Source organism: Mesorhizobium sp. M1C.F.Ca.ET.210.01.1.1, from assembly GCF_004791585.1.
Lineage (GTDB): Bacteria > Pseudomonadota > Alphaproteobacteria > Rhizobiales > Rhizobiaceae > Mesorhizobium.
Window position 1 is genome coordinate 112,536 of sequence record NZ_SRUU01000004.1, and the last position, 113,330, is coordinate 225,865.

At 64.1% G+C, this 113,330-nt stretch carries 107 protein-coding genes and 1 other RNA gene (2 of these 108 cut by a window edge); 36 read left to right on the plus strand and 72 right to left on the minus strand.

The features are described 5' to 3' along the window. Window positions 1-770: the beginning of an AsmA family protein gene (locus EN853_RS06360; protein ID WP_127858746.1), read on the minus strand. Its footprint begins 3,250 nt before the window's first position; only the first 770 of its 4,020 coding nucleotides appear in the window; the start codon lies at window positions 768-770; its stop codon lies beyond the left edge, outside the window. A gap of 212 nt (window positions 771-982) precedes the next feature. Here EN853_RS06360 and EN853_RS06365 point away from each other — a divergent pair, with 212 nt between their 5' ends. Beyond that, window positions 983-1,951 carry a Dyp-type peroxidase gene (locus tag EN853_RS06365; protein WP_127858745.1) on the plus strand — a complete coding sequence of 323 codons (969 nt, stop codon included), beginning with the start codon at window positions 983-985 and terminating at the stop codon, window positions 1,949-1,951. A 12-nt stretch (window positions 1,952-1,963) separates the two neighbouring features. Here EN853_RS06365 and EN853_RS06370 read toward each other — a convergent pair whose 3' ends face one another. Next, entirely contained in the window at window positions 1,964-3,382 is a 1,419-nt protein-coding gene (locus tag EN853_RS06370; RefSeq protein ID WP_127858744.1) for an FAD-linked oxidase C-terminal domain-containing protein, read from the minus strand. 165 nt (window positions 3,383-3,547) lie between these two features. On the opposite strand from EN853_RS06370, the gene EN853_RS06375 reads away from it, so the two are divergent. Both EN853_RS06375 and EN853_RS06380 read left to right on the plus strand, forming a co-directional pair. Then, window positions 3,548-4,030 (plus strand): thioesterase family protein, encoded by a 483-nt coding sequence (locus EN853_RS06375; protein ID WP_127858743.1) that lies wholly within the window; start codon window positions 3,548-3,550, stop codon window positions 4,028-4,030. A gap of 124 nt (window positions 4,031-4,154) precedes the next feature. Next, window positions 4,155-4,370, plus strand: a complete 216-nt coding sequence (locus tag EN853_RS06380) for a hypothetical protein (protein ID WP_127858742.1) — start codon at window positions 4,155-4,157, stop codon at window positions 4,368-4,370. On the opposite strand, the gene EN853_RS06385 is transcribed toward EN853_RS06380, so the two are convergent. Further along, complete coding sequence (locus tag EN853_RS06385; RefSeq protein WP_127858741.1) at window positions 4,356-4,832, minus strand: Lrp/AsnC family transcriptional regulator; 477 nt, start codon at window positions 4,830-4,832, stop codon at window positions 4,356-4,358. The two genes, EN853_RS06380 and EN853_RS06385, sit on opposite strands and share 15 nt — an antisense overlap. Window positions 4,833-4,920: 88 nt before the next feature. Between EN853_RS06385 and EN853_RS06390 the strand changes: the two genes are divergently transcribed. Next, window positions 4,921-5,835 (plus strand): DMT family transporter, encoded by a 915-nt coding sequence (locus tag EN853_RS06390; RefSeq protein WP_127858740.1) that lies wholly within the window; start codon window positions 4,921-4,923, stop codon window positions 5,833-5,835. Between the two features lie 37 nt (window positions 5,836-5,872). Here EN853_RS06390 and EN853_RS06395 read toward each other — a convergent pair whose 3' ends face one another. Next, window positions 5,873-6,760, minus strand: coding sequence for a dienelactone hydrolase family protein (locus EN853_RS06395; RefSeq protein ID WP_127858739.1), 888 nt, complete (start codon window positions 6,758-6,760; stop codon window positions 5,873-5,875). A gap of 18 nt (window positions 6,761-6,778) precedes the next feature. Between EN853_RS06395 and EN853_RS33875 the strand changes: the two genes are divergently transcribed. Further along, entirely contained in the window at window positions 6,779-6,931 is a 153-nt protein-coding gene (locus tag EN853_RS33875; protein ID WP_167522498.1) for a hypothetical protein, read from the plus strand. A gap of 14 nt (window positions 6,932-6,945) precedes the next feature. Here the strand turns inward: EN853_RS33875 and EN853_RS06400 are convergent, their stop codons facing one another. Continuing rightward, on the minus strand, window positions 6,946-9,264 hold the full coding sequence (locus EN853_RS06400; protein ID WP_127858738.1) for a glucose/quinate/shikimate family membrane-bound PQQ-dependent dehydrogenase: 2,319 nt from the start codon (window positions 9,262-9,264) through the stop codon (window positions 6,946-6,948). Window positions 9,265-9,447: 183 nt separating this feature from the next. Here EN853_RS06400 and EN853_RS06405 point away from each other — a divergent pair, with 183 nt between their 5' ends. Then, on the plus strand, window positions 9,448-12,114 hold the full coding sequence (locus EN853_RS06405; protein WP_127858737.1) for a UvrD-helicase domain-containing protein: 2,667 nt from the start codon (window positions 9,448-9,450) through the stop codon (window positions 12,112-12,114). A 41-nt stretch (window positions 12,115-12,155) separates the two neighbouring features. On the opposite strand, the gene EN853_RS06410 is transcribed toward EN853_RS06405, so the two are convergent. The 5 genes from EN853_RS06410 to EN853_RS06430 all read right to left on the minus strand — a co-directional run bounded on the left by EN853_RS06410 (window position 12,156) and on the right by EN853_RS06430 (window position 17,121). Then, entirely contained in the window at window positions 12,156-13,190 is a 1,035-nt protein-coding gene (locus EN853_RS06410) for an ABC transporter permease (RefSeq protein WP_127858736.1), read from the minus strand. 11 nt (window positions 13,191-13,201) lie between these two features. After that, a complete protein-coding gene (locus EN853_RS06415; protein WP_127858735.1) occupies window positions 13,202-13,990 on the minus strand; it encodes an ATP-binding cassette domain-containing protein in 789 nt (262 codons plus the stop codon). Window positions 13,991-14,073: 83 nt separating this feature from the next. Next, window positions 14,074-15,087, minus strand: coding sequence for a substrate-binding domain-containing protein (locus tag EN853_RS06420; protein ID WP_127858734.1), 1,014 nt, complete (start codon window positions 15,085-15,087; stop codon window positions 14,074-14,076). Window positions 15,088-15,184: 97 nt separating this feature from the next. Then, the gene (locus EN853_RS06425) at window positions 15,185-16,093 is read right to left on the minus strand and encodes a sugar phosphate isomerase/epimerase (RefSeq protein ID WP_127858733.1); all 909 of its coding nucleotides are present in this window, start codon (window positions 16,091-16,093) and stop codon (window positions 15,185-15,187) included. Next, complete coding sequence (locus EN853_RS06430) at window positions 16,093-17,121, minus strand: Gfo/Idh/MocA family oxidoreductase (RefSeq protein ID WP_127858732.1); 1,029 nt, start codon at window positions 17,119-17,121, stop codon at window positions 16,093-16,095. The genes EN853_RS06425 and EN853_RS06430 overlap by 1 nt, the downstream gene beginning before the upstream one ends. 194 nt (window positions 17,122-17,315) lie before the next feature. On the opposite strand from EN853_RS06430, the gene EN853_RS06435 reads away from it, so the two are divergent. Beyond that, window positions 17,316-18,341, plus strand: a complete 1,026-nt coding sequence (locus EN853_RS06435) for a LacI family DNA-binding transcriptional regulator (protein WP_127858731.1) — start codon at window positions 17,316-17,318, stop codon at window positions 18,339-18,341. Between the two features lie 67 nt (window positions 18,342-18,408). Here the strand turns inward: EN853_RS06435 and EN853_RS06440 are convergent, their stop codons facing one another. After that, window positions 18,409-18,723: a hypothetical protein gene (locus tag EN853_RS06440; RefSeq protein ID WP_127858730.1), complete on the minus strand. Its 315-nt coding sequence runs from the start codon at window positions 18,721-18,723 to the stop codon at window positions 18,409-18,411. Window positions 18,724-18,980: 257 nt separating this feature from the next. Between EN853_RS06440 and EN853_RS06445 the strand changes: the two genes are divergently transcribed. After that, complete coding sequence (locus EN853_RS06445; RefSeq protein WP_245516839.1) at window positions 18,981-20,405, plus strand: esterase-like activity of phytase family protein; 1,425 nt, start codon at window positions 18,981-18,983, stop codon at window positions 20,403-20,405. Window positions 20,406-20,500: 95 nt separating this feature from the next. On the opposite strand, the gene EN853_RS06450 is transcribed toward EN853_RS06445, so the two are convergent. Continuing rightward, window positions 20,501-21,415, minus strand: coding sequence for a LysR family transcriptional regulator (locus EN853_RS06450; RefSeq protein ID WP_127858728.1), 915 nt, complete (start codon window positions 21,413-21,415; stop codon window positions 20,501-20,503). A 135-nt stretch (window positions 21,416-21,550) separates the two neighbouring features. On the opposite strand from EN853_RS06450, the gene EN853_RS06455 reads away from it, so the two are divergent. From EN853_RS06455 to EN853_RS06465, 3 genes are all read left to right on the plus strand, one after another. Beyond that, the gene (locus EN853_RS06455) at window positions 21,551-22,069 is read left to right on the plus strand and encodes a hypothetical protein (protein WP_245516835.1); all 519 of its coding nucleotides are present in this window, start codon (window positions 21,551-21,553) and stop codon (window positions 22,067-22,069) included. Continuing rightward, window positions 21,979-22,305: an Atu4866 domain-containing protein gene (locus EN853_RS06460; protein ID WP_245516836.1), complete on the plus strand. Its 327-nt coding sequence runs from the start codon at window positions 21,979-21,981 to the stop codon at window positions 22,303-22,305. Before EN853_RS06455 ends, EN853_RS06460 begins: the two co-directional genes overlap by 91 nt. 160 nt (window positions 22,306-22,465) lie before the next feature. Further along, on the plus strand, window positions 22,466-23,938 hold the full coding sequence (locus EN853_RS06465) for an MATE family efflux transporter (protein WP_127858726.1): 1,473 nt from the start codon (window positions 22,466-22,468) through the stop codon (window positions 23,936-23,938). Between the two features lie 3 nt (window positions 23,939-23,941). On the opposite strand, the gene EN853_RS06470 is transcribed toward EN853_RS06465, so the two are convergent. Next, window positions 23,942-25,150 carry an MFS transporter gene (locus tag EN853_RS06470; RefSeq protein ID WP_127858725.1) on the minus strand — a complete coding sequence of 403 codons (1,209 nt, stop codon included), beginning with the start codon at window positions 25,148-25,150 and terminating at the stop codon, window positions 23,942-23,944. Between the two features lie 155 nt (window positions 25,151-25,305). Between EN853_RS06470 and EN853_RS06475 the strand changes: the two genes are divergently transcribed. Beyond that, window positions 25,306-25,884, plus strand: a complete 579-nt coding sequence (locus tag EN853_RS06475; protein WP_127858724.1) for a TMEM175 family protein — start codon at window positions 25,306-25,308, stop codon at window positions 25,882-25,884. Here the strand turns inward: EN853_RS06475 and EN853_RS06480 are convergent. After that, on the minus strand, window positions 25,881-26,162 hold the full coding sequence (locus EN853_RS06480; protein ID WP_127858723.1) for a hypothetical protein: 282 nt from the start codon (window positions 26,160-26,162) through the stop codon (window positions 25,881-25,883). The genes EN853_RS06475 and EN853_RS06480 overlap by 4 nt on opposite strands. A 195-nt stretch (window positions 26,163-26,357) precedes the next feature. Here EN853_RS06480 and EN853_RS06485 point away from each other — a divergent pair, with 195 nt between their 5' ends. Further along, the gene (locus EN853_RS06485; RefSeq protein ID WP_127858722.1) at window positions 26,358-27,224 is read left to right on the plus strand and encodes an SDR family NAD(P)-dependent oxidoreductase; all 867 of its coding nucleotides are present in this window, start codon (window positions 26,358-26,360) and stop codon (window positions 27,222-27,224) included. On the opposite strand, the gene EN853_RS06490 is transcribed toward EN853_RS06485, so the two are convergent. From EN853_RS06490 to EN853_RS06500, 3 genes are all read right to left on the minus strand, one after another. Next, window positions 27,211-27,660, minus strand: coding sequence for a low affinity iron permease family protein (locus tag EN853_RS06490; protein WP_167524390.1), 450 nt, complete (start codon window positions 27,658-27,660; stop codon window positions 27,211-27,213). The two genes, EN853_RS06485 and EN853_RS06490, sit on opposite strands and share 14 nt — an antisense overlap. 149 nt (window positions 27,661-27,809) lie before the next feature. Further along, window positions 27,810-28,451 carry a DapH/DapD/GlmU-related protein gene (locus EN853_RS06495; RefSeq protein WP_127858721.1) on the minus strand — a complete coding sequence of 214 codons (642 nt, stop codon included), beginning with the start codon at window positions 28,449-28,451 and terminating at the stop codon, window positions 27,810-27,812. A 71-nt stretch (window positions 28,452-28,522) separates the two neighbouring features. Further along, a complete protein-coding gene (locus EN853_RS06500) occupies window positions 28,523-29,008 on the minus strand; it encodes a CreA family protein (RefSeq protein ID WP_167524391.1) in 486 nt (161 codons plus the stop codon). A 238-nt stretch (window positions 29,009-29,246) separates the two neighbouring features. Between EN853_RS06500 and EN853_RS06505 the strand changes: the two genes are divergently transcribed. The 3 genes from EN853_RS06505 (at window position 29,247) to EN853_RS06515 (ending at window position 32,647) form a co-directional block, all read left to right on the plus strand. Further along, entirely contained in the window at window positions 29,247-29,831 is a 585-nt protein-coding gene (locus tag EN853_RS06505) for an SCO family protein (RefSeq protein WP_127858720.1), read from the plus strand. Next, on the plus strand, window positions 29,831-30,703 hold the full coding sequence (locus EN853_RS06510) for a 50S ribosomal protein L11 methyltransferase (RefSeq protein ID WP_127858719.1): 873 nt from the start codon (window positions 29,831-29,833) through the stop codon (window positions 30,701-30,703). Before EN853_RS06505 ends, EN853_RS06510 begins: the two co-directional genes overlap by 1 nt. 99 nt (window positions 30,704-30,802) lie before the next feature. Next, window positions 30,803-32,647 (plus strand): aminopeptidase P family protein, encoded by a 1,845-nt coding sequence (locus tag EN853_RS06515; protein WP_127858718.1) that lies wholly within the window; start codon window positions 30,803-30,805, stop codon window positions 32,645-32,647. A 3-nt stretch (window positions 32,648-32,650) separates the two neighbouring features. Here EN853_RS06515 and EN853_RS06520 read toward each other — a convergent pair whose 3' ends face one another. The 23 genes from EN853_RS06520 to mraZ all read right to left on the minus strand — a co-directional run bounded on the left by EN853_RS06520 (window position 32,651) and on the right by mraZ (window position 60,081). Beyond that, the gene (locus EN853_RS06520) at window positions 32,651-32,947 is read right to left on the minus strand and encodes an AzlD family protein (protein ID WP_127858717.1); all 297 of its coding nucleotides are present in this window, start codon (window positions 32,945-32,947) and stop codon (window positions 32,651-32,653) included. Further along, on the minus strand, window positions 32,944-33,672 hold the full coding sequence (locus tag EN853_RS06525; protein WP_127858716.1) for an AzlC family ABC transporter permease: 729 nt from the start codon (window positions 33,670-33,672) through the stop codon (window positions 32,944-32,946). The genes EN853_RS06520 and EN853_RS06525 overlap by 4 nt, the downstream gene beginning before the upstream one ends. A gap of 210 nt (window positions 33,673-33,882) precedes the next feature. Further along, window positions 33,883-34,569 carry a TIGR02453 family protein gene (locus EN853_RS06530; protein WP_127858715.1) on the minus strand — a complete coding sequence of 229 codons (687 nt, stop codon included), beginning with the start codon at window positions 34,567-34,569 and terminating at the stop codon, window positions 33,883-33,885. Next, window positions 34,569-36,776, minus strand: coding sequence for an NAD-dependent DNA ligase LigA (gene ligA, locus EN853_RS06535; RefSeq protein ID WP_127858714.1), 2,208 nt, complete (start codon window positions 36,774-36,776; stop codon window positions 34,569-34,571). Before ligA ends, EN853_RS06530 begins: the two co-directional genes overlap by 1 nt. A 215-nt stretch (window positions 36,777-36,991) precedes the next feature. Continuing rightward, complete coding sequence (gene recN / locus EN853_RS06540; protein ID WP_127858713.1) at window positions 36,992-38,665, minus strand: DNA repair protein RecN; 1,674 nt, start codon at window positions 38,663-38,665, stop codon at window positions 36,992-36,994. A gap of 8 nt (window positions 38,666-38,673) precedes the next feature. Further along, window positions 38,674-39,543 carry an outer membrane protein assembly factor BamD gene (locus tag EN853_RS06545; protein WP_127858712.1) on the minus strand — a complete coding sequence of 290 codons (870 nt, stop codon included), beginning with the start codon at window positions 39,541-39,543 and terminating at the stop codon, window positions 38,674-38,676. A 201-nt stretch (window positions 39,544-39,744) separates the two neighbouring features. Continuing rightward, window positions 39,745-40,692: a UDP-3-O-acyl-N-acetylglucosamine deacetylase gene (gene lpxC, locus EN853_RS06550; RefSeq protein WP_127858711.1), complete on the minus strand. Its 948-nt coding sequence runs from the start codon at window positions 40,690-40,692 to the stop codon at window positions 39,745-39,747. A gap of 355 nt (window positions 40,693-41,047) precedes the next feature. Further along, entirely contained in the window at window positions 41,048-42,700 is a 1,653-nt protein-coding gene (gene ftsZ, locus EN853_RS06555; protein ID WP_127858710.1) for a cell division protein FtsZ, read from the minus strand. Between the two features lie 68 nt (window positions 42,701-42,768). Then, window positions 42,769-44,076 carry a cell division protein FtsA gene (ftsA, locus tag EN853_RS06560; protein WP_127858709.1) on the minus strand — a complete coding sequence of 436 codons (1,308 nt, stop codon included), beginning with the start codon at window positions 44,074-44,076 and terminating at the stop codon, window positions 42,769-42,771. Further along, window positions 44,073-45,014, minus strand: coding sequence for a cell division protein FtsQ/DivIB (locus EN853_RS06565; protein ID WP_127858708.1), 942 nt, complete (start codon window positions 45,012-45,014; stop codon window positions 44,073-44,075). The genes ftsA and EN853_RS06565 overlap by 4 nt, the downstream gene beginning before the upstream one ends. Then, window positions 45,002-45,928 carry a D-alanine--D-alanine ligase gene (locus EN853_RS06570; protein WP_127858707.1) on the minus strand — a complete coding sequence of 309 codons (927 nt, stop codon included), beginning with the start codon at window positions 45,926-45,928 and terminating at the stop codon, window positions 45,002-45,004. The genes EN853_RS06565 and EN853_RS06570 overlap by 13 nt, the downstream gene beginning before the upstream one ends. A 453-nt stretch (window positions 45,929-46,381) precedes the next feature. Beyond that, entirely contained in the window at window positions 46,382-47,347 is a 966-nt protein-coding gene (murB, locus tag EN853_RS06575) for a UDP-N-acetylmuramate dehydrogenase (protein WP_127858706.1), read from the minus strand. Next, window positions 47,344-48,750, minus strand: coding sequence for a UDP-N-acetylmuramate--L-alanine ligase (murC, locus tag EN853_RS06580; RefSeq protein WP_127858705.1), 1,407 nt, complete (start codon window positions 48,748-48,750; stop codon window positions 47,344-47,346). The genes murB and murC overlap by 4 nt, the downstream gene beginning before the upstream one ends. Beyond that, complete coding sequence (gene murG, locus EN853_RS06585; protein WP_127858704.1) at window positions 48,747-49,871, minus strand: undecaprenyldiphospho-muramoylpentapeptide beta-N-acetylglucosaminyltransferase; 1,125 nt, start codon at window positions 49,869-49,871, stop codon at window positions 48,747-48,749. Before murG ends, murC begins: the two co-directional genes overlap by 4 nt. Window positions 49,872-49,877: 6 nt before the next feature. Further along, window positions 49,878-51,029, minus strand: a complete 1,152-nt coding sequence (ftsW, locus tag EN853_RS06590) for a putative lipid II flippase FtsW (RefSeq protein ID WP_127858703.1) — start codon at window positions 51,027-51,029, stop codon at window positions 49,878-49,880. Next, on the minus strand, window positions 51,029-52,429 hold the full coding sequence (murD, locus tag EN853_RS06595) for a UDP-N-acetylmuramoyl-L-alanine--D-glutamate ligase (protein ID WP_127858702.1): 1,401 nt from the start codon (window positions 52,427-52,429) through the stop codon (window positions 51,029-51,031). Before murD ends, ftsW begins: the two co-directional genes overlap by 1 nt. An 8-nt stretch (window positions 52,430-52,437) precedes the next feature. Further along, entirely contained in the window at window positions 52,438-53,520 is a 1,083-nt protein-coding gene (gene mraY / locus EN853_RS06600; RefSeq protein WP_095812511.1) for a phospho-N-acetylmuramoyl-pentapeptide-transferase, read from the minus strand. A 26-nt stretch (window positions 53,521-53,546) separates the two neighbouring features. Beyond that, entirely contained in the window at window positions 53,547-54,980 is a 1,434-nt protein-coding gene (locus EN853_RS06605; protein ID WP_127858701.1) for a UDP-N-acetylmuramoylalanyl-D-glutamyl-2,6-diaminopimelate--D-alanyl-D-alanine ligase, read from the minus strand. Then, window positions 54,977-56,431, minus strand: a complete 1,455-nt coding sequence (locus EN853_RS06610; protein WP_127858700.1) for a UDP-N-acetylmuramoyl-L-alanyl-D-glutamate--2,6-diaminopimelate ligase — start codon at window positions 56,429-56,431, stop codon at window positions 54,977-54,979. Before EN853_RS06610 ends, EN853_RS06605 begins: the two co-directional genes overlap by 4 nt. Before the next feature lie 54 nt (window positions 56,432-56,485). After that, window positions 56,486-58,213 carry a penicillin-binding protein 2 gene (locus EN853_RS06615; RefSeq protein ID WP_127858699.1) on the minus strand — a complete coding sequence of 576 codons (1,728 nt, stop codon included), beginning with the start codon at window positions 58,211-58,213 and terminating at the stop codon, window positions 56,486-56,488. Further along, window positions 58,210-58,605, minus strand: coding sequence for a hypothetical protein (locus EN853_RS06620; protein WP_127858698.1), 396 nt, complete (start codon window positions 58,603-58,605; stop codon window positions 58,210-58,212). Before EN853_RS06620 ends, EN853_RS06615 begins: the two co-directional genes overlap by 4 nt. A 4-nt stretch (window positions 58,606-58,609) precedes the next feature. After that, entirely contained in the window at window positions 58,610-59,626 is a 1,017-nt protein-coding gene (rsmH, locus tag EN853_RS06625; RefSeq protein ID WP_127858697.1) for a 16S rRNA (cytosine(1402)-N(4))-methyltransferase RsmH, read from the minus strand. After that, window positions 59,623-60,081, minus strand: coding sequence for a division/cell wall cluster transcriptional repressor MraZ (mraZ, locus tag EN853_RS06630; RefSeq protein ID WP_127858696.1), 459 nt, complete (start codon window positions 60,079-60,081; stop codon window positions 59,623-59,625). The genes rsmH and mraZ overlap by 4 nt, the downstream gene beginning before the upstream one ends. Window positions 60,082-60,481: 400 nt before the next feature. Here mraZ and EN853_RS06635 point away from each other — a divergent pair, with 400 nt between their 5' ends. Further along, complete coding sequence (locus EN853_RS06635) at window positions 60,482-61,597, plus strand: cystathionine gamma-lyase (protein WP_127858695.1); 1,116 nt, start codon at window positions 60,482-60,484, stop codon at window positions 61,595-61,597. Between the two features lie 25 nt (window positions 61,598-61,622). On the opposite strand, the gene rnpB is transcribed toward EN853_RS06635, so the two are convergent. The 6 genes from rnpB to EN853_RS06665 all read right to left on the minus strand — a co-directional run bounded on the left by rnpB (window position 61,623) and on the right by EN853_RS06665 (window position 65,480). Further along, window positions 61,623-62,023: RNase P RNA component class A (gene rnpB / locus EN853_RS06640), an RNA gene on the minus strand. A gap of 60 nt (window positions 62,024-62,083) precedes the next feature. Then, window positions 62,084-62,794 carry a transglycosylase SLT domain-containing protein gene (locus tag EN853_RS06645; protein ID WP_127858694.1) on the minus strand — a complete coding sequence of 237 codons (711 nt, stop codon included), beginning with the start codon at window positions 62,792-62,794 and terminating at the stop codon, window positions 62,084-62,086. A 185-nt stretch (window positions 62,795-62,979) separates the two neighbouring features. Then, window positions 62,980-63,747, minus strand: coding sequence for an N-acetylmuramoyl-L-alanine amidase (locus EN853_RS06650; protein WP_127858693.1), 768 nt, complete (start codon window positions 63,745-63,747; stop codon window positions 62,980-62,982). Next, window positions 63,744-64,463: a DnaJ family molecular chaperone gene (locus EN853_RS06655; RefSeq protein ID WP_127858692.1), complete on the minus strand. Its 720-nt coding sequence runs from the start codon at window positions 64,461-64,463 to the stop codon at window positions 63,744-63,746. The genes EN853_RS06650 and EN853_RS06655 overlap by 4 nt, the downstream gene beginning before the upstream one ends. 135 nt (window positions 64,464-64,598) lie before the next feature. Beyond that, window positions 64,599-64,805 (minus strand): hypothetical protein, encoded by a 207-nt coding sequence (locus EN853_RS06660; RefSeq protein ID WP_127858691.1) that lies wholly within the window; start codon window positions 64,803-64,805, stop codon window positions 64,599-64,601. A 159-nt stretch (window positions 64,806-64,964) separates the two neighbouring features. Further along, window positions 64,965-65,480 (minus strand): winged helix DNA-binding protein, encoded by a 516-nt coding sequence (locus EN853_RS06665; RefSeq protein WP_127858690.1) that lies wholly within the window; start codon window positions 65,478-65,480, stop codon window positions 64,965-64,967. 95 nt (window positions 65,481-65,575) lie between these two features. On the opposite strand from EN853_RS06665, the gene EN853_RS06670 reads away from it, so the two are divergent. Genes EN853_RS06670 through EN853_RS06680 form a run of 3 tightly spaced genes read left to right on the plus strand, consistent with a single transcriptional unit; the run spans window position 65,576 to window position 71,181 of the window. Further along, window positions 65,576-69,187, plus strand: a complete 3,612-nt coding sequence (locus EN853_RS06670; protein ID WP_127858689.1) for a hydantoinase B/oxoprolinase family protein — start codon at window positions 65,576-65,578, stop codon at window positions 69,185-69,187. 33 nt (window positions 69,188-69,220) lie between these two features. Beyond that, complete coding sequence (locus tag EN853_RS06675) at window positions 69,221-70,519, plus strand: DUF3419 family protein (RefSeq protein ID WP_127858688.1); 1,299 nt, start codon at window positions 69,221-69,223, stop codon at window positions 70,517-70,519. Next, window positions 70,516-71,181: a class I SAM-dependent methyltransferase gene (locus EN853_RS06680; RefSeq protein WP_127858687.1), complete on the plus strand. Its 666-nt coding sequence runs from the start codon at window positions 70,516-70,518 to the stop codon at window positions 71,179-71,181. Before EN853_RS06675 ends, EN853_RS06680 begins: the two co-directional genes overlap by 4 nt. On the opposite strand, the gene EN853_RS06685 is transcribed toward EN853_RS06680, so the two are convergent. Next, complete coding sequence (locus tag EN853_RS06685; protein WP_127858686.1) at window positions 71,182-72,567, minus strand: serine hydrolase; 1,386 nt, start codon at window positions 72,565-72,567, stop codon at window positions 71,182-71,184. It lies immediately after the preceding gene. Between the two features lie 281 nt (window positions 72,568-72,848). Here EN853_RS06685 and EN853_RS06690 point away from each other — a divergent pair, with 281 nt between their 5' ends. Then, window positions 72,849-73,640 (plus strand): GH25 family lysozyme, encoded by a 792-nt coding sequence (locus tag EN853_RS06690; RefSeq protein ID WP_127858685.1) that lies wholly within the window; start codon window positions 72,849-72,851, stop codon window positions 73,638-73,640. A gap of 181 nt (window positions 73,641-73,821) precedes the next feature. Next, window positions 73,822-74,997: a lytic murein transglycosylase gene (locus EN853_RS06695; RefSeq protein WP_127858684.1), complete on the plus strand. Its 1,176-nt coding sequence runs from the start codon at window positions 73,822-73,824 to the stop codon at window positions 74,995-74,997. 135 nt (window positions 74,998-75,132) lie between these two features. Here EN853_RS06695 and EN853_RS06700 read toward each other — a convergent pair whose 3' ends face one another. After that, complete coding sequence (locus EN853_RS06700) at window positions 75,133-75,510, minus strand: hypothetical protein (RefSeq protein WP_127858683.1); 378 nt, start codon at window positions 75,508-75,510, stop codon at window positions 75,133-75,135. Between the two features lie 96 nt (window positions 75,511-75,606). Then, the gene (locus tag EN853_RS06705) at window positions 75,607-76,827 is read right to left on the minus strand and encodes an alanine racemase (RefSeq protein ID WP_127858682.1); all 1,221 of its coding nucleotides are present in this window, start codon (window positions 76,825-76,827) and stop codon (window positions 75,607-75,609) included. A 213-nt stretch (window positions 76,828-77,040) separates the two neighbouring features. Between EN853_RS06705 and EN853_RS06710 the strand changes: the two genes are divergently transcribed. Beyond that, window positions 77,041-77,961: a DMT family transporter gene (locus EN853_RS06710; protein WP_127858681.1), complete on the plus strand. Its 921-nt coding sequence runs from the start codon at window positions 77,041-77,043 to the stop codon at window positions 77,959-77,961. Window positions 77,962-78,359: 398 nt separating this feature from the next. Here the strand turns inward: EN853_RS06710 and metF are convergent, their stop codons facing one another. Next, window positions 78,360-79,277, minus strand: a complete 918-nt coding sequence (metF, locus tag EN853_RS06715) for a methylenetetrahydrofolate reductase [NAD(P)H] (protein ID WP_127858680.1) — start codon at window positions 79,275-79,277, stop codon at window positions 78,360-78,362. Beyond that, the gene (locus EN853_RS06720; protein WP_127858679.1) at window positions 79,277-80,299 is read right to left on the minus strand and encodes a metalloregulator ArsR/SmtB family transcription factor; all 1,023 of its coding nucleotides are present in this window, start codon (window positions 80,297-80,299) and stop codon (window positions 79,277-79,279) included. Before EN853_RS06720 ends, metF begins: the two co-directional genes overlap by 1 nt. A 136-nt stretch (window positions 80,300-80,435) precedes the next feature. Between EN853_RS06720 and tsaA the strand changes: the two genes are divergently transcribed. The 3 genes from tsaA (at window position 80,436) to EN853_RS06735 (ending at window position 82,244) form a co-directional block, all read left to right on the plus strand. Beyond that, window positions 80,436-80,942 carry a tRNA (N6-threonylcarbamoyladenosine(37)-N6)-methyltransferase TrmO gene (gene tsaA / locus EN853_RS06725; protein WP_127858678.1) on the plus strand — a complete coding sequence of 169 codons (507 nt, stop codon included), beginning with the start codon at window positions 80,436-80,438 and terminating at the stop codon, window positions 80,940-80,942. Next, window positions 80,939-81,253, plus strand: a complete 315-nt coding sequence (locus EN853_RS06730; protein ID WP_127858677.1) for a DUF2293 domain-containing protein — start codon at window positions 80,939-80,941, stop codon at window positions 81,251-81,253. Before tsaA ends, EN853_RS06730 begins: the two co-directional genes overlap by 4 nt. Window positions 81,254-81,401: 148 nt before the next feature. Further along, on the plus strand, window positions 81,402-82,244 hold the full coding sequence (locus EN853_RS06735) for an SDR family oxidoreductase (RefSeq protein WP_127858676.1): 843 nt from the start codon (window positions 81,402-81,404) through the stop codon (window positions 82,242-82,244). 39 nt (window positions 82,245-82,283) lie between these two features. Here the strand turns inward: EN853_RS06735 and EN853_RS06740 are convergent, their stop codons facing one another. Further along, window positions 82,284-82,919: an MOSC domain-containing protein gene (locus EN853_RS06740; RefSeq protein ID WP_127858675.1), complete on the minus strand. Its 636-nt coding sequence runs from the start codon at window positions 82,917-82,919 to the stop codon at window positions 82,284-82,286. Between the two features lie 177 nt (window positions 82,920-83,096). Here EN853_RS06740 and EN853_RS06745 point away from each other — a divergent pair, with 177 nt between their 5' ends. Continuing rightward, window positions 83,097-83,663 (plus strand): isoprenylcysteine carboxylmethyltransferase family protein, encoded by a 567-nt coding sequence (locus tag EN853_RS06745; protein WP_127858674.1) that lies wholly within the window; start codon window positions 83,097-83,099, stop codon window positions 83,661-83,663. Between the two features lie 5 nt (window positions 83,664-83,668). Here EN853_RS06745 and EN853_RS06750 read toward each other — a convergent pair whose 3' ends face one another. The 3 genes from EN853_RS06750 to ettA all read right to left on the minus strand — a co-directional run bounded on the left by EN853_RS06750 (window position 83,669) and on the right by ettA (window position 87,391). Continuing rightward, window positions 83,669-84,790 carry a beta-ketoacyl-ACP synthase III gene (locus EN853_RS06750; RefSeq protein WP_127858673.1) on the minus strand — a complete coding sequence of 374 codons (1,122 nt, stop codon included), beginning with the start codon at window positions 84,788-84,790 and terminating at the stop codon, window positions 83,669-83,671. A 145-nt stretch (window positions 84,791-84,935) separates the two neighbouring features. Further along, window positions 84,936-85,703, minus strand: coding sequence for a trans-aconitate 2-methyltransferase (tam, locus tag EN853_RS06755; RefSeq protein ID WP_127858672.1), 768 nt, complete (start codon window positions 85,701-85,703; stop codon window positions 84,936-84,938). A gap of 38 nt (window positions 85,704-85,741) precedes the next feature. Then, a complete protein-coding gene (gene ettA, locus EN853_RS06760) occupies window positions 85,742-87,391 on the minus strand; it encodes an energy-dependent translational throttle protein EttA (RefSeq protein WP_127858671.1) in 1,650 nt (549 codons plus the stop codon). Window positions 87,392-87,657: 266 nt separating this feature from the next. On the opposite strand from ettA, the gene EN853_RS06765 reads away from it, so the two are divergent. Continuing rightward, the gene (locus EN853_RS06765) at window positions 87,658-88,932 is read left to right on the plus strand and encodes a GGDEF domain-containing protein (protein WP_127858670.1); all 1,275 of its coding nucleotides are present in this window, start codon (window positions 87,658-87,660) and stop codon (window positions 88,930-88,932) included. A 30-nt stretch (window positions 88,933-88,962) separates the two neighbouring features. Here the strand turns inward: EN853_RS06765 and EN853_RS06770 are convergent, their stop codons facing one another. Next, window positions 88,963-89,973 carry a ribonuclease gene (locus EN853_RS06770; RefSeq protein ID WP_127858669.1) on the minus strand — a complete coding sequence of 337 codons (1,011 nt, stop codon included), beginning with the start codon at window positions 89,971-89,973 and terminating at the stop codon, window positions 88,963-88,965. A 190-nt stretch (window positions 89,974-90,163) separates the two neighbouring features. Here EN853_RS06770 and EN853_RS06775 point away from each other — a divergent pair, with 190 nt between their 5' ends. From EN853_RS06775 to EN853_RS06785, 3 genes are all read left to right on the plus strand, one after another. After that, on the plus strand, window positions 90,164-91,096 hold the full coding sequence (locus tag EN853_RS06775) for an alpha/beta hydrolase (RefSeq protein WP_127858668.1): 933 nt from the start codon (window positions 90,164-90,166) through the stop codon (window positions 91,094-91,096). 83 nt (window positions 91,097-91,179) lie between these two features. Then, entirely contained in the window at window positions 91,180-92,355 is a 1,176-nt protein-coding gene (locus tag EN853_RS06780; protein ID WP_127858667.1) for a CaiB/BaiF CoA-transferase family protein, read from the plus strand. Next, the gene (locus EN853_RS06785; protein ID WP_127858666.1) at window positions 92,352-94,001 is read left to right on the plus strand and encodes a thiamine pyrophosphate-binding protein; all 1,650 of its coding nucleotides are present in this window, start codon (window positions 92,352-92,354) and stop codon (window positions 93,999-94,001) included. The genes EN853_RS06780 and EN853_RS06785 overlap by 4 nt, the downstream gene beginning before the upstream one ends. A gap of 47 nt (window positions 94,002-94,048) precedes the next feature. Here the strand turns inward: EN853_RS06785 and EN853_RS06790 are convergent, their stop codons facing one another. After that, window positions 94,049-94,486 carry a CHRD domain-containing protein gene (locus EN853_RS06790; protein ID WP_127858665.1) on the minus strand — a complete coding sequence of 146 codons (438 nt, stop codon included), beginning with the start codon at window positions 94,484-94,486 and terminating at the stop codon, window positions 94,049-94,051. Window positions 94,487-94,646: 160 nt separating this feature from the next. Then, window positions 94,647-95,930 (minus strand): cystathionine gamma-synthase family protein, encoded by a 1,284-nt coding sequence (locus tag EN853_RS06795; RefSeq protein WP_127858664.1) that lies wholly within the window; start codon window positions 95,928-95,930, stop codon window positions 94,647-94,649. A gap of 124 nt (window positions 95,931-96,054) precedes the next feature. Here EN853_RS06795 and EN853_RS06800 point away from each other — a divergent pair, with 124 nt between their 5' ends. Beyond that, a complete protein-coding gene (locus EN853_RS06800; RefSeq protein ID WP_126093047.1) occupies window positions 96,055-96,513 on the plus strand; it encodes an Lrp/AsnC family transcriptional regulator in 459 nt (152 codons plus the stop codon). A gap of 36 nt (window positions 96,514-96,549) precedes the next feature. Here EN853_RS06800 and EN853_RS06805 read toward each other — a convergent pair whose 3' ends face one another. Genes EN853_RS06805 through EN853_RS06820 form a run of 4 tightly spaced genes read right to left on the minus strand, consistent with a single transcriptional unit; the run spans window position 96,550 to window position 100,387 of the window. Next, the gene (locus tag EN853_RS06805) at window positions 96,550-97,521 is read right to left on the minus strand and encodes an ABC transporter substrate-binding protein (protein WP_127858663.1); all 972 of its coding nucleotides are present in this window, start codon (window positions 97,519-97,521) and stop codon (window positions 96,550-96,552) included. Between the two features lie 41 nt (window positions 97,522-97,562). After that, on the minus strand, window positions 97,563-98,717 hold the full coding sequence (locus tag EN853_RS06810; RefSeq protein ID WP_127858662.1) for an ABC transporter permease: 1,155 nt from the start codon (window positions 98,715-98,717) through the stop codon (window positions 97,563-97,565). Further along, window positions 98,714-99,592: an ABC transporter permease gene (locus EN853_RS06815; RefSeq protein WP_127858661.1), complete on the minus strand. Its 879-nt coding sequence runs from the start codon at window positions 99,590-99,592 to the stop codon at window positions 98,714-98,716. Before EN853_RS06815 ends, EN853_RS06810 begins: the two co-directional genes overlap by 4 nt. Window positions 99,593-99,595: 3 nt before the next feature. Beyond that, complete coding sequence (locus EN853_RS06820) at window positions 99,596-100,387, minus strand: ABC transporter ATP-binding protein (protein WP_127858660.1); 792 nt, start codon at window positions 100,385-100,387, stop codon at window positions 99,596-99,598. Between the two features lie 110 nt (window positions 100,388-100,497). Between EN853_RS06820 and EN853_RS06825 the strand changes: the two genes are divergently transcribed. After that, window positions 100,498-100,908, plus strand: a complete 411-nt coding sequence (locus tag EN853_RS06825) for a cupin domain-containing protein (RefSeq protein ID WP_189343863.1) — start codon at window positions 100,498-100,500, stop codon at window positions 100,906-100,908. Window positions 100,909-100,925: 17 nt separating this feature from the next. On the opposite strand, the gene EN853_RS06830 is transcribed toward EN853_RS06825, so the two are convergent. The 4 genes from EN853_RS06830 to EN853_RS06845 all read right to left on the minus strand — a co-directional run bounded on the left by EN853_RS06830 (window position 100,926) and on the right by EN853_RS06845 (window position 105,473). After that, complete coding sequence (locus tag EN853_RS06830) at window positions 100,926-101,303, minus strand: hypothetical protein (RefSeq protein ID WP_127858659.1); 378 nt, start codon at window positions 101,301-101,303, stop codon at window positions 100,926-100,928. Window positions 101,304-101,305: 2 nt separating this feature from the next. Next, window positions 101,306-102,757 carry a dihydropyrimidinase gene (hydA, locus tag EN853_RS06835; RefSeq protein ID WP_127858658.1) on the minus strand — a complete coding sequence of 484 codons (1,452 nt, stop codon included), beginning with the start codon at window positions 102,755-102,757 and terminating at the stop codon, window positions 101,306-101,308. A 66-nt stretch (window positions 102,758-102,823) separates the two neighbouring features. Further along, complete coding sequence (locus tag EN853_RS06840; protein ID WP_127858657.1) at window positions 102,824-104,074, minus strand: Zn-dependent hydrolase; 1,251 nt, start codon at window positions 104,072-104,074, stop codon at window positions 102,824-102,826. A 70-nt stretch (window positions 104,075-104,144) separates the two neighbouring features. Continuing rightward, window positions 104,145-105,473 (minus strand): aspartate aminotransferase family protein, encoded by a 1,329-nt coding sequence (locus tag EN853_RS06845; protein WP_127858656.1) that lies wholly within the window; start codon window positions 105,471-105,473, stop codon window positions 104,145-104,147. Window positions 105,474-105,712: 239 nt separating this feature from the next. Between EN853_RS06845 and EN853_RS06850 the strand changes: the two genes are divergently transcribed. Next, complete coding sequence (locus EN853_RS06850; RefSeq protein WP_127858655.1) at window positions 105,713-106,342, plus strand: TetR family transcriptional regulator C-terminal domain-containing protein; 630 nt, start codon at window positions 105,713-105,715, stop codon at window positions 106,340-106,342. A 29-nt stretch (window positions 106,343-106,371) separates the two neighbouring features. Here the strand turns inward: EN853_RS06850 and EN853_RS06855 are convergent, their stop codons facing one another. After that, window positions 106,372-107,244, minus strand: a complete 873-nt coding sequence (locus EN853_RS06855; protein ID WP_127858654.1) for a helix-turn-helix transcriptional regulator — start codon at window positions 107,242-107,244, stop codon at window positions 106,372-106,374. Window positions 107,245-107,346: 102 nt separating this feature from the next. Here EN853_RS06855 and EN853_RS06860 point away from each other — a divergent pair, with 102 nt between their 5' ends. Together EN853_RS06860 and EN853_RS06865 are read left to right on the plus strand one after the other, a co-directional pair. Then, complete coding sequence (locus EN853_RS06860; protein ID WP_127858653.1) at window positions 107,347-108,192, plus strand: SDR family oxidoreductase; 846 nt, start codon at window positions 107,347-107,349, stop codon at window positions 108,190-108,192. Beyond that, window positions 108,189-108,905, plus strand: a complete 717-nt coding sequence (locus EN853_RS06865) for an SDR family oxidoreductase (RefSeq protein ID WP_127858652.1) — start codon at window positions 108,189-108,191, stop codon at window positions 108,903-108,905. Before EN853_RS06860 ends, EN853_RS06865 begins: the two co-directional genes overlap by 4 nt. A 33-nt stretch (window positions 108,906-108,938) precedes the next feature. Here the strand turns inward: EN853_RS06865 and EN853_RS06870 are convergent, their stop codons facing one another. From EN853_RS06870 to EN853_RS06890, 5 genes are all read right to left on the minus strand, one after another. Further along, a complete protein-coding gene (locus EN853_RS06870; RefSeq protein WP_127858651.1) occupies window positions 108,939-109,316 on the minus strand; it encodes a DoxX family protein in 378 nt (125 codons plus the stop codon). Window positions 109,317-109,381: 65 nt separating this feature from the next. Further along, a complete protein-coding gene (locus EN853_RS06875; RefSeq protein WP_127858650.1) occupies window positions 109,382-109,840 on the minus strand; it encodes a carboxymuconolactone decarboxylase family protein in 459 nt (152 codons plus the stop codon). 28 nt (window positions 109,841-109,868) lie between these two features. Continuing rightward, a complete protein-coding gene (locus EN853_RS06880) occupies window positions 109,869-110,387 on the minus strand; it encodes an Rrf2 family transcriptional regulator (protein ID WP_127858649.1) in 519 nt (172 codons plus the stop codon). A gap of 339 nt (window positions 110,388-110,726) precedes the next feature. Continuing rightward, window positions 110,727-112,040, minus strand: coding sequence for an NAD-dependent dihydropyrimidine dehydrogenase subunit PreA (preA, locus tag EN853_RS06885; RefSeq protein WP_127858648.1), 1,314 nt, complete (start codon window positions 112,038-112,040; stop codon window positions 110,727-110,729). A 2-nt stretch (window positions 112,041-112,042) separates the two neighbouring features. Further along, window positions 112,043-113,330, minus strand: the 3' portion of a protein-coding gene (locus EN853_RS06890; protein WP_127858647.1) for an NAD(P)-dependent oxidoreductase. The gene runs 77 nt beyond the window's last position; only the last 1,288 of its 1,365 coding nucleotides appear in the window; the start codon falls outside the window, past its right edge — the gene reads right to left on this strand; its stop codon occupies window positions 112,043-112,045.

Sequence of the window (113,330 nt, forward strand, 5' to 3'; positions counted from 1 at the left end):
CCGTCAGTTCCGCGCAATTCGGCCGAGTTCCTGTCGGCGCCGGAAATCTTGAACTGACCGGAATAGACCGCCGCGCCCTTGACGATGCCGGCATTGCCATCTGTCTCGATGATGAGCGGATAGGCATCCGGATCGGCTTTCAGCCTGAGCCGCATCCGGCCATCTGCTTCCACCTTGCCGGTGGAGGCCGAGACGTCGGCGCGCAGTCCGTCGAAGCGCAGCGAGCCGTCCATCCGCCACGGGCCGGCAAGCGACTTGGCGGAAACGGTCGAGTTGATTTCGGAAATCAGGTGGTTGCGCCCGCCGGCGGCATGGCGCAGCTCGATCTGCCCCTCGGTCACCGTCAGCTTCTCGATCGCGATCTGGTTGGGATCGAATGGCGCTGACGGCCGGATCGCCCAGTCGACCGTGCCGTCGCCGGCGACGTCGATGGTCGCCTTCGGATGCACCAGCCGCATGTCGAAGATCAGCAGCTCGCCGCGCAGGAACGGCGCCAGCTCCGCATCCATGGAGAAGGTCTCCATCGTCATTGCCGGCTGGCCGGCAGGGCCGCCCGCGACCTCGACATTGGAGAATGTCACCGATGGGAACGGCAGGAGCCGCGCGGTCGCGTCGCCCTTCACCGTCACTTTGCGGCCGAGGATCGTGCTCGCCTCGCGCTCGAAATCGGCGCGATAGCCGGTCCAGTCGATGAAATACGGCACCACCAGCGCCGCGCACAGCACCAGCACGAACAGGCCACCGAAGATCACGAACAGGCGAGCAAGCATCTTCTACAGAGCGTAGGATTAAAGTCAGCCGCACTCTACCCGCATCCGCGTGTCGATAAAGAGGCAATTCGCCGGTGCGGCATCCGATCAGGGGCGGCGTACGCGGTTGCGCCGCCGCTCGCGGTCGCGATATCTTTCGCCGCACGCCCAGCCTCAGCGACCAAGCCGGCCGCGATCGTCCGAACCAAATCGCAAAACATGGAGCATTCCCGATGTCAGGCAAGAACTGGGACAGGGTGCCGATCGACGCGCAGAGTGTCGATGCTCCACTGTCGCTCGCCGCGGTCTTCCTCGTCGTCACGGTCGGCAGCGATCGGGCGGCCCTCTCCAAGGTGGCTTCGGTGCTCGGTGAACTTGACGATCTCGTCAAGAATGTCGGCTTCCGCGACCTGTCCGGCCGATTGTCGTGCATCGCCGGCATCGGCGCCGACCTCTGGGCGCGTCTCTCCCCGGACCGGCGGCCGCGCGAACTGAAGCCCTTTGCCCCGGTCAAGGGACCGGTCCATTCGGCGCCCTCGACGCCGGGCGACCTCCTCTTCCACATCCGTGCTGAACGCTCCGACATGTGCTTTGAATTCGAGCGCATCCTGCTGGACAGCCTCGGCGGCAGCGTCACGGCCGTCGACGAGGTCACCGGCTTTCGCTATTTCGACGCGCGCGACCTGCTCGGCTTTGTCGACGGCACCGCCAATCCGACCGGCCTCGATCTGCCCACTTCGGCCCTTGTCGGCGACGAGGATGCCGACTTTGCCGGCGGCAGCTATGTCGTCGTCCAGAAATATCTGCACGATCTCGGTGCATGGGCGGAAAAGCCCACGCATCTCCAGGAAGAGATCATCGGCCGCACCAAGATCGACAACATCGAGATCGATGACGACGACAAGCCGCGCAAATCGCACAAGTCGCTGGCCACCATCAAGGACGACGCCGGCAACGAATATGACATCCTGCGCGACAACATGCCCTTCGGCCGACCGGGGCAGAAGGAATTCGGAACCTATTTTATCGGCTACACCCGCTATCTGTGGGTGATCGAAAAGATGCTGCAGCGCATGTATGTCGGCGAGCCGCCGGGCGCCTACGACCGGCTGCTCGACTTCTCGACACCGCACACCGGCACGACCTTCTTCGCGCCCACCCGACCTATGCTGCAGAAACTCGCCGAGAGCGCGCAGGGGTAGTGCGCGGCAACATTATCTTCCAGCCGCCGGCAAAATCTTGCCCGGATTCATGATGTTCAGCGGGTCGAGCGCCTGCTTGATCGTGCGCATGACATCGACACCGTGGCCGAGCTCATGGCGCAGGAAGCCGACCTTGCCCTGGCCGATGCCGTGCTCGCCGGTGCAGGTGCCCTCCATGGCGATCGCGCGCATGTTGAGCCTGGCGACAAACTTTTCCGCCAGCGCGATTTCGTCAGGGTTATCGACATCCATCAACACCAGCACGTGGAAATTGCCGTCGCCGGCATGGCCGACAATCGGCGCGATCAGGCCCATCTCGGCGATGTCGGCCTCGGTCTCGGTGACGCATTCGGCGAGCCGCGAGATCGGCACGCAGACATCGGTGGACAAGCCCTTGGCGCCAGGACGCAGCGTCAGCGACGACCAGTAGGCATCGTGCCGCGCCTTCCAGAGCTTCGTCCGCTCCTCAGCGACGCTGGTCCACAGAAACGGTCCGCCGCCATTTTCCTCGGCGATCATGCCGAAAGTCTCGGCCTGTTCGGCAACGCCCGCGTCGCTGCCGTGGAACTCGACGAACAGGCACGGGCTCTCGGGATAGTCGAGCTTCGAATAGTTCTTCATCGCCCGCATCTGCAGCGCGTTGACCAGTTCGATGCGCGCCACCGGAATGCCCATCTGGATGGTCGCGATCACGGTGTTGCAGGCTGCCTCAAGAGTCGGGAAGGGGCAGACGCCGCCGGAGATCGCCTGCGGAATACCCTGCAGGCGGAGCGTCAGCGCGGTGATGATGCCGAGCGTGCCTTCCGATCCGACCAGAAGCCGCGTCAGGTCGTAGCCGGCCGAGCTCTTCTTCGCCCGCTTGCCGGTCGTCACCGCCTCGCCGTCGGCCATCACGGCCGTCAGCGACAGCACATTCTCGCGCATCGTGCCGTAGCGCACGGCGTTGGTGCCGGAGGCGCGCGTTGCCGCCATGCCGCCGAGCGAAGCATTGGCACCCGGATCGATCGGGAAGAACAGGCCGGTGTCGCGCAAATGCCGGTTGAGGTCCTCGCGCGTCACGCCGGGCTCGACCGTGCAGTCGAGATCCTGGGGATTGACCGCAAGGATGCGGTTCATCCGCGAGGTGTCGATGGAGATGCCGCCGCCCGGCGCATTGGTGTGGCCCTCGAGCGAGGAGCCGACACCGAAGGCGATGACTGGCACGCGGTGCGCGGCGCAGGCGCGCACGATCTCCTGCACTTCGGCTGTGCTCTCCACGAAGGCGACGCCGTCCGGCGCCTGGGTCGGAATATAGGTGGTGGTATGCGCGTGCTGGCCGCGGATCGCTTCGCCGGTCTGGAAGCGCTCGCCGAAGCGCTGCTTGAGGACGCCGAGCACCGCGGCGATGCCCTCCTCGTTGCGTTCGACGAGGTTGAGGTCGCTCAAAGCCATGAATTCCTCCGCGAATGGACCAGCGGCCGCTCTTGCCATGCAGCTATGGATGATGCCTAAAGCAATTCCAGGAGAAGTGTGAAGCGGTTTTCCGTCCGGAATTGCGCCGGAACAAAGAGAACCTCACCAGCCACGCCCTGTCCAGCGACGATCAAGGAAAACCAGATGACGATGCCCGCGCCGATCATTTCCAAGCCGATGGCGATCGAGAAGGACTGGATCGACTATAACGGCCATCTCAACATGGCCTACTACAACGTGCTGTTCGACCGCTGCTCCGACGAAGCCTTCGAGTTGATGGGCATGGGGCCGAACTACGCCAAGGAACGCCGCCTCACCATCTACACGGCGGAAGTCCATGTCTGCTACGTGCAGGAACTGCACCTCGACCACAAGGTGAACGTCTCCTTCCAGCTCATCGACCATGACGAGAAGCGGTTGAGGGTCTATCAGGAAATCCGCCATGTCGACGGCTGGCTGGCCGCCACATCCGAATCGCTCTCGCTGCATGTCGATATGGCCGGGCCGAAGGTCGCCCCCTTCCCCGCCGATGTGATGGCGCAGGTTGAAGCCATGCGCGCCGCCCACGCCGCGCTGCCGATGCCGGAGCGCGCCGGCCGTTCGATCGGCATCAAACGCCCACGTTAACCTTACCAAGGTTTTAACGTGAACAAGTCACTTGAGCCTGTTGAACGACTCAGTGGCGCGTTCGAAAACCGCCGCACCGGGTTTACGCGCGGGCGGCAGGCGGAATGCGGTGCGAGGACAGTGCATGAAAAGCGACATCAAGGTCGAAGTGGAGCGGTTGGCGGCCGATCCACGCATCACCGACTATGATTTCTGGCGATCGCTGAAGAACGTCAACAACGAGATTTTTCACATCGCCAACAACAACGAGCCTATCCCCTTCGACATGATTCGCTGGCGCGCCATTCTCAAGCAGGCGCGCATGAGGCGCGGTCATACTGAGCCCTCAGCGCTCCCTTAAACCGCGAAGCGGCGAGCGCGGCGCGACCGGCGACGACTGAATGATGGCGGTGTTGGTCATCGCGTAGGGAATGATCCGGTCGATCACCCGCTCCAGTTCCGCGACCGAGCCGACATGCGCCAGCGCGATGAAGCAGTCCTCGCCGGTCACCCGGTCGCATTGCGCGATTTCCGGCAGCTCGCGGATGATATCGGCCACGACGGCAAGTTGTCCGGGCACCGGCCGGATCCTCAACCACGCCGACAGCTTCATGCCTAGCGCCGACGGATTGATCCTCACCGTATAGGCCTCGATCACCCCGTTCTCCTGCAGCTTGCGGACGCGCTCGGCCACGCTTGGCGCCGAGAGCCCGACGGCACGCGCCAGCTCAGCCGTGCTGGTGCGCGCATCCTTTTCCAGCAGCCGCAGGATTTTCAGGTCCGCCGCATTCAGACTGGAATTTTCATTTCGAAGGCGTTTCAAGTGAATTCTCTTTCTTCAGAAAGCTAATAACCGTCAAAGCTGTTCATCGCTCATATAAATAACGAGCTTCGCCTGCGATAGTGATCCCATGAATTCGGAAGCGCAAGTTCGCACCACAAACCGGACCGCTGGCGACACCGACGCAGCGCGCCCTGCCCTCGCCGGACTGGCCAATGCGTTGCCGCCGCATGTCTGGTTCTGCGTCAGCGCCATTTTCCACTATCTTGGGCCGGCCTTCGCCGTGCTGCTGTTCGCTCAGGTCGGCGTGCTCGGCATGGCCTGGCTGCGCATCGCCACCGCTGCGCTCATCTTCGCGCCGCTCACCCGGCCATGGCTTGTCTTCGCCCGGGCCGACCGCTCGGCCCGCCTGCTTCTCTTAGCCTTCGGCGCCTGCCTGGCGGTGATGAACTGCGCCTTCTATCTGGCTCTCGACCGGCTGCCGATCTCGCTGGTCGCCGCGATCGAATTCGTCGGCACGATCGGCGTCGCGCTCGTCGGGCTCAGAAGCCGGCGCAATCTCGCGGCGCTCGCCATCGCCGTCGCCGGCACCTTGCTGCTCATCGATGTCAAATGGTCGAGCGACCCGATCGGCCTGTTCTGGGCCTTTCTCAACGGCGCGCTATTCGTCGGCTACATCGTGCTCGGCCACCGCGTCGCCCGGACCGGCATCGGCATCGCCGGCCTCGGCACGGCCATGGCGATAGCCTTCCTGATCGTGTTGCCCATCGGCTTCAGCGAGGCGCTGCCGGCCTTCTCGGCCCCGCAACTGCTGCTCGCCGGCATCGGCGTCGGGATCTGCTCGTCGGTCATTCCCTACATCTGCGACCAGCTCGCCATGGCGCGGCTGCCGCGCGCGAGCTTCGCCTTGATGCTCTCGCTCCTGCCGCTCACCGCAACGCTGATCGGCGTCATCGTGCTGCGGCAGGTTCCAAGCCTCACCGATTGCCTCGGCATTGCGCTGGTGATCGTCGGTGTCGCCTTGCACAAGCCGGCGCAGGAGTGATCCACCGAGGGCGCCGTTGATGTGTGTCAGACTTAGGTCAGGCCAGCTTCTCTTTCAGAAACGCGACCGTCCTCCCCCAAGCGAGATCGGCCGCCTTCTTGTCGTAGCGCGCGGCCGAGGTGTCGTTGTTGAAGGCGTGGTTGACGCCCTCATAGACATAGACGGTGTACTCGACATGCGCGGCGTCGAGCGCCTTCTTGTAGGCATCGATACCGGCGTCGATGCGTTCGTCCAGCCCGGCATAGTGCAACAGTAGCGCCGCCTTGATCTTCGGCACGTCCTCGGCTCTCGGCTGCATACCGTAGTAGGCGACGCCAGCGCTGAGGTCCGGCGCATTGACGGCGAGCGTGTTCACCGTGCCGCCGCCCCAGCAGAAGCCGACCGCGCCGACCTTGCCGTTGCCGTCCTTGTAGCCCTTGAGATAGGCGACCGTCGCGACGCCGTCGGCCGCGACTTGGGCAGCATCGAGCTTAGTGAACATGTCGCGCGCCTTGTCCTCGTCAGCCGGCGTGCCGCCGAGCGGCGACAGGAAATCGGGCGCAAGGGTGATAAAACCTTCCAGCGCCACGCGCCGCGCGACATCGCGGATATGCGGATTGAGTCCCCGGTTCTCGTGGATGACGATGACAGTCCCCTGCTTTCCGGATTGACCTGCCGGTTTGACCAGATAGGCCTTCATCTCGCCGCCGCGGCCGGGATACGTGATGTTCTCACCCTTCACCCTTGGATCGTCCTCGGCGACGATCGCCGCCTTCGCCGACTTCGCCGCCAGCATCGGCGCGATCGAGGCGGCTGCGGCCCCCGATCCCGCAAGTCTTGTCAGTTGCTCCATGAAGCGGCGCCGATCGAGCGTCAGATGCGTGTACTCGTCATAGGCATCGATCATCGCCTGGGTGATGACGGGCTTGGCTGAAGGTTTGGGCATGGCTCTCCTCGAGGCTGTTTGACGCGCAAGATAGGGTTGGAACTCGCGCGGTCCAGTCATCCGCCGGCGAAGGCGCTGGCCCAGAAATACGATGTGATGGCCGCCGGACCCGATCTCACCAATCAGGTGCTCGGGCAGGTGCCCGGACTGAGAAGCCATCTCGGCCTCTGAACGGACGAGAGCGGCTATTTCGGCAGCGTATAGGCCATCACATAGTCGCCAGGCTTGGTGCCGACCGAGCCGTGGCCTCCGGCGACGATGACCACGAACTGACGGCCGTCGGCGACCGTGTAGGTCATCGGCGTCGACTGCCCGCCGGCCGGCAGCCTCGCCTGCCAGAGCTGCCTGCCGGTGGTGAGGTCGTAGGCGCGCAGATAGTCGTCGACCGCGGCTCCCAGGAAGGCAACCCCGCCGGCGGTGATCATCGGCCCACCGATGCCCGGCACGCCGACCTTGAACGGTAGCGGCAGCGGCGTCATGTCGTAGACGGTGCCGTTGCGATGCTTGTAGGCGATCTGGCCGGTCCTGAGGTCGACGCCGGCGACATAGCCCCAGGGCGGCGCCTGGCAAGGAATGCCGAGCGGCGACAGGAACGGCCCCATCACCACCGCGTAAGGCGCACCCTCGTTGCGATTGAGCCCCTGCTCGCTGCCCTTGGTGTTGTCGCCCGGCGGCGGCACATCCGCGCGGGGTATCAGCCGCGACGTGAACGCCAGATAGGTCGGCATGCCGAACATCACTTGCCGCACCGGATCGACGGCGACGCCGCCCCAGTTGAAGACGCCGAAATTGCCGGGATAGATCAGCGAGCCCTGCAGCGAGGGTGGCGTGTAGCGCCCCTCATAGCGCAATTTCCGAAGCTCGATTCGGCACGCCAGCTGGTCGAACATGGTGATGCCCCACATGTCGGCGCCGGTCAGCGGCTTGGGATTGAACGATAGAGCCGAAGACGGCTGCGTCGGCGATGCATGGTCGCCCTCGATCGCGCCGCCCGGTGCCGGCACTTCCTTCACCGGGATGATCGGCTCGCCCGTGCGCCGGTCGAGCACGTAGAGGTCGCCCTGCTTGGTCGGCCCGACCAGCGCCGGCACGACAGCGCCGCCGGCCGAGGTGATGTCGACGAGCGTCGGCTGCGCCGGCACGTCCATGTCCCACAGATCGTGATGCACGGTCTGGCGCACCCAGCGCAACTGCCCGGTGTTGAGGTCGAGCGCGGTGATCGAGGAGGAGAACTTCTCGACATTGGCGCTGCGGCCCATGCCGAGCTGGTCCGGCGTCTGGTTGCCGAGCGGCACATAGAGCAGGCCGAGCTTCTCGTCCGCGCTCGCCGTCGACCACATGTTGGGCGAGTTATGCGTGTAGGTCTGGCCGGCCGGCAGCGGGGTCGTCTGGTCCGGATTGCCGGAATCCCAGTTCCACAGCAGCGCGCCGGTGCCGGCATCATAGGCGCGGATAACGCCCGACGGCTCCTCGGTCGAATAATTGTCGTTTACCGCGCCGCCGACAATGATCTTGCCGGCGACGATCAGCGGCGCCGAGGTCGAGTAATAATAGCCCGACTTCGGATACGGCATGTTGGCCATCAGGTTCAGCGTGCCGCCCTCGGCGAAGGACGGACACACCTGCCCGTTCGCCGCGTCGAGCGCGATGAGACGTGCGTCAGACGTCGGCAGGTAGACACGCGCGGCGCAAGGCTGGCCGGCCGCGATCTTGGCATCGGCGTAATAGGACACGCCGCGGCAGGTCTGATGCTGGCGGTTGGGATCGAGCTTGATCTTCGGATCGTAGCGCCATTTCTCCTTGCCGCTTGCGGCATCGATGGCGATGGCGAAATTGTGCGGCGTGCAGACGTAGAGCGCGTCGCCCACTTTCAGCGGCGTCACCTGATAGGTCGTCTCGCCGATGTCGTCGGGACCCTTCACATCGCCGGTGCGATAGGTCCAGGCCGGCTGCAGCTTTGCGACATTGTCCGGCGTGATCTGGCCGAGCGGCGAATAGCGCTGGCCAAACGGCGTCCGCCCGTAGAAATGCCATTCGCCGGCCGGGATGTCGCCGCCGAGATTGGCAGTCGGCGTTACCTTGTCCGTGCCGAGGCCGCCGCCGATGTCTTTGGGGTCGGCGGTCATCGAATAGCCTGCCACCGCCAGCGAGGCGAGCACTGCCAGGATCAGCGGCGCGCGTCCATCCGGACCGGTGAACCCCCGTCTTGCCCGCGGTGTCAACAGCCACAGCGCGATCAGCACGATGACGCCGCCGCGCGGACCGAGCTGCCACCAGTCGAAGCCGATCTCCCAGACAGCCCAGCACAGTGTTGCGATGACGAAAGCAGCGTAGAGCCAGAGCGATGTCGACTTGCGCCTGAAGAGCAGCCAGGCGTTGACCAAGAGGACCAGGCCGGCGATGGCGTAGTACCAGCTGCCGCCCAGCACAGCGAGCCAGATGCCGCCGCCGCCAAGCACCAGGCCGATGAGGAAAAGGACGAGGGAGGTGATCGTGACAGCCAAGATGATACTCCTTCGACTGTTGCGCGCCTGCGACGGCTCTCCAGGCAACGGCTTGCCGTCCCTGCCCTTGCCCGCAGCTTTCCCTCACCGGCCGCGCCTGTCAAGCGAACCGGGGCGGTGCAAAAATGGAACAAAACGTAGACACTTCTGGCCTTTCGCTACCGAATCACTACATTCGGGGCGATGTCCGGCTTTTCCGAAGACATGCCCTTCTTTGACGAACCGAATGCGCGGCCCGCGGCCCCGTCCGGCATTGCCGCGCGCGCCATGGCGGCTCGTAGCGCCCAAAACAGCGCGCCCGACTATCTGAAAGGCCTTAATCCCGAGCAGCGGCTGGCGGTGGAAACCACCGAGGGACCGGTTCTGGTGCTGGCCGGCGCCGGCACCGGCAAGACGCGCGTCCTGACCACCCGCATAGCCCACATTCTGGCCACCGGCAGGGCCTTCCCGTCGCAGATTCTGGCCGTCACCTTCACCAACAAGGCCGCGCGCGAGATGAAGCAGCGCATCGGCATCCTGATCGGCGAAGGCAATGTCGAGGGCATGCCCTGGCTCGGCACTTTCCACTCGATCGGCGTCAAGCTCTTGCGCCGTCACGCCGAGTTGGCCGGGCTGAAATCCGATTTCACCATCCTCGACACCGACGACGTGGTGCGGCTGATCAAGCAGATCATCCAGGCCGAAGGGCTCGACGATAAGCGCTGGCCTGCCAAGCAGTTCGCGCAGATGATCGACAACTGGAAGAACAAGGGCCTTGGGCCTGACGAGATCCCGGAAGGCGATGCCCGCAGCTTCGGCAACGGCAAGGGCCGCCAGCTCTACAAGGCCTATCAGGAACGGCTGCAGGCGCTGAATTCCTGCGACTTCGGCGATCTGCTCTATCACCCGATCCGCATCTTCCGCGCCTATCCGGACGTGCTGAAGGAGTATCACCGCAAGTTCAAATACATCCTCGTCGACGAGTACCAGGACACCAACACCGCGCAATATATGTGGCTGCGGCTGCTGGCGCAAAGACCTACCTCCCCCTCGATGGGGGAGGTCGCGCCGCGGAGCGGCGCGGGTGGGGGTGGCGGCGCCGGCGCCGGTCACCCCTCCCCGTCGCTTCGCGACGATCCTCCCCATCGAGGGGAGGGTAAGGCGCGGTCGGCCGAAACCCGTGCGACCGTAAATATCTGCTGCGTCGGCGACGACGACCAGTCGATCTACGGCTGGCGCGGCGCCGAGGTCGACAACATCCTGCGCTTCGACAAGGATTTCCCTGGCGCCACCATCATCCGGCTGGAACGCAACTACCGCTCGACCGCGCACATCCTCGGTGCGGCCTCGCATCTCATCGCCTTTAACGAAGGCCGCTTCGGCAAGACGCTGTTCACCGACCGCGACGACCCCGAGGACGACAAGGTGCATGTCCATGCCGCCTGGGACTCGGAGGAAGAAGCACGAGCCATCGGCGAGGCCATCGAGGCCTACCAGCGGCAGAAACACGATCTCAACGACATGGCGATTCTCGTTCGCGCGTCCTTCCAGATGCGCGCCTTCGAAGACCGCTTCATCACGCTCGGCTTGAACTACCGCGTCATCGGCGGCCCGCGCTTTTACGAGCGGCTGGAAATCCGCGACGCGCTTGCCTTCTTCCGCGTCGTCGCCAACAACGGCGACGACCTCGCCTTCGAGCGCATCGTCAACGTGCCGAAGCGAGGCTTGGGCGAAGCCACCATCCGCCAGATCCACGACACGGCGCGTGCCATGCGCATTCCGATGCTGGAGGCCGCCGCGACGCTGGCCGAAAGCGACGAGTTGAAGCCCAAGCCGCGCGCAGCCTTGCGCGAGGTCGCTGCCAATTTCGAGCGCTGGCGCAACGCGCTGGAGACCACGCCGCACACCGAGCTCGCCGAGACCATCCTCGAGGAGAGCGGCTACACCGACATGTGGAAGAACGACCGTTCGGCCGAAGCGCCCGGACGGCTGGAAAACCTCAAGGAACTGATCCGCTCCATGGAGGAGTACGAGTCGCTGCGCGCCTTCCTCGAGCATGTCGCGCTGGTCATGGAGGCCGAGCAGGGCGAGTCGCTCGACGCGGTCTCGATCATGACGCTGCACTCGGCCAAGGGCCTCGAATTCGAGACCGTCTTCCTGCCCGGCTGGGAAGAAGGACTCTTTCCGCACCAGCGCGCGCTGGACGAGGGCGGCCGCTCCGGCCTGGAGGAAGAGCGCCGCCTTGCCTATGTCGGGCTGACGCGGGCGAAGAAGAACCTACACATCTGGTTCGTTTCCAACCGCCTGATCCACGGGCTGTGGCAGTCGACGATCCCGTCCCGTTTCCTCGACGAATTGCCGGAGACGCATGTCGATGTCGCCGATGGCGGCAATTCCTATGGCGGGTACGGCAATCCTTACGGCGGCGGCTCATTCGCCACGGGACGCGGCGGCGGCCGGCAGAACCCCTATGGCGCCTCGCGCTTCGACAATATCGGCGCCGAGAAATCGGGCAGCTTCTCCAACACCTATGCGACGCCCGGCTGGCAGCGCGCGCAGGCGAACCGCACCGAGGCGACGGACCGCAACTGGGGCACGCGCTCAGGCCATCAGGTCGAGCGCATCGGCTACGGCGAAACCGACTCTGGCTACGGCGCCGGCCGCACCAGCGTGAAGGGCCGCACCATCGAGGGCGAACTGGTCGCCAAATCCGTCGCCGACACGCCGTCCGCCTTCAAGCTGGGCGACCGCGTCTTCCACCAGAAATTCGGCAACGGCAACATCGCCGCCATCGACGGCAACAAGCTCACCATCGACTTCGACAAGGCCGGCCAGAAGCGAGTGCTGGACGGCTTCGTCACCAGCGTTTGAGCTGCCCTGATACCGAAGCGCCCAACTTCAACCGCTGACGCTCACCGATAGCGTGCCTGGTTCCACTTGTGGCCGAGCAGCGACAGGATGATGATCAGCCCGTTGAAGAACTGCACGTAGAAGCCGCTCAGGCCCGCCGCCACCACGCCGGTCTGGATGAACGAGACCGTAACCGCGCCAATTGCGCCGCCGACCACCGTGCCGATGCCGCCCCAGGTCGGCGTGCCGCCGACGAACACCGACGCCAGCACCGGCAGCAGATAGCCGTCGCCCGCCGTCGGCCACCACGTGAAGTTGATCATCACCGAGAAGGTGCCGGCGATCGCGGCGCCGATGCCGACGAAGACGAACACTTTCACCCGCACAAGCTTGACGTCGATGCCCATCTGCCTGGCGCTGTCGGGATTGTCGCCGACCACCTTCACCTGCGCACCGAAGCGGTGACGGTTGTAGAGCAGCGCCGAGAAGACAACGAAAGCAATCGCCCAGAAGATCTGCACCGGAATGCCCCAGATCTGGCTGGAGAAGATCGCGTAGGCCGAGCTGTCGGCAAGGTTGGTCAGTGCCGTCGACTTGCCTTCGTTGATGATCTGGATCAGGCCGCGCAGCAGGAAATTCATGCCGAGCGTGGCGATCAGCGACGACAGCCCGCCATAGACGACCAGCGATCCGACCAGGAAGCCGAGCAGCGTCCCGGTGACGAGCGCCGCGACAATGCCAAGGAACGGATCATAGCCGGCCTGCACCACCAGCGCGAACACCCAGGAGGCGAAGCCCATCGTCGCCGGGAAGGACAGGTCGATCTCGCCGCAGGTGACGACGAAGACCAGCGGCACCACCACGAACAGCGCGACGGGGAGCGTCGTTAGCACGGAGCTGTAGAGATACCAGGTGGTGAAGACGGTCGGGTTGGCGATCAAGAACACCGCCATCATGACGATGAACACCGCGAGCGTGCCAAGTGAGGCGCGATTGTCGAGGACGAAGCCGCGCAGCCAGTTGTCGGACGGATGGCTCCACTCCTTGCCGGCTTGGCCGCTTGCCCTTCCCAGAGGAGTTTGCAGATCGGGTTCCATGGCCTTGCTCGTCACGCTCTCTGCTCCGCTTCCCCGTGCAGACCGGGCAATCCGCCCGGATGTGCTACGTCTTCCATGAAGTTGATGAGATCTTCGGCCGATTTGACCTCGCTGCGGTCGGCCGTCAGCGCCACCTTGCCGCGGTCGAGCACGACGAAACGGTCGGCGATGTCGAAGACATGGTGGATGTTGTGGCCGATGAACAGGATCGAGCGGCCGCTCGCCCGCACCTGGCGCACGAAGTGGAAGACCTTGGCGGTTTCCGTCAGCGACAGCGCGGTCGTCGGCTCGTCGAGGATGATCAGCTCAGCCTGCTTGTAGATCGCGCGCGCGATCGCCACGCCCTGGCGCTCGCCGCCCGAAAGCTGGCCGACGATCGATTGCGGCGTGAAAACTTTCGAGGTGAAGCCGATCTCGCGCATCAGCCGGCTCGCCTCCTCGATTTCCTTGTTGACCTTGAGCCAGCCGAGAAAGCCGGTGAGCTCGCGGCCCATGAAGATGTTGCGCACGATGGTCTGCTGCACGGCCAGTGCCCGGTCCTGGAACACCGTCTCGATGCCGGCGTCGCGTGAGCGCGCAGCACTCCATCCGGTGACCGGCTTGCCGCGCACAAGGATCTCGCCGCTGGTCGGCTTGACCACGCCGGACAGGATCTTGATCAGCGTCGACTTGCCGGCGCCGTTGTCGCCGATCAGGCCGACGACCTCGCCCCGGTCGACGCTGAGATCGACGCCGCCCAGCGCATAAACCTGGCCATAGGATTTCTTGATGTCGCGCAGTTCGATAATGCGTTCGGCCATGGCAATCCTCGTTTGATGTCGGCTGCCGGCTCTTCGCCGGCGGTCCCGCCGGCCGGGTCAGGCCCGGCCAGCGGCTTGGGAGGTCAGCGCAATGCCTGCTTGGCCAGTTCCGACACTACCTGGTAGTTGTCCGGTGTGACGAAGCCGGCGCCGGTGTCGACATTCATGGGTGCAAGGCCGAGGACCACTTGCTGGCAAAGGCTCAAGATCGGCAAGTAGCCTTGCAGGAACGGCTGCTGGTCAGCCGTCAGCTGCACCCAGCCACCCTTGAAGCCTTCGACGATCTGCGGGCTGGTGTCGAAGCCGAAGTTGAAAATGTCGCCCGGCTTGCGGCCTGCAGCCTGCATGTAGGTGGCGACATTGCCGAGCATCTGTCCGCCGGGATAGCCGACCGCCTTGACGTCGGGGTGGTTGAGGAGCGCTGCCGTGATCACCGGAATGGCGAGGTTGGGATCGGACGCCCATTCGCCGCTCGGCGGCGAGGAAAGCTGGATGACCTCGACGCCGGCCTCCTTAAGGGCCGCGACCGTGCCGCGCTCACGCGCGCCGCGGTTCTCGTTCTCGAACGGGCCGATCATGATCGCCTTGTCGCCGGCCTTGAGCTTGCCGAGCTTGAATGCCTCGGCGCCAAGCGCGCGGCCCTGCTGCTCCTGCTGCGCTCCGACATAACCGCCGCCAAACGCCGCCACCACCTTCGGCACCGGCACGTTCTGGTACATCATCTGGATGCCGTCCTTGTGCGCCTGCTCGGCCAGCGGCATGATCGCCGCGTCGCCCGGATGACCCATCATGGCGATGCCCTGCGGCTTGACCGCGACCGCCTCGCGCAATTGCTGCACCATCTTCTCGACATCCCATTGGGAGAAGATGTAGTCGACCTTCGGGCCGAGATCGGCCGCCGCCTGCTTGGCGCCATTGTAGACGATTGTGCCGAAGGCGTCGCCCTCGGCGCCGCCGACGAAGAAGCGGATGTGGACGTCCTTGCACCATTGGGCGTCGAGCGCCCAGGCTGGCAAGGCAGAGATTGTGGCGCAGAGCGCCGTGGCGGCGGCCACGACGGTCGAGCGCAGAACAGTCCTTCTGGTCGTGATGCTCATGCACGTTCCTCCCTCTTTGATCCCTCACGATGAGGGTTTTTGACCATGGCTCGGCGTGACGCCGCAGTACTGGCCGGCTCCTCCCGCCGGCCGGTCCTCACATCGGATTTGGCAGATAGGTTGCGCCTCCCCTGCACTGCTTGAGATAGTCGAGCGCCCGCACCTGGCCGGTGATCTCGAGGTCGCCGCGATAGACCGGATCGTGCCAGCCTTCGATGTCGATGGCGCCCTTGTAGCCGGCCAGCCGCAACTCGCTGATCACGCGCATCCAGTCGCTGTCGCCGAAACCGGGCGTGCGCATCTGCACGAAAGGCAGGCGGCCGAACACGCCGTGCTCGCGGATCACGTCCCAGCGCACCGTCGCGTCCTTGCCGTGGACGTGAAAAATGCGCGGCGCCCATTTGCGGATCTGCGGAACCGGGTCGATCAGGTAGACGAGCTGGTGGCAGGGCTCCCATTCGAGGCCGAGATTGTCGTTCGGCAACTCGTTGAACATCAGCTCCCAGGCGTCGGGATTGTGGGCGATGTTCCAGTCGCCGCTCGCCCAGTTGCCGTCCATGGCGCAATTCTCGAAAGCGATGCGCACGCCCTTGTCGGCCGCGCGCCTGGCCAGCGCCCCCCAGACCTCGCGGAAGCGCGGCAGGCTTTCGGTCAGCGGCTTGCCGCGGATGCGCCCGGTGAAGCCGCTGACGATCGAAGCGCCGAACAGATGCGCATTGTCGATCACCGTTTCCCAGGCCTTGAGCACGCCGCGGTCGGTATCGCCGCTTTCCAGCGGATTGCCGAACACGCCGATCGAGGACACTGTGACGTCGGCATCGCCGATCGCCTCGCTTATTTGGCCAGCGAGCCGCGGCAAATCCTTGCCGCCCAGCGTCTGCCAGAAGAACGGCTGGATGCTCTCGAAACCGAGCGGCAGGATCTGCCTGACATAGGCCGCCGGGTCGTCGAGGTTGGCCCGCACCATGGTGCCGATCCGGATGTCGAGAAGCGGGTTCGGCATCATTACGCATCCTTGGCGATTGCGACCCTGCGTCCGGTTTCGGCGCTTTCGATCGCGCCGAAGACCATGGCCAGGCTCTTGATGTTGTCGGTGCCGCGCGTCTCCGGTTCGGTGCCGGTCTCGATCGCGCGCATGAAATCCTTGATGATGCCGAGATGGCCGCCCACCTGATCGGCGGGATCGAGCGACGGAACCTCGATCGGCTGGGTCTTGTCGATGATACCGTCGCGGCCGGACCCAACCACCTGAGCCTTCAGCCCGTCATGGCCGTCCCACAGCAGGCTGCCGCGCTCGGCGACGATGCGCCAGCTGCCTTCCCAGCTGGTGCGGAAGCCGTCGGCGCACCAGGACCCGGCATAGGTGAAGACCTTGCCGCCGCCGAAATCGAAGACGGCGCTCGCCGACGACCCTTGCCGGTACCAGGAATTGGCCGGCTCCCATTCCTGGCAGTAGACGCTGGCCGGCTCGCCGCCAGCCATGTAGCGGGCGGCGTCGAAGGTGTGGATCGCCATGTCGAGCAGCAGCACGTGGGCCATCTCCTCGCGAAAACCGCCGAAATGCGGCGCGACGAAGAAGTCGGCATGGATGCTGGTCGGCGCGCCGATGGCGCCGGAGTCGAGAAAGCGCCTGATGCGCCTGACATTGGCGACATAGCGACGGTTCTGGACGACGGCATGGACTCGTCCTGCCTGGCGCGCCGCTTCGATGATGGCGCGCGCATTGTCCGGACTGTCGGCCAGCGGTTTTTCGGTCAGCAGATGGCAATGATGGGCGAAGGCGGAAAAGGCCACGTCGCGCCGGGCAGCAGGAACGACGACGTCGAATACGGCGTCGGGCCTGGTCTGGTCGAGGATGGCGTCGAGGCTGGTGCCGATGACGGCATTGGTTAGGTTATATTCGCGCGCCCTCGCCTGCGCCCGCTCGGCGTCGAGGTCGACAAGGCCGACAATAGCGAGCCCGTCGATCTGCCTTGCGGCATCGAGCCACTGCCTGCTCATGGCTCCGCACCCGACCAGGACGACCTTCATCATCCAGCGCTCCTCCTCTGCTCGACCCCTCCAGGCCGAGTGTCACGGCATCCACGGCATCACCGTAAACGTTTTTCCGTAAACGTTTACGAGAACACACCCGATAGCGTAGAATGTCAACTGGCTGTCCGAGAAAATCGTCCGAAGCCTTGGCCTGAAGGGCGGCCGGTGCTAGCGAAGACAGGGGAGAGTGGCTTTTGGCGTCCAGCATTCACGACCTTGCGCGTCATCTGAACATTTCGATCGGCACGGTGTCCCGCGCGCTGAACGGCCGCGCCGATGTCAATGCGGAGACGCGCCAGCGCGTGCTCGAGGCGGCCAGGAAGCTGAACTATTCGCCCAACCAGTCGGGCCGCAGCCTGCGCCAGGGCGCCACCCGTTCAATCGCCTTCATGCTGCAGCCGCATCCGGGCGACCAGCAATATGGCGAACCGTTCTTCATTCCCTTTCTGATCGGTCTGCAGGCGCGGCTCGCCGAGCATGACCTAGATCTGATGGTCGTCATGGGTGAGCCCGGCCAATATCAGCAGGAGAGGCTGCGCCGCGTGGTTGAGACACGCCGGGCCGACGCGGTCGTGTTGGCCAATACACGGCGGGAAGACGATCGGATCGACTATCTCAGCAAGGCCGGCTTTCCCTTCGCCACGCTTGGCCGAAGTCAATCCGGCGGCGACACCTATCCTTCGCTCGATATCGATTTCGAGAGGGCGGGTGATGAAGCCGTCGACCGGCTGGTCGCGCGCGGCCACCGCCGCATTGCCGCCATCCGCCCTTCGCTTGATCTCAACTTCGGCTACCTGTTCCTCGACGGCTACCGCAAGGCGCTGAAGAGGCACGGCATCGAAGTCGACCCCGGCCTGATCGCCGACGGCTTCATCAACGAGGCCGGCGGCTACCAGGTGACGCCGCGCGTGATGCTCTCCAAGGACCGGCCGACAGCCATCATCTTCAACAATGACGCTATGGCGCTCGGCGGCTGCAAGGCACTGGCTGAGATGGGCATCAGGCCCGGCCACGACATCGCGGTGATCGTCATCGTCGACACGCCGCTTTGCCGCTACTTCTCGCCGGCGCTGACCGCCTTCCGTCCGTCGCTGGAGCCCATGGGCCGGCGGCTGGCCGAAATGTTGCTGGCCTCGCTCCCGGCCCATGCCGGCCCCGAGGGAACGCGGATCATGCGCGAAATCTGGCCGCTGGAGCTGATCGCGCGGGAGAGCGATTGAGGGTGGTGGAAGCGGGAGCCGCCGTAGATTTGCTGTTCAGGCCACGTTGGCTGCGTCCCAGTGGACTTCAATCCGCCTTCTTCTCGCCTGCCTCGCCGCGTTTGACGATGTCGCCTGACGTGAACAGGATCTCCTTCAGCTCCGCGCGCCAGTCCTCCTTCTGACGCAGCAGGAATTCGAGATTCATGCCGAAATGCTTGAACTCCTCGCCTTGCGCATTCTTCATGATGGCGCGGGCCTGAATGTCCTTTTCCACCGACATGCGCTGTTCGTACCAGCTGATCGCCTCCGCCTCCTCGATCAGCGAGGTGATCATGCGGGCAAAGGTCCGCACCTTTTGCGACAGCTCCTCAGGCGGCTCATGGTACTGGTCGAAACCCATTTCTTGTCCCCTTCCTGTTCCCTGACCTGGCCGGTCAATGAGACGCGGCATCAGGGCTCCGCTCCAACGGATTAAGATGGACATGGTTCCGGCCGCAGGACGGACGCCGACCCTGTCACGCAAGTATCACGTTCGCGTCCTAGACCGTTGGGCGGAAGGTGCTGGCGACGTCCGCTCCGCTTTGTCACAAGGGGATTTCCATGAAACATCGGAACAGAACTGTCTCGCTCGGCGTTGCGCTCGCTCTGTTGACCGCGATGACTCCGGCGCTGGCCGACGGCGTTGCCTATGTCAACAAGGGGCTTGTCGGCGTCGGGCGCATTCCGGCCAGCCAGAAGGACAAGTTCGGCGAGACCTTCGGCTCAGGTTCCGGCATGGCGATCGACACCAAGTCCTGGACGCATGACGGCGCCGGCTACAAGGGGTCGCTTTGGCTGCTGCCGGATCGCGGCTACAACGTCGCCGGCACCACCGACTACCGGCCGCGTCTCAACACCATTTCGATCGAACTGACTCCGACCGCTCCCGGCGCCGCCCCTGCTGCGGGCCAGGAACAATCGGGCGTCAAGGCGACGCTCGCCGACACTATGCTGCTCACCGACGACAAGGGCACCGACGCCACCGGCCTCGATCCGCTGAACGGCGTGCGCCCCGCCGCCGGCGACATGCCGATGCTGCCGCGGGCCGACAACGGCAAGCTGTCGCTTGACGACGAAGCGATCGTGCGGCTGCCCGACGGCACCATGTTCATCTCCGACGAATACGGCCCGAACATCTACCGCTTCTCGGCCGACGGCCGTCTGATGTCGGCCATCCAGCCGCCGGCGGCGCTGGTGCCGGTGCGCCACGGCAAGCCGAACTTCGCTTCCGACAATCCCGGCCCCGGCGCGGCCGAGCCCGATCCGAAGGATCCCGAGACCGGCCGCCAGAACAACCAGGGCCTCGAAGGCATGTCGATGACGCCGGACGGCAAGTTCCTGATCGCCGTGCTGCAGTCGGCGCCGCGCCAGGATGGCGGCGATTCAGGCTCGACGCGCCAGAACACCCGCGCGCTGGTCTATGACGCTTCCGATTTCGCCCACCTCAAGCTGGCGCACGAATATGTCGTGCCGCTGCCGGTCTTCAAGGATGCCAAGGGCAAGACCAAGGTGGCCGCGCAGAGCGAGATCGTGGCGCTGTCCGACAAGAGCTTCCTGATGCTCGTCCGCGACTCAGGCAACGGCCAGGGCGTCAAGGGCGAGGAGTCGCTCTATCGCAAGATCGAGATCGTCGATCTCTCCGCCGCGACCGATATCGCCAACGGCCCGTTCGACACCGCCGACAAGCCGGTGGCGCCGAAAGGCGTGCTCGACCCGTCTGTGACGTCGGCCAGGCTGACCTCGTTCATCGACATCAACGACAAGGGCGAGCTCGGCCGCTTCGGCCTGCACAATGGCGCGCCGAACGACAGGAACAACCTCTCGGAGAAGTGGGAAGCGATGTCGCTGGTCAGCGTGCTCGATCCGAAACTGCCCGACGACTATTTCCTGTTCGTCGCCAACGACAACGATTTTCTCGCCCAGGACGGCTTCCAGGTCGGCGCGCCCTACAAGGCCGAGGACGGCGCCGATGTCGACACCACCTTCCTCGTCTATCAGGTCACCCTCCCAGGTCTCGCCGGAAACAGCCTCGTTCAGAACTAGCTAGCGCTGCCGGCGCTGTCGCGGGCACCGATCTTGGTGGATGCATATGAAACAGGCCCGCGATGACACGCGGGCCTGCGATACACTCGTGGCGGTCAGCGCGATCGAGCGCGACGTCCACCTGTATTGCCGGCCTTGATATGATCGACCAGGGCCCGCAGTTTCGGAGCCATATTTCTTCTGTTTGGGAAATATAGAAAAAAGCCCGGAAATGACGGCAGATATTGCTCGAGCAAGGAGACGAGCGCGCCGCTCTCGATATAGGGGCGAAAAGTCTCCTCCGCGGCGAAGGTGATACCAGCCCCGGCCAGAGCACTGCGCAGCATGAGCCGCAGGTCATTGGTGGTGATCTGCGGCTCAACCGCGACGTTGAAGGAGGTGCCGTTTTCTTCGAACTCCCATCGGTAAGGCGCGATTTCCGGCGAACGGCGCCAACCAATGCAGCGGTGGCGGACCAGATCGCGGGGGTGTTCCGGCATACCGTTCACCGCGAGATATTCAGGAGAAGCGACGACAGCCTCTCTCACTTGTCCACCGACGGGCACCGCGATCATGTCCTGCTCTATCACCTCGCCCAACCGAACCCCGGCATCGAACCCGGCGGCAACGATGTCGAACTCTTCATCCGTTACGGTGACATCGACAATCACGCGCGGATGCGCTTCCGCGAAGGCCGCCAACAAAGGACCGGACAGAAACGGCTCCGCAATCGAGGTGACCGCGATCCTCAGTCTCCCCCACGGGGATTGGTCGCCATCGACACTTTCAAGCGCCTGCACGATATCGGACATCGGCTGACAGAGCGTATCATAGAGCCGCTGTCCCGCCTCGGTCAGGCGCACGGCTCTGGTGGTTCGCGTGACCAGAGTGGCACCGATACCATCTTCAAGCCGTCGTATTCCCTGGCTGACGGCAGAGCGGGTGACACCTAGACGATCAGCGGCGGCGCGAAAGTTGTCCTCCTCAGCTACGGCGAGAAAGACGGGGAGAAGATTGTAGTCAATGTGCATTGTCAAATCTTGCTAACCACCCGGTCGAGCATTCGACAGATACACGCAACATCGATTTTCGTCCAACCTTTTGGTGCCTTTTCGACAACCAGAAGGAATATCGACATGAAATCACTACTTCTTGCAGCCTGCCTGTTGGCTTTGGCTGAACCGGTCGCGGCTCAACCCTGTCCGATGGACGGAGCCAATGCTCCACTTGCCCTTCACAAATCATGGATCATGGAGGGGTGGGAACGCCATGAGGGAGATCCGACATTCGTCTTCGCCGAGAAGATGAGCCGCTACTATGATGTGAACACGCCCCGAGGCGTTTTCTACGACAATTTCGCACCTGGCACGACGCAGCTTTTCGACAACGCCGCTGTCTACGGTGCGAACTGGGAAGATCTGCAAAATGGCGCACGCTCCGTTTTCCACGCGCTCACCGGCGGCGACGATCAGATTGCCGGAGATAATGTCGCCTCGACGACGATCGGTTTTGTCGGGCGGATCAGCCGCCTCAACGGAAAGGTCATCGCATTCGACGGACGCTCGCAGCTCGGCTGGGCCTGCGTCGACGGCGCGTGGAAGATCCGTCAGGAGCTGAACTACGCGCGGGTGGTCAAGCCGGAGGATATTGCGCACTACTATCGGCAGAAGGCGGAAGGCAAATGAGCACTACCCATCCTTACGTCGGCGTGTGGGTTACGGCGGACGGCCATATCCTGCATGAACTCCTGTCGACCGGGCGCTATGTCGAGGCGCGCGGCAATCGTGAGCGGGCCTACGAGGGGCGCTACGAAATAAACGCGAGCCATATCGACTATTGGGACGACACCGGCTTCACCGCAGATGGCGAGTTCATTGACGGTATCCTGCATCACGCCGGCATGATCCTCTATCGACAATAGACGCTGGAGATATGCCTGCCAGGCGTGAATTTTCACGCCTGGCCCTTCCAATATGCTCACGCTGCGGGCGGTACCGCAGGCACAGATCTGGCTGGAGATGGGTGCACGCGCATCAGGCCTGCGATAGCATCGCGGGTCTGATTCATTTTCGGTGCCCGCCATGGATGACGACAAGCCCGCTCGCCGGCGAACCCGCGACCTGACCAGCGGCCCGATCCCGCGCACGCTGCTGTTGTTCGCCTTGCCGGTGCTGGGCTCCAATGTGCTGCAGTCGCTCAACGGCTCGATCAACGCCGTCTGGGTGGGCCGCTTCCTCGGCGAAGCGGCGCTGACGGCGACCTCCAACGCCAATCTGGTGCTGTTCCTGATCCTCGGCACGGTGTTCGGCATCGGCATGGCAGCAACCATCCTCGTCGCGCAGTCCGTCGGCGCCCGCGATCTGGCAGAGGCCAGGCGCATCGTCGGCACAAGCGCCACCTTCTTCTTCCTGGTTTCGATAATGTTCGCGGTCTGCGGCTGGGCCTGGGTCGACGCCATCCTTACCGGCCTTGGCACGCCGGCGGATGCCCTGCCGCTGGCGCACGCCTATCTGCGCATCATCTTTGTCGCCGTGCCGATGATGAACCTTCTGTCCTTCGTGATGACGGTGCTGCGCGGCGCCGGCGATTCGCGCACCCCGTTTGTCTTCATGGCGCTGGCGGTCGTGCTCGACGTCGTCTTGAACCCGCTGCTGATCCGCGGCATCGGCCCTTTCCCCGAGCTTGGCATTGCCGGTTCGGCCACTGCCACCTTGATGGGCCAGACCGTGAGCGTGATCGCCATCCTGATCGTTCTTTATGCCCGCAAGCACCCGTTGCGTCTGGCGGGCGCCGACCTCGCCCTGCTCAGGCCCGACCCGGTGCTCTTGCGCATCGTCGTCTCCAAGGGCATCCCGATGGGCCTGCAGATGATCGTCATCTCGACCGCGGCGTTGACCGTGATGGGGATCGTCAACTCCTACGGTTCGCAGGTCGCGGCCGCCTACGGCATCGCGGCGCAGCTCTGGACCTACATCCAGATGCCGGCGCTCGCCATCGGCGGCGCGGTCTCCTCGATGGCGGCGCAGAATGTCGGCGCTGGACGCTGGGACCGGATCGGCAAGGTGGCAGCCTCGGGCGTCGGCTTCAATCTCGTGCTCACCGGCGCGCTGGTGGCGCTGATCTTCCTCTTCGACCGCCCGGTGCTCGGCCTTTTCCTGAGCACCGACAGCACGGCGATCGACATTGCGGCCCATATCAACAAGGTGGCGTCCTGGTCCTTCATCCTGTTCGGCGTCACCATCGTGCTGTTCGCCACGGTCCGCGCCACCGGCGCCGTGATGCCGCCGCTGATCATCCTGATCATCTCGGTGCTGATCGTGCGTACCGGCTTTGCTTATTCCATGCGCAGCGTCATCGGCCAGGAGGCGCTGTGGTGGAGTTTCCCGGCGGGCTCGATCGCCTCGCTGGTGCTGGCCGTCGCCTATTATCGCTTCGGCCGCTGGCGGACCATGCATATGATCGAGGCGCGGCCGGCCGCCGGCGAGCCGCCTGACACCGGCCTCGGCGTGCCGCGCCAGCGCGCGCAGCTCCTGCAGAGGACGCCGAACGGCTGAAGTTCAGCGCGCATAGCGCGCGCCGAACCCCAGCGCTACCAGCGAAAACACCGTGATCATGCCGGCGAAGGCCAGGCTCGCCACGGTGGCGCTCGTCCAGCTCGACAGCACGCCGATGCCGATGACAGGCAGCGCGTTGCCGCAGAAGCAGCAGATGAAGAAGGCCGAAACCACTTCGGCGCGGCGGTCGGCCGGCGCGATCTGGTTCACCACTTGCAGGCCGCCGCGATAGCCGAGGGCAGCCGCCACGCCGCATAGGGCGGTGCCACCGATCATGATGGCCGTCGAAGCGAAGACTTGCGCCGCAACGATCAAGGCAACCGTCGGGATCATCAGCAGCAGCGCGGCTAGCATGGTGTGGCGGCTGGACAGGCGCGCGGTCGCAAGAATCGTTGCGGCGGCGACGATCGACAGTTCGAAGAACAATCCGCCGGCCTCCGCGTGGTTGGTCACGTGCAGTTGCTGCGCCAGGATGCTGGGCGCCAGCGCGGCGTAGAAGCCGACCAGCGCCATGGCGCCGAAGCCGGTCACCGCCGGCGCCACGAACCGCGCCCGGATAGGTGCCGGAACCGAAAGTCGCGGCCGCATCGGGACGTCGGAAAGCCGCCCTGGCCTGGAGACCGTCTCGCGCGTTCGCCATATCAGCAGCGTGACCAGCGCCAGCAGCACAAGATAGACGGCGAATGCCAGCCTGAGCGGCCAAGGCGCATATTCGGCGAGCAGCCCCGACACGAGCGCGCCGACGCCCAGACCAACGAAGTTGGTGCTGGTGGCAATGATGGCGGCGCGCGACTTGTCCTCCCCTTCGATCAGTTCGGCGAGCCAGGCGGTGCCGGTTCCCGCGCCGACGCCGATGCCAAGCCCGCTGAGGATGCGAGCGATATCGAGCCAGGCCAGGTCTTCGGCCAACAGGAAGAACAACGCGCTGACCACCGCGACGCCCATTGCCGTCATGGCCGCCGGACGGCGGCCGACAACATCCGATAGCCGGCCGAAAAACAGCAGCGCCGCAAGATTTCCGACCACATAGACCGCATAGACGAGCGTCAGCGTGATCTGCGAGAAGCCGAAGGCCTGCTTGTAGATCACATAGAGCGGCGTTAGCGCCGTGCTGCCGGCAAAGAGCGCGGCGATCATCGCCGCGACGGCGGCCCTTGCGGCGCCGCCGCCTAGCTCATTGTCACGCGTCATGGTCTGAGCGTAGCTGGTCATGGCTAACTCCGGCTGGTTGCAAGCCCAACGCCCCTGCTGGCCAACGTCTATGTAATGGCGCTGTTCCGCCCACCGATCGCACTCCTGACAATCCTGTCAGTATGGCCTTGTGCATTGTCCTCCCGTAACGTCTGCCGACCGGCGACGGAGGAATCATGGGCAAGGGACGGGTCGAAGCATTCACCGATGGCGTGGTCGCCATCATCATCACCATCATGGTGCTGGAACTAAAAGTGCCGCACGGCGAGGACTTGGCGGCGCTGGTGCCGCTCTGGCCGATCTTCTTCAGCTATGTCCTGTCCTTCATCAATGTCGGCATCTACTGGAACAATCTGCACAACATGTTCCACACCGTGCAGCGCGTCGATGGCCGGGTCTTGTGGGCCAACCTCAACCTGCTGTTCTGGCTGTCGCTGATGCCCGTGACCACGGCCTTCATGGGCGAGAACCATTTCGCCCCGGTGCCGGTCGCCGTGTACGGCGTCGACCTGGTGCTTTGCGCGGTCGCCTACACCATTCTGGTCGCCAAGCTGGGCCATCTGCACGGCGCCGACACGACCTTTGCCAGGGCTGTGGGGCATGACAAAAAGGGCAAGATCTCACTGGCGCTCTACATTGCCGCCGTTCTGCTAACCTTGCTCAACCAGTGGATCAGCGTCGCGATCTACGTCCTGGTGGCGGTCGTCTGGTTCGTGCCGGACAAGCGTTTCGAGAGGCTGATCGAAAAAAACTAGCCGCGCATCGCCTTCAGCTTCTCGGCAACCGAGGCAGCGAGATCGGCATAGCGCTCCTCCAGCCGCTCGGCTGCCTTGATGACGGGAAAATCGTGGCCGAACTTTTCCAGCGCCAGGCGCAGCTTCTCGGCGAAGTCAGCCTGTTGCTCCAGCGCCGCGAACAGCGTCTTGACCTGCGCCTCGTTGATATCGGGGTTGGCGAGCATCTTCGGCACCTCGCGGCCCATCTGGTCGCCGGTGGCGGTTTGCTCTTTCAGGATGCCGATCCAGTCGGTCAATGTTGAGCTCCTTTCCCGGCAGCATGCGCGGGGGGTGCCGCCGCGGTCAACCCGTTGCCGCCATCGCGGTCAACCTGTTGCCGCTATCGCGGTCAAACCTGTTGCCGCTATCGCGGTCAACCATTGCGGCGATCGAGGCTTGTCTCGGCTCCCGCCGGCGTTAAGTTCGGCTCGACCAAAAAAAGGACATGGACAATGACCAGCGACGCCGAAATCCAGACCGCCCTGCCCGCCTTCGCCTCCGGCAATGTCGCCGTCATCACCGGCGGGGCAAGCGGCATCGGCCTCGCCGCCGCGAAGCGGTTCGCGGCCATGGGCATGAAGACGGTGATTGCCGATATCGGCGGCGTACGCCTCGACCAGGCCCGACAGGCGATCGCCGCCATTGCCGGGGGCGACGCCGTCTTGCCAGTTCCGACAGACGTCTCCAGGGCCGAGGAGGTCGACCGGCTGGCGGAACTCACATACGGCGCATTCGGCGCGGTCTCGGTCGTGATGAACAATGCCGGCGTCGGCAACAACCCGGGCAAGCCGTGGGAAAACCGTGACGCCTGGAAGCGGCTTCTGGACATCAACTTCTGGGGCGTCGTGCATGGCGTCGAGGCTTTCGCGCCGCGCATGCTGGCCGCAGGCAAGCCCGGCCTGATCATCAATACCGGCTCCAAGCAAGGCATCACCACGCCGCCCGGCAACCTCGCCTACAACGTCTCCAAGGCAGGCGTGAAGACCTTCACCGAGGGGCTGGCGCATGCGCTCCGCAACGAGCCTGGAGCGAAGGTTTCCGCTCACCTGCTGATCCCAGGCTTCACCTTTACCGGGCTGACCGAGGGCGCGACGGAAAAGCCTGCCGGCGCCTGGACGGGCGAGCAGGTGATCGATTTCATGCTGGCATCTCTGAAGCAGAACGACTTTTATATCCTTTGCCCGGACAACGAGGTTGCTCGGCCCATGGATGAAAAGCGCATGGCCTGGGCGATCGGCGACATCATCGAAAACCGCCCCGCCCTGTCGCGCTGGCATCCGGAGCATAAGGACGCGTTCGCGGCCTTCATGAACCGCTGACGGGCCGTTCAGGCTGCTTCTTCTTGGAACCGTTCTTCCCCGCTGCGGCCTTCTTGACGGCTGCCTGGGCGACCTCCCGGTCATGCCGCTTTGCGGCCTTTTCGCATTTGTCGCGAATCTCCTCGACCTCGGATTCGGTCAGATGCTCAATGCCGATGAAGGTGTTGTGGGCCCGGCTCACCCGGATCAATTCGTCGAGTTTGGTCTGGATCGCCGCGCTGTCACGATTTTGCGTGTTCTGGATGAGGAACACCATCAGGAAGGTGACGATGGTTGTGCCGGTGTTGATGACCAGTTGCCAGGTGTCCGAGAAGCCGAAGATTGGGCCACTCAACGCCCAGGCGACGATGATCAACACGCAGATGGCGAAGGTCGGCGGCATGCCGGCAAGATGTGCCACCCAATTTGCGATCCTGGTGAAAAGTCTCTCGATCATCTATCCCTCGACGAGCCGCCATCGCGCGGCATTTCGGAAGAGAAACAAGGCGCCGGCACCTCCGGTTCCCGACGTTCGAATTTTCCGGCGCACATGTCTGCCGCTGCGCCACCCCCGCAGGGCGGAAGGGGTACCGAACTCGCAAAATGTCAGGAAGTTTCGTTTTCCCAACGATCGAGGAAGGCCTCGATCGCCAATGACTGCATATCGGGAACGGCCTTTGCCAGTTTCTCCGGCGCCCAGTCCCACCAGGCAAGCCTCTCGATGCGCGCCGCTGTGTCGGCGGCGAACCGCCGGCGCAGAGGTTTGGCCGGAGCGCCGGCGACGATTGCGTAAGGCGGCACGTCGTGGGTCACCACTGCATTCGCGCCGATCACGGCGCCATTGCCGATTGTCATCCCTGGCATGACGACGGCGCCATGGCCGATCCAGACATCATGCCCGACGCTGACCGGCTTTGCCTGCCGCCGCTCGCGAAAGGCCGCGTCGACGCCGAGCCAGCGGAAATATTCGTTCGGCCGGTAGCTGACCTTGTGCTGGGTCAACCGCTCGATCGGATGCTCGAGCGCGTTGATGCGGCTGTTGGCGGCGATCGAGCAGAACTTGCCGATCGTCGTGTAGATCGCTTCCGAATGCCGCTCGAAATAGGAGAAGTCGCCGACCGTGACCTCACGCAGGATCACCCGCTCGCCGATCGAGGCATAGCGACCGAGCTTGCACCCCTTCAGCTCCGCGGTCGGATGAATGCGCGGCTCGGGATCTTTGAGCACGAGGTGTTCGGGACGGTCCATGGCGCGGCTTTACGCCCGGACGATTGGTCCCGCAAGCCGGGACCAATCGTCCGCCCGGCTGGGCTGGACGTCTATTGCGGCTTGCCCTTGGTCCACACAACGTTCTGGCCGTAGAGCGGCACCGTGGTGACCGACATCTTCGCCGAGCCGTTCTGCACCTGGCGCGAATGCGACAGATAGATCAGCGTCTCGTTTTTCTTGTCGTAGATGCGGTTCACCACCTGCTTCTTCCAGATCAGGCTGAGGCCTTGCTTGAACACCTCCTCGCCGCCTTCACCCATATCGATGTCGCCGATGGTGATCGGCCCGGTCTGGCGGCAGGAGATCGAGGAATCCGACGGATCCTCGAACCAATTGCCCTTGTGCAGCCGGTCGATGATGCTGCGGTCGAAATAGGCGACATGGCAGGTGACGCCGTCGACTTTCGGATCCTTGATGGCGTCGATCATGATGTCGTTGCCGACCCAGTCGACGCCGACCTTGCCGACTTCGTCCGCCACCGCGGCGCCGGCGCCAAAGGCAAGGCATGCGGCGAATAAGCCGATCAGTTTTCGCAAGGGAGCCTCCTCGGTTCGCGTTCTGCCGATGTCAGGTGGGATAAGACCATGGCATTTGCAAGCCGTTCGACGACGGAGGCGATGCCAGGCACGGGTGCAGCGTTCGGAGGCGGCAGGCCGCCACGGTTGCGGCAACGCGACATCTTTGCGCCCGCGACGCCAAACCGTTAAGACTGTCGCCAAAACCTGGCTTGTGTCCAATGCGGCGCGCCATGGCAGTCACGACGGATCGATTCTGATGATGCGCTCAATTCTGGTCGGCATTCTCGTCCTGATGGCGGCGGGCATCGGCTGGCTCACCTTCGACTGGTACCGGAGCCACTACAGCGGCGAGCCATATGGCGGCTCCTTCGCGCTGATCGACCAGAAAAGAGCGCCGATCACCGAAGCCGCGTTCAGGGGACATCCGAGCGTCGTCTTCTTCGGCTTTACCCATTGCCCGGAAGTGTGCCCGACAACGCTGTTTGAGCTCGCCGGCTGGCTGAAGACGATGGGCGACAGCGGCAAGAACCTCAGCGCCTACTTCGTCACAGTGGACCCGGAACGCGACACGCCAGAGATCATGAATTCCTATGTCAGCAATTTCTCCGACCGCATCACCGGCATCACCGGCGATCCGGACAAGGTCCATGCCATGGCCAAGGCCTTCGGCATCTACTGGAAAAAGGTGGACACCGGCGACGGCGACTACACCATGGACCACACGGCCTCCGTGCTGCTCCTCAACTCGAAGGGCGAGTTCGCCGGCACCATTGCCTACGGCGAAAGCGCCGACGCCGCCATTGCCAAGCTGAAGCGATTGGCTGCAGGCGACCAAACCTGATGGGACAGACCAGGCTTCATTTTACAGCCGGCAAGATCGAAGCCGACCGCATCTTCGCCGCGCTCGATCAGGCCTTCGAGGATGACGGCCTGCCCATCGCCGTGCTGGAGATCGACGAGGAAAAAGACATCCACGAAGTGTCGCTCTATGCCGATGGCGACATCGATCCTATTGAAGCGCGGGTGAAGGATGTCCTTGCCGGTCTCGGTCTGCCGAAATCTCTTGGGCGCGAAACGCTGCCCGATATCGACTGGGTGGCGCGCTCGCTCGAAGGACTGAAGCCGGTCCGCGCCGGGCGTTTCTTCGTCCATGGCGCGCATGATCGTGACAAGCGCCATAGCAGCGATCTCGCCATCGAGATCGAGGCTGGCCTTGCCTTCGGCACGGGCCATCACGGCACCACCGCCGGCTGCCTAGAAATGCTGGACCAGGTGGTGCGACGCGAGCGTCCACGCAACGCGCTCGATCTCGGCACGGGAAGCGCGGTGCTGGCGATCGCACTGGCCAAGCTCTCGCATATTCCAGTGCTGGCAACCGACATCGACCCGGTCGCTGTCCGCGTCGCCGCCGCCAATGCGAGGCTTAACCACGTGAAGGCGCTGGTCGAGACGGTGACGGCGCCGGGCTTCCATCACCCGATCTTCGGCAGGCGCGCGCCATTCGACCTGATCGTCGCCAACATCCTGGCGCGGCCGCTGATGCGGCTGGCGCCGGAGATGGCCAGGCACATCAGGCTCGGCGGCTCGCTGGTGCTCTCAGGCATCCTCGACCGGCAGCGCGATGCCGTGATCTCAGCCTATGTCGGCCAGAGCTTCCGCCACGTCCGTACCTTGCATCGCGAGGGCTGGGTGACGATTCACCTGAAGCGCTAAGACCCAGCATCATCCAACTGTCTGGCCCTGCCGAAATCGATTCCGGTTTGCAAAGCCATGCGCTACGGTCGCGGCAAGCCATACGAGGGAGATGCCAAAATGTTCCAGACCTTTGATTCTGCCGGCGATCCCGCAGTCGGCAAGCCGCGCGTGGCGATGCTGCGCCAATGGCTGGCTGAGAACGGCCTGGACGGCTTCATGGTACCGCGCGCCGACGAGCATCAGGGCGAATATGTCGCCGACCGTTCGGCGCGGCTGAAATGGCTGACCGGCTTCAGCGGCTCGGCCGGCGTCGCCATCATCCAGCGCGACCGCGCCTTCATCTTCGTCGACGGCCGCTACACACTGCAGGTGCGCAGCGAAGTCGACCTTTCGATCTTCACCGTCGAAAGCCTCATCGACAATCCGCCGGCCTCCTGGATCAAGGACAATCTCGGCAAGGGCGCAAGACTCAGCTTCGATCCGTGGCTGCACACGATCGGCGAGGTCAAGGCGCTGAAGGCCTCGGCTGAGCAATCCGGCGCGACGCTGGTGCCGCTCGACAAGAACCCGATCGATATCATCTGGAAGGACCAGCCCGAGCCGCCGCGCGCACCGGTGGAGCTCCACCCGATCGCCTTTGCCGGCGAGCTCGCCAAGGACAAGCTGGCGCGGCTGGCGGGCGCCATCGAAAAGGAGGGCGCGACCCATGCGGCGCTCACCGACCCCTCTTCAATAGCCTGGGCGTTCAACATCCGTGGTGGCGACGTGGCGCACACGCCGCTGGCGCTGGGCTTCGCCATCCTTGCCGCCGACGGCAAGCACCAGCTCTTCATGGACCCGCGCAAATTCTCGCGCCAGGTCGCGGCCTATCTCACCCAGCTTGCCGACCTGCACGATCCGGGCGAGTTCGACGCAGCCATCGCTGGGCTTGCCGACGATGGCGCGAAAATCGCGCTCGATCCCGTGCTGGCGGCGGAAAAGCTCAAGATGCTGGTCGAGGACAATGGCGGCAAGGTCGTTTCGGCCGCCGACCCCGCCCGCATCCCGCGCGCCACCAAGAACCAGGCCGAGATCGCCGGCAGCCGCGCCGCGCACCGCCGCGACGGCGCGGCGATCGCCAAGCTGCTCTGCTGGCTCGACCGGCAGGAGCCGGGAAAGCTCGACGAAATCGACGTCGTCACCAGGCTCGAGGAGGTGCGCCGTCAGACCGGCGAGGAAACGCAGATGCCGTTGCGCGACGTCTCCTTCGACACCATTTCCGGCGCCGGCCCGAACGGCGCCATCATGCACTACCGCGTGTCGCGCGCCACCAGCCGCAAGCTTCAGAACGGCGAGCTGTTCCTGCTCGATTCCGGCGGACAGTACCAGGACGGCACCACCGACATCACCCGCACCGTTCCGATCGGCCAGCCGACCGAGGAGATGCGCGAGCGCTTCACGCTGGTGCTGAAAGGCATGATCGGCATCTCGATGCTGCGCTTTCCGGCAGGCACCCGCGGCTCGGAGATCGATGCGGTCGCCCGCATAGCGCTGTGGAAGCATGGCTGCGACTTTGCCCATGGCACCGGCCATGGCGTCGGCTCCTATCTCGCGGTCCACGAAGGCCCGCAGCGCATCGCCCGCACCGGCACCGAGAAGCTGCTTGCCGGCATGATGCTGTCCAACGAGCCCGGCTACTACAAGGAAGGCGCCTACGGCATCCGCATCGAGAACCTGATCCTGGTGACGCCCGCCGAGCCGATCGAGGGCGGCGATATCGCCACGCATGGCTTTGAGACGTTGACGCTGGCGCCAATCGACAAGCGCCTCATCCGCACCGACCTTCTGACGCGCGACGAGCTGCACTGGCTCGACCAGTATCACGCGCGGGTCTTGGCGGAGATCGGTCCGATGGTGGACGGCGAAACGCTGGCCTGGCTGGAGAAGGCGACAGCGCCGCTGCCGCACGACGCGAAAATCTGATTGCTACCCGACGAACTGCCTGGCCAGAATCAAGACTGCAGCGCCGGCCAGGAACATCGCCATCAGGCCGCCGCGCAGCGAGACTATCGCCGTGACGATCAGCGCCGCCCATTCGGCGGGGCCGGCGCCAAGCACAGCCGGCGCCACCAGCGTCGTCAGCACCGCCGCCGGCACCGCGTTCAAGCCGGCCTCGACACGCGGATGGACGTTGTCGAAGCGCGAGATGACCAGGTGCCCGCCGACGCGGGTGAGATAGGTGGCGATCGCACCTGCGATGATGATCCAGAAGGTGGTGCTCATGGCCGTTCCCCCACGCCGCTGTGGTGCGGCGGCAGTATGACGGCGAGCAGCACACCGGCAACGGCGCCGATGGAGACGTGCCAGGGCGAGCCCACCGTCTTGTAGGCGACGATGGAGGCGACAGCGCTTGCCGCGACGATCGGCAGCCAGAGCGGCCGCTTGCGGAAGCCCATGACAAGACCGAGGAAATAGATCGGCAGCAGGAAGTCGATGCCCAGCGCGTGCGTGTCGGGGATGAGCTTGCCGAACACCGCGCCAAGCGCGCTTTCGATCACCCAGAACACGTAGACCGGCAGGCCGAGCCCGAGATACCAGGCAAAGCCCACCGTCTCCCCGGACACCGCCTTGGCCTCCGAAACGGCATATTGCGGATCGGTCATGATGAAGAAGCCGAGCGCCTGCTGCACAACCGGCCAATGCGCGATTCGCCGCCCGAGGCCGGCGGAATAGAGCACATGGCGGAAATTCACGGCGAAGATCGACAGCACGATCAGCCACGGTGCGACATGCTGGCCGAACAGTTCGATGCCGACCATCTGGCTGGCGCCGCCGAAAATCAGCGCGCTCATCAAAAAGGCTTCGAGGACTGAAAACCCGTTGTCGACGGCTAAAGCGCCAAACAACACGGCGAACGGCGCCGAAGCGACGACCACCGGCATCGACAGCCGCACGCCGTCCCAGAAATCGCTTCTCGCGCGGCCTTCGCAGATTGCTTCCGCTGACATTCAACTGCTCCCTTTTGCATGTCGCCCAGAAGTGCGCAGCGGGTCCGGGATAACGGCATGCATCAAAACAAGAACTTGAAGCGCGTCGCTTGAAACGGGTTCAGGCGACGCGCTTTCAGGCGGCTTGATGTAGGGAGCGTCGCCTTCCTTGTCACACCAATTCGCTTGACCCGACGATCAGCGGAACTGATCGCCGGCCTGTCGGATGGCTCACACAGCCTTGCCTTGGAGCGCCCTGCCCCAGTCGAGCAACGGCTTGGCGCGCAAGGTGAAATCGACAAGGTCGTCGACCAGCGCCGGCGAATAAATCGTGGCCGGATCGATGTCGTGCCGGACCACGAAATGGCGGTTGCGGACAGCCTGGGCGAGATCTGCTTCGGTGACCTCCTCGAAGCCCCGCGGCGCACGCTTCAGGCAGTCTTCCTGATCGAGCGCCAGACCGCCCTTCTTCAGCGCCGTTGCCATGGCGCGGAACGCCGCCGGCTTCGTCACGATCGCCTTGCGCATCGCCTGCAACAGTTCCGGGCCCGGTTGCCACCAAGCAACACCCGCGAAGCAGCGCTCGAGACCGATATGCACGTAGAAGACACCCTGCTCCATCTTGGTGCCGTCCGGCGACAGGATGGCCGACAGATGCCGGTTGTAGGGCCTCTTGTCCTTGGAGAAGCGTACATCGCGATTGATGCGGAACAGCGACCTCTTGCGGTCGCCGCGCAGGCCGAGTTTTGCCTTCTCAAACCGCTCGCTGAGCGTCTCGACCAGATCGCAGAACGGCTCGTGCAGCTCGCTTTGATAAAGGTCGCGGTTCTCCTGGAACCACTCGCGGCTCTGGTGGAAGTCGAGCGCCTTCAGGAACGGGATGGCCTTCTGCCCGAAGCCTTTGAACGCACCGGCCATCAGTCGCCCCTACCGATCCGCTGCAGCCACGTGTCCTCATCGATCACTTCGATGCCGAGATCGGTCGCGGTCTTCAGCTTGGAGCCGGCGCCCGGTCCCGCCACCACCAGATCGGTCTTCGCCGAAACCGAACTCGCGACCTTCGCGCCCAGCCGTTCCGCCATCGCCTTGGCCTCGGAGCGCGTCATCTTTTCCAGCGTGCCTGTGAATACCACCGTCTTGCCGGAGACCTCGCTGCCGGCCGAAATCTCGACGACATATGGTTTCGGATGGACTTGGGCGAGCAGCGCATCGAGCACATCGTCGTTGCGCTCGTTGCCGAAGAAATCGCGCAGCGCGTTGATCACCGTGTCGCCGATGCCGTTGATCGACGGGAAGACGGTGTGCGGGTCTTCCGCCTTCGCCGTTTCCTTGCCGATGCGGATCAGTTCCTCGATGGTCGAGAATTGGCGGGCAAGCACCGCAGCCGTCGTCTCGCCGATATGGCGGATGCCGAGCGCGAAGATGAAGCGGTCGAGCTCCGGCTCGCGGCGCGCATCGATGGCCGCGAACAACTTGTCGAGGCCTTCATAGTTGCGTTCCTCGACGCTGCGCACATTCTTGCGCGCCTTGCCCGATGCCTCTTCGCGCAGCCTTGCCTGCTCCTCACGCCGCTCGGCCAAGGCCTTGGTGACGGCCGGCCGCCGGTCCTTGAGCGTGAAGATATCGGCAGCCGTCTTCACCAGTCCGGCATTGAAAAAGAGGTCGATGTTTTCCGCGCCCAGGCCTTCGATATCCAGCGCGCCACGCGACACGAAGTGGCGCAGCCCCTCCACCGCCTGCGCGGCGCAGATCAGCTCGCCGGTGCAGCGACGCCGTGAATCCTCCTTGCCGGTCTTCTCGTTGATCTCACGCGTCGCCGGCGAGCCGCAGACCGGGCAGGTGTGCGGGAATTCGTAAGGCACGGCATTGGCGGGACGCTTGTCGATGACGACGCTGACGATCTGCGGGATGACGTCCCCCGCCCGCTGGATGACGACCGTGTCGCCGATGCGGACGTCGATGCCGTCGCGGATCGGCTGGCCGTTGCTGTCGAAACCCTTGATATAGTCTTCATTGTGCAGCGTGACGTTCTCGACCACCACGCCGCCGACCGTCACCGGCGCCAGCCGCGCCACCGGCGCCAACGTGCCTGTGCGGCCGACCTGGATATCGATCCTCTCGACCGTCGTCATCGCCTGCTCGGCCGGGAATTTATGAGCCACCGCCCAGCGCGGCTCGCCGGTGACGAAACCCCAGCGGCGCTGCAGTTCGAGCTGATCGACTTTGTAGACGACGCCGTCGATGTCGTAGCCGAGCGACGAGCGCAACTCCTCGATATGATGATACTGCGCGATGAGTTCCTCGATCGACTTCGCCCGCACCATCAGCGGACTGACCTTGAAGCCCCACTCGCTGAATTTCTGCACCGAATCATATTGGGTCGGCGCCGGATCGGCGGTCGTGTAGCCCCAGGCATAGGCAAAGAATTTGAGGTTGCGGCTGGCCGTGACCGACGGATCCTTCTGGCGCAGCGATCCGGCCGCCGTGTTGCGCGGATTGACGTAGTCCTGGCCGCCGACCGCAGCTGAGCGCTCCTTCAGCGCCTCGAATTCGGCATAGGTCATGTAGACCTCGCCGCGGACTTCGATGACCTCCGGCCAGCCCGAGCCCTTCAGCGTCTTCGGAATGTCGGCGATCGTCTTCAGATTGGCGGTGATGTCCTCGCCGACAGCGCCGTCGCCACGCGTCGCGCCTTGCATGAACACGCCGTTCTCATAGCGCAGCGAGGCCGACAGGCCGTCGATCTTCGGCTCGGCGGTGAAGGCGATGTCGAGATCCTTGTCGCGATCGAAGAAGCGCCGGCCGCGTTCGATGAAATCGGCGACGTCCTGATCGGTATAGGCCTTGGCGAGACTGAGCATCGGCACAGCGTGGCGCACCTTGGCAAAGCCTTCCGCAGGCGGCGCGCCGACCCGGCGCGACGGCGAATCCTCGCGCACGAGATCGGGAAAGCGTTCTTCTATGGCGAGGTTGCGCCGCGCCAGCGCGTCATACTCGGCGTCAGAGATCGTCGGCGCGTCCTCTGTGTGATAGCGCCGGTCGTGCTCGGCGATCTCCGTTGCCAGTCGCCTCAGTTCATCCGCGGCTTCGCTTTCGCTCAGAGATTCGACTGGTTTTTCCGACATGAAGCGCGGTCCTCGGCCAATGCATGTCGCCCAAAAATGTCGTGCGGTTTGGGACAACGAGATGCATAGAGACAATAACCCAAGCGCGGCGCGCCTGGCGGCGGGCCACTATAAATCAGGATTCGGCATGGGGGAGTCGGCTCGCACAAAAATCATTCCTGAACAGCAGGATGCAGCCATCTGCTGACTCATGCTCCAAGCGGAAAGATCAGGCACTAAGCGGCGGCCGTATTCTCGCGCAGCAGCCGATCGGCCGCGGCGCGCGCCTCGTCGGTGATGGTGGCGCCGGCCAGCATGCGCGCGATCTCCTCCTGGCGCGCCGCGCGATCCATTTCGGCAATGCCGGTGGCGACCCGGTCCTTGCCGCCGGACTTGGAGATCAGGAAATGCGTGGCGGCGCGTGCCGCCACTTGCGGCGCATGAGTGACCGAAAGCACCTGCACCCGCTTCGAGAGCCGCGCCAGCCGCTGGCCGATGGCGTCGGCCACCGCGCCGCCGACGCCGGTGTCGATCTCATCGAAGACAAGAGTCGGGGCCGAACCGCGGTCGGCCAGCGCCACCTTAAGCGCCAGAAGGAAGCGCGACAGCTCGCCGCCCGAGGCGACCTTCATCATCGGCCCAGGCCTGGTGCCCGGATTGGTGCGCACCCAGAATTCGACCTGGTCGATGCCTTCTTCCATGCGGCTTTCGGCATCGCTCACCATCTCGACGATGAATTCCGCCCGTTCCAGCTTGAGCGCCGGCAATTCGGCCATCACCGCCTTGGTCAGCCCGGCTGCAGCCGCGTGACGCAGCGATGAGAGCTGCGCCGCGGAAATGTCGTAAGCCTCGCGCGCGGCGGCCGCCTGTTTCTGCAGCCCGTGCAGCCGCTCCTCGCCGGCGTCGAGGTCGGCCAGGTCGGCCGCCATCGTGTCGCGCAGCTGCGCCAGGTCATCGACCGCGACATTGTGCTTGCGCGAGGCCGCGCGCAGCGCAAACAGCCGCTCCTCGGCCTTTTCGAGGCGTTGCGGATCGTACTCGGTGGCGCGAAGCGCCAATTCCACACCGGACTGCGCCGCGTCGAGCGATATCATCGCCTCGTCCAGCGATTTCACCACGTCGTCGAGCAGTCCCGGAACCTCGCCCGACTTGCGCTGCAGCCGCCGCAGCAGGCTGGCAAGTTGCGGCAGAGGCGAAGACGGCCCCGAAAGCACATCCTGCGCATCGTGAATCTCGGACGCGATCTTTTCGGCGCGCATCATCCGGGCGCGCAGTTCTGCCAGTTCGGTCTCCTCGCCCGGCTGCGGGTCGAGCTTCGCCAGCTCGGCGACCGAGGCCCTGAGATAATCGGCCTCGCGCGCCGCCGCCTCGACCTTGGCGCGGTGCCGGGAAAGCTCCTGCTCGCAATTCCGCCAGTAGCGCCAGGCCTCGCCTGTGCCGCGCACGGCGCCCAGATGACCGCCGAAACTGTCCAGCAACTCGCGATGCGCGCCAGGGTCGACGAGCGCGCGCTCGTCGTGCTGGCCGTGAATCTCGACCAGCGCCCGGCCGACATCGCGCATCAGGGTGACGCTGGATGGCTGGTCGTTGACGAAGACGCGCGTGCGGCCGTCGGCGGTCTGCACGCGGCGCAGGATGATGTCGCCATCGTCCTCGATGTCGTTGTCGGCAAGCAGCGCGCGCGCCGGATGGTTGCGCGGCACGTCGAACACGGCGATGACCTGGCCCTGCGCCGCGCCATGGCGGACAAGCGAAGCGTCGCCGCGCGCGCCGAGCGCCAGCGACAACGCGTCGAGCAGGATGGATTTGCCGGCGCCGGTCTCGCCGGTCAGCACCGAAAGTCCGGGCAGGAAATCGATGTCCAGCTTCTCGATCAGGACGATATCGCGGATCGACAGTCTGGACAGCATCAGGAGTGTCAGGCGCCGGTGATCAGCTTCCCGGCCTTGGATATCCACGATCCGGCATTTTCACGCGGCTGAAGCCCGTTGCTCTGCAGGAGCTTGTAGGAGTCCTTGTACCACTGGCTGTCCGGATAGTTGTTGCCGAGCACCGCCGCGGCCGTCTGCGCCTCCGAGGTAAGGCCCATCGCATAATAGGCTTCGGTCAGGCGCGCGAGCGCTTCCTCGACATGGCGCGTGTTGGAGTAGGTCTCGACCACAGTGCGGAAGCGCTTGACGGCGGCGATATACTCGCGGCGTTCGAGATAGTAGCGGCCGATCTGCATCTCCTTGCCGGCGAGCTGGTCGGTGGCGAAGCGGATCTTGTCCTTGGCGTCGTCGACATATTCGGAGGTCGGCCAGCGCGTCACCAGGTCCTGCATGGTCTGCACGGTCTGGCGCGCTTCCTTCTGGTCCTGGGTCACATCCTTGATCTGCCGGTAGTAACTCAAGCCGATGATGTACTGTGCATAGGCCGCATCGTCGGTCGACGGGTAGAGCGTCAGGTAGCGCTTGGCGGAACCGATCGCCTCGTCATAATGCCCGGCGCGATAGTCGGCGAAGGCGCCCATCACCATCGATTTGCGGGCGAATTCCGAATAGGGGTGCTGGCGGTCGACGGCGTCGAACTTCTTGCTCGCCTCGTCGAGGCGGCCGGCATTAAGGTTGGCGAGGCCCTGATTGTAGAGAACGTCGGCGGGTTCGGTCTGGTCGACATAGGTCGCCAGGTTGACGTCCTTCTCGGACGACATGCAGGCCGACAATACCAGCGACGGGGCAATCAACGAAAACGCCAGGAAAACAGCCCGATGCGGCGCCTTCGATTGACCAACTCGCGAAAAAAACATGTTTGAATTCCGCCCTTTCGGCGTCGTTTCGGTCCGGGCCGCAGCCATAAACCATTATCCCCTTGCCCGGCAACGCTATGTCCGGCCAATCGCACATTTTTGTGGCGGTTTGGCGCTGTGCTCACACCCGCATAAATTCAGGGCCTTGTGATGCACTTGTGCAACACAAGCTTCCCTACAAAACCAGAAGATCGTTAAGAATCAGATCACCCAAGGGGCGTAGACCGGTCCGCTGACCGCGATCATCTCGGCAACGCGGCCGCGTTCGCGGCGCCGCGTCTCGACGATCTCGAAGGCCGTACGGTCGGACAGCAACCGGCGCAGCGCCGCCGCATTCATCCGGTGACCGCCGCGATAGGAGCGGAAGCAGCCGATGAAGCGCGCGCCGGCGAGCGCCAGGTCGCCCATCGCGTCGAGCGTCTTGTGGCGGGCGAATTCGTTGGGATAGCGCAAGCCGCCGACATTGATGACGCGGTTGTCGTCGCCGATGACCAGCGAGTTCTCCAGCGACGAGCCGAGCGCGTAGCCGGCGGCCCACAGCCGCTCGACGTCCTTCATGAAGCCGAAGGTGCGGGCCCGCGCGATATCGCGGCGGAAGATGTCGGGGTTGATGTCGGAGGCAAAGAGCTGGCGGCCGATGGCCGGGCTCTCGAAATCGATCTCGATCTCGAAGCGCGTGCCGTCATAGGGGCGGAACTCCGCCCAGGATGCGCCGGCTTCGATACGAACCGGCTTGACCACGCGAATATAGCGGCGCTTGACCGCAAGAGACTCGATGCCGGCCTGGTCGAAGGCCTCGACGAAGGCGGCCGCGCTGCCGTCGAGAATGGGGACCTCCGAGCCATCGATCTCGATGACGAGATTGTCGACGCCAAGCCCGAACACCGTCGCCATCAGGTGCTCGACGGTTCCGATGTGCTCGCCGGCCGGATCGCCGAGCATGGTGCAAAGGTCGGTGGCGCCGACCTCGGAGACCAGCGCGCGAAACTCGCGGCCCTCGCCGCCATTCGAAAGATGGAACACGATGCCGGTGTCGGCGTCGGCGGGCAGGAAATGAACGGTGACAGGCTTGCCGCTATGGACGCCTGTGCCGGTCAACGTCACGCGCGTTTTTACTGTCGTCTGATAGTCGTGCAAGACAAACCCCATAAGCCCTAGCTGCCGGCGTCCGCTTTGTCGGCCTCTGAGCATCTCCAACCAGATGGATCATCCGGCGTCCGCGCAATGCGGCAAAATGAACAGGGCATGCGGCTCTGATATGATCGGCAGGCTGGGCCAACTCCCCGAATCCCGGCGTACCGACTTTAGTCCTGCGCGAAGATAATGGCCCGTCCGGGAGACTCCAAATCACGGTTTCTTACCCTGTGTAACCGCGAAACCGAGCAAGGAAGCGCTTATAACGTACTGTTTTAAAACAGCTTTTAAAGGAAACAGGCAGACGATCTCTCGCCTGCCTGTTAACAACCGTTATATATCGTTAACGATCAGCGGCCCGCTCATTCGATCAGTTGGCCTGGCGGCGCAGGAACGCCGGAATCTCCAACTGGTCGTCTTCCTGCACAGTGCGGCTCTGCGGCGTCAGGCGCCCCTGGTCGTCGAGCTGGCCGCGGCGCGGCGCGTAGAGCTGCGGATCCTGGCTGGCGAGGCGGCGCATTTCCGGTGCCGCCTGGCGCAGTTTCGGCTCGCGCGGCTGCGCCGGCTGAAGCCGGGCCGGCTCTTCCTCGCGGCGGGTGAGGCCGTTCGTCAGCCGCTTGATCAGCCCCATCGGACCGCTGTTCTCATGGTCCGCGGGGCGGGTCTTGGCTTCCACCTCCGCCCGCACGACCGGCGGAAAGTCCTCTACGCGCGGCATGCGCTGCGGCGCCGCGGCAACCGGCTGCGGCATCTCGCGCTGCGGCGCGGGCTGAGCGACCTGCTGCACCACCGGCTGAGGCTGCGGCTGTGCCGGCGGAGCCTGGAAGATCTTGCTCTGCGGGCGGAAGTCGTCGACCGGCGCTTGACGCGGCTGCGCCATCGCGGCGGCGTTCGCCTCGGCAAGCTGGATCGCCTCGGCGACCGGATCGACCGCGCGCGGCTCGTAAGCCTGCTGCTGAACCGGTGCAGGACGGCTTTCCTGAGCAGGCGCCGCCGGACGAGCAACCGGCTTCTGCGGCGCGCGGATCGAGATCGGCGCCGCGGCGATTTCGGCCGCCGACTTGTCGATGCCGGTGGCGACCACCGAGACGCGGATCACGCCTTCCAGTTCCTCGTCGAAGGTGGCGCCGAGGATGATGTTGGCGTCCTGGTCGACCTCCTCGCGGATGCGGGTCGCGGCTTCGTCGACCTCGAACAGGGTGAGGTCGCGGCCGCCGGTGATCGAGATCAGCAGGCCCTTGGCGCCCTTCATCGAGGTCTCGTCGAGCAGCGGGTTGGCGATCGCGGCTTCCGCGGCGGCCATCGCACGGCCTTCGCCCGAAGCCTCGCCGGTGCCCATCATCGCCTTGCCCATCTCGCGCATCACCGAACGGACGTCGGCGAAGTCTAGGTTGATCAGGCCTTCCTTGACCATCAGGTCGGTGATGCAGGCAACGCCCGAGTAGAGCACCTGGTCGGCCATGGCGAAGGCATCGGCGAAGGTGGTCTTGTCATTGGCCAGCCGGAACAGGTTCTGGTTGGGAATGACGATCAGGGTGTCGACGCATTTCTGCAGTTCCTCGATGCCCATGTCGGCAGTCTTCATGCGCCGCTGGCCCTCGAAATGGAACGGCTTGGTGACGACGCCGACGGTGAGGATGCCCTTCTCGCGCGCCGCACGGGCAACGACCGGAGCTGCACCGGTGCCGGTGCCGCCGCCCATGCCGGCGGTGACGAAGCACATATGCGTGTTGGAGAGATGATCGATGATCTCGTCGATGCATTCTTCCGCCGCGGCGCGCCCGACTTCCGGCTGCGAGCCGGCGCCGAGCCCCTCGGTCACGTGCGCGCCGAGCTGGATCAGCCGTTCCGACTTCGACATGGTCAGCGCCTGCGCGTCGGTGTTGGCCACCACGAATTCGACACCGCGCAAGCCGGCGGTGATCATGTTGTTGACCGCGTTGCCGCCGCCGCCGCCGACACCGAACACGGTGATGCGTGGCTTCAGCTCGGTGATGTCCGGCTTTTGCAGATTGATGGTCATTGTCTCCGTCCTTTTGCCTTTCCCGCCGCTTCGCCGCTGCGGCCGCCTATGGGGCTGTCCCCGTCAAATTAAAAACTGTCTCTCAACCACTGACTCATGCGATGCAGTTTTCCGCCCGTTCCGGTCATTCTGAAACCGGAAAGTCCTTTCGCCGAATGGCTCTCGAAGCTCGCCATCTGCGGGTAGATCAGAAGCCCGACCGGGGTCGAGAACGCCGGCCCCTTGGCCGCTTCCGGCAGGCCCGCCACGCCGAGCGGCCGGCCGATGCGCACATTGCGTCCGAGAATGCGGCGCGCCGCCTCCGGCAGGCCGGCCAGCTGGCTGGCGCCGCCGGTCAGAACGACGCGCTTGCCGACGGCATTGCCGTAACCCGACTTGTTCAGCCGGTCGCGCAACAGTTCCAACGTCTCGTCGATGCGCGCGCGGATGATGCGCGTCATCACCGAGCGCGGAATCTGCAGCGGCAGCTCGCCCTCCTCGCCGATCGGCTGGATCGAGACCAGGTCGCGGTCGTCGGCGCTGCCCGGCAGCGCCGAGCCATGCATCACCTTCAGCCGCTCGGCGGCGTCCAGCGAGGTCGACAGGCCCTTGGCCATGTCGAGCGTCACATGGTTGCCGCCGATGGCGATGGCGTCGCCATGCACGAACTTGCCTTCCGAGAACACCGAAATCGTGGTCGTGCCGCCGCCCATGTCGATGCAGGCGGCACCCATTTCGAGCTCGTCGTCGACCAGAGCCGCGAGGCCGCTGGCATAGGGCGTCGCCACCATGCGCTCGACCGACAGGTGCGAACGGTTGATACAGAGCTCCAGATTGCGCATTGGCGCGGCGTCGCCGGTCAGCACATGCATGTCGACGCCGAGCGCGTCGCCGACCATGCCGCGCGGGTCGCGCACGCCGCGTTCGGCATCGAGCGAGAAGCCGACGGGAAGCGAGTGGACCACCTCGCGCTCGGCCCGCAGCGCCTGCTTGGCGCCGGCGGCGAGCACGCGCTTGATGTCGGCTTCCTCGACCTGGTGGCCACCGAGATTGATGGTTGCCGAGAAGGCTTCGCTCTTGAGGCGGCCGGCCGTCATGTTGACGATGAGGGAATCGACGGTCAGCCCCGCCATGCGCTCGGCCGCGTCGACGGCGAGACGGACGGCGTGCTCGGCGCGGTCGAGATCGACCACGACGCCCGACTTCACGCCCTGCGATTTCTGATGGCCGATGCCGATCACCTGGATGCGATGCGAGCGCCCGCGCAGCAGCTTGCCGTCCTCGCGCGGCTTCAGCTTGGCCACCACGCAGCAAACCTTGCTCGACCCGACATCGAGCACCGTGAGCGTGCCCGACCGGCGCGAAGATGCATCACCGCTGCCGCCAAGCCAGCTCATATCTTCGTCTCCGACTTGCGCTTCGTCAGGCTCTTCGGCTTTTCGCTGAACGCGGCTTCGCGCTGCATCGCGGCTTCCGGCGAGAGCTCCACCACCAGTCGATCGGGCAGCCGCATGTCGACGGCGGCGATATCGCGCGTCAAAAGTCCGTTGTCGCGGTCGAGCTTGACAAGCTCGGCGATCGCCTGATCCTCGTCATCTTCCGGCAGCTTGATCGTGATGCCGTTTTCGAGCTTCAGATCCCAGCGCCGCTCGCCGACACGGATATAGCCTTTGATCCGCGCAGCCAGCTCCGGATAGCGCTTGATCCTCTCCAGGAAGTTCGGCGCCTTGGCCGGCGCGCCCGTGCCGATGATCAGCGGCAGCAAAGCCTGCTTGCCGCCCGAGAAAGGCGCGATCACTTCGCCCGACCGCTCGATCACCGAAAGCGAATTGCCCTGCTGCCAGAGCGCAAAAGGCTCGCGCTCCTCGACGTGCACTTCCAGCGTATGCGGGTAGATCTTGCGCACCGCCGCCACCTCGACCCAGGGCAGCGTCGCGATGCGCTCGCGCGCGGCCTCGGCGTCGAAGCCAATCAGCGATGTCCAGCCGTCGAGGCCAAGCCGGTCCAGTATGTCGATCTCGGACGTCTGGCGATTGCCGACGACCTTGATCTGGTCGACGGCAAAACCGGTGCGGGCCGTCACGCCCTGCACGATGCTGTCGGCATAGCCGCCAAGAAAGGCGCCGTAGGCTCCAGACGAAGCAAGCAAGGCAGCCGAGAGGATCGCGGCGGAAAAACGCGGCGGCTCGTACTCGCCGCCGCAGAGACGGGCAAGCAGCCGCACCGGCCGGCGAAGCTGGCGCGGCAAGACGAAATGGTCGAACGACAGCGGCACACCGAACAGCGCAGGTCCGACCCCGCCGCCTTTGCCCTGTCCCCACCTCAACGCAGACACGAAGCGTCCTCCACCATCCAACTCAACAAATCGCCGAACGAGTGTCCCGCTTGCGCGGCGATTTCAGGCACCAGAGACGTCGGCGTCATGCCCGGCTGGGTGTTGATCTCAAGCCAGACAACCTCGCCGTTTTCGGAGTGACGGTCGTCGTAACGGAAGTCCGACCGGGAGACGCCCCGGCAACCGATAGCAAGATGAGCCTTGAGGGCCAGTGTCTGTATTTTTTGGTAAATATTCGGTGAAATTTTTGCAGGGGTTTCGTGTTTTGACCCGCCAGGCACGTACTTTGAATCGTAGTCGTAGAAGGAATGGCCGGTCGGGATGATCTCGCAGACCCCGAGCGCCACGTCGCCCATCACCGCGCAGGTCAATTCGCGCCCATGGATGTAACGCTCGACCATGACGATCTCGCCGTACTTCCACTCGGACGACCCGATCACCTGAGGCGGATGCGATTGCCCCTCATGCACGATGACGACGCCGAAGCTCGAACCTTCGTTGACCGGCTTCACCACATAGGGCGGCTTCATCGGATGCTTGCTCTGGATGGCGAAGCGGTTGACCACCGTCGATTCCGCGACCGGAATGCCGGACGCCTTGGCGACCTTCTTGGCCTGCTCCTTGTTCATGGCCAGCGCCGAAGCGAGCACACCCGAATGGGTGTAGGGAATTGCGAGATATTCGAGAATTCCTTGGATGGTGCCGTCCTCGCCAAACGGGCCGTGCAACGCGTTGAAGGCGACATCGGGCTTGAGCTCGGCAAGCACAGACCCGACATCGCGCGAAACATCGACGCGGGTGACCTGATAACCTTCGTTCTCGAGCGCATCCGCACACGCCTTCCCCGAGGACAGAGACACGGGCCGCTCCGAGGAAAATCCCCCCAGGAGAACGGCCACATGCTTTTTCTTCATCCCGTCATCCCCTCTCACGCCGGGCCTGCAACCGATACTTCCGCACGCAACATTCCCGCATAGTGAGTCCGAGTCTTCCGGCAGGTTGCCCCCCAGACGGAAAACGCGACCAACGCGTCAAACGACTCAAATCAGGAAACGCTTTAGGGCAGAGAATCAGAGAGTTGATTCCCTGGCAAGTACCTATGATTCCGAGAGATTCACTTTCCGCGAAAACGGGCGAGAAAAGCGTGTTGTTGAGTCTTTACGGCAACGGTCGGCTGCCGTGCCAGCCACGAAGTTAAAGCACTACTTGAACTTTCTACCACGGCCCAGCGTGTTGCGATTCAGGTCAGGCCGAGTCGAGAATGGTAGCTTCCGAGAACCGGAGCGAAGCGTACTTTAAGTACGTGAGCACCGGAAGCGCAGGAAGCCGCCATTCGCAGGCCGGCCTCACCTGAATCGCAACGCGCCTTAGAGAAGCTGCCCCAGGAACTCCTGCACCGCATGGCCGGGGCGAAAATTGCCCAGCCGCTTGATCTCCCAGTGCAGCCGGATGCCCGAATTCTCCAGCACCCGCGCCCGCACCGTCTCACCGAGATATTCGAGGTCGTAGCCGGTCGCGGTGCCGGTGTTGATCATGAAGTTGCAGTGCATCGGCGACATCTGCGCGCCGCCGATCATCAGGCCGCGGCAGCCGGCCTTGTCGATCTCCTTCCAGGCCGACGTGCCTTCGGGATTCTTGAAGGTCGAGCCGCCGGTCTTCTCGCGGATCGGCTGCACCGTCTCGCGATGGTTCTGCACGGCGTCCATCGCCGCCTTGATCGCCGCCTTGTCTTCCGGGACACCCTCGAAGATGGCGGAGGTGAAGATCAATCCGGCAGGCGCCGACGAATGGCGATAGGCATAGCCCATGTCGGCATTGCTGAGCGTATGGACATTGCCCGCGCGGTCGAGTGCCCGCACCTCGAGCACGCGCTCGCGCGTCTCGACGCCGTTGGCACCCGCATTCATCCTCAGCGCCCCGCCGACGGCGCCAGGAATCCCATGGTAGAAATGGAACCCGCCGATGCCGGCTTCATAGGCCACGGCCGCCAGGCGCTTGTCCGGCGTCGCTGCGCCCGCCTTGATGGTGGTCGGGCCGGTGGCTTCGGCCTCGCCAAAGCCTTTGGCGGAGAGCCTGACCACAAAACCCGGGATGCCGCCGTCACGCACCAGAAGGTTCGAGCCGACGCCGACGACCGTGATCGGGATTTCCTCCGGTACGGCGCGCAGGAAGGCCGCGAGATCCTCCTCGTCGGCCGGCTGGAACAGCGCTTCCGCCAAGCCGCCGGCGCGGAACCAGGTGATCTTGTCCATCTCGGCGTTGGGCGTGACGCGGCCGCGCAGGCCGGCAAGCTTGTTGCCGAGTTTGTCGATCAGATCCTGGCCACGCATCATGAGGGCGTTCCCCCAAGTTCCTTTGGCAGCGCATAGGCCCATTGCGTGATGTTGCCGGCGCCGAGGAAGACGACGAAGTCGCCTGGCTTGGCAAGCTCGCGAATGGCCGGCGCAACGGCCGCCGCGCCATCGATATAGCGCGCGTCGCGATGACCGCCGGCGCGGATGCGCGACACCAGCGCATCCGAGGTCACGCCTTCGATCGGCTCCTCGCCGGCCGGATAGACCGGCGCCACCATCACCGTATCGGCATCATTGAAGCAGACGGAGAACTCTTCGAAAAGATCGTGCAGCCGGGTAAAGCGGTGCGGCTGGGCTATGGCGATGACGCGGCCCTTGGTGGCCGTGCGCGCGGCCTTGAGCACCGCCGCTATCTCGACCGGGTGGTGGCCGTAGTCGTCGAAGATGTCGACCCCGTCCCAGGAGCCGGTATGGGTGAAGCGGCGCTTGACGCCGGCAAAGGACGACAGGCCCTTCTTGATCGCCTCGGCCGACAGGCCAAGTTCATGCGCGACCGCGATCGCGGCCGTCGCGTTGGAGACATTGTGCCGTCCCGGCATCGGCAGCCGCAAATCCTTGATCGTCGTTGTGCCCCGTCCCTTGCGGTCGCGGATCACCACGTCGAACTCCGACACGGCCCCTGCCATGCGATGATTGGTGAAGCGCACGTCGGCCTGCGCGTTCTCGCCGTAGGTGATGACACGCCGGTCCTCGATGCGGCCGACCAACGCCTGCACCTCCGGATGGTCGGTGCACATCACGCCGAAGCCGTAGAAAGGCACGTTCTCGACGAACTGGCGGAAGGCCTCGCGCACCTTGTCGAAACTGCCATAGTGATCGAGGTGCTCGGGATCGATGTTGGTGACGACGGCGATATCGGCCGGCAGCTTGAGGAAGGTGCCGTCGCTCTCGTCGGCCTCGACCACCATCCACTCGCCGTCGCCCATGCGGGCATTGGTGCCATAGGCGTTGATGATGCCGCCATTGATCACGGTCGGGTCGAGCCCGCCGGCTTCGAGCAAGGTCGCCACCATCGAGGTGGTCGTCGTCTTGCCATGCGTGCCGCCGATGGCGACCGCCTGGCGGAAGCGCATCAGCTCGGCGAGCATTTCGGCACGGCGGACAACGGGGAGCAACCTCTCCCGAGCGGCCTTGAGCTCCGGGTTGGACTTCTTGATCGCCGTCGACACCACCACGACTTCGGCCTCGCCGAGGTTCTCGGCCCGGTGGCCGACGAAGCACTCGATGCCTTTGTCGCGCAGCCGCTGCACATTGGCGCCGTCTGCCTGGTCCGAGCCCTGCACCTTGTAGCCGAGATTGTGCAGCACTTCGGCGATGCCGCTCATGCCGATGCCGCCGATACCGATGAAATGCACGAGGCCGATCGTCTGCGGCATCTTCATGCGCGCGTCCTCCTGTAGTCCGAAACCGTTTTGCCGGACGCAATAGCCTCTGTCAGATCGGCGAGCAACCGCGCCGCGTCCGGTTTTCCGGCAGAACGGGCGGCTGCGGCCATCGCGACCAGCCGGCCGGGATCCTCGATCAGCCCGCCGACCAGCGCGGCGATCCGCTCGGCCGAGAGCGTCGATTGCGGATGAACCTCGGCCCCGCCCGCCGCCGCGAGCGCCGCGGCATTCGCCGCCTGGTCGTGATCGAGAGCATGCGGATATGGCACCAGCAGCGCGGGGCGGCCGATGACGGCGATCTCCGATACGGTCGAGGCGCCGGAGCGCGACATCACCAGATGCGCCGCCGCCATGCGCGCCGCCATGTCGGTGAAAAAGGGCGAAACCTGCGCGTCGACGCCAAGATTGGCGTAGGCGGCCTTAACCCGCGCCACGTCTTCCGCGCGTGCCTGCTGGGTGATCACCAGTCGTTTGCGCTGCGCTTCGGGCAGAAGCGCGATCGCCGCCGGCACGGCATCGGAGAAGAACTGGGCGCCCTGGCTGCCGCCGAACACCAGGAAGCGGAACGGCTCGCCGTCATTGGACGCCGCGTACGGCGCCTTCGCCGCCTCGAGTACCTGCGGCCTGACCGGGTTGCCTGTGGTCACCGTCTTGGCGCCGGCAGCCCTTGCCCCTTCCGGCAGGAACCCGCCCGCGATCGCATCGACGCGGCTGGCCAGCGCCTTGTTCGCCCGGCCCATGACCGCGTTCTGCTCATGGATCAGCGTCGGCACCTTGCGCCGGGTCGCCGCATAGAGCGGCGGCAGCGTCGGGTAGCCGCCGAAACCGACGGCGGCCTCCGGCCTGATCCTGGCTATCACCCGCCCTGCCTGCCGCACGCCCTGCCAGATCGTCCAGAAGGCCGAGAGCATGGCGATTGGATTCTTCGAGCCCAGTGTGGCCGAAGCAATCGAGTGGATTTCGGCGGCGGGAAAATGGCCGGAATAGCGCTCGGCGCGACGGTCGGTGGCAAGGTGCACCTGCCAGCCGCGCTCGATCAGCTCATGCGCAAGCGCCTCGGCCGGGAACAGATGTCCGCCCGTTCCGCCAGCCGCCAGCAGGATGACACCTCTCGACATCCCGCCTCATTCCGCCGCGATAGTGCGCTGCGAGAAGGAATAGCCAATCTGCTTGCGCTTTTCGGGATGCCTGCGCGTCAGCGCCAGCACCATGCCCATCGAAACGGCAATCGCGATCTGTGAGGAGCCGCCATAGGAGATGAAGGGCAGCGTCATGCCCTTGGCGGGCATCAGCTGCAGGTTGACGGACATGTTGATGACCGACTGCAAGCCGAACACGGTGACGAGCCCGCCGACGGCGTAGCGGGTGAAGTCGTCGTGCTCCTTGAGCGCGATGCTCAATCCTCGCAGCACGATGAAGGCGAAGATCGACATGATGAAGAAGCACATGATCAGGCCGAACTCCTCGCCCGCGACCGAAAACACGAAGTCGGCGTGGCTGTCGGGGATGACCCGCTTCACCGTCCCCTCGCCCGGGCCGACGCCGAACCAGCCGCCATTGATCAGCGCTTCGCGCCCCATATCGACCTGGAAGGTGTCGCCCTCGCCGGTGAGGAACTTGTCGATACGGGCGGCGACGTGTGGAAACACCGTGTAGGCAGCGAACACGCCGCCAACGCCGGCAGCGCCCAGCGCGACGATCCAGAACCAGGGCAGGCCGGCCATGAAGAACATCACGCCCCAGGTGCCCAGCACCAGCATGGTCTGGCCGAGGTCGGGTTGCGCCACCAGGAGCGAGATCACCAGGGCCAGCAGCAGCATGGCGAAGAGATTGCCGGGAATGTCGGGCTGGCGCTTGTGCTCGGCAAAAAGCCAGGCACAGATGATGACGAAGGCCGGCTTCAGGAATTCGGACGGCTGGATCGAAAGGCCGGCGAGCGATACCCAGCGCCGCGCGCCCTTCACCTCAACGCCGATGTAGAGCACCGCCACCATCAGCACCAGCATGATGCATAGCATCACCAGCGACATGCGCCTTATCTGCCGCGCCTCGAGGAAGGAGACGGCCAGCATCACGATAAGAGCAGGGATGGTGAAGATGATCTGCCTTGTGGCGAAGTGGAAGCTGTCGAGGCCGATGCGCTCGGCCACCGCGGGGCTTGCGGCGAAGGACAGAATGATGCCCAGCCCCATCAGCGACAGGAATGCCGCCAGGAACCAGCGATCGATCGTCCACCACCATGTTGCGACTGGACTTTTGTCGAGACGGCTTTGCATCAACGTGGCCCTCCGATGGATTTCACCCCATCAATAGCAGTCGCAGCTTGCCTGAAGGCTTCGCCGCGTACCTCGAAATTCTTGAACTGGTCGAAACTGGCGCAGGCTGGCGAAAGCAGCACCACCGCCTCGCCGCCGGTATCGTTCGCGGCGTCGCGGGCGGCATGTTCGACCGCCGCCTCCAGCGTTCCGGATATCTCGTATGGCACCGCCTCGCCGAGCGTGGCGGAAAAGGCGGGCGCCGCCTCGCCGATCAGATAGGCCTTGGCGATGCGGGGGAAGAAGCCGCGCAACGGCTCGATGCCGCCTTCCTTGGGCAGGCCGCCGGCGATCCAGTAGATGCGGTTGAAGCTCGACAGCGCGGGAGCCGCCGCATCGGCATTGGTTGCCTTGGAATCGTTGACGAACAGCACGTGGTCCTTGCGGCCGACCTGCTCCATGCGGTGCGCCAGCCCCGGAAAGCTTTCGAGCCCTGCCTGGATCTCGCCGAGCTCCAGCCCGATCTTCAGGCAAGCGGCGACGGCGGCCAGTGCGTTCTGCGCGTTGTGCTGTCCGCGCAGCGAGCCGATGCCTTCGAGGAAAGCAATGCGGCTGTAGCGGCCATGCACGGCCTCCATCAGATTGGTGCCGTCGGCGAAATAGCCGTCTGTCAGCGGCAGGCGCTTGGAGATGCGTATGACCTGCCGGCCTGCCCGCTCCAGCCGGTCGGCGATCTGGGCACACCAGGAATCGTCGACGCCGATGATCGCGGTGTCGCTGCCGGCGACCAGCCTTTCCTTGATCGAGGCGTAATGCGCCATCGTGCCGTGGCGGTCGAGATGGTCGGGCGTCAGGTTGAGCAGGATGCCGGCGGTCGGGTTGATCGAGGGCGCGAGATCGATCTGATAGGACGAGCACTCGACCACATAGTGCCGCGAAGGCTCGGGCGGATCGAGCGTCATGATGGCCCGGCCGATATTGCCGCCCATCTCGGTGTCGCGTCCGGCTGACTTCAGGATATGCGCCGTCAGCGCCGTCGTTGTCGATTTGCCATTGGTGCCGGTGATCGCGATGAAGGGTGCTGCCGGCGCGCTCAAGATCCGCTCGCGGCAGAACAGCTCGACGTCGCCGATCACCTCGACGCCAGCGCTGCGCGCCAGCTCAACCGTCCAATGCGGCTTCGGATGCGTCAGCGGCACGCCCGGCGACAGGACGAAGGCCGCGAAGCGCGACCAGTCGGCGGCGCGCAGGTCACCGGTCGCAATTCCGGCCGCTGCAGCCTTGGCGACGCTGTCCGGATTGTCGTCCCAGGCGAGGATATCGGCGCCGCCGGCGATCAGCGCGTGCGCGGTAGCAATCCCCGAACCGCCGAGCCCGAAGAGCGAAACGCGTTTGCCTGCGAAGGAAGCAGCGGGGATCAAGCGGTTTCCTATCTGAGCTTGAGGGTGGAGAGGCCGACCAGCGCCAGGATTACGGCGATGATCCAGAAGCGGATCACCACCTGGCTCTCGGTCCAGCCGAGCTTTTCGAAATGATGGTGGATCGGCGCCATCAGGAAGACGCGCTTGCCGGTCATCTTGAAGTAGCCGACCTGGATGATGACCGACAGGATCTCCACCACGAACAGGCCGCCGACGATGACCAGCACGATCTCGTGCTTGGTGGCGACAGCAATGGTGCCGATCAGACCGCCCATCGCCAGCGATCCGGTGTCGCCCATGAAGATCGCGGCCGGCGGCGCGTTGAACCAGAGGAAGCCGAGGCCGGCGCCGATCACCGCGCCGAGCACAACCGCCAGCTCGCCTGTGCCGGGCACGAAATGGATCTGCAGATATTCGGCGAAGACCGCGTTGCCGGAGAGATAGGCGATGACGCCGAAGGACGCCGCCGCGATCATGATCGGCACGATCGCCAAGCCGTCGAGGCCGTCGGTGAGATTCACGGCATTGCCCGCGCCGACGATGACGAAACAGGAGAATGGCACGAAGAACCAGCCGAGATTGATGAGGAATTCCTTGGCGAAGGGGAAGGTCAGTGACGACGAGAACGGCGCCTGGCCGTTGTGCATGATCACCCAGGCCGCGATGCCGGCGACGACGAATTCGATCGCCAGCCGCGCCTTGCCGGAGAAGCCCAGATGCGACTGTTTCGTCACCTTGAGATAGTCGTCGTAGAAACCGATCGAGCCGAAGCCGAGCGTCACCAGCATCACAACCCAGACATAGATGCTGGAGAGGTTCGCCCATAAAAGCGAGGAGCCGATGATGCCGCAAAGGATCATCAGCCCGCCCATCGTCGGCGTGCCCGCCTTCTTGAAATGCGTCTGCGGTCCATCGGCGCGGATCGGCTGGCCCTTGCCCTGACGAAGGCGCAGCGAATTGATGATGGTCGGCCCGAATATGAAGACGATCAGCGCCGAAGTGATCAGCGCGCCGCCAGTGCGAAAGGTGATGTAGCGGAAGACATTGAAAGCCGAGATCTTGTCCGCGAAATCAACGAGTAAAGTGAGCATGCGCTTCCGTCCCCCGGAGCCCGACCTCAGGTCGGTTCAATGGTTGTGGCTTCCGCCGGAAATTTGCCGAGCAATGCCTCGACCAGTTTTGAAAATCCGATGCCTTTCGACGACTTGACCATGACCACGTCGCCGGGCCTGATTGCCGACATCACGACCGGCTTCAGTTCTTCCGCCCCTGACCGGTATTCGGTTTCGACATCGGGAGGCAAAACGTCGGCTAGCGCCCGCATCTCCGGGCCGCCGAGAAAGACGTTGCGCGTCCCGGTGCCGACGATGAGCTCGGCAAGGGCCGCATGGAGTTTTGCCGAGTGGCTGCCAAGTTCCAGCATGTCGCCAAGCACAGCGATGCGCCTGCCCTCGCCCGATACAGGCGTGGCGTTGAGCAGCGCCATGGCTGCCGCCATCGATGCCGGGTTGGCATTGTAGCTCTCGTCGATCAGCGTGATCGAGCCGTTGGGATGGTGCAATATGTGGCGCCTGCCGCGCCCGCGCTCGGCCGACAGGTCTGCAAGCGCCGCCGCGACCTTGTCGAGATCGGCGCCGACCAGTTGCGCGGCGCCCAGTACGGCCAGCACATTCTGCACGATGTGGCGGCCTGGCGCCCCGACACGGGCCGTCAGGTCCTTCTTGCCGATCTTGACGGCGATGTCGGTATGGTCGGCGTAAAGCTCGCCGCCGGCAAGGCGGAAGGCCGAGCGGGCGTTTTCGCCGAAGCCGAAGACATGCTCGACGCCGGCCTCTCTGGCCATTTTCCCAAGCAGCTTCCAGCGCGGATCGTCGCGGTTGAGCAGCGCGGCGCCGCCAGGCTCGACCCCTTCGAAAATCTCGGCCTTGGCCATGGCGATCTCGTCGAGATTCTTGAAGAAGCCGAGATGGGCGGCGGCGATCAGCGTGACGATGGCGACATGCGGCCTGACCATCTTGACCAGCGGCCTGATCTCGCCCGGGTGGTTCATGCCGATCTCGAAGACCGCGTAGTCGCAGTCTTGCGGCATGCGCGCGAGCGTCAGCGGCACGCCCCAATGGTTGTTGAATGACTGCGCAGAGGCATGCACCTTGCCGACCGCCGACAGCACATGGCGGAGCGCTTCCTTGGTGGTCGTCTTGCCGGCGGATCCGGTCACCGCGATGACCTTGGCCCGGGAGCGGGCGCGCGCCGCGACACCGAGCTTCTCAAGTGCCGCAAGCACATCCTGCACCACGATCATCGGCGCCGTTAGGCGGCCCAGAGACGGCAGCTTGCCTTCAGCGACGACCAGCACGGCGGCGCCCGCTTTCACCGCCGCGGTCGCGAAGTCGTGGCCGTCCATCGTCTCGCCCTTGATGGCGAAGAAGGCGTTGCCCGGCTCGAGGCTGCGGCTGTCGATGGAAATGCCGGTGATGCCCTCTGGCAGCGAGCCGATCGGCCTGCCGCCCATGGCCTCGACAAGTGCTTCCGACGTCCAGAGCAGGCTCATGCGGCGCGCTCCTGAAGCGCCTCGCGCACTTCCTCATGGTCGGAGAAGTGGAAGGTTTCGGTGCCGATGGTCTGGCCTTCCTCATGCCCCTTCCCGGCGACGATCAGCGTATCGCCGGCATGCAGCATCGCCACCGCCTCGTGGATGGCCTTGCGGCGGTCGCCGATCTCGATGGCGCCGGGCGCCGCGGCAAGGATTGCCGCCCGGATGGTTTCGGGGATTTCCGAGCGCGGATTGTCGTCGGTGACGATGACGACATCGGCAAGCCGGGTCGCGATCTCGCCCATGATCGGCCGCTTGCCGCGATCGCGGTCGCCGCCGCAGCCGAACACCACGACGACACGGCCGGTGGTGAAGGGGCGCACCGAGGCCAGGACATTTTCCAGTGCATCGGGTTTGTGCGCGTAGTCGACATAGACCGGAGCGCCGGCCGCCGTCGTGCCGACGAGGTCGAGCCGGCCCGGCGCGCCTTTCAATTTCTCCAATGCGGCCAAGGCCTTGCCGACGGATGTTCCAGTCGAGATGGCAAGGCCGGCGGAAACCAGCGCATTGGCGATCTGGAAATCGCCGGCCAGCGGCAGGTCGATTTCGTGCAGCACGCCGGCGGCCTCCACCTCGGCACGCTGGCGCCGCCGCTCATGCTCGACGCGCTTCAGCGTGAGGAATTCGCCGTGGCGGCCGACCGTGAGCACGTTGAGACCCGCCGTCCTTGCCGCTTTGATCGTCGCCTCCGACCATGGGTCGTCGGCGAAGATCACAGCCGGCGCGCCCTTCGGCAGCAGCGTGTCGAACAGGCGCAGCTTGGCGCGGTGATAGTCCTCGACGGTCGGATGATAATCCATGTGATCGCGGCCGAGATTGGTGAAGCCGCCGGCAGCGAGCTTCACGCCGTCGAGGCGGCGCTGGTCGAGGCCGTGGCTGGAGGCTTCCATCGAGGCGTGGGTGACGCCTGCCTCTGCCAGTTCTTTCAGCAGTTGGTGCAGCGCCACCGGATCCGGCGTTGTCAATGAGCCATATTCGTTGCGGCCGGGCGCCACCACGCCCGTCGTGCCGATCGAGGCTGCCGAAAAACCGGCCTGCTCCCAGATCTGACGGGTGAAGGCGGCGACCGACGTCTTGCCGCTGGTGCCGGTGACGGCGACCATTGTCTGAGGCTGGCTGCCGAAGAAGCGCGCCGCGCTCAGCGCCAGCACAAGGCGGGGATCTTCCACGGCAAGAACCGGAATCGACAGTCCGGAAATGGCGTTCCCCTTGGCGGCGACAATTACAGCCGCGCCCCGGCTCGCAGCGTCGGCCGCGTAGGCCGAGCCATCGGCCTTGCTGCCGGCGAGCGCGAAGAAGACGACGCCCGGCCTTACCTGGCGGGAATCGGAGGAGAGACCGGTCACTTCCAAATCGGGGGAAGGTGCTCCCTCGACAGGCAGGATACCGGCTAGATCTTTCAGATGCATTGAGTCCCGTTCACCGCAACAAAATAGCGCGCAGTTGCCGGCGCGCCCCAAGAATCACTGATAGGAAACCAGCGTTGCACCATTTTCATGGCTGAAATCTGGCTTCACGCCAAGCATGGCCGCCGAACGCCTAATGATGTTGCCGGCTATAACGCCCGCATTCGCGGCCGCGACGTCTGGCATGCCAGGCTTTTCCGGATGCGGGGCGTCGGCAATCGTGAACACGAGATATTGCGGATCGTCCATCGGAAAGGCGGCCACAAAGGTATTGAAATTCAAGTCCTTCGAGTAACGGCCATTGATGACCTTCTCGGCTGTTCCGGTCTTGCCGCCAACGCGGTAGCCGGGGACTCTGGCGTTCCTGGCAGAGCCCTTCTCGGCGTTGAGCGTATAGAGGTAGCGCATGCCTTCGACCGTCTTTTCGCCGACCACTTTCTTGGCCACCGCCATTGCCTGGTCCATGGTACGCGGCAGGAAGGTCGGCTGGATCAGATAGCCGCCATTCATCAGGGCCGCGCAACCGACGGCCGCTTGCAGCGGCGTCGTCGACACACCATGGCCGAAGGCGATGGTGAACGAATTGACCTGTTTCCAGACCTTCGGTTCAGTCGGGCGGGCGACTTCGGGCAGCTCGGTCTGCATCTTGTCCAAAATTCCAAGGCGATGCAGGAATTCGCGGTGCCCCTCGATGCCGACCAGCTCGGCCTCCCTGGCCGACCCGATGTTGGACGAATAGAGGAACACCTCCGGCAACGACAGCACACGGTTCTTGCCGTGGAAATCGTGGATGGCCTGATGGCCGACCCGGATTGGGTGCGAAGCGTCGAAGCGGCTCTCCATCGTCGCTTTGCCGGAATCGAGCGCCATGGCCGAGGTGAAGCTCTTGAAGGTCGAACCCATCTCATAAAGGCCCGCCGACATACGGTTCAGCCGGTCCTTTTCCTGTGCATTGTAAGGGTTGTTCGGATCGAAATCCGGCACCGAGGCCATGGCCACCACTTCGCCCGTCTTGACGTTGAGCACAACGGCGCCAGCGCCAATGGCGCGATAGCGTTCCAGGGCGGCGGCGACCTCGTCGCGCACGACATGCTGGACGCGAAGGTCGATCGACAACTTCACCGGCTTCAGGTCCCTGGCCACCGCCAGCCCCGACGCCTGCAGGTCGGTCAGACCCTGGTCGTCGATGTATTTCTCCATGCCGGAGATGCCTTGGTTGTCGATGTTGGTCAGCCCGACAATGTAGGACGATGTCTCGCCGCTCGGATAGAAGCGCCGCTTTTCGGTGCGGAAGCCGAGGCCTGGGATGCCCAGCGCCATGATGTCGGCCTGCTGCTTCGGCGTCAGCTGGCGCTGCAGCCAGACAAAGCCGGCGCCGCTCTTGAGCTTGCGATAGGTCTGCTCGTAGTCGATCTCGGGAAGCACGGTCGACAATCTCTCGATCGCCTCGTCGGCGTCGACGATACGGCGCGGCTCGGCAAACAGCGAGGCCGTCTTGATGTCGGTCGCCAGCACCTCGCCGTTGCGATCGACGATATCCGGCCGCGACGCGGTGACCCGGCTCTCCGGACCACCCGACATGTCCGGGTTCTGCAGGCCGAGATAGACGAGCCTGCCGGCAATGGTCGAATAGATGGTGAAGAACACAGCCATCGTCATGACGATGCGGGTCTTGGCCTTGCCGCCGGTCGCCTTGCGGGCGGCATCGACGACGATCGAGCCGTCCTCGGCCATCTTCTTCCGACGCTTCAGCAGGTTACCGATCTTGGGAAGCCTGCCGATCATTGCACGGTGCTCCCGGTGACCACCGGATCCTTGCCGCCCGAGGGCTCTTTGCCGGCATTGTCGGCCATGCCGCCAAGCCGCTGCGACGACAGGTCCTCGATGTTGACCGGCTTCATCGGCACGTCGTCGAGGCCGCCGATCTGACGGGCGTTGACCGGCTCTAGCCCGAGCTGCGACTTGTAGATCTCGGCAAGTTTCTGCAGCCGCGCCGGCTGGGTGAGCAGGCTCCAGTCGGCCTTCAGCAGATCGATCGTGTCTTCCTCGTAGCGGATCTGCGCCTGCAGCTTCTGCACCGCCGCCAGTTGGTCCTCGGCTTCGCGCTTGGTCTTGTAGGTCAACGCCGCCGCCGAGACCATGACGGCGATCAGGACTATGTCGCTGGTACGAAACACGTGCTTACCTCTCCCCCGGCCGCTCGACGGCGGGAAGCTTTGGAAGGCCGAAAATCGAAAAGTCGCCGGCGCGCGCCGGCACGTCGGTCCGGATCGCTGCGCGCAGCCTGGCCGAGCGCGCTCGCGGATTGGCCGCGATCTCGGCCTCTCCCGCCGTCACCCCGCCGCCGGACTTGCGGAAGGTCGCCAGCCGCGCCGGTGCATCAGGCATGTGGCGGGAGCCTGACGCGGCATCGGCGCGATCGGCGACGAAGCGCTTGACGATGCGGTCCTCCAGCGAATGAAAGGTGACCACGGCAAGCCTGCCGCCCGGCTTGAGCACACGCTCGGCGGCGAACAGCGCGCCAGCCAGTTCACCGAGCTCGTCGTTGACGAAGATGCGCAACGCCTGGAAGACGCGGGTGGCAGGATGGATCTTGTCCTTCGGCGCGCGGCCGATATGGGTGGCGATGGCGTCGGCCAGATCGAGCGTGCGCTCGAAAGGCCGCTTCCCGCGCCGGGCCTCGATCATGCGGGCGATGCGGCCGGCATGCCGCTCCTCGCCGAGGAAGCCGAAGATGCGGGCAAGGTCGCCCGCCTTGAAGGTGTTGACGACATCGGCGGCGCTCAGGCCAGCCTGCGCCATGCGCATGTCGAGCGGCCCGTCGGCGCGAAAGGAAAAGCCGCGCTCGGCCTGGTCGAGCTGCATGGAGGAAACGCCGATGTCGAGCACGACGCCGTCGGCGCTGCCGACATGTTCATCCAGCGTCGAGAACGGCGCCTGAACGAGCTTCAGCCTGCCGCCGGCCTGCCGTTCCAGAGCCCTGCCCGCGGCGATCGCATCCGGATCGCGATCGATGGCCACGACCGAGGCACCTCGCTCGAGGATGGCGCCGGCATAGCCGCCGGCGCCGAACGTGCCGTCGACGATCGTCTCGCCCGCCTTGGGCTCAAGCGCCTCCAGCACTTCGGCAAGGAGGACCGGAATGTGACGGACCAGTCCGCCAACGGCGTGAGGTTCATCGCCGTGGCCAGCCATCATTCCGGTCGCTCCCCAGGCTTCGTCCCCTGCCGAAGCTGCAAAAGCCTGGCCCGCGCCTGCGCCCCATAGGCTGCAAGCCGGTCCGGCTCCCAGATCTGAAAGAAATTGCCGCGCCCGACAAAGGCCACCTCCGTGGAAATGCCGGTATGCTCGCGGATGAAATCGGTCATCGTGATGCGGCCGTCCTGGTCGAGCTTCAGGAACGTGCCGTCGCCATGGCAGAAGAACGACATATCGTCCGCCGTCTGCAGGAAGGGATCCTCGAGCGCGATCCGCTGCTCGTAGCGGTCGAGCAGGTCGAGCCCGCCGACGTCCATCGCCGGAAGATCCAGGCAGCGTAGCGCATAGAGTTCCGCATAGCCACGTTTCTGCACGACCGCTCGGAAATGCGCGGGAACGGACACCCGCCCCTTCGCATCGATCCTGTTCACTGCGCTTGACAGAAATCGGTCCACTACACGTTACAGCCGCTGTCGCGGCCGCACCCCTTCCCATGTTCTTCTCCGCGCCGCCGCCGCGCATCGCCTCGCGACAAATCGCTTCATTCACCAGGACGAAAACCGGCAAACGCGCAGCCGCCGCGGCTGCCCGATTGGCGTACGCTTCACCCTGACGCGGAACGAAGGCTTGATGATGCGAATGGGATATCATGGGGCACTATGGGCGTCAACGGGAACAGGCATCACAAACGCGCCCATCACAACCAGAAAGAGCAGGCTGACGGCGCGTCTCGTCTTTATCCTCTATTAAGCCTAACGAAGCGTTTAGAGCGGCGGTCTGGCCCAAATAGACGCGACTTGCTGGGAACGCCCAGCGCGCCTAGCGTCGAACCTCTGTTCAACGAAGGAATTGGCCATGCCCGAAACCGCGAAGTCGCGCGCCGCGACACTTGCCCATCTGCGCAGCGGTGATTTCGCCAAGGGCGACCCGATCCCCTTGCCTCTTACCATGGCCTCGATCTTTCATTCGCCGGGCGATGCGGCTGGCTTCGATCAATATGGCCGCTTCAGCAATCCGACCTGGCACGCCGTCGAGCACGTGCTTGGCCATCTGGAGGATGCGCAATGCGTTGCCTTTCCGTCGGGAATGGCCGCGATTGCGGCGGCATTTTTCGCGCTCGTCAAATCGGGAGACCGCATTCTCCTGCCCTCGGACGGCTACCACACGACACGCGCGCTGGCGGAGCGTTTCCTGAAACCGCTCGGCGTCACCTACGACGTGAGGGCCACATCGAACATGCTCGATGGCGGCTTCGCCGGTTACCGACTGGTCTTCGCGGAAACTCCCTCCAATCCGCGGCTGGATATCTGTGACATCGCCGCCGTCGCCGAAGCTGTTCATCAGCAGGGCGGGATCCTAATCATCGACAACACGACGATGACGCCCTTTGGCCAGCGCCCGCTTGATCTCGGCGCCGATGTCGTGGTGTCGGCCGACACCAAGGCGATCAACGGCCACTCGGATGTGCTGTTCGGCCACGTCGCAAGCCGCAATCCGGATATTGCCGCGAGGGTCAGGGACTGGCGCGAGACGGCCGGCGGCATTCCCGGACCTTTCGAGGCCTGGCTCGTGCATCGTGGCCTCGAGACGCTCGAGGTACGTTTCGATCGCATGTGCTCGTCGGCCGAAACGATCGCCCGCCGTCTCAAGGGGCACCGCGCCGTGAGCGGCTTGCGCTTTCCGGGCCTTGAGGGCGACGCTTCGCACAATCTGGCGCGCGCCCAGATGGAGCGCTTCGGCTTTTTGATCTCCTTCGAGCTGGCTTCGGAAGAGAAGGCCGAGGCTTTCATCGACAATTGCGCGCTGATGGAATCGGCGACTTCCTTTGGCGGCGTGCACACCTCGGCCGAACGGCGTTCGAAACGTGGCGACGCCGTGTCGCCCGGCTTCGTGCGTCTGTCCATCGGCTGCGAACCGGTGGAGGAGCTCTGGCGGGCGATCGAGGCGTCTTTGGATCGTCTCGGCGCATAGCGCACCGCCAAGACCATCGTAGGAAAATGCCAGCTGGCCTGTAAGCCGGGTTCTGTATGGCCCCCGCGCCCTGCGGCGCGGGAACGTGGCGGCCATTCATCTTGGGCGCATGTCGCCACGCGCCTCACGCAACCTACCCGGGCGGTGGGCCGGAAACAGCCCTCGAGGGTTTCCCCTCGCACCGCCCCTATTCGGTCTTGCTCCCGGTGGGGTTTGCCGTGCCGCTCCTGTTGCCAGTCGCGCGGTGGGCTCTTACCCCACCCTTTCACCCTTGCCGCGGCATGCGCCGCGGCGGTTTGCTTTCTGTGGCACTTTCCCTGGGGTCGCCCCCGCCGGCCGTTAGCCGGCACCGTGTCTCCATGGAGCCCGGACTTTCCTCACCCGCAGCCTTTCGGCTGTTGCGGGCGCGGCCGCCCGGCCAGCTGGCAAGCGCGTATAAAGGGGTTCGCGTTTGAAAACGCAAACAAAAAAGGCAATTCTCCTGCTTTACGCGGGCGAGCCGAGCGCCGCCATCTGCACTTTCACCTTGCTGCAATAGGCGGCCGAAACCGGATTCATCCGCCTGGCGCCATGGCCGGCATTGTATTTGAGGATCGTGCCGCAGGTCGTGCCGCCGCCGAGGCCTTGCGCCATGGCGAGGTACTTCATGCCGTATTTGATGTTGGTGTCGGGATCGAACAATCCCTTGGCCGAACCGGTATAGCCCATCATCCGCGCCGTCGCCGGCTTGATCTGCATCAGGCCGATCTCGCCGGCGCCGCCGACCATGTTCGGCCGATAATTGCTTTCGATCTTGATGACCGCCTTGGCGAGCGACACCGGCACGCCATAGCTTGCCGCATAGCGGGCGATGATCGCCGAATATTGACCGTCGCCGGCCGCCGGGGACGACATTGTGGGCATCTCGGGGTGGATAGACGCTGTCGTCGTCAGGTCGATGGTCCGCTTGCCGCGCTTCGCGCGGCGTTTGACCGTTGATTTTGCCGGCTTCAATGCCGCGGTTTTCTGCACTTTTGCCGCAGCGGCTTTCTTGGTTTTCGCGACTTTGAGGTCCGAGGCCGCCTTCGGCGTCACGGGGGTCGCTGCGAGCCCATTGTCTGCCGACCGCAGGCTCAGCGGCGCACTGTTCGCCGGGCTGAAGGCAAAAGTCATCACTCCGGCAGCAACGGCTGCCGCTACAACGGTCATTTTTTGCATGTAATCCTATTCTGTTTGAACCGCGCGAAGAACTTCGCACGGGGTGACTAACTCAACATCGGGACATCGTGGGAGGCTAGACGTCCGACAACTTGCGGGAGATGCGTTTGAAGAGCGATTTAGCGCCAATGAAGGCGAGGCAATTCACTTTGTATGACAAATTGTAATTTGGCGGCTTGGCCGGATTATTTGGTTGAGGCTGCCTTTGCGGAAGCCAGCAGCCTTTGCAGCGTGCGGGTCGTCGAGCCATCCGCCACGCCGTCGACCAGCCGCCGCCGGAAATGCCGCTGAAACGCCGCCACCACGATTTCTGTTTGGCGATCGAAGACGCCCGATATCTCGACGGCGTAGCCGTAGAGCGCCAGCATCGATTGCAGCGCCTCCACGTCGGCACCAGTGTCGCCCGCCTTCAACGCCGTGCCCTGCCTGATCGGGGCGGCTGGAACGAGGTGGCCGACGCCCCCCGCAAACAGAGCCTTCCAGGGAAATTTCTCACCCGGGTCGACCTTGCGTCCCGGCGCCACGTCAGAATGCGCAAGCACCCTTTGCGGTGGGATGGAATGCCGGCCGATGATCCCGGCGCACAACCCGATCACCGCATCGATCTGCCGCTTCGGGAAGACTTTGTAGCCGAGCAAATGTCCGGGATTGACGATCTCGATGCCGACCGAGCAGGAGTTGATGTCGGTACGCCCGAACCATGAACTCTTTCCGGCATGCCAGGCGCGATCGCTCTCGCGCACCATCTGCACGATGCGGCCGCCCTCATGGACAAGATAATGCGAGGACACCTCGCTTGCCGGATCGCACAGCCACGCCTCGGCGCCGGCGCCCGTCGCCATGCCGGTATAGTGCAACACGATCATGTCAGGCCCGGGCGTCCCGCGTCGCGGACCGAAATTCGGCGACACCCTGACCTCGGCACCAGGCTGGTCGGGCAAAAAACCGCTCATACGTGCCTGAGGCCCCGTTCGATCATCTCATAGGCGGCATTGATCGCGGCGACCCTCGTCGTGGCGATCTTGATGAATTCCTGCGGCAGGCCGCGGGCGATCAGCCTGTCAGGGTGATTGTCCGAGATCAGCTTGCGGTAGCGCTTCCTGACCTCCTCGAACGGCTTGCCCCGCTCGATGCCGAGAACGACGTAGGGATCTGCGGCACCAAGATTGACGTGCCGAGACAGGATCGCCTGGTAGTGCACCTCGTCGATCCGGAAAATCTCGGCGATGCGATGCAGGAATTGCCCTTCCCGCTCATGGATCAGGCCGTCTGCCTTGGCGATGTGGAACAAACCGTCGAGTATGTCTTCCAGCATCATGCAATTCGCATGGCCGGAACCGCAAAGCTGCGCCATGCGCTGGGCATAGATCTCGAACCCGGCAACGTCGCGCTTGGCGAGGTCGTAGAGGCGCGCCACATTGCGCGTTTCACTCGGCGGCACCTCGAAGATTTCCTGGAAGGCGCGCACTTCGTCCTGGGTGACGATGCCATCGGCCTTGGCCATCTTGGCCGAAAGCGCGATCATCGCCACCGAGAAGGCAACGCGGCGGCGCAAATCCGCGTCGCCGGAAAACACTGTGCGCACGGCCTCGACGACATCGGCGACGCCCGAGGACGCCGACGACGAAACACGAGCGATGAAGTCGCCAAGGCGGTCCCAAATCGACATGCCGGCTTCTTAGTGCGAACCGGCGGTTGCTATCAAGCCGAGACGATGCCGCAGGTCCAACGGCTGTGGACGGCAATCCCACCAAAAAGGAAGGCCGGCACAAGGCCGGCCTTCCCGATTTCATTGGATTGATTTCTACTGCGCGGGCGCAGCAGGAGGTGTTGCCGGAGCCGGTTCAGCAGGCTTCGAAGCGTCTGGCGTAGCAGGCTTCATCGGCTGCTCGTTGGCCGGCGGATTGGTGCTCTGGGTGGTCGTGTTGTCCGTGCCGGTGCCGCTGTCGCTGCAAGCCGCAACCCCCAGCAGGGCGAGCGCCGAAACAGACGCCAGAATGATCTTCTTCATGGTATCTCTCCTTCAGCAAACGTTCACGTTTCGGTGAACGGTCGTAGGAGAAATGCATTGAGCGGCTCGCGAGTTTCGTAACGTTGCGTTTCCGCATGTAACATCGCGATAACTGCTAACGCCCCGGTATTGCAGGCAATTTGGTTGATGTGGCGCCCACTACAGGCTGACGGCGCCGCGGGCAGCCTGATCGTACTGGCCAGATATCGCGCGCATCAGCGCCGCAAGCCTGCTGAGCGCCTCTTCATCGAGGCCGAGCGTCTTGATGCTCGAGATCAGCAGCCCTTCGCGCAATTCCCGGTAGCGTTCGCACGCGCGCGCTCCAGCCTCGGTGACACATACGGTCTTTTCCTTGCCGCGCTTGCCGGTTCGGACAAGGCCCATCCCGGCGAGTTTCCTGACCGAATAGGTCGCAAGGTGGGTGTCCTCGATGTTGAACATGGTGCAGAGATCGGCCTGCGTTTTCTCGCGCCCTCGATGGTTGGTGGCATGCAGCAAAAGGACGTCGAGATGAGTGAGGCTGGGGTAGCCGGCGGCCGCCATGCACCTCACCGTCCAGCGCTGAAAGGCGTTGCCGGTGACCGTCAGCGCGAACTCCAGTTCCGACATGGACGGCATGGCCCCAACCGATAGATGCGATGCCGAGACGATCGGCCCCCATTCTTCGCGCTGCATGCGATGCCTTTCTGACGATTTATCGATAATATATTGACGTATTGCCATCGATAAGGCAATGAAAACCTGCATCAGCATGACCGCAGGGGAACACCGTGACCGCGAGATGGGATTTCTGGATCGACCGGGGCGGCACCTTCACCGACATCATCGGTCGCGATCCGCAGGGCCGGCTGCACCCGCGCAAGCTCTTGTCCGAGAACCCTGAAGCCTATGCCGATGCTGCCATCCAGGGCATCCGCGACCTGCTCGGGCTAAAGACCGGCGCCGCCATTCCCGCTGACCGCATCGGCGACATAAAGATGGGCACCACCGTCGCCACCAATGCCCTGCTCGAGCGCAAGGGCGACCGGGTGCTCCTGCTCATCACCAAGGGTTTTCGTGACGCGCTGCGCATCGCCTATCAGGCGCGTCCGGACATTTTTGCCAAGGAGATCATCCTGCCCGAGCAGGTCTACGAGCGGGTGATCGAGATCAACGAGCGCGTCCGCGCCGACGGTCGCGTCGAGCGGCTGCTCGACATCGCCGCCTGCCGCCCGGCGATCGAGCAGGCCAAGGCCGACGGCATCGACGCGGTCGCCATCGTCTTCATGCATGCCTGGAAATATCCGGACCATGAGAAAGCGGTGGCCAAGGTCTGTCGCAAGATCGGCTTCAGCCAGATCTCGGTCAGCCACGCGGTGTCGCCGCTCATCAAGCTGGTCGGCCGTGGCGACACCACGGTGGTCGACGCCTATCTGTCGCCCATCCTGTCGCGCTATGTGCAAAGGGTGGCGGGAGAATTGGGCGCTGGTCCCCGCCTGATGTTCATGATGTCGTCGGGCGGGCTGACCGCAGCCGACATGTTCCAGGGCAAGGACGCGCTGCTGTCCGGTCCCGCCGGCGGCGTCGTCGGCATGGTCGAGACGGCGAAGCTCGCGGGCTTCGACAAGGTCATCGGCTTCGACATGGGCGGCACCTCGACCGATGTCGCCCATTATGACGGCGACTATGAGCGCGCCTTCGACACCGAGGTCGCCGGCGTGCGCATCCGCGCGCCGATGATGCGCATCCACACGGTCGCCGCCGGTGGCGGCTCGATCCTGCACTACGAGGCCGGCCGTTTCCGCGTCGGCCCGGACTCCGCCGGCGCCAATCCCGGCCCGGCCGCTTACCGGCGCGGCGGGCCGCTCGCCGTCACCGACGCCAATGTCATGCTCGGCAAGCTGCAGCCCGACTTCTTCCCGGCTATCTTCGGCCCCGGCCAGGACCAGCCCCTCGATGCCGGCAGCGTGCGCGAAAAATTCGCAGCTTTGGCCACCGAGATCGGCGATGGACGCTCGCCGGAAGCGGTGGCAGAGGGTTTCGTCACCATCGCCGTCGAGAACATGGCGAACGCCATCAAGAAGATTTCCGTGCAGCGCGGCTACGACGTCACCGAGTATCTCTTGAACTGCTTCGGCGGCGCCGGCGGCCAGCATGCCTGCCTCGTCGCCGATGCGCTCGGCATGGAGGCTGTGCTCATCCATCCCTTCTCCGGCCTGCTTTCGGCTTACGGCATCGGGCTGTCATCGGTCTTCGCCTCGCGCCAGCAGGCGCTGCTCGAACCCCTTGCCGAACAGTCGCGCTCATCTATGGAGGAACTGATTTCCGCGCTGCGCCAAGGCGTCGTCGCCGAGCTTGCGGCACAAGGCATTGCCGAGTCCGCCGTTGCCTTCAGGCCGGTCCTGCAGATCCGCTATGACGGCACCGACACGGCGCTGCCGGTCAATTTCGAGCATGGCTCGATCTTCCGCGCCAGAGGCGATTTCGAGGCCGCCCACAAGGCGCAGTTCGGCTTCGTCTATGAAAACAAGCCAATGATCGTGGAGGCGGTTGGAGTCGAAGGCAGCGATGTCGGGACCGCTGCGCGCGACGAAACGGAATCAAGCCTCGAAGACAAGGCGGCAAGCCCTTGGCAGACCAGGCAATTCTTCGCCGACGGCGCCTGGCGTGATGCCGGCATCTTCCTGCGAGAGGATCTGAAGCCCGGGCACAAGGTGACAGGCCCCGCGCTCGTCATCGAGCCGAACCAGACCATCGTCGTCGAACCGGGCTGGCAGGCCGGGATCACCGCCAGGAACCACGTGCTCCTCAGACGCATCGAAAGGAAGCACCGGCAGGCCGCGCTCGGTACCGAGGCCGATCCGGTGATGCTGGAGGTCTTCAACAACCTCTTCATGTCGATCGCCGAGCAGATGGGCGTAACGCTGCAGAACACCGCCTATTCCGTCAACATCAAGGAACGGCTGGACTTCTCCTGCGCGGTGTTCGACCGCCATGGCGCTTTGGTCGCCAATGCGCCGCACATGCCGGTGCATCTGGGTTCCATGGACCGTTCGGTCGAAACCGTTATTCGCCTCAATTCGGGCGATATCCATCCGGGCGACGTCTTCGCCCTCAACGCGCCCTATAATGGCGGCACGCATTTGCCTGACATCACCGTGGTCACGCCGGTGTTCGACGACGCGCGCAAGGAAATCCTGTTCTGGGCGGCCTCGCGCGGCCACCATGCCGATGTCGGCGGAACGGCGCCCGGCTCGATGACGCCTTTGGCCACCAGCGTCGACGAGGAAGGCGTGCTGTTCGACAATTTCCGCGTCGTCGATCGCGGCCGCTTCCGCGAGGAGGAGCTCGAGGCGCTCCTCACCGATCATCCCTACCCTGCCCGCAATCCCGCGCAGAACATCGCCGACCTCAAGGCGCAGATCGCCGCCAACGAAAAGGGCGTGGCTGAGTTGCGCAAGATGGTCGCGCATTTCGGCCTGGACGTCGTCGCGGCCTATATGGGCCATGTCCAGGACAATGCAGCCGAGAGTGTGCGCCGCGTGCTGGAACGGCTGCCCGACGGTTCAGAATACGAGTACCCCACCGACACCGGCCAGGCGATCAAGGTGAAGATCACCGTCGACCGGAATAAGCGCGAGGCGACGGTCGATTTCACCGGCACCTCGCCGGTCATGAAGAACAATTTCAATGCGCCGGAGCCGGTGGCGCGAGCCGCCGTGCTCTATGCCTTCCGTGTCATGGTCGAGGACATGATCCCGATGAATGCCGGGTGTCTGCGGCCGATCAACATCGTCATCCCCGTCGGCTGCATGCTGAAGCCGGCCTATCCGGCCGCGGTCGTCGCCGGTAATGTCGAGACCTCGCAGCACGTCACCAACGCGCTGTTCGGCGCCATGGGCGCGATGGCCAACGCGCAGGGCACGATGAACAACCTCACCTTCGGCAACCGGCAATATCAGTATTACGAGACGATCTGCTCCGGATCGCCGGCCGGCCGGATGAACTCGGGGCGCGGCTTTGCCGGCACATCCGGCGTCCACACGCACATGACCAATTCGCGGCTTACCGATCCTGAAGTGCTGGAATTGCGCTTCCCGGTCGTGCTCGAGGATTTCCACATCCGCGAGGGCTCCGGCGGCAAGGGCAAATGGAACGCCGGCGACGGCACCGAGCGCACCATCCGCTTCCTGGAAAGGATGGAATGCGCCATCCTCTCCTCGCATCGCAACCGCCCGCCCCAGGGCCTGAACGGCGGCGGCGACGGCGAGGCCGGCTCGACCAAGGTCAGGCGCAACGATGGGTCGATCGACGTGCTGAAGGCCTGCGACCAGACCACGCTCGATGCTGGCGAGGCCGTCATCGTCACAACGCCGACGCCCGGCGGGTTTGGCAAGGCGTGACCATCGGCGTCAACAGGCTGTCACCTGCCTGTCATGACGCTGCGCTACCCGCTTGCGCCAACGCAAACGGGGAATCACCTTGCCATGTCGGATGTTTCGGGAGAACTCGTTTATCGCCGCGGCAAGGAAGTTGGAAAGGCGGTCTATCAGAACCGCGCATTGTCGAAGGACGGCATATCCGAGCGGCTCTTCGCCTTCTTGTTCTCCGGCCTCGTCTATCCGCAGATCTGGGAAGACCCGGATGTCGACATGGAGGCCATGCAGCTCGGCGCCGGCCATCGAGTCGTCACGATCGCGTCAGGCGGCTGCAACATTCTGGCGTACCTGACGCGCTCGCCAGCCAGGATCGATGCCGTCGACCTCAATGCCGCGCACATCGCGCTGAACCGCATGAAGCTGGAAGCGGTGCGCCGTCTGCCGTCGCAAGGCGACCTGTTCCGCTTTTTCGGCGCTGCCGACACCAGTCACAATTCGCAAGCCTACGACCGTTTCATCGCGCCGCATCTCGATCCGGTCAGCCGCCACTACTGGGAGCGCAGGAACTGGCGCGGCCAGCGCCGCATCTCGGTCTTCGACCGCAACTTCTACCAGACCGGCCTGCTTGGCCTGTTCATCGCCATGGGCCATCGCGTCGGCAAGTTGTTCGGCGTCGACCCGGCCGGCATCATGAAGGCCAGGAACATCGGCGAGCAGCGCCGCTTCTTCAACGAAGAACTGGCGCCGGTCTTCGACAAGAAGCTCCTGCGCTGGGCGACATCGCGCAAGGCCTCGCTGTTCGGCCTCGGCATCCCGCCGGCGCAGTATGATTCGCTGATCACCTCTGGCGACGGCACGATGGCCAGCGTCCTGAAGGCACGGCTGGAAAAGCTCGCCTGCGACTTCCCGCTGAAGAACAACTACTTCGCCTGGCAGGCTTTTGCCCGCCGCTACCCGGAGCCGGGCGAGGCAGCGCTGCCTGCCTACCTCGAGCAGGGGAACTACAAGACGATCCGCGCCAACATCGATCGCGTCGCCATCCATCACACCAACCTGATCAAGTTCCTGGCCGGCAAGGATGCGGGCTCGGTCGACCGCTTAGTCCTGCTCGACGCGCAGGACTGGATGACCGACGACCTGCTCAACGCGCTTTGGACCGAGATCACCCGCGCGGCCTCCGTTGGCGCGCGCGTGATCTTTCGCACGGCGGCCGAGCCCAGCCTGCTGCCGGGCCGCGTCTCCAACTCCCTGCTCGACCAGTGGCACTACGACAACGAAGCCTCGCGCGAATTCTCGGCCAAGGACCGCTCGGCCATCTATGGCGGCTTCCACCTCTATGTGAAGCGCGCCGCATGAGCACGACGGATCTGCCGGCCAGCCATGCCGAGTTGATGGACGGCGTCTATCGCTGGCAGCGCCATATCTACGACCTCACCCGCAAATACTACCTGCTCGGTCGCGACCGGCTGATCGCAGGGCTCGACGTGCCGCAAGGCGGCACCGTGCTCGAGCTCGGCTGCGGCACCGGCCGCAACATCGTGCTTGCCGCGCGCCGCCACCCGAACGCCCGCTTGTTCGGCCTCGATATCTCCGCCGAGATGCTCGAAACGGCGAACGCCGCTATCGCCCGCGATGGGCTTGCGGCTCGTGTCAGCCTCGCACGCGGCGACGCCACGGATTTCGATGCCAAGGAGCTTTTCGGTGTCGAACGCTTCGACCGCGTCTTCGTCTCCTATTCGCTGTCGATGATCCCCGGCTGGGAAAAGACGGTTTCGGCCGCGTTAGCTTCGCTTGCTCCTGGCGGCTCGCTGCACGTCGTCGATTTCGGCCAGCAGGAACGCCTGCCGCGCTGGTTCCGGGCGCTGCTGCGCGGCTGGCTGCGGAAATTCCATGTCGAGCCGCGCCAATCGCTGCGTGACATCCTTGAATCGGAATCCGAGCGGACCGGCGCAACGTTCCATTTCAGAACGCTTTATCGCGGCTACGCCTGGCTTGGAGTGATCGGTACCCGCAAATAGCTAGTGGAGGGCCTTGACCAGCGCCGCCACCATCGTCTTCGGCTGGTAGCCGAGTTTGGCCGGCGTCAGCCCGAGCCGTACCACGACCAGTTGCTCGGACGGGATGATGGTGACGGTCTGGCCGTCATGACCTTCCATCAAGTAGGTGTCCTGGGGCAGGCCCGCGGCGGCGCCCGCGCCGGGATTTTCCTCGTCGCCCGGCCCTTCGATCCAGACCTGGCCCTTGCCGTAGACTTTCGAGGCCGGCGCCGGCTCGCGCATCCAGTCGACGAAGCCGGCGGGCAGGATCTGCGCACCGTTCCAGACGCCGCCCTGCAGCAGGAACTGGCCGAAGCGCGCCCAGTCATGCGCAGTAGCATAGAGATAGGACGAGCCGACATAGGTTCCGTGCTCGTCGGTTTCGAGCACTGCACTGCGCATGCCGAGCGGCTCGAACAGCCTGCTCCGCGGCCATGCCAGCGCCTTCGCCTTGTCGCCGATCGCATCCTGCCACAGCCGTGACAGCATCACCGCCGTGCCGCTCGAATAGGAAAACACCTTGCCGACCTCGCCGGTCAGCGGCTTGGCCTCGCCGAAGCCCGCCATGTCCGGCTCGAGATAGAGCATGCGCGTCACGTCGGCGACGTCGCCATAATCCTCGTTGAACTCCAGCCCGCTCGACATCGCCATCATGTCGGCAAGGCTGATGGCTGCCCGCCGGTCGGCCCTCCATGGCGCGAACAGGCCCTTGTTGTCGAGCGCCATCTTGCCGTCCTTGACCAGCGTGCCGACGATCGCGGCATTCACCGTCTTGGTCATCGACCAGCCGAGTAGCGGCGTCTTGGCCGAAAAGCCATCGCCATAGCGTTCCGCGACGATGCGGCCGTTCTTCACCACAATGATCGCGCGCATGCCGGTCCCGGCCATGGCGGGATCGTCGACGATCTTCGAAACCTCCGGTTTCTGCGAGGCGTCCACCCGTTCGCCCTCGGGCCAGAGCGCGTCCGGCTGCGCCGCCGCAGCTGGCGGCGCCACGCGGAGCACGGTCTGCCGCGCCTTGCCGGTGTCGCCATCCGGAACCGATGCGCAGCCGACCCCGTCGCGCTCGACGGCGGTGCTTTTGCCCAGAACCCAAAACAGGCCCGCCGAAACAAGCCCCCTTTCCTTGTCGACGGACACCTTCATCAGCTTGAGCAGCGGATGGCCCGGCGCCTGGACGTCGACGGCCAGCACCTCATTCGGGTCGCGGCCGGCGATGAAGACGTTCGAGCAGACGATCTTGGCCGAATAGCCTGAGCCTACCCGGATCAACTCGGGCGGCGCAAAGTAGAGCCAAGCAAAGAGCGCGGCCACCGCCAGCACCACGAGGCCCAGCAGCCATTTGATGAACTTCACGACTGCCCGCATCTTTTCCCCGCCTTTTGAACTTTCGGCTCGCTTTATGTCATCGATTTGCCGCCATTGCTTCCGCAAAATCATGTTCCATGTCGAGCGCCGTCAATGGATTATCAACCATGTTCGGCGATCACGGAGGGAAGTCGCCCAAAAGTGCCGAGCTGCTTTGGGATAACGACATGCACGAAGAACGGGCGGCCCTGTGGGGCGGCTGTCCGGAGGGGGCCCGCGTAAGCGACCACCATCAGTGAAGGACCCATCAGCGGCCGGCTGATCCCGGCTCGGGGGATATTATGCGCCGTATTGCGGCCATCCTGATGCTTACGCTGTTGGGCGCCTGCTCGACCGTCGACGATCTTTCGCCGCTGGTGCCGTCATCGCAGACGGTTGCCGTGCGCGCTCCCCGTTTCGAGGATTCCAAGCCGCATGAATGGGACAGCGGCGCGCCCTGGAATTATGCCATCCACGGCACAGACGTCTCCAAATACCAGACCTCGGTCGATTGGCCGGCGGCCAAGGCCAGCGGTATCTCCTTCGCCTTCATCAAGGCGACCGAGGGCGGCGACCGGTTCGACGACTACTTCAACGAGCATTGGGCGCGCACCAGGGCCGTCGGAATCCCGCGGGCGGCCTATCATTTCTTCTATTTCTGCACCCCGGCCGCCACCCAGGCGCGCTGGTTCATCGCCAATGTCCCGAGAGATCCTTCGGCGATGCCGCCGGTGCTCGACATGGAATGGAACCCGAAATCGCCAACCTGCAGGCTGCGCCCCGACCCCGCGACGGTGCGCGCGGAGATGACCACCTTCCTCGAGATCGTCGAGCGCCATTACGGCAAGAAGCCGATCATCTACACTTCGCTCGACTTCTTCGACGACAACGGCCTGGCGACGTTCCGCGGCTATCCTTACTGGCTGCGCTCGGTCGCCGGGCATCCGCGTCAGAAGTATGGCAGCCATCCTTTCACCTTCTGGCAGTACACCGGCACCGGTATCGTGCCCGGCATGACCGGCAAGTCCGACATCAACGTTTTCAACGGCTCGGAAGCCGCCTGGAACAAGTGGCTGCGGCAGAACACCCGTTGACATAAGCCCTTTCGCCTGCTTTTCGACACGGCGGGCGGCGATAGTTGCAACCGCTGGTGATGCGGAGCGGCGCACCCCACAGGGGTGCTGGGCGGCGCTCCTGAATTTTGAAATCTACGCATGATCTCGTCCACATCCGGCCGGGTTCCACGGATTGTGCGGCGGTCTCGAAAGGGAAGCGATGCGATTGCGTGTTGAAATCTTGGCGCTGGTTTTCGGCGCTCTGACCTGGCCTACGTGGGCACAGGAATGCGGCGGCGATTTCGAAGCCTGGAAACAGGGCATGGCGGTGGAAGCCAAGGCGGCCGGCGTCGGTGAAGTCGGCCTGGACGCGCTGGAAGCCGCCACCATCGACGAGAAGGTGCTGGCGCGCGATCGCGCTCAAGGGGTGTTCGCCCAGACCTTCACCCAATTCTCGACCCGTATGATCTCGACCTATCGCCTGAAGCAGGGCGCGGCCAATCTCAAGAAATATGCCGACGTCTTCGCGCGCGCCGACATGGAGTTCGGCGTGCAGCCGGCCGTCATCACCGCATTTTGGGGGCTGGAGACCGATTTCGGCGCCGTGCAGGGCGATTTCCATACACTCAATGCGCTGGTCACACTCTCGCATGACTGCCGCCGTCCTCAGCTCTTCCGGCCGCAGCTGGTGCCGCTGCTGACCTTGATCGACCGCGGCGTGCTGCCGGCCGACGTCAAGGGTGCCTGGGCCGGCGAGATCGGCCAGACGCAGATCCTGCCGACCGACTACCTCGCCCGCGGCGTCGACGGCGACGGCGACGGCAAGGTCGATCTCCGCAACAGTGCGCCGGACGTGATCATGACCACGGCCGACAAGATCCTGTCGCGCGGCTGGAAGCGCGACCAGCCCTGGGTCGAGGAAGTGCGCGTTCCTGACGACATGCCTTGGGACCAGACCGGCCGAACCAACAAGCTGCCGATCTCGCAATGGGCTCAGTGGGGGGTGACCAATCCGGACGGCACGCCGCTTGTCGACAACGGCCTGAAGGCCGGCCTGGCGCTTCCGATGGGCCGCAAGGGTCCTGCTTTCCTGACCTACGACAATTTCGACGTCTATCTGGAATGGAACCAGTCCTTCACCTACGCGCTGACCGCTGCGGTGCTTGCGACGCGGCTTGCGGGCGCGCCGCAATTCGACCCGCGCACGCCGGAACCAGGTCTCAGCGGCGACCAGATGAAGGCGCTGCAGACCAAGCTCGAAGCCAAGGGCTACGACGTCGGCACGGTCGACGGCATTCTGGGGACCAACACCCGCGAAGCGATCCGCAAGGAACAGATGCGGCTTGGGCTGCCTGTGGATGGCTGGCCGACGCCGGAGTTGCTGGCGAAATTGTAGGAGCGAATAGCGAATAGAGAGTAGCGAATAGGGTTCGCCGCAGCGCTTCCTTCAGTCACCTGCCATTCGCTACTCCCTATTCGCTAGTCCGCCATCGTCTCCAGGCTCGCAAGGCCTTGCGGAGCGTCGCCTCGGCTACCGAATATTCTGGGTGCCGTAATAGAAATTTTTCATATGGCAGGTCAGCGCTTTCACGCCCGGCTTGAAATATTTCTTTACTCCCGCCTTGAAATCCGCTTCGCCAGTTGTCGACCAGGCATAGTTGTAATGGACTTGGTACGGAACTAATTCGTAGGTGAACTTCATCGAGGGCTGCCCATCGACAATACCGCACTTCACATCAGTAACGAGCCCATTGTGCCCGAAAGACCTCACGCTCTTGGAAAAAGACTCAATTCTATCCAGCCTGATCCAATCCGTCTTGTTTGCGCTTGCTGGGGTTGCAAACAAAATGAGAGAAACCAGAGCAGTTGACGCAATGCAGCAAATCTTCAAAGTGATATTCTTTTTCATGCTACCCCCATCAAAGAGATGACAACAAAGCATAAACAAGCTATGAATTCAACCTGGATTAGCGCGCAGTTGATCTTGTAGTAGGATTAGCTCGCCCTAATCCGCCATTGTCTCCAGGCTGGCAAACCCTTCCGGCGCATCGCCTTCGTCGAACGGCGTCTTCACCTCGACGAATGTATCGGGAAAGAAGCCGTTGAAGCGCGTCCTCAGCGACAGCGAGTAGGCGCCGATGTGGCCGATCTCGATCCAGTCGCCGGTGTCGACCGTCTCCGGCAGCCAGAATGGCCTGGACAATATGTCGACGGAATCGCAGGTCGCCCCACAGACCTTGAACGGCACGATGTTCTTCTCGGCGCCGTTGCGCGTGCGGATCGCCGGATCGGGAATGAAACGCGCCGGCAGTGTGATCTTGCCGGTCCATGAATCGGAGAGCGAGGCCCAGATGCCGTCATTGATGTAGAGCCGCTTGCCCTTGCGGAGCAGCACGCGCACGATCAGCGACAGGCAGCGCGCCACGATCACACGGCCGGGTTCCGCCACCAGCGGCATCTGATCGAATTGGTATTCCTTGAGGTCGCCGGCCAGCCTCGACATGAGCTGGCCGAGCGATGGCATCTCGAGGTGCTTGCGATTGGGATCGTGACCGTACTCGGCAGGAAAGCCGCCGCCGACATCGAGCCCGGCAATGTCGAATGTCAGCCGGTTACGCACCCAGTCGGCCGAGGCCAGCGCCCGCTCATAGGTGTCGGGGTCTTCGATCTGACTGCCGACATGGAAGCACAGGCCAACCTTGTAGCCGGTGCGGTTGAGCCGCTCAGCGAGCTCGACCGCGTTGGCGGGTCCGGCGCCGAACTTCTTCGACAGCTCATAGGCGGCGAGCCCCTTGGTCTGGATGCGCACGAACACCGTCACCGCGCCCGGGTCGATATCGAGCGCCCGCACGACGCGCGTCAGCTTGGTGATCTCGTCCTCGTGGTCGAGCGAAATAACGCGGATGCCGTATTTCTCCAGCGCCAGCTTGATGTCCGACTGCGCCTTGACCGGGTGCATGTAGAGCATCTCGGCATCCGGCGAGACGGCGCGCACAGCGGCAAACTCGCCGGGCGAGGCCACGTCGAACGCGCTGACGCCAGCCTCCACCAGCGTCCTCAGCACGATCTGCTCGCCATTGGTCTTGACCGCATAGGCGGTCTTGCCGGGGAACATGCCCATGAACTGCAAGGCATCGGCCTTCAGCACCTGCGGGCGGAAGCAGTAGACCGGATCGTCCGGGCGAAGCGCCAGTGCCGCCTCGCGGGCATTTTCGAATCGCTGCATGGACGAATCCTTGATCTGGCCGCGCACAATTAATCCTAGCTAGCCACCAAAGAAAACAGTTCTGTGTCTCGCCCTTCGAGGCGGGTGCGCTGCATTCTTTTTCGAACGTTAAACCACCAGTCAGGTTTCGGGTGGCCCTTGCCGCCAGACCCGATATCGGGTGGAGCTGTTCGGCGGGCCGAGATTTGCGCCCGGCCTGGGAGGGTTGACGACATGACGATTGCAGCTGCCGCCGCGCCGACGCGCGGACCGATGACGCTCAAGGACTGGGCGCAGCTCCTGTTGCTCGGCGCGATCTGGGGCGGCTCGTTCTTCTTCGCCCGCATTGCCGTGTCGGAAATCCACCCGCTGGCGCTGGTGCTGTTTCGCGTCGTCATCGCCGCGGCCGCGCTTCAGCTCTATCTGGCGATGCGCGGTCCGTCCTTCCGCCTCGCTTTGCCCTATGCCGGCCTCTTCCTCCTGCTGGCGCTCACCAACAACGTCGTCCCCTTCTCGCTGATCTTCGCCGGCCAGACCGAGCTCGGCGCCGGCGTTGCCTCGGTGCTCAACGCCACGACCCCGTTCTGGACGCTGATCCTCGCCAATGCGCTCACCACGGACGAAAAACTCTCATGGAACAAGCTGGCCGGCATTGCGCTCGGCGTTGCCGGGACTGCTGTCATGATCGGCCCTGGCCTTGTTGCCGGCCTCGGCGGCCCGGTCTGGGCCAAGTTCGCGCTGATCGGCGCCTCGCTCTCCTACGCGCTCGCACTGATGATCGCGCGACGCTTCAAAGGCGTGCCCTCCCCGGTCATCGCCACCGGGCAACTGACCGCATCCACCATCATCATGATCCCGGTCGTGCTGATTGCCTATGGCCCGGCCGGACTGTTTTCGGCCTCGCCGCCGGCCTGGGCCGCGGTGCTTGCGCTGGCGCTTCTCTCCACCGCTTTCGCCTACATCCTCTATTTCAACCTCGTCGCGTCGGCCGGCGCCACCAATGCTTCGCTTGTAACACTGATCGTTCCCGTGAGCGCCGTCCTGCTCGGATTCCTCTTCCTCGGTGAGAGGCTGGCGCTGTTCGAAATCGGCGGGATGGCGCTGATCGGATTTGGCCTGATCACCATCGACGGGCGCTTGTTCGGCCGATGGTAGCGGTGTCATGTCACACCGCCGCCACAATTTATTCACAACTGCCAATCTGCCTTTTGCCGAAGAGTTTCAATGGCTAACGGCAAATCGGAAGTCGCAAATTCCACAATCATGTCGCATTGCAGCACGTTTTCCGCTTGCCTGTGACCCAAATGACTCTAGATTCCGGCCATAGCTCTTAAGAGGAGGCTATGACATGGGACTGACGAGGCCGATCAACGCTTTGATGATTTGTGCCGCATTCGCATTCATCGGTGCCCTTATCATAGGCGTTCTTCCCTGACCCGCCGAAGCCGGGAAGACCAGCACCGAGAGTAGTCCAAACAGTTCGAAAAGGCCGGGTTCCACCCGGCCTTTTCCATTTCAGTCTGTGTCCGCCGAACACTTTTGGGCGACATGCATTAGGCCGCGGCCGAGCCGGCCACCTCCGCCTCATGCGAGCGGATGCCGATCATGTGGCAGACTGCAAAGACCAGATCGGCGCGGTTCATCGTGTAGAAGTGGAAATCGCCGACGCCACGCTCGACGAGATCGAGCACCTGTTCCGCCGCCACGGCGGATGCCACCAGCGCATGCGTCTGCGGGTCGTTCTCCAGCCCCTCGAAACGTTCGGCCAGCCAGGCAGGCACCAGCGCGCCGCAGCGCGACGAGAAATTGGCGACCTGGGTGAAATTGTGCACCGGCAGGATGCCCGGCACGATCGGAATGTAGATGCCGGCGCGGCGCGCCCGCTCGACGTAGCGCTCGTAAAGATCGTTGTCGAAGAAGAACTGGGTGATCGCCCGCGTCGCGCCATTGTCGACCTTGCGCTTCAGCATGTCGATGTCAGTGGCGAAGTCCGGACTTTCCGGATGCTTTTCCGGGTAGGCCGAAACCGAGATGTCGAAATCGCCGGCGCTCTTCAGCGCCCCGACCAGTTCGGCGCCGTTGGCATAGCCGTCGGGATGCGGTCGGTAGGCGGTGCCCACGCCTGCGGCCGGATCGCCGCGCAAGGCGACGAAACGGGTGACGCCGAAGTCGGCGAATTCCCGGATGACAGCATCGACCTGGTGGCGGGCCGCGTCGACGCAGGTCATATGCGCCGCCGGCGTCAGCGTCGTTTCGTTGAGGATGCGCTTCACCGTGCGCGCGGTGCGTTCGCGGGTCGAACCGCCGGCGCCGTAGGTCACCGACACGAACTGCGGCTTGAGCGGCTCAAGCCTCGTGACTGTGTCCCACAGCCTTGCTTCCATGTCGTCCGTCTTCGGCGGAAAGAACTCGAACGAAACCCGGACCTTGTCGCCGATGTCGGGACGGCGGGAAAAGCGGAACTGGTTCATCAGGCTGTTTCCCCCATTGGAAATGTTTTGGCTGGCAGCGCATCGTTGGACGGATCGGCGATCAGCAGGCGGCGGTCACGGCCAAGCCAGAGCTTGACGGTGAGCCTGGCCTCGGCCTGCCCGCGCGGCTCGAATTCCTGGCTGTCCTCGAGGTCGAGCCCGGCCTCCTCGAACCAGTCGGCGATCTGTCGGTCGGAGAAGCCGAGCCGCATATGCGCATGCTGATCGCGCAGGAATTCCAGATTGTGAGGCGCGAAATCGACGATGACCAGCCGGCCGGACGGCCGCAGCAGCCTCGCCGCCTCGCCAATGGCGCGGGCGGGATCGTCGAGATAGTGCAGCACCTGATGGATGGTGACGAGATCGAAGGCGTTGCGCTCGACCGGCGGCGAAAAGATGTCGCCCTGGCGCACCTGCGCATTGGCGACCCCCGCCCTGTCGAGATTGGCGCGCGCCACGGTCAGCATCTCGCGCGACATGTCGATGCCGACGCCGCGCCGGTAGAGCGGCGCGAAGATTTCCAGCAACCTGCCGGTGCCGGTGCCGAGGTCGAGCATCGACTGGAAGGGCCGTTTGCCGACGAGCTTCAGCAGCGCCGCTTCCACCGCGCGGTCCGGCACATGCAGCGAGCGGATGCGATCCCAGCTCGCGGCGTTTTCCGAGAAATACTCGGCGGCGCGGTCCTGCCGCTTGCGCTTGACCGCGGCCAGCCGCTCGAGATCGCGCACCACCTGCGGATCGGCCTCGCGCACGCCCGAAACCAGGCGCTGGACGAAATCGCGCGAAGCGTCCGTATCCGACAGCCTGAAGAACGCCCACGATCCTTCCTGATAGCGGCCAATCAGCCCGGCATCGAGCAGCAGCTTCAGATGCCGCGAGACGCGCGGCTGCGACTGGCCGAGGATTTCGGTGAGGTCCGAGACCGTGAGATCCCCGCGCGACAGCAGCACCAGGATACGCAAGCGGCTGGATTCGGCCGCCGCCTTCAATGTATCTACCATCGTATCGAGTGTGACATGCATGAGCGGGTTCTCGCCGAAAGATATAAAGATATGTTTATGTCGAATCTGAAAGCCTGGCAAGCACTATGTCGCTTCCGGACAAGAAAATGGCGCAGCCGTGATCCGCGCGGCGCTAACGGTTGAACGGACGGAAGCGATGTTCGAGACACGCGAGGGTGAGAAACTCCTGAAGACCGACCCAGCGGACATGCCGGCGGACGGCCACATCGTCTTCATCGGCCACATCGTCTCGCCCTGGACGAGCCGCGAGGAATGTCCCAAGAACATGCGCGCCGCCCGCGAGACCGGACGGACGGCGACCATCCTGATCAACGAAACCTACCGCCAGGGGCTGCAGAACCTCGACCGCGCCAGCCACATCGTCATCCTGTCCTGGCTCGATCACGCGCCGCGGAATCTGATTGTACAGAAACCGCGCCATGCCTCAGAATCGAAAGGCGTTTTCTCGCTGCGCTCGCCTGCCCGGCCGAACCCTGTCGGCCTCCATGTCGCGAGGCTCGTCATGCTCGATATCGAGGCCGGCCGGATCGAGATCGATGCCATCGACGTGCTGGACGGCACGCCGATCATCGACATCAAGCCCTACTACGCTTCGATCGATGCCTTCCCGGAAGCGGCCGTTGCCGGGCGCGACGAGAAATGAGCGCGCCCACCGGCCGCCGCCGTGCCATCGCCAAGGCGCTGACCGCGCTCCTGCCGCTCGCCCCCTATGCCGACATGGAAAGGATCCGCGCCGATGCCGGCGCCGCGCATATGAAGACCTTGCCGCCAACGATCGCGGTGTGGCTGGCAACCATCGCCCACGTCCGCCACAGCCATACCGACTACGAGAAACTGCTCGCCGAAGGCTATGACCGGGACTCGGCGCGTTTCTTCGTCATCGAGCAGACCAATGGGGTGCTTACCCGCTGGCGAGCGACGCGTTTGTTGGAGGAAGGCGACGAGGACGAGTAGGCGTTCCCCCGGTCGCCGGTCGTGGCATCGGCCAAATAATTCCGGCGCCGCATCTGGAAAAACGCCGACGGCACCGTACATGCCGTAAGCGGAGCTTCCTCCGTTTATCCCGAGAAAATTCACGCCCTGTGGGCAAGGATCGTAGATCATGACAAACAAGGTTTGGTTCATCACCGGATCGTCGAAGGGTTTTGGCCGCGTCTGGACCGAGGCGGCACTCGCTCGCGGCGATCATGTCGCCGCCACCGCGCGCGACGCGAACACTCTCACCGATCTCGTGGGCAAATATGGCGACAAGGTCGCCGCTATCGAGCTCGACGTCACCGACAAGAAAGCCGTGGAGGCCGCTATCGCCGAGGCGCACAAACGCTTCGGCCGGCTCGATGTCGTCATCAACAATGCCGGCTACGGCCATTTCGGCGCGATCGAGGAAATCAGCGAGCAGGAGGCCCGCGACCAGATCGAGACCAATGTGTTCGGTGCGCTTTGGGTCACCCAGGCCGCATTGCCGATCATGCGGGCACAGCGCTCCGGCCACATCATCCAGATCTCGTCGATCGGCGGCGTCAACGCCTTCGCATCGCTTGGCCTCTACCATGCCTCCAAATGGGCGCTGGAAGCCTTCAGCCAGTCGCTCAGCCTGGAGGTCGCCGAGTTCGGTATCCATGTCACGCTGGTCGAACCGGGCGGCTTCTCCACCGACTGGGCCGGCCCGTCGGCCAAGACCTCGAAAGCGATCGAGGCTTATGCGCCTGCCCGCGCCGCGATGGCCGAGCGCCGCGGCCGCGCCGTCGCCGGCGATCCCGAAGCAACTGGACCGGCGATGCTGGCCATTGTCGATGCTGCCGAGCCGCCGCTCAGGGTCTTCTTCGGCGATGGCGGCCTGCCGATGATCCGCCAGGAATACGCCAACCGCATCGCCACGTGGGAGAAGTGGGACGATATATCGGTCATGGCCCAGGGCGCGAACAAGAACCGCAAGGCTGCTTGAGTGCGTCAAGGCCGCGCCGCTAAAGCGGCGCGGTCCCGATCAGCCCGGGTAGATCCACTGCTCGGGCACCCGCACCGAGATCTCTTCGCCCGCCCTGACAATGCCCGGCTTCTCGACCCAAGCGACCAGGCCGCGCAGCCGTTTCGCCGCCTTCGGGAACAGCAGCGCCCCCGCCTCATGATCGGCCATGCCGGCATTCTCGGCCACCGACCGGCCGGCGACACGGCAAGGCCCGTTCTGCGCATCGACCTTTATCGTCACCCCATCCTTGAAGAACAACAGCGAGCCTGCCGGCAGCATGGAAAGGCGCGGCACGCCTTCGATCAGCAGGTTGGCGCCGATCCACTCCGGCTTGATCTCCTTGAGGCCCATGCGCTCGGCGACGATGGCGAGTTCGTCCGCCGCCACCAGCGACAATTGCCGCTCGTTGCGCATCTCGGTGCCGCGCGGATACCAGGGCTCGCGCCCGCCGGAACGCCGCGTCGCACCGGCATGGAAATCGCCCTCGATGCCGTCGAAGCCGAGCTGCAATTCCTCCACCGGTCTTGTCTCGAAATGATCGAAAGGCGCCCTGTAGAGCGCTGCCGCTTTGGCGGCGAGTTTGCGGCCCGGCACGATATCGATGGACTGCCCGGTCGCTGGGAAGAGCTCTGAGCTGGTTTTGGTGTCTTGCATGTCGCGGCTCTAGCGATCCCCTGCCTTACGGTCCAGTCGAAAGCGGCGATGGTCCGATCAACCAGCTACGCGGACGATCACGATCTTCTTACCGGAAACGCCATTCGATTTCGCCATGCGCCGCATTGCCGCCCCGGGTCATCGACCGGATAGTGGCTCCCGGCAAGAGGTATCCAAATGCAACCCGGTCCCGCAATCGCCGCGCTCTGGCTGATCTGGGTCGTGTCCTGGCTCGTAGCCGCGCTGTGGGCCGACCCGGTACAGAAGCGCGCCGGCTTTCTGGCCGAGGCCCGCTATCGCATCTTGTGGGCCATCGGCACGATCCTGCTGTTTGTCCCGGCGCATGGTTATGTCGGCCGGCTTCGGCTCTGGATGCCCAACCTGGCCGAAGCCTGGATCTGCGTCACCCTGATCGCGATCGGTCTCGTCTTCTCCTGGTGGGCGCGGCTGCATCTACGCCGGCTCTGGTCCGGCACCATCACCGCCAAGGCCGGTCACCGTGTCGTCGACACCGGCCCCTATGGCCTGGTGCGGCATCCGATCTATACCGGCCTGCTGCTTTCGATCCTCGCCACAATGGCGGCCAAAGGCACGGTCTGGGGCATTGCCGGCGCCGCTTTCCTGCTTGTCGGCATCATCGTCAAAGCCAGGCTGGAAGAGAGCTTCCTGCGCGGCGAACTCGGTCCTGCCTATGACGACTATGCCAGGCGCGTGCCGATGCTGGTGCCCTTCGCGCCGGTCTGAACCGGCTACAGCATTCTGAGCAACGCGCCGCCGATCGAATACCCGGCGCCGAAGGCGCAGAGCAGGCCGAAATCGCCGGCCTTCATGTCGGCATGGTTTTCCGACAGCGCCACGATCGCGCCGGCGCCCGCCGTATTGCCGAGCCGTTCCAGCACCATCGGCGCGCGGTCGTGGTCGACATCATGGCCGAAAGCGAGCTTGAGGATCATCGCGTTCATGCGCGCATTGGCCTGATGCAGCCAGAAGCGACGGATGCCCTGTGGCGTCAGCCCATGCTCGGCCAGGAATTCGACGATGAATTTGTGCCCGGCGACGGTGACTTCCTTGAACACCTTGTTGCCGACCTGCTTGATGAGGTTGCCCTCCAGATTGATCATGTAGGGATCGTCCTGGGCAGTACGGGTGTGATAGCCGAGATTGGTGCGGATGTTGTTCGACAATTGCGTCCAGGTGCGCGTGTCGAGCACCTCGAAGCGTCCCGGCCGCTTCTCGCCCTGGTTCAACCCCTCGACGATCATCGCGACCGAAGCGTCGCCGAAGATGAAATGCGTCTGCCGGTCGCGAAAATTGAGATGGCCGGTGATGATTTCGGGCGTCGAAACCAGGATGCGCCTATGCGCCCCCGCCCTGACCAGATTGACCGCGATATGCAGCGCGGCCGCGGCGGAAGAGCAGCCCAGCCCCATGTCGAAGCCCGCACCCTTGGTGCCAAGCGCCTCCTGCATCTCGATGGCGATCGCCGGATAAGGCCGCTGATGGTGCGAGGCCGAGCAAATTACCAGGTCGATATCCGACGCTGCCACGCCGGCATGGGCCATCGCCTTTCTGGCTGAAGCGATGCCAAACTCCGCCTCTAGCGACAGCGCATCGTCCGCCCGTTCCGGGATGCGGGGCGCCATGCGGGTCGGGTCGAGGATGCCTTCGCGCTCGATCACATGGCGGGTCTGCACGCCCGACGCATGGACAATGAAGTCGCTGTCCGACTTCTGCAGCAGCGTGTCACCCGTCTCGGCGCGGCGCGCATTCTCGGAATCGACCCAGCTGTTGAAGCTCTCGACCAGCTCCTCGTTGGTGATGACGGGTTCAGGAATTTCGGCGCCGATGCCGCTGATGATGACGCGATGCATGTCCAATCCGTCCCAGGCACGGGCGTTGCGGGCTCTGATGTGGGCGCGGACACGGCCCGGCGCAACCCTTGTCGCATTCGGCAGGTTTATGCCAGCTTAAACCGCCGCTGGCCCCAGTTATCGCGACGAATTGAGCGGCAGCCGGTCAAGCCCGCTTGGCGATTATGAAGATCCGCGGAAAATGCAGCAGCACCTTGCCGTTTGCCGTCTTCGGATAGGCCTTTGCGATCTTCGCGGTATAGCTGTCGAGGAATGCCTTCTTCTCATCCGCGTCGAGCGGATCGAGAAACGGCTTCAGCCCTGTCGCCTTCACCCATTCGACGATCGCTTCGGCGTCGGCCAGCGGATGGTTGTAGATCGTGTGCCAGATATCCACGCGGTCGGCGAGCGGCGACAAAAGATCATAGTAGAAGGAAACCGGCGGCAGCGGCGCGCGGGCGGCGCCCTCGAGCTTGGCCGAAAACGGCATCTCGGCCGCCGCCTCGCGCATCAGCCGGTGCGAGGGTTCGCCGAGATTGTCGGGCATCTGGATGGCCAAGGCGCCGCCCGGCGCGAGCAACCCCATCAGCCGCTGGAACACCGCCGGATGCTCCGGCAGCCACTGAAAGACGGCGTTGGCGAAGATGACGTCGACCGGATGCTCGGGCTGCCAGGCGGAAGCGTCCGCGAGCGTGAAATTGACGTTGGGCAGCCGCGCCCTCGCCTTCTCGATCATGTCCGGCGAAGTGTCGAAGCCGCTGACCTCGGCATCCGGCCAACGTTCGACCAGAAGCTCGGTCGAATTGCCCGGACCACAGCCGATATCGACAACGCGGCGTGGGAAATCGACTGGGACCTGTGCCGCCAGGTCCCGCGCGGGGCGCGTGCGCTCGTCCTCGAACTTCAGATATTGGGCGGCGGACCAGTCAGCCATTTCAGAACCTCGCGTGTTCGCCGCCCCGGGTTAATCCCTTACCGCGTCAGCCGCTTGTGCGTCATGCGGTGCGGGGTCGCCGCTTCGGCGCCCAGGCGGCGAAGCTTGTCCTTCTCATATTCCTCAAAGTTGCCCTCGAACCATTCGACATGCGCGTCGCCCTCGAAGGCAAGCATATGGGTCGCCATTCGGTCGAGGAACATGCGGTCGTGGCTTATGATGACCGCGCAGCCGGCATAGGCTTCGAGCGCATCTTCCAGCGCGCTCAGCGTTTCGGTATCGAGGTCGTTGGTCGGTTCGTCGAGCAGCAGCACGTTGCCGCCCCCTTTGAGCATCTTGGCCAGATGGACGCGGTTGCGCTGGCCGCCCGAAAGGTTGCCGACCTTCTGCTGCTGGTCGCCGCCGCGGAAGTTGAACGACGAGCAGTAAGCGCGGCTGTTGACCTCGTGCTTGCCGAGCTTGATGACCTCGGCGCCGCCGGAGATCTCTTCCCACACCGTCTTGTTCGCATCGAGCGCGTCGCGGCTCTGGTCGACATAGCCGAGCCTCACGGTCTCGCCCTTGCGGATCGAGCCGGCATCCGGCGTTTCCTGACCGGTGATCATTTTGAACAGCGTCGTCTTGCCGGCGCCGTTCGGGCCGATGACACCGACGATGCCGCCCGGGGGCAGCTTGAACGACAGGTCCTCGATCAGCAGCTCGTCGCCAAAGCCCTTGTTGAGGCCCTCGACCTCGATGACGACGTTGCCGAGGCGCTCGCTCGACGGGATGACGATCTGCGTGTCGGTCGGCTTGCGGTTCTGCGACTGCTCGACCAGTTCCTCATAGGCCTTGATACGCGCCTTGGACTTGGTCTGGCGCGCCTTCGGCGAGGACTGGATCCATTCGCGTTCGCGCCAAATCGCCTTCTGGCGGGCGTCGTCCTCGCGGCCTTCCTGGATCAGGCGCTTGGCCTTGGCGTCGAGATATTTGGTGTAGTTGCCCTCGTAGGGGATGCCGCGGCCGCGGTCGAGCTCGAGGATCCAGCCGGTGACGTTGTCGAGGAAGTAGCGGTCGTGGGTGATGATCAGCACCGAGCCCGGATAGTCGCGCAGATGCTTTTCCAGCCATTGCGTGGTCTCAGCGTCGAGATGGTTGGTCGGCTCGTCGAGCAGCAAGAGATCGGGCTGCTCCAGCAGCAGCCGGCAGAGCGCCACGCGGCGGCGCTCGCCGCCCGACAGGTTGGTCACCTCGGAATCGGCCGGAGGGCACTGCAGCGCGTCCATCGCCATCTCGACCTGCTGTTCGAGATCCCAAAGATTGAGGCGATCCATCTCGTCCTGGAGCTTGGCGGACTCGTCCGCCGTCTCGTCGGAATAGTTCATCATCAGCTCGTTGTAGCGCTCGATGATGGCGGTCTTCCTGGCGACGCCCTCCATGACGTTTTCGCGCACGGTCTTGCTGTTGTCGAGCTGCGGCTCCTGCGCGAGATAGCCAACGGTCGCGCCCTCGGCCAGCCACGCCTCGCCCTGATACTCCTTGTCGAGCCCGGCCATGATGCGCAGGATCGTCGACTTGCCCGAGCCGTTGGGGCCGAGAATGCCGATCTTGGCGTCCGGGTAGAAGGACAGGTGGATGTTATCGAGCACCTTCTTGGTGCCGTAGGCCTTCGACAGGCCGGACATGTGATAGATGAACTGGCGTGCCACGCGCGCTTTCCCTGGAAACTGAGGTGTCAGGTTGGATGGGGGTTGCGCGCTATGTAGGCGATGAAGCGCCGAACGGCAATCGCTTTCGGCATGCCGCAATTTGTCCCGGAGCTTGCGCCGGGCTGAAGCATCGGTCTCAGGTATCGATCTTTTCCTCGTCCCGTTCCGGCCGAACGAAAGCTGCGGTTAACCATTCGGCGTCAAAACGAAGGCAGGTTGAGCAAATCGCATGAGGGCGCGATTTCGGGAAAGATCGGATCGACGTGGTGCTGAACGCTGTCCTGCTCCTTGCCGAAGCGGTTCTCTATTTCGGCGCCATGGTCACGCTCTTCCGCTTCCGGCGCCGGATCGGGCTCGGCGTGTTCGTCTGCGCTCTCGGCGTCATGCACTTCCTTGAAACCTATCTCGCCAGCGTCTTCTACGTCGCGCTGCCCTTCGGCATGGTCTCGCCGGGCTCGGCCGTGATGTTTTCCGGAAAGCTGGCGATGCTGCTCCTGCTCTACATCAAGGAGGATGCGGCGACCGTCCGTCAGCCGATCTACGGCCTGCTGCTCGGCAATGGCTTGCTGATCGCACTTGTGCTGGTCCTGCGGCTGCACGCGATTTCACCGCTTGCCGACGGCCGGGTCCCCGACATCGGCTTCATCGACGAGATGGGCTGGCTGATGGTGTGGGGCACCTCGCTGCTCTTCGTCGATGCCATCCTGATGATCCTGCTCTACGAGAAACTCGGCGCCTATCTGCGCCACCTGCCTTTCACCCGTATTCTTGCCTCCGTCGCCTGCGTGCTGACATTCGACCAGGCTGGCTTCTTCACCGCTCTGCATTTCGTCGCCGGCGCGCCGATCGAGGTCTTCTTCGGCGGCTGGTTTGCCAAGATGGCCGCGGCGCTCGCCTACAGCGGCATGCTTGTCGCCTATCTAAGGTGGGTCGAGGATCACGATGTCGGGCTGCCGCGCGGCCTCTCGGACATATTCGACACCCTCACCTATCGCGAACGTTACGAGGCGCTGGTCAAGCATGTCGGCCGCGACGGGCTGACCGGCCTGCTGCACCGCGGCAGTTTCGATACCGAGGGCGAGGCGGCTGTCGCGGCGGGTATCAGGACCGCTAAGCCGCTCAGCCTGCTCATCGTCGATGTCGACCATTTCAAGTCGATAAACGACCGGTTCGGCCATGCCGAGGGCGACAAGGTGCTGAAATCGGTTGCCGCAGCGCTGATCGAGACGGCCGGCAGCGAAAACCAGGTGTTCAGGATCGGCGGCGAGGAGTTCGCGATCCTGTGCCCACAGCCGCACGCGCTGGCAAGGCTGCTCGGCGAAGGCATCAGGAACGCGGTCAAGACTTCCGCCCACACCAGGCGCTTCAACATCACGGTGAGCGCCGGCGTCTCCACGGTCGGCGAGACGACACGCTGCCTGGCCGACATCTTCGCACTTGCCGACCAGCGCCTCTACAAGGCCAAGTCGAGCGGCCGCGATCGCGTGGTCGGCGAGCCCGGCACTGATGTCATCCGCGAGGCAACCCCGAAGACCGCCTGATCGACAGCAAACCCGGCTGCCGGCCTGCCCTCACTGGAATCCGATCGCATCGACCGTGCCCTTCGGACAGCCGGCCTTGCCAGTCGGCGCTGAGGCCATGAGCAGGTCGGCGAGCTTGCTGTCGGGACCGATCGGACCGGAGAGGCCGAGCGTCAATTCGCCGATCAGCCGCCTGCCGCCCGACGGATCGACCAGGCAAGAGACGCGCACGCGGTCGCCGGCGCCGGCGCCGAAGGCCTTGTCGAAGGCGTCGCGGATCTGTTGCGACGTCAGCTGCTTGCCGATGTTCTTGGTGAAGAGATCGCGCACCTGCGAGGCGTTCACCTCGCGCATCAGATTGAGCGCGTCGGAGAAATACTTCTGCTGGTCCTTGCCGTAGCAGGTGCCGTGCTTGATCCATTCGTGCCGCTCGAGCTTGGAAGCCGTGCCCGGCATCACCTGGTCAAGCTCGGCGCGCGTGCTGGCGTCGAGGTTGACGGGCGGCAGATCCCCCCAATGCGCCGGATTGTCGTTGGCCTTGTCGCTTGCCGGGACCTGGCAATAGAAATTGCCGTTCGGCTGCGGCCACAGCCCATGCAGAGTGAAGTGCGAAGCGTCGAACTCATTGGGATTCTGCGCCTTGCATTCGGGCTTGCTGGCCTTGGTCTCGCAGAAGGCCGGCTGCCAGCTCAGCGCGAAGACATATTCAGGCTTGCCGGGAGCAGGCTGCGACGGCTTGGTCTGGCCGGCGGGCGCCGGCGTGGTCGCCGCACTGCCGCCCGTAACATGGCCGCAACTGATCTTCACCCAGCGCCGCTCCGGATCGGCGCCCGGAACCTGGATGAGGTAGTGCGTGGGCTCGTCCTTGTTGCCGGCCAAAAGCTGATAGCTCTGTCCTGCCTCGGTGGACACGTTGCCGGGGTTCTTGCTGCTCTTGATCGCTTGCGTCGCCGGACAGGCACTATCGGCAACGAAGCTTCCGCTCATCTTCACGTCGGCATGCGCCGCGCCAGTCAGCGCCGAGATGGCCAGCGCCAATAAGAAAGCAAAACCTGTCCGCATGATCATGCCCTGGCTGAAAGATGCTGCAGCACACACTGCCGTTTTATCCATGTCAGAATTGCGATGACGCGCGCCGCGTGACAAGAGCGATCAGCAGCCATCAACGCAAAACTCTTCGCGCCGCATTGACGCAAAACCGTCGCCAGCGCAAACAATCCCGACAAGCGCGAAAGCGCCTGGGAGGGGAAGCATGTCATTCAACGAACAGCGCGTCGCGAGGTCGCCGACCGGAGCCGAACTCAATCTCTATGTAAAACACGCCGACGAGCGTCCGCGCGCCGTCGTCCAGATCAACCACGGCCTGGCCGAGCATTCGGCGCGCTATGCCCGCTTCGCGGATTTCCTTGCGGACCGCGGCTTCCACGTCTACGCCCATGACCATCGCGGCCATGGCGCGACAAAGGCGCCCGACGCGCCGCTTGGCAGGTTCGCCAATATCGATGGCATCGCCAAGGTGATCGCCGATGTCGATGCCGTCCACGACCTGATCGCCGCCGAGCATCCGGGACTGCCGGTCATCGTTTTCGGCCACTCGCTCGGCGCGTCGATCGCGCTGAATTTTGTCCTGCGCCATTCCGGGCGCGTCCATGCTGCCGCCATCTGGAACGGTAATTTTGCGCAAGGGTTGCTCGGCCAGCTGGCGCTGGGCATCCTCGGCTGGGAGCGCATGCGGCTGGGCTCCGACGTGCCGTCGCGCCTGCTGCCGAGGCTGACCTTCCAGGCCTGGGGCAAGGCCGTGCCCAACCATCGGACCTTGTTCGACTGGCTGTCGCGCGACCCGGCCGAGGTCGACAAATACATCGCCGACCCGCTCTGCGGGTGGGATGCCTCCATCTCGATGTGGCGCGATGTGGTCCAGATGGCGCTCCACGCCGGCAAGGATGCCAGCTTTGCCGGCGTGCGCCAGGACCTCCCCGTCAACCTGGTCGGCGGCGAGAAGGATCCGGCCTCGGACTATGGCAAGGCGGTCAGCCACCTCGCCCGGCGCATGGACAGGATGGGCTTTTCGAATCTGGTTTCAAAGGTTTACGCCGACACCCGCCACGAAAGCCTGAACGAGGTCAACCGGGACATCGTGATGAACGATTTTGCTGCCTGGGCCAACAGCGTGCTCAAATCCTGACCTGGCGTGGCCCACTGCAAGGGCCGTGACAGGGGCGGCTGCTATTGATAGAGGCTGCGCTTTCGACCCCATCACGGTGATCCATGGCCGAACCCCCGCTGAAAGGCATCCGCGTTATCGAACTCGCCCGCATCCTGGCAGGCCCCTGGGCCGGGCAGTTGCTCGCCGATCTCGGCGCCGATGTCATCAAGGTCGAGAGCCCGGACGGCGGCGACGACACCCGCAAATGGGGCCCGCCCTTCGTCATGAGCCATGAGGGCGAGAACCTGTCGGCCGCCTACTATCATTCCTGCAATCGCGGCAAGCGCTCGATCGCCATCGATTTCTCCAAGCCCGAGGGCGCCGACACGCTCCGTCGTCTCGTCGCCACCGCGGACGTGCTGATCGAGAACTTCAAGCTCGGCGGCCTGAAGAAATACGGGCTCGACTATGAGAGCCTGAGGAAGATCAATCCGCGCCTCGTCTATTGCTCGATCACCGGGTTTGGCCAGGATGGCCCCTACGCGCCGCGCGCGGGCTACGATTTCATCATCCAGGCTATGGCGGGCATGATGTCGATCACTGGCGAGGCCGGCCGCGAGCCGCAGAAGGCGGGCGTCGCCATCTCCGACCTGTTCACCGGTCTCTATTCGGTAATCGCCATCCAGGCGGCGCTTCGCCATGCGGAAAAGACCGGCGAAGGCCAGCACATCGACATGGCGCTTTTCGACAGCCAGATCTCGGCGCTCGGCAACCAGAACCTCAACTATCTGGTCTCCGGCAAGTCGCCGGTGCAGATGGGCAATGCGCATATGAACATCGCGCCTTACGAGGTGCTGCCGGTGAAGGACGGCCACATCATCCTGGCCGTCGGCAATGACGGCCAATTCGGCAAGTTCTGCGCCGTGGTCGGTCTGACCGATCTGCCCGCCAACCCGGATTTCGCCACCAACCCGGCACGTGTCGCCAACCGCGCGAAATTGCGCGAGTTGATCATCGAGAAACTGAAAATCTGGGATCGCGACCCGCTGCTGGCGAAGCTCGAAGCGGCCAGCGTGCCGGCGAGCCCGATCAACACGATCGGCCAGATGTTCGCCGACCCGCAGACGATCGCGCGCGGCATGCGGCTCGACCTCGACGACGGTCACGGCAACCTTCTGCCTTCGGTTCGCGCGCCGATGGTGATGTCAGGCACGCCGCTCGTCTACGAGCGCCCCTCGCCGCGTCTCGGCGAGCACACCGAGGAAATCCTTGCCGAACTGGAGAGATCAGCAAAATGAAGACCGGCGGACAACTGATCGTCGAGGCGCTGGAAGCGAACGGCACCGACCGCATCTTCTGCGTACCTGGCGAATCCTATCTCGCGGTGCTCGACGCGCTGCATGATTCATCGATCCGCACCATCGTCTGCCGCCAGGAAGGCGGTGCCGCGATGATGGCTGACTGCCAGGGGCGCCTGACCGGCAAGCCCGGCATCTGCTTCGTCACCCGCGGTCCCGGCGCCACCAACGCCTCGGCCGGCGTCCACATCGCCATGCAGGATTCGGTGCCGCTGATCCTGTTCATCGGCCAGGTCGCTAGCCACGCCAAGGAGCGCGAAGCTTTCCAGGAGGTGGACTACGAGCGCTTCTTCGGAGACATCGCCAAATGGGTGGTCGAGATCGACGATGCCTCGCGCATTCCGGAATTCGTCACCCGGGCATTCGCCGTGGCGACATCGGGCCGCCCTGGCCCTGTCGTCGTCTCGCTGCCGGAAGACATGCTGACAAGCGAAGTCGAGGCGCCGCAAGCCCTTCCGCACACGCCGGTCGAGACGCGCCCTGGCGAAGCCGAGCTCGACGCGCTGGAAATGCTGCTTAGCAGTGCCGAGCGCCCGTTCGTCATCCTTGGCGGCACGCGCTGGGACGAGGAAGCGGTGGCGCGGATGCGCACGATCGCCGAGACATGGTCGCTTCCTGTTGGCTGCTCCTTCCGCCGCCAGATGCTGTTCGACCATCTTCATCAGAACTACGCCGGCGATGTCGGCATCGGCATCAACCCGAAGCTGGCGGCGCAGATCAAAGCTGCCGACGTCGTGCTGCTTGTCGGCGGCCGCATGGGCGAGATGCCGTCCTCCGACTACACGCTGCTGAAGAGCCCCTACCCCGACCAGGCGCTTGTGCATGTTCATGCCGATGCCGGCGAGCTCGGCCGCGTCTATCGGCCGACGCTGGCGATCAACGCTTCGCCTTCAGCCTTCGTCGCGGCCTTCGCCAAGCGCAAGCCTGCCGGCACGCCCGCCTGGGCAGCGGAGACGGCGAAGGCACATGCCGCCTACCTCGAATGGTCGACACCGCCTGAGACCGGCCCCGGCGCCGTCCAGATGGGGCCGATCATGAACTATTTGGAAAAGACGCTGCCGGAGGATGCCATCCTTACCAACGGCGCCGGCAATTACGCCACCTGGGTGCATCGCTTCCACCGCTCCCGCCGCTTCGGCACGCAGGCAGCGCCCACCTCGGGCTCGATGGGCTACGGCACCCCGGCGGCGGTCGCCGCCAAGGCGCTGTACCCGGATCGCACCGTGGTTGCCTTTGCCGGCGACGGCTGCTTCCTGATGAACGGGCAGGAATTCGCGACCGCCGTGCAATACGGCCTGCCGATCATCGTCGTCGTGGTCAACAACGGCATCTACGGCACGATCCGCATGCATCAGGAGCGCGAATATCCAAACCGCGTCGTCGCCACCGACCTCAAGAACCCGGACTTTGCTGCGCTTGCCCGTTCCTATGGAGGCCATGGCGAGACGGTGGAGAAGACCGAGGACTTCGCGCCGGCCTTCGAGCGCGCGCGCGCCAGCGGCAAGCCGGCGATCGTCGAGATCAGGCTCGATCCCGAAGCGATCACGCCGACCCGCACGCTGACCCAGATCCGCGACAAGAACTGACCGACACGCGAATGGGGCGGTACACCGCCCCCTTCGTCGCGATTGCGCTACATCGCCTTCTCGATCTGCCCCCGGATCTCGCCATCCTTGTTGGCTGCGGTGTGGACGTTGACGTAGTACTTGCCGGCCTCAAGGTCGGCCGCCTGCGCGTCAGTCAGCGTCGCCGATCCTTTGATCGGGCTCTTGAGCTTCTTGAACGGGATGACCGGTGGCGCGCTTTGACCCGCGGCGGCCGGACCATGAATGTGAGCGGCTACCGCCGGCCCGCTGAGGCCGGAATATTTCACATTCCAGCTGAGCTTCTTCGTGGCGGTGTCGAAGGTGAATGTGGCAGTCCCCTTGCCCTTGGTGGTGACAGGCGGGCTCTGCTGGGTGCCGTCGAGCGTCGCCTTGTATTTTACGGTATCGGCCATGACCGGCGATGCTAACAGCAGGGCCGTTGAGACGGCGAACGCCGAAAGCAGTGGCAAGGATTGGATGCGCATGAAGAACCTCCGTTGAGTACAGCTCCGCCGCGACTCCCCGGCGCGCGGATGCACCACTGCAACGGCTGAGCGGCACAATGTATCCCGACACACGCATATTTTACCGACACCAAACAAAAGGGTGGTCGCCCGCCCTTTCTGGATTCCACGAAGACAATGATCAGACGGCCGCCAGCGCCTGCGCCAGATCGGCGATCAGATCATCCGGGTGCTCGACACCGATAGACAGTCTGACCGTGGTCTCAAGCACGCCGATGCGCTGGCGCACGTCGTAGGGAATGCCGGAATGGGTCATGGCCGCCGGATGGCTGGCCAGCGATTCCGTTCCGCCGAGGCTTACCGCCAGCTTGAAGATCTGCAGGCTGTTGAGAAAGGTGAAGGCCGCCTTCTGCCCGCCGCGAATGTCGAAGGAGAACGTCGAGCCGGCGCCGCTGCATTGCGCCCGGTAAGTGCGACCCGCAGGGGTGTCCTCGCCCACGAACGGCAGATAGTGCACCTTCTCGACCTTGGGATGGTCGCGCAGGAATTCAGCGACGAGGCGGGCGTTGTCGTTCGCCCGCTCCATGCGGATCGACAGCGTCTCAAGCGAGCGGCCGAGCATCCAGCAGGAATGCGGGTCGAGTTGGGTGCCGATCGCGCCGCGCAGCGCCTTGATCGGCTTGGTCACCGCCTTGCCGCCCATGGCGGCACCCGCGATCAGGTCGGAATGGCCGCCGACATATTTGGTCAGCGAATAGACCGAAACATCGGCGCCGTGTTCGATGGGCCTCTGGAATACCGGGCCGAGCAAGGTGTTGTCGCAGACGATGATCGGCGTCGTTCCTTGCCGGACGCCGATCTCGTCGGCGATCCTCCGCATCAGCGCAATGTCGACAAGACTGTTGGTCGGATTTGACGGTGTCTCGATCAGGATGACCGACACGCGGCCCTTGCCGGCGGCGGCGTCCGCGGCCGCGCGCACCGCCGCCTCGTCGACGCCGTCCGCGAAGCCGACAGCCTCGATGCCGAAGCCGGCGAGCGTGCGTGTCAGAAGCGTCTCGGTGCCGCCATAGAGCGGCTGCGAATGCAGGATGACGTCGCCCGGGCGGGCATATGCGAAAAGTGTCGTCGCGATCGCCGACATGCCGGACGAGAACAGGATGCAGGCGTCCGTCCCCTCATAGATCGCAAGCCGGTCCTCGACGATCTCGCTGTTGGGGTGGTTGAAGCGCGAATAGACCAGACCGGAAGCCGTGCCGCTCGGAGGCTCCTTGCGGCCGGAGGTATAGTCGAAGAAGTCGCGTCCCTCTTCCGCCGATTTGAACACGAAGGTCGAGGTGAGGAACACCGGCGGCTTGACGGCGCCCTCCGAAAGCTGCGGATCGAAGCCGTAGCTCAGCATCAGCGTCTCCGGGTGGAGCTTGTGGTTGCCGATATGGGTTTTCGAAGGGCGCGGCGCGGTCATGGGCTTTTCCTGCTTTTTCGAGGAGTATCGCTCCGCAATTTATGCGATCCCATTCATGCAGTCCTTGCTATTTTCGGGCTCCCATGGCTGCGTTCTCGCAATGAATTGCCTGGAGAGACCGAAAGTGCAGCAGAAGATAGCCGACGATTTCGACCGCAAGATCCTGCGTGAACTGCAGGCCGACGCCCGCATCACCAACAATGAGCTTGCCGAGCGGATCGGTCTGTCGCCGTCACCCTGCCTGAGGCGCGTGCGCCGGCTGGAGGAAGCCGGTGTTATCAGGGGCTACACCGCGCTGGTCGATCCGGCCGCTTTCGGATGGGGCATGGTTGCCATCGCCACCATCCGGCTCAGCCGTCAAAACGAAGACGAGATCGTCATGTTCGAGGAAGCGATCCGCGGCTGGGAAGAAGTCCTGGAATGCCACCTCGTCACCGGCTCGCGCGACTATGTGCTGAAGGTGGTGGCAGGAAGCCTCGAACAGTACGAGCGCTTCATCAAGGAAAAGATCGCTCGGCTGAAATGCGTCGCCTCGATCGAGACCAGCTTCGTCATGAACACCATAAAGGAACGGCGCCTCTAAGGCGCCGTTCTCAAGATCAGAATAGTGCGTGATAGCCTACTTGATCGCCTTGTCGGTGATCGCCGTGGTGTAGGCGCCGGTGGGCTCCTTGGCGATGATCTTCTGGTCGAGCAGCGCCTTGGCGGTGCGCTCGTAGGTGGCCGGATCGAGCTTGCCGTCGGCATTGTCGATCAGCTTGGCGACTTCGCCCATCATGCGCTTCTGGTGGTTCTCGTCCTGGCCGCCATTGTCCATGACGATGCCGGCCGCCTCATCCGAATTGTCGACGGCGTATTTCCAGCCCTTCATCGAGGCGCGCACGAAGCGCACCATCTTGTCGGCGAAGGCAGGATCCTTGAGCTTGTCCTCCAGCGCATAGAGTCCGTCCTCGAGCAGATCGTTGCCCATGGCCGAATAGTTGAACACGGTGAGCTGCTCCGGCTTGTAGCCGGCGTCGATCAGCTGCCAGTACTCGTTGTAGGTCATGACCGAGATGCAGTCCGCCTGCTTCTGGATCAGCGGCTGCACGTCGAAGCTCTGCTTGAGCACGGTGACGCCGTCAGGCCCGCCCTCGGTCTTGAGGCCGAGCTTGTTCATCCAGGCGTAGAACGGATATTCGTTGCCGAAGAACCAGACGCCAAGCGTGTGGCCCTTGAAATCTGCTTCGGTCTTGATCGGGCCGTCCTTCGGGCAGACCAACTCCATGCCGGCCTTCTTGAAAGGCTGGGCGATGTTGACCAGCGGCACGCCCTTCTCGCGCGCGGCGAGCGCGCCGCCCATCCAGTCGACGATGACATCGGCGCCGCCGCCGGCGATCACCTGCTCGGGCGCGATGTCGGGACCGCCCGGCTTGATGTCGACATCGAGGCCTTCGGCGTCATAAAAGCCCTTGGCCTTGGCGACGTAGTAGCCGGCGAACTGGGCCTGCGTGACCCATTTCAGCTGCAGCGTCACCTTGTCGGCCGCCATCGCCTGGAAAGCGGCCAGCGACATCGCCCCGGCCAAAGCAGAAATTACCAGTCTTTTCATGTTTTTACCCTCTGAAGTTAGCACCCTTAGACCCACCGCCCCTATCCACCACGGACAGAGGGATGCCAAAACGTGACGGCTCTCTCGACAAGAGCGACCACGCCATAAAAGACCGAACCCGCCAGTGCTGCAACTGCGATTTCGGCCCAAACCATGTCGATGTTCATCCGCCCGACTTCCGTCGAAATGCGGAATCCCATTCCCACCACAGGCGTGCCGAAGAACTCCGCGACGATGGCGCCAATCAACGCCAGCGTCGAGTTGATCTTCAGCGCGTTGAAGATGAATGGCATTGCCGCCGGCAGCCTGAGCTTCAGAAGCGTCGGCCAGTAACCCGACGCATAAGTGCGCATCAGGTCGCGCTCCATATGGCCGGAGGCGGCGAGCCCGGCGACCGTGTTCACCAGCATCGGGAAGAAGGTCATGATGATGACGACCGCCGCCTTGGACGGCCAGTCGAAGCCGAACCACATGACCATAATGGGTGCCACGCCGATGATCGGCAGCGCCGACACCATGTTGCCGATCGGCAGCAGCCCGCGCCGCAGGAACGGCACGCGGTCGGCGAGGATGGCGACGATGAAGCCCGCAAGATTGCCAACGACATAGCCGACCAGCACCGCCTTGAAGATCGTCTGCCGCACATCCGACCCCAGGATCGGCAGCGAATTGGCAATGCGCGCGCCGATGGCGCTTGGCGGCGGCAAAAGGATGAACGGAATTCCGGCGCCCCGCGTCACCGCTTCCCAGATGATCAGAATCCAGGCGCCGAAGATCGCCGGGATGACCAGGCGTAGCGCGTTCCTTGCGACGCTTTGGCTCGGACGCAATGCGGAGAGCAAGGCAACGCATCGCCAGGCAAGCAGCCAGGCAGCGGCAAGCAGCAAGAAATATGGCGCCAGCGCCGTGCCTTCAAAACCGGCTATGCCCTTGATGAGAAGCCAGGCGGCGGCATGAGCACCGACGAACAGCATGATGGCTTCAACAATCGAGGTGAGCTTCGCCATCGAGACCAGCGCTGCAATTAGCAGCAACCCGATGATCAGGCCTTTCGCGCCCATGTAAGGATAGGCAATGGTCGCCGTGGGCTGCGCCAAGGCCGCCGCTTCCGGTTTCGACATCGCGCCAAGCGCGAAAGCGATAAGGCAGAGCAGAAGGGCAAGCACTGCCTGCAAGGATGGCTTCAACCAGGTCATGCCGGCCTCCCGCCCATGGCGCGGTCGACCAGGCGGCCGGCAACGCCGACCACCATGACCAGAAGTGCGGCAACCACCGAGCCCGCGACCAGCGCCGACCAGATGTCGATCGTCTGGCTGTAATAGGCGCCGGACAAGAGCTTGGCGCCGATGCCGGCGACCGCGCCGGTCGGCAACTCGCCGACGATGGCGCCGACCAGGCTCGCCGCCACCGCCACCTTCATCGAGGTGAACAGGAACGGCACCGATGCCGGGACCCTCAGCTTCCAGAAGGTCTGCGATCGGCTGGCATTATAGGTGTGCATCAGGTCGAGATGCATGATCTCGGGCGAACGCAGCCCCTTCACCATGCCGACGGCAACCGGGAAGAAGGAGAGATAGGTCGAGATCAGCGCCTTCGGGATAAGGCCGGTGACGCCGATCGCCGCCAGCACCACGATGATCATCGGCGCCACCGCCAGGATCGGAATGGTCTGCGAGGCGATGATCCACGGCATCAGGCTGCGGTCGAGCGTCGTCACATGCACGATGCCGACGGCGATGACGATGCCGAGCGCGGTGCCGAAGGCAAAGCCGAGCAGCGTCGAGGACAGCGTCACCCAGGCATTGTAGACGAGGCTGCGGTTCGAGGTGATCGACCGCAGGAAGGTGTTCTCGAAGAAGTTCACCGCCACCTGGTGCGGCGCCGGCAGCGTCGGCTTCGGCTGCGACAGCGTCTTGCCGATGAATTCGACGGTGCCGGGTGTTTCGTTGGCCCTCTGGTCGAGGTCGCGCTGGAACGGCGCGTTGAGGATGACGGCGAAAACGTACCATATCACCACCACGCCAGCGAGGATGGTGGTCACCGGGATGATCTTGGAACGGAATGAGTCCATTCCTCAGTCCTCGTAGGAATGGCCGGCCCGCAGGCCATCGCGCACGCGCGCAGCGATCGCCAGGAATTCCGGCGTCTCGCGGATGTCGAGCGGCCGCTTCCTGGGCAGCGTCGATTCGATGATGTCGGTGACGCGGCCCGGCCGCGGCGACATGACGACGATGCGCGTCGACAGGTAGACCGCCTCGGGGATCGAATGGGTGACGAAGCAGATCGTCTTGTTGGTCCGGTCCCAGAGATCGAGGAGCTGTTCGTTCAAATGGTCGCGCACGATCTCGTCGAGCGCGCCGAACGGCTCGTCCATCAAGAGCAAATCGGCGTCGAAAGCGAGCGCACGTGCGATCGAGGCGCGCTGCTGCATGCCGCCGGAAAGCTGCCAGGGATATTTCTTCTCGAAACCGGAGAGGTTGACGAGTTCCAGCGTGCGCTTGATGCGTTCCGCCTGCTCGGCCTGGCTGAGACCGATGATCTCCAGCGGCAGCGCCACATTGCGCTCGATCGTGCGCCACGGGAACAGGGCGGCCGCCTGGAAGACGTAACCATAGGCGCGTTTCTCGCGCGCCTGCTCCGGCGAAATCCCATTGACCAGGATCGTTCCTGATGTTGGCTTTTCGAGATCGGCGATGACGCGCAGCAGGGTCGTCTTGCCGCAGCCGGACGGGCCGATGAAGGAGACGAACTCGCCCTTGCCGATGGTCAGGTCGACATTGGACAGTGCCTGCACCGGACCGTCATTGGTCTGGAAGGTGAGGCCAAGTTTGCTTGCCGATACGACGGCTGGCGACTGTCCGCTCATTGGCAGAAACCTGCCTGTCGCAGCCGCTGCCGCGCAGCATGAAATCCCGTTGCTTTTGCGGTGATGTTGCTTTCCACTCGTCCTGTCCCACTCGATCGACGCCCGGAGCCTTGCCGATGTCGCCTAAACCCACCTGTCATCTTATCCGCCCTGAAAGCACTTATGAAGGCAAGCAGGGGCTGAGCTATTTCGCCGGCATTGCCGCCGAAACCGTCGGCTCCTCCGGCATCTGCATGCATCTCCTCACCATGCCGCCCGGCGCCCGCGCCAAGGCGCATATGCACGAGAACCATGAGACCGCGATCTACGTGCTCTCCGGCGAGGTCCACACCTGGTATGGCGATCGGCTCGAGCACCACATCGTCGTCAAGGCGGGCGATCTCTTCTACATCCCGGCGGGCGTGCCGCACCTGCCCGCCAATCTGAGCGGCGCTCCCTCTTCGGCGGTCATTGCCCGCACCGATCCCAACGAGCAGGAAAGCGTTGTCCTGCTGCCGGAACTGGATGCCTTGGTTGCCTGAGGTCGACGGGACTGCCGTCATTTGCACCGGGAGACTTCTCCCATTGCATTGCCGTCCTGGTCGGTCACCACCAGCTTCTTCGCATTCTTTTTGCTGCGCTTGATGATGAACTTTGTCGGCGACTGCCCCTCTTCGCCTTCCGCCTCACATTTTGCTGTCACCACAAGCGAACCATCGGCCTGCGCCTGCTTATCGCTGAAGGTGCAGGCGCTGGCCGCGGTGATCAGCTCCTTGTCGGTCAGAAGCAGCATCTGATCGGCGGCGACTTCCTGGCCATTCCTGTTGATACAGCCATACTTGTCGCCGTAAGGCTTGCTGAGGTCGATGCCGGCAGCAAAGGCCGAGCCTGCGGTCAGCAGCGAGGCAGCCACGATTGCAAGATAGGGAGCCCGCACGCTCAAACTCCCGTCGCCGGAATGCCGGAGCGCTCCACCTTGCGTGGTGCGCTGATCTCCTTCCAGGTCGACAGTGCCCGGTTGACCGCGGCGTTCGGCTCGCGAGCGACGAACTCGCCGTGCCCGATCTTGGCCTTGATGTCGGACTCTTCGATCGATAGCTCGCCGCGCGAGAAGACGAAGCGCGGCAGACCGGTCACCTCGAAACCTTCGAAGACATTGTAGTCGATCACCGACTGCTGCTTCTTGGCCGAGATCGTCTTCTTGCGCTTTGGGTCCCAGACGACAATGTCGGCATCCGCGCCTTCGACGATCGCGCCCTTCTTCGGATACATGTTGAGGATCTTGGCGATGTTGGTCGAGGTCACGGCGACGAACTCGTTCATCGTGAGACGTCCGGTGTTGACACCTGTGGTCCACAGCACAGGCAGCCGGTCCTCGAGCCCGCCGGTGCCGTTCGGAATCTTGGTGAAGTCGCCGATGCCGTTGCGCTTCTGCTTGGTGGTGAAGGAGCAGTGATCGGTCGCTACCACCTGGAGCGATCCGGCCTGCAGGCCGGCCCACAGCGAATCCTGATGCCATTTGCTGCGGAAGGGCGGGCTCATCACGCGGCGCGCCGCATGGTCCCAGTCCTTGTTGAAATATTCGGTCTCGTCGAGCGTCAGATGCTGGATCAACGGCTCGCCGAAAACCCGCATGCCCTTCTGCCGCGCGCGGCGAATGGCCTCGTGGCTCTGCTCGCAGGAGACATGCACGACATAAAGCGGCACGCCAGCCATGTCGGCGATCATGATGGCGCGATTGGTCGCTTCGCCTTCCACCTCCGGCGGGCGCGAATAGGCGTGGCCTTCCGGCCCGTTGTTGCCGGCGGCAAGCAGCTTCTGCGAAAGGGCCGCGACCACGTCGCCATTCTCGGCGTGAACCAAGGGCAGCGCGCCGAGATCGGCGCAGCGCTGGAACGAGGCGTACATCTCGTCGTCGTCGACCATCAATGCGCCCTTATAAGCCATGAAGTGCTTGAACGAGGTGATGCCCCTGTCGACGACGGTCGCCATCTCGTCGAACACCTGCTTGCCCCACCAGGTGATCGCCATGTGGAAGGAATAGTCGCAGGCAGCCTTCGAGGTCTTGTTGTCCCACATCTGCAGTGCTTCCAGCAGCGACTGCTGCGGCGCCGGCAGGCAGAAGTCGACCACCATGGTCGTGCCGCCGGAGAGTGCTGCCCGCGTGCCGGATTCGAAGTCGTCGGCCGAATAGGTGCCCATAAAAGGCATTTCGAGATGGGTGTGCGGATCGATGCCGCCCGGCATGACGTAGCAACCGGTGGCGTCGAACTCATGATCGCCGTGCAGGTCCGAGCCGATGGCGATGATCTTGCCATGGCTGAACACCACGTCGGCCTTCCATGTCCGGTCGGCGGTGACGATGGTGCCGTTCTTGATGACTTTGGTCATTCTCTGGTTCCCCTGATTTTTCGCGCTTCTTTGCGAGCGGTGTAGCGAGGTGACGGATCTAATCGGTCATTCGACGATTCCCGCCGTTTCGACCACCGCATGGAAAAGCACGTCGGCGCCGGCCGCCGCCCATTCCTTGGAGATGTCCTCGGCCTCGTTGTGGCTGAGACCGCCGACGCAGGGGCACATGACCATGGTCGCCGGCGCGACCTTGGCCGCCCAGCAGGCGTCGTGGCCGGCGCCCGAAATGATGTTCATGTGGCTGTAGCCGAGCTTCTCGGCAGCCGTGCGCACGCGTCCGACCAGTGTCGGATCGAAGGTCACCGGGTCGAAATGGCCGACCGCCTCGACCGAGCATTTCACGCCGAGCGGCTCGCAGATCTTCGGCGCTTCCTTCTCGATGCGGGCGCGCATGCCGTCGAGCTTGGCCTGGTCGGGCGAGCGGATGTCGACGGTGAAGATCACCGTGCCCGGCAAGACGTTGCGCGAATTGGGCGAGAACTTCACCTGGCCGACGCCGCCGACGGCGCCGGGCTGGTTTTCCATGGCGACCGTCTGCACCATCTCCAGGATGCGCGCCATGGCAAGGCCGGCATTGACGCGCATGTTCATCGGCGTCGAGCCGGTATGCGCCTCCCTGCCGGTCAACGTGAATTCCAGCCACCACAGGCCCTGGCAGTGGGTGACCACGCCGATCTGCTTGTTCTCGGCTTCGAGGATCGGCCCCTGCTCGATATGGTACTCGAAATAGGCGTGCATCTTGCGCGCGCCGACCGTCTCGTCGCCGACCCAGCCGATCCGCTTCAGCTCGTCGCCGAAACTCAGGCCGTCGAGGTCCTTGCGGGCATAGGCATAGTCCTGTGTATGGACGCCGGCGAAGACGCCGGAGGCGAGCATGGCCGGCGCGAAGCGCGCGCCTTCCTCGTTCGTCCAGTTGGTGACGACGATCGGATGCTTGGTCTTGATGCCGAGATCGTTGAGCGAGCGCACGACCTCCAGGCCCGAGAGCACGCCGAGGACGCCGTCATATTTGCCGCCGGTCGGCTGGGTATCGAGGTGGGAGCCGACATAGACCGGCAGCGCGTCCGGCTCGGTGCCTGCGCGCGTCATGAACATGGTGCCCATCTGGTCCACGCCCATGGTGAGCCCGGCCTCGTCGCACCAGGACTTGAACAGCTCGCGGCCCTGCTTGTCGGAATCGGTGAGCGTCTGGCGATTGTTGCCGCCGGCAATGCCGGGGCCGATCTTCGCCATCTCCATGATGGAATCCCACAAACGGTCTGAATTTACTCGCAGATTCTCGCCGGGGGCAGCCATTCAAAGTCCTCTCATTTCATGTCTCCGATCGGGCGGCGGTTCCCGACGCCGCCCGATCGGTCGATGCAGTTTAGTCTATCGAGCGTAGAACGTCCCTGACATGGTCGATCAGTTCGTTGATCTGGCCCTTGGTGATGATCAGCGGCGGCGACAGCGCGATGATGTCGCCGGTGGTGCGGATCAGCGCGCCGCGCTCGAATGCCTTGACGAAGGCCGAGAAGGCCCGCTTGGTCGGGCTGCCGGGGATCGGCGCCAGTTCGATCGCGCCGATCAGGCCGATATTGCGGATGTCGATGACATGCGGCTCGCCCTTCAGCGAGTGCAGCGCGTCTTCCCAATAAGGCGCAAGCTCCTCGCCGCGGGTGAGCAGGCCCTCGTCCTTGTAGGTATCGAGCGTGCCCAACGCGGCTGCGCAGGCGATCGGATTGCCCGAATAGGTATAGCCGTGGAAGAACTCGATCATGTGCTCCGGGCCGGTCATGAAGGCGTCGTGAATCTCCTTCTTGACGAACACTGCGCCCATCGGGATGACGCCGTTGGAAACGCCCTTGGCCGTGGTCATGATGTCCGGCGTAACGCCGAAATAGTCGGCCGCGAACGGCGCGCCGAGACGGCCGAAGCCGGTGATGACCTCGTCGAAAATCAACAGGATGCCGTGCTTGGTGCAGATCTCGCGCAGCCTCTCGAGATAGCCCTTTGGCGGCAGGATCACACCGGTCGAGCCCGCCACCGGCTCGACGATGACGGCCGCGATGGTCGAAGCGTCATGCAGGGTTACCAGGCGTTCCAACTCGTTCGCCAGCTCCGCGCCATGCTCCGGCACGCCCTTCGAGAAGGCGTTCTTCTCCGGCAGGTGCGTGTGCGGCAGATGGTCGACGCCGCCGAGCAACGTGCCGAACATCTTGCGGTTGGCGACGATGCCGCCGACCGAGATGCCGCCGAAATTGACGCCGTGATAGCCGCGCTCGCGGCCGATCAGCCGGGTGCGCGAGCCCTCGCCGCGAACGCGGTGATAGGCGATCGCCATCTTCAGCGCGGTTTCGACCGATTCCGAGCCGGAATTGGTGAAGAAGACATGGTCCATGCCCTTCGGCGCGATGTCGACCAGGCGGTTCGCCAGCTCGAACACGATCGGGTGGCCCATCTGGAAGGCCGGCGCATAGTCGAGCTCGGCGGCCTGGCTCTGGATCGCCTCGGTGATCTTCGGCCGGCAGTGGCCGGCGTTCACGCACCACAAGCCGGCGGTGCCGTCGAGCACCTTGCGGCCGTCGCTGGTCGTGTAATGCATGTCTTTGGCGGACACGAACATGCGCGGCGCCTGCTTGAACTGCCGGTTTGCCGTGAACGGCATCCAGAATGCGCTGAGATCGTTCGGCGTGACTTTCAGCCGGTTGGACATGACCAAGACTTCCCCTTGTAACCTGTTTCGGTGAGGCCAACGCTTGGTCTTCGCTGCGTTTTCGTGCTACGCAAATTTTTGACCGATTGGACAAACGTTAGCACCGCCATGTTGGCGGTCAAGGGATTACTAACGGAAATGCGGCATCGGAAGCGCGCTCCACAGGCCAAGGAAAAACTGGTCCAGAGAATTGGTCCAGGTCGCGCGTGCTGCGAAGGTTTGCGGGGGTGACGGCCACGATGGAAGGTTCAGCTCCCCGCCGCACCCGCATCCAGCAGGAAAAGCGCGAGCTCATCCTGGAAGCCGCGCTCGAAGTCTTCTCAACCAACGGTTTCCGCGGCTCGACCATCGACCAGATTGCCGAAGCAGCCGGCATGTCGAAGCCGAACCTTCTCTATTATTTCCGCCGCAAGGAAGACATTCACGAGACGTTGATGCAGCGCCTGCTCGACACCTGGCTAGCGCCGCTCCGGGAACTGGACGACATCGGCGATCCATTGACCGAGCTCAGGAGCTACATCCGCCGCAAGCTCGAAATGGCGCGCGACTTTCCGCGCGAGAGCCGGCTCTTCGCCAACGAGATTTTGCAGGGCGCGCCGCGCATCATGCCGATGCTGGAGGGCGAGCTGAAGACATTGGTCGACGAGAAGGCCGCCATCATCAAGGGCTGGATGCGCGCCGGCAAGCTCGCCCGCACCGATCCCTGGCACCTTATCTTCGCGATCTGGGCGACGACCCAGCATTATGCCGATTTCGACGTGCAGGTGCGCGCCGTGCTCGGCGCAGACCGCGGCGGCGACGGCCGCTTTGAGGACGCTGCGCGGTTCCTGGAGCAACTGTTCCTCGATGGGCTGAAGCCGAAAGGCTAGTGTCTCGTCCGAGGATAACTGAGGGGGCCTCAGGCGCTGCGCCGCTCGGCCGGCTGGGCGTCGAGCAGCTTCTTGAGCTTGGCGATCGAGTTCTGCTCGGCAAGCGGCGTGTAGACGATCAGCCGCATGTCCGAGCCGTCGTCGATCGACAGGCTCATATGCTCGAAGGCCATCGCGCCCACCCTCGGGTGCCGAAGGTGTTTGACCCCCGTCAGTTTTCGCGCCACGTCCCGCCGCGGCCACCAGTCGCGGAATTCCGGGCTTGAGCGCATCATCAGCGCGATCAGCCGCTCGAAATCCGGGTCGCCGACATATTTCGCGCTCTCAGCGCGAAACGACGCGAGCACCACACGCGCGCGCTCATCCCAGTCGACCAGCAGCCGGCGGTGGTGCGGGCTGGTGAACACCAGGTGGACGATGTTGCGAGCGTCGCCCTCCAGCAGGCTATAGTCGCCGAACACCGCCACCGCGGCATCATTCCAGGCGAGCACGTCCCAGCGCCGGCCGACGACATAGGCCGGCTGCAGGACAAGGCTTTGCAGCATGTGCAGCAGCGTCCCGTCGACCTTTTCGGGCGCCAGCATGCGCCGCTCGGGCTGCTGGCGGCCGGCGAGGATGAACAGGTGCCGCTTTTCGACGGTGTCGAGGCGCAACGCATCGCAGAGCGCTGTCAACACCTCCACCGAGGGCCGCACGTCCCTGCCCTGCTCCAACCAGGTGTACCAGGTGGTGCCGACGCCGGCGATCATCGCCACTTCCTCGCGCCTCAGCCCTGGCGTGCGCCGCCTCGCGCCGGTCGCAATGCCTATGGCCGCGGGCGACAGCCTTTCGCGGCGCGAGCGCAGGAAGGCGCCAAGCTCGCGGCGACGGCTGTCCTCGGGGGAACGGGTCACGGCATCCATGAGACTATTATAGCAGTACCGATACCAGGATAAAGTTTGAACTGTTTGCGAGGCGCGCCGCGCACCATCTTGCGTTCAGAGCAGCACCAGGAGGCTCTGGACATGGAATTGAAAGACAAGATGGTTCTCGTCACCGGCTCGACCGACGGTGTCGGCCGCGTGGTCGCCGAAAGGCTCGGCGCCGCCGGCGCCAGCGTGCTGGTGCATGGCCGCGATGAAGGCCGGGGCAAGGATGTGGTGGCCGCCATCGGGGCAAAGGGCGGAAAGGCCGAATTTCTCGTCGCGGACCTCGCATCGCTTGCGGAAGTGCGCCGCCTCGCCGAAGCCGTGCGAGCAAAGACCGACCGGCTCGACATTCTGATCAACAATGCCGGCGTCGGCACCGGCGGCCAGGTTGCCAAGAGGCAGGTAAGCGCCGACGGCTATGAGCTCCGCTTCGCTGTCAACTATCTCGCCGGCTTCCTGCTGACGTCGGAGCTGCTGCCTCTGCTGAAGGCAAGCGCGCCGGCGCGCATCGTCAACGTCGCTTCGGCGGGCCAGCAGGCGATCGATTTCGATGATGTCATGCTGACCCACGGTTATTCCGGTGTGCGCGCCTACTGCCAGAGCAAGCTGGCGCAGATCCTGTTCACCATCGACCTGGCCGAACAGCTCAAGGGCACCGGCGTCACCGTCAATGCCCTGCACCCGGCAAGCTACATGGACACGACAATGGTCCGGCAGGCCGGCGTCACACCGTGGAGCTCGGTGGAGACGGGCGCCGAGGCGATCCTCAACCTCGCCGCATCGCCGGCGCTCGAAGGGCGCAGCGGCCTCTATTTCGACGGCCAGCGGGAATCGCGGGCCGATGCGCAAGCCTATGACGAAAAAGCCCGCCGCCGGTTGCGCGCCCTCAGCCTCGAACTGATCGGACAATCGTCCAAGACATCCAGGGAACAGCATTCATGACTATCGAACACTGCGTGATCGTCGGCGGCTCGTCCGGCATTGGCCTTGCTACAGCCAAACGGCTGGTCAGCCCCACCATGAAAGTGACGATCACCGGCCGCAACGAGGAGAAGCTGAAGAACGCTTGGAAGAGCCTTGGCGGTACCGTCGGCAAGGCCGTGTTCGACGCGACCAGGCCGGATGAGGTGCGGCAGTTCTTCGACGGCCTTGAGCCGTTCGATCATCTCGTTCTCGCCGCAAGCGGCGGCAAGGGTCTTGGACCGTTCGCGACGCTCGACCTCGCCGACATTGGCAGCGGCGTCGACGAGAAGATCAGGCCGCAACTGTCCTGCCTCCAGGCGGCCTTGCCGACCTTGAATAGAAGCGGATCGGTCACCTTCATTTCAGCCGTCTCGGCGCAGCTCGCGGCGCCCGGCGTTGCCGGCATCGGCGCCATCAACGGCATGCTTTTGACCGTTGCGCCGATTCTGGCCGTCGAGCTGAAGCCGTTGCGCGTAAACGTCGTGGCGCCCGGCGTCATCGATACGCCCTGGTGGGATTTTCTACCCGAGGACCAGCGGCAGGCGGTCTTTGCCGAATATGCCGGCAAGACGCCGGTCGGCCGCATCGGCCGCGCCGAGGACGTCGCCGACGCGATTGCCTTCCTGGTCTCCAACGGCTTCATGACCGGCCAGGTGCTGACCTGCGACGGCGGTCTGCGCTTTGCCGCGTGAGCGGATGCCGTGGCGGCCGCCTTGCAGCGGCCGCTACACTCCTTGCGCAACCAGCGCCAGGAACCCGCCGGCCACGGCAACATTGCCGACGACGCCGTTGATGCAAGAGGCACGGTCTGGACCCTGATGGTCCCAGAAATTATGGAACATCGGCGTCGCGACGATCAGGAAGACGATCAGGGCAGCTGCCGCCAAAGCGGTCCAAAGGCCGGCGATCACCAGCGCGCCGGCGACGACCTGCAGCACGATGCCCAGCCATAGAGCGAGCGCGGCCTGCGGCACACCGCGCGCGGCCATCAACGAGGCGACCAACTTTCTGTTCTGGATGTTGCGTAGGCCGGCAAAAACGAAAGCGCCGCCCAGCAGCAGGCGCGCCACGACCAGAATCTCGTTCTGAAAATTCTCAAACATGTCATTGATCCCAAAAACGAAAAAAGCGTGGGCCTGTCACGAGCCCACGCTATCGATGGATAAACTCAGGCGGCCTTGGCGGCCGGCATCGGATGGATGGCGTGGAACGGAATGCACAGCCGGTTCCAGGTGTTGATCATGCCGAGCGCGACCGAAAGCTTGACCAGTTCCTCTTCCGAGAAATGCTCAAGCGTGCGGGCGTAGAGTTCGTCCGATACGCCGTTATCGGCGATCAGCGTCACGGCTTCGGTCCAGGCGAAGGCGGCGCGCTCGCGCTCCGAAAACAGCGGCGATTCCTTCCAGGCGGCGACGAGATAGAGCCGCGTCTCGGTCTCGCCGTCGCGCCTCGCCTCGCGGCTGTGCATTTCGACGCAATATGAGCAGCCATTGATCTGCGAAGCCCTGAGCTTGATCAGATGCAGCAGGCTCACTTCAAGCCCGCATTCGTCGACCGCCTTGTTGAGTGCCGACACCGCCTTCATGATCTGGGGCGCCTTGGCAAAGAACTGCAATCTCTGTTTCATCGTCTTTCCTTCCGGGTTTTGGGTGGGTCTAGATCTGCTTGGATGAAGTGGATTTCTGCGGCCGCTGGTGACGCTCGACGAAAGCGCAGCTAGCTGCAAACGAGCGGGGATCGCCTTCCGCGACATAGTCCGCCACGATGTCGGACAGCTTCACTTCGGCAAGTGCTGCCCGATAGGCGCGCTCGGCCTTCAGCATCGCGGCGTTGATGCCGCAAGGCTTGACATAGGCCGACGCATCGATCTTGACCGGGCCGCGCTGGCGGATTTCCCCGCAGCGGAATGCCGGCTCTCGCCCTTCGACGGCCAGCACGATATCGAGCAGCGTGATTTGTTCCGCCGCCCGTGCCAGCCGATAGCCGCCCGCCGGCCCCGGCACCGATTCCAGGATGCGCGCCACGGTGAGTTGGTTGAGATGTTTCAGCAGATAGCTCGGCGACAGCCCGAAGTATTCCGCGAGCGCCGCACCCGGCATGGTGCTGTTGCCGTCCACGCTGGCAAGCGTGGCCGCGCAGTGGATGGCCGCCTCAACGCCCTCGCCCAGCTTCATCGTGCCGATCTCCTATTCGTGGATATCTTTTATCATGGATAATTTTTATCCGCAATGGAGAAATGAAAATTGCCCCGCTAATTCACAAAAAGGCAAAGTGAGAGAACGGCGCCTATCAGGACTGGGTTCCTCGCACCCCGCGAAGCGGGGGAGAGGTGGCTCGGCGAAGCCGGGACGGAGAGGGGACACCCTCTGCGAAGTCAAACCGGTCAAGGACGAGGCGCAAGAAAGATAACGGGCAATCGGGGCCTCGGCGGTGTCCAGCCGTCCCGAAGGCCCCTCTCCGTCCCGGCTTCGCCGGGTCACCTCTCCCCACTTCGTGGGGCGAGGAACCCAAGCTTATTCCGCCGCCGCCTTGGACATCGGATTGTTCGGGTGCGTCGTCCAGTTGGCGTAGATCGGCGACACCGGCTTGCCGGTGCGCTGATCCATCGAGCCCGCCGCCAGCGGCTCCATCGTGATGCAGCCTTCGACGGGGCAGACGTTGACGCAAAGGTTGCAGCCGACACATTCGGCCTCGATCACCTCGAAATGCCTAACACCGTCGACCATGCTGGTGATCGCCTGGTGCGAGGTGTCCTCGCAGGCGATGTGGCAGCGGCCGCACTTGATGCAGGCATCCTGGTCGATGTGCGCCTTGGCGACATAGTTGAGGTTGAGGTACTGCCAGTCGGTGACGTTGGGCGTAGCGCGGCCGATGATGTCGGAGAGCGAGGCATGGCCCTTGTCGTCCAACCAGTTCTCGAGCCCCGCGATCATCTCCTGAACGATCTTGAAGCCATAGGTCATCGCCGCCGTGCAGACCTGCACATTGCCGGCGCCAAGCGCCATGAATTCGGCGGCATCCCGCCAGGTGGTGATTCCGCCGATGCCGGAGATCGGCAGGCCGTGCGTTTCCGGATCGCGCGCGATCTCGGCCACCATGTTCATGGCGATCGGCTTCACCGCCGGTCCACAATAGCCGCCATGCGAACCCTTGCCGTCGATGGTCGGCTGCGGCGCGAAGCTGTCGAGGTCGACGCCGGTGATCGAATTGATGGTATTGATCAGCGACACCGCGTCGGTGCCGCCGGCCTTGGCCGCCCGCGCCGGCTTGCGGATGTCGGTGATGTTGGGCGTCAGCTTGGTGATGACCGGCATGCGCGTGTACTGCTTGCACCAGCGCACCACCATTTCGATATATTCCGGCACCTGGCCGACAGCCGAGCCCATGCCGCGCTCGCTCATGCCGTGCGGGCAGCCGAAATTGAGCTCGATGCCGTCGGCGCCGGTCTCCTCGACCAGCGGCAGGATCGCCTTCCAGCTTTCCTCCTCGCAAGGCACCATGATCGAGGCGACCAGCGCCCGATCCGGCCAGTTCATCTTGACCTGCTTCATCTCGCGCAAATTGGTTTGCAGGTCGCGGTCGGTGATCAGTTCGATGTTGTTCAGGCCGAGCAGCCGGCGGTCGGCGCCCCAGATCGCGCCGTAGCGCGGGCCATTGACGTTGACGACCGGAGGCCCTTCTTCGCCCAGCGTCTTCCAGACCACGCCGCCCCAGCCGGCCTTGAAGGCGCGCTCGACATTATAGGCTTTGTCGGTCGGCGGCGCCGAGGCCAGCCAGAACGGATTGGGCGACTTGATGCCGACGAAAGTGTTGCGGATGTCTGCCATGCTCATGCCCTCCCGTTAGAGGTCAGTGCCCGGTGGATGCTCTCGGCGGCGTCGCGCCCTTGAGCCACTGCCGAGACGGTCAGGTCGTCGCCGCCGAAGATGCAGTCGCCGCCGGCCCAGACTTTTGCCAGCGAGGTGCGGCCTTCGGCATCGACCTTGATGCGGCCGCCTTCGAGCTCGATCTGTTCGGCGCTGCCATTGAGATGGGCCGGCACGAAGCTCTGGCCGATCGCCTTGAACACCTGGTCGGCGTTGAGCCTCAGCATTTCGCCGGTGCCCGCGAGCTTGTCGCCGCTGATCGCCGTGTACTCGAGTTCGATGGCCGACACCTTGCCGTTCTCGGCAATGACGCGCTTCGGCTGCAGCCAGTGGCGGATGGTGACGCCATTGGCGGCGGCCAGATCCTGCTCGAAGCCGGAGGCGTTCATGTGCTCCTGCCCGCGCCGGTAGCAGACGGTCACTTCCTCAGCGCCGAGCAGCTTCGACTGCACCGCGGCATCGATCGCCGTCATGCCTCCGCCGATGACGACGACGCGACGGCCGACCGGCAGGCTGGAAAGGTCGCTCGCCTGCCTGAGCTCGGCGATGAACTCGACGGCGTTGGCGACGCCGTCGGCATCCTCGCCTTCGGCGCGCAGCGCATTGACGCCGCCAAGCCCGAGGCCAAGGAACACCGCATCGTAGTTGCGCATCAGGTCGGCAAGCTGGAAGTCGCGGCCGAGCGCCTTGCCGTTCTGGATGTCGATGCCCCCTATCGAAGTCACATAGTCGACCTCGGCCTGGGCGAAATCGTCGACGCTCTTATAGGCGGCGATGCCGTATTCGTTGAGGCCGCCCGCCTTCGGCCGCGCCTCGAGGATCGTGACGTCATGGCCGTGGCGGGCAAGACGATGCGCCGCCGCGAGACCCGCGGGCCCGGCGCCGACCACCGCGACCGTCTTTCCGGTCGGTTCGGCGCGCTTGTAGAACTGCTTGTTCTCATCCATCGCCACGTCGGTGGCGTAACGCTGCAGCCGGCCGATCTGCACCGGCTTGCCTTCCGCCACTTCGCGCACGCAGACCTCTTCGCAAAGCGTCTCGGTCGGGCAGACGCGGGCGCACATGCCGCCGAGGATGTTCTGGTCGAAGATCGTCTTGGCCGAGCCCAGCGGATTGCCGGTGGCGATCTGGCGGATGAACATCGGGATGTCGATCGACGTCGGACACGCATTCATGCACGGCGCGTCGTAGCAGAAATAGCAGCGATCGGCCTCGACCAGCGCCTCGTGATGATCGAACGGCGGATGCAGA

Bases quoted from the DNA above. Each gene is read 5' to 3' on its own strand.
- EN853_RS06365 (WP_127858745.1), top strand. From the start codon at position 983: ATGTCAGGCAAGAACTGGGACAGGGTGCCGATCGACGCGCAGAGTGTC.
- EN853_RS06370 (WP_127858744.1), bottom strand. From the start codon at position 3,382: ATGGCTTTGAGCGACCTCAACCTCGTCGAACGCAACGAGGAGGGCATC.
- EN853_RS06375 (WP_127858743.1), top strand. From the start codon at position 3,548: ATGACGATGCCCGCGCCGATCATTTCCAAGCCGATGGCGATCGAGAAG.
- EN853_RS06380 (WP_127858742.1), top strand. From the start codon at position 4,155: ATGAAAAGCGACATCAAGGTCGAAGTGGAGCGGTTGGCGGCCGATCCA.
- EN853_RS06390 (WP_127858740.1), top strand. From the start codon at position 4,921: ATGAATTCGGAAGCGCAAGTTCGCACCACAAACCGGACCGCTGGCGAC.
- EN853_RS06395 (WP_127858739.1), bottom strand. From the start codon at position 6,760: ATGCCCAAACCTTCAGCCAAGCCCGTCATCACCCAGGCGATGATCGAT.
- EN853_RS06405 (WP_127858737.1), top strand. From the start codon at position 9,448: ATGTCCGGCTTTTCCGAAGACATGCCCTTCTTTGACGAACCGAATGCG.
- EN853_RS06410 (WP_127858736.1), bottom strand. From the start codon at position 13,190: ATGGAACCCGATCTGCAAACTCCTCTGGGAAGGGCAAGCGGCCAAGCC.
- EN853_RS06415 (WP_127858735.1), bottom strand. From the start codon at position 13,990: ATGGCCGAACGCATTATCGAACTGCGCGACATCAAGAAATCCTATGGC.
- EN853_RS06420 (WP_127858734.1), bottom strand. From the start codon at position 15,087: ATGAGCATCACGACCAGAAGGACTGTTCTGCGCTCGACCGTCGTGGCC.
- EN853_RS06425 (WP_127858733.1), bottom strand. From the start codon at position 16,093: ATGATGCCGAACCCGCTTCTCGACATCCGGATCGGCACCATGGTGCGG.
- EN853_RS06430 (WP_127858732.1), bottom strand. From the start codon at position 17,121: ATGATGAAGGTCGTCCTGGTCGGGTGCGGAGCCATGAGCAGGCAGTGG.
- EN853_RS06440 (WP_127858730.1), bottom strand. From the start codon at position 18,723: ATGGGTTTCGACCAGTACCATGAGCCGCCTGAGGAGCTGTCGCAAAAG.
- EN853_RS06445 (WP_245516839.1), top strand. From the start codon at position 18,981: ATGACTCCGGCGCTGGCCGACGGCGTTGCCTATGTCAACAAGGGGCTT.
- EN853_RS06450 (WP_127858728.1), bottom strand. From the start codon at position 21,415: ATGCACATTGACTACAATCTTCTCCCCGTCTTTCTCGCCGTAGCTGAG.
- EN853_RS06465 (WP_127858726.1), top strand. From the start codon at position 22,466: ATGGATGACGACAAGCCCGCTCGCCGGCGAACCCGCGACCTGACCAGC.
- EN853_RS06470 (WP_127858725.1), bottom strand. From the start codon at position 25,150: ATGACCAGCTACGCTCAGACCATGACGCGTGACAATGAGCTAGGCGGC.
- EN853_RS06475 (WP_127858724.1), top strand. From the start codon at position 25,306: ATGGGCAAGGGACGGGTCGAAGCATTCACCGATGGCGTGGTCGCCATC.
- EN853_RS06485 (WP_127858722.1), top strand. From the start codon at position 26,358: ATGACCAGCGACGCCGAAATCCAGACCGCCCTGCCCGCCTTCGCCTCC.
- EN853_RS06490 (WP_167524390.1), bottom strand. From the start codon at position 27,660: ATGATCGAGAGACTTTTCACCAGGATCGCAAATTGGGTGGCACATCTT.
- EN853_RS06495 (WP_127858721.1), bottom strand. From the start codon at position 28,451: ATGGACCGTCCCGAACACCTCGTGCTCAAAGATCCCGAGCCGCGCATT.
- EN853_RS06505 (WP_127858720.1), top strand. From the start codon at position 29,247: ATGATGCGCTCAATTCTGGTCGGCATTCTCGTCCTGATGGCGGCGGGC.
- EN853_RS06510 (WP_127858719.1), top strand. From the start codon at position 29,831: ATGGGACAGACCAGGCTTCATTTTACAGCCGGCAAGATCGAAGCCGAC.
- EN853_RS06515 (WP_127858718.1), top strand. From the start codon at position 30,803: ATGTTCCAGACCTTTGATTCTGCCGGCGATCCCGCAGTCGGCAAGCCG.
- EN853_RS06520 (WP_127858717.1), bottom strand. From the start codon at position 32,947: ATGAGCACCACCTTCTGGATCATCATCGCAGGTGCGATCGCCACCTAT.
- EN853_RS06525 (WP_127858716.1), bottom strand. From the start codon at position 33,672: ATGTCAGCGGAAGCAATCTGCGAAGGCCGCGCGAGAAGCGATTTCTGG.
- EN853_RS06530 (WP_127858715.1), bottom strand. From the start codon at position 34,569: ATGGCCGGTGCGTTCAAAGGCTTCGGGCAGAAGGCCATCCCGTTCCTG.
- ligA (WP_127858714.1), bottom strand. From the start codon at position 36,776: ATGTCGGAAAAACCAGTCGAATCTCTGAGCGAAAGCGAAGCCGCGGAT.
- recN (WP_127858713.1), bottom strand. From the start codon at position 38,665: ATGCTGTCCAGACTGTCGATCCGCGATATCGTCCTGATCGAGAAGCTG.
- EN853_RS06545 (WP_127858712.1), bottom strand. From the start codon at position 39,543: ATGTTTTTTTCGCGAGTTGGTCAATCGAAGGCGCCGCATCGGGCTGTT.
- lpxC (WP_127858711.1), bottom strand. From the start codon at position 40,692: ATGGGGTTTGTCTTGCACGACTATCAGACGACAGTAAAAACGCGCGTG.
- ftsZ (WP_127858710.1), bottom strand. From the start codon at position 42,700: ATGACCATCAATCTGCAAAAGCCGGACATCACCGAGCTGAAGCCACGC.
- ftsA (WP_127858709.1), bottom strand. From the start codon at position 44,076: ATGAGCTGGCTTGGCGGCAGCGGTGATGCATCTTCGCGCCGGTCGGGC.
- EN853_RS06570 (WP_127858707.1), bottom strand. From the start codon at position 45,928: ATGAAGAAAAAGCATGTGGCCGTTCTCCTGGGGGGATTTTCCTCGGAG.
- murB (WP_127858706.1), bottom strand. From the start codon at position 47,347: ATGATGCGTGGCCAGGATCTGATCGACAAACTCGGCAACAAGCTTGCC.
- murC (WP_127858705.1), bottom strand. From the start codon at position 48,750: ATGAAGATGCCGCAGACGATCGGCCTCGTGCATTTCATCGGTATCGGC.
- murG (WP_127858704.1), bottom strand. From the start codon at position 49,871: ATGTCGAGAGGTGTCATCCTGCTGGCGGCTGGCGGAACGGGCGGACAT.
- ftsW (WP_127858703.1), bottom strand. From the start codon at position 51,029: ATGCAAAGCCGTCTCGACAAAAGTCCAGTCGCAACATGGTGGTGGACG.
- mraY (WP_095812511.1), bottom strand. From the start codon at position 53,520: ATGCTCACTTTACTCGTTGATTTCGCGGACAAGATCTCGGCTTTCAAT.
- EN853_RS06605 (WP_127858701.1), bottom strand. From the start codon at position 54,980: ATGAGCCTGCTCTGGACGTCGGAAGCACTTGTCGAGGCCATGGGCGGC.
- EN853_RS06610 (WP_127858700.1), bottom strand. From the start codon at position 56,431: ATGCATCTGAAAGATCTAGCCGGTATCCTGCCTGTCGAGGGAGCACCT.
- EN853_RS06615 (WP_127858699.1), bottom strand. From the start codon at position 58,213: ATGATCGGCAGGCTTCCCAAGATCGGTAACCTGCTGAAGCGTCGGAAG.
- rsmH (WP_127858697.1), bottom strand. From the start codon at position 59,626: ATGATGGCTGGCCACGGCGATGAACCTCACGCCGTTGGCGGACTGGTC.
- EN853_RS06635 (WP_127858695.1), top strand. From the start codon at position 60,482: ATGCCCGAAACCGCGAAGTCGCGCGCCGCGACACTTGCCCATCTGCGC.
- EN853_RS06645 (WP_127858694.1), bottom strand. From the start codon at position 62,794: ATGCAAAAAATGACCGTTGTAGCGGCAGCCGTTGCTGCCGGAGTGATG.
- EN853_RS06650 (WP_127858693.1), bottom strand. From the start codon at position 63,747: ATGAGCGGTTTTTTGCCCGACCAGCCTGGTGCCGAGGTCAGGGTGTCG.
- EN853_RS06655 (WP_127858692.1), bottom strand. From the start codon at position 64,463: ATGTCGATTTGGGACCGCCTTGGCGACTTCATCGCTCGTGTTTCGTCG.
- EN853_RS06660 (WP_127858691.1), bottom strand. From the start codon at position 64,805: ATGAAGAAGATCATTCTGGCGTCTGTTTCGGCGCTCGCCCTGCTGGGG.
- EN853_RS06665 (WP_127858690.1), bottom strand. From the start codon at position 65,480: ATGCAGCGCGAAGAATGGGGGCCGATCGTCTCGGCATCGCATCTATCG.
- EN853_RS06675 (WP_127858688.1), top strand. From the start codon at position 69,221: ATGACGCTGCGCTACCCGCTTGCGCCAACGCAAACGGGGAATCACCTT.
- EN853_RS06680 (WP_127858687.1), top strand. From the start codon at position 70,516: ATGAGCACGACGGATCTGCCGGCCAGCCATGCCGAGTTGATGGACGGC.
- EN853_RS06685 (WP_127858686.1), bottom strand. From the start codon at position 72,567: ATGCGGGCAGTCGTGAAGTTCATCAAATGGCTGCTGGGCCTCGTGGTG.
- EN853_RS06690 (WP_127858685.1), top strand. From the start codon at position 72,849: ATGCGCCGTATTGCGGCCATCCTGATGCTTACGCTGTTGGGCGCCTGC.
- EN853_RS06695 (WP_127858684.1), top strand. From the start codon at position 73,822: ATGCGATTGCGTGTTGAAATCTTGGCGCTGGTTTTCGGCGCTCTGACC.
- EN853_RS06700 (WP_127858683.1), bottom strand. From the start codon at position 75,510: ATGAAAAAGAATATCACTTTGAAGATTTGCTGCATTGCGTCAACTGCT.
- EN853_RS06705 (WP_127858682.1), bottom strand. From the start codon at position 76,827: ATGCAGCGATTCGAAAATGCCCGCGAGGCGGCACTGGCGCTTCGCCCG.
- EN853_RS06710 (WP_127858681.1), top strand. From the start codon at position 77,041: ATGACGATTGCAGCTGCCGCCGCGCCGACGCGCGGACCGATGACGCTC.
- metF (WP_127858680.1), bottom strand. From the start codon at position 79,277: ATGAACCAGTTCCGCTTTTCCCGCCGTCCCGACATCGGCGACAAGGTC.
- EN853_RS06720 (WP_127858679.1), bottom strand. From the start codon at position 80,299: ATGCATGTCACACTCGATACGATGGTAGATACATTGAAGGCGGCGGCC.
- tsaA (WP_127858678.1), top strand. From the start codon at position 80,436: ATGTTCGAGACACGCGAGGGTGAGAAACTCCTGAAGACCGACCCAGCG.
- EN853_RS06730 (WP_127858677.1), top strand. From the start codon at position 80,939: ATGAGCGCGCCCACCGGCCGCCGCCGTGCCATCGCCAAGGCGCTGACC.
- EN853_RS06735 (WP_127858676.1), top strand. From the start codon at position 81,402: ATGACAAACAAGGTTTGGTTCATCACCGGATCGTCGAAGGGTTTTGGC.
- EN853_RS06740 (WP_127858675.1), bottom strand. From the start codon at position 82,919: ATGCAAGACACCAAAACCAGCTCAGAGCTCTTCCCAGCGACCGGGCAG.
- EN853_RS06745 (WP_127858674.1), top strand. From the start codon at position 83,097: ATGCAACCCGGTCCCGCAATCGCCGCGCTCTGGCTGATCTGGGTCGTG.
- EN853_RS06750 (WP_127858673.1), bottom strand. From the start codon at position 84,790: ATGCATCGCGTCATCATCAGCGGCATCGGCGCCGAAATTCCTGAACCC.
- tam (WP_127858672.1), bottom strand. From the start codon at position 85,703: ATGGCTGACTGGTCCGCCGCCCAATATCTGAAGTTCGAGGACGAGCGC.
- EN853_RS06770 (WP_127858669.1), bottom strand. From the start codon at position 89,973: ATGCGGACAGGTTTTGCTTTCTTATTGGCGCTGGCCATCTCGGCGCTG.
- EN853_RS06775 (WP_127858668.1), top strand. From the start codon at position 90,164: ATGTCATTCAACGAACAGCGCGTCGCGAGGTCGCCGACCGGAGCCGAA.
- EN853_RS06780 (WP_127858667.1), top strand. From the start codon at position 91,180: ATGGCCGAACCCCCGCTGAAAGGCATCCGCGTTATCGAACTCGCCCGC.
- EN853_RS06785 (WP_127858666.1), top strand. From the start codon at position 92,352: ATGAAGACCGGCGGACAACTGATCGTCGAGGCGCTGGAAGCGAACGGC.
- EN853_RS06790 (WP_127858665.1), bottom strand. From the start codon at position 94,486: ATGCGCATCCAATCCTTGCCACTGCTTTCGGCGTTCGCCGTCTCAACG.
- EN853_RS06795 (WP_127858664.1), bottom strand. From the start codon at position 95,930: ATGACCGCGCCGCGCCCTTCGAAAACCCATATCGGCAACCACAAGCTC.
- EN853_RS06805 (WP_127858663.1), bottom strand. From the start codon at position 97,521: ATGAAAAGACTGGTAATTTCTGCTTTGGCCGGGGCGATGTCGCTGGCC.
- EN853_RS06810 (WP_127858662.1), bottom strand. From the start codon at position 98,717: ATGACCTGGTTGAAGCCATCCTTGCAGGCAGTGCTTGCCCTTCTGCTC.
- EN853_RS06815 (WP_127858661.1), bottom strand. From the start codon at position 99,592: ATGGACTCATTCCGTTCCAAGATCATCCCGGTGACCACCATCCTCGCT.
- EN853_RS06820 (WP_127858660.1), bottom strand. From the start codon at position 100,387: ATGAGCGGACAGTCGCCAGCCGTCGTATCGGCAAGCAAACTTGGCCTC.
- hydA (WP_127858658.1), bottom strand. From the start codon at position 102,757: ATGACCAAAGTCATCAAGAACGGCACCATCGTCACCGCCGACCGGACA.
- EN853_RS06840 (WP_127858657.1), bottom strand. From the start codon at position 104,074: ATGGCTGCCCCCGGCGAGAATCTGCGAGTAAATTCAGACCGTTTGTGG.
- EN853_RS06845 (WP_127858656.1), bottom strand. From the start codon at position 105,473: ATGTCCAACCGGCTGAAAGTCACGCCGAACGATCTCAGCGCATTCTGG.
- EN853_RS06850 (WP_127858655.1), top strand. From the start codon at position 105,713: ATGGAAGGTTCAGCTCCCCGCCGCACCCGCATCCAGCAGGAAAAGCGC.
- EN853_RS06855 (WP_127858654.1), bottom strand. From the start codon at position 107,244: ATGGATGCCGTGACCCGTTCCCCCGAGGACAGCCGTCGCCGCGAGCTT.
- EN853_RS06860 (WP_127858653.1), top strand. From the start codon at position 107,347: ATGGAATTGAAAGACAAGATGGTTCTCGTCACCGGCTCGACCGACGGT.
- EN853_RS06865 (WP_127858652.1), top strand. From the start codon at position 108,189: ATGACTATCGAACACTGCGTGATCGTCGGCGGCTCGTCCGGCATTGGC.
- EN853_RS06870 (WP_127858651.1), bottom strand. From the start codon at position 109,316: ATGTTTGAGAATTTTCAGAACGAGATTCTGGTCGTGGCGCGCCTGCTG.
- EN853_RS06875 (WP_127858650.1), bottom strand. From the start codon at position 109,840: ATGAAACAGAGATTGCAGTTCTTTGCCAAGGCGCCCCAGATCATGAAG.
- EN853_RS06880 (WP_127858649.1), bottom strand. From the start codon at position 110,387: ATGAAGCTGGGCGAGGGCGTTGAGGCGGCCATCCACTGCGCGGCCACG.
- preA (WP_127858648.1), bottom strand. From the start codon at position 112,040: ATGGCAGACATCCGCAACACTTTCGTCGGCATCAAGTCGCCCAATCCG.